The following is a 113,148-nucleotide window of genomic DNA, read 5'->3' on the forward strand; positions in this document are numbered from 1 at the left end:
TATTAAAGGATCTGTTCATGCAGTATTCAGCAAACAAAAAGATGAGTTAAAAGTTAAAATTCCTCAAGGAACTATAGGTATAAGAGGAACTACAATTTTTGTAGATTTAGAACCATCAAAAAATAGAAGTTATTTTTGTAATTGTTATGGTGAAACGGTTCTATATGATAACGACGGCAAGTTAATGAAAACAATTGTTTCGGATGGTCACAAATCTGGTGCATTTACAGATGATGGAAAGTTTAGACCATATTTTCATAACTATTTATTTAATAAATATGCAAAAAATCATCCAAGAATATTTGATGATGAAATGGAAAAAGCTGGCTGTATTGTTAAAGACAGTCACTGTACTTTAAAATCGTAATTTAATCTCTCTTCCAAAGTAAAGGAAAAAACTCATCTGGTAGTTTATCAGTATCTTCTTTTTTATATTTCTTATAAGTTTTAGCAGTACCACCATTATTTGTTGGATGAAATTTAGCATCTGAGGGTACACAATGAGAAACAATTGCTCTTCTATGTTTATTTGAAGTGTTTACACCTGAACCGTGCCACATATATCCATGATGAAAAGCGACACCACCAGCTGGTACTTCTACATAAACAATATCTAATTCTTTTTGATTTTTTTTTGCAAAATTTTTTAGTTGTTTGCGATAATCAGCAGGTGAATGAAATTCACCTTTTGGTGGCTGCAAACTCCATTTATGAGAACCTTTGACATACTCAAGGGTACCTGTTTCTTTTTTTGTATCGTCTAAAGACATCCAGCAAGTCATCATGGTTTGTGGAATAATCCAATCATCATATGCAGCGTCTTGATGATAACCTAGAGTTTTTCCTCCAGGAGGTTTCCATAAAACATTATCTTGAATTAATTTTGAACCTTTCCAATTCATTAATTCTGCACAAGTTTTTCCAATTACTTCATGACATACAAAGCTTTTAACTAAGTTATCAGATTTCCAGCCATTACAAATTTGTCTAGTTACATCGATTGGGTCTTTGCCGAATTTCCAATTCCACTCATCTGGTTCAATTCCTGTTTCAAATTTACCTTTAAATAATGGTTCAAATCTGCTTTTTAAATTTTCAATAAAATCTCTATCAATAAATTCTTCTAAAATAATAAAACCATCAAGGTTGAATTGATCAATTAAAGTCTGATTTAATTCCAAATTAATCATTTGGATATATTAATAAATTTATAGATTTGTAAAAGGGGCGTTCTGTTGCCAGGTGCCCCAAACCCCAAAATACTAAGAATTAGCTTGTTTGATTGAAAGTTTAACTTTTCCCCTGTCAAATCCAATAACTTTAACTTTTACTTCGTCACCTTCTTTAACAACATCAGTCACTTTTGCTACCCTTTTATCTGCAAGTTCTGAAATATGAACAAGCCCATCTTGTTTTCCTAAGAAATTTACAAACGCACCAAACTCCATAATTTTCATAACTTTTCCGCTATAAATTTTATTTAATTCAGCTTTTGCAGTAATATCTTTAATCATCTGCATTGCTTTATTTCTAGATTCTTCATCTGGTGCTGCAACTGTAACTTCACCTTCATCATTGATATCAACTTTTGCGCCTGAAACTTCAACTATTTCTCTGATAGTTGCACCTCCTTTTCCAATCACTGCTGCAATATCTTTCTTATCAACAGTAATCGTTTCCATTTTTGGAGTATGTTTTCCAACATCAGTTCTTGAAGCTGATAATGCTTTATTCATTTCACCAAGGATATGAACTCTTCCATCTTTAGCTTGTTTTAAAGCTTGGTCCATTATTTCAAATGTAATACCAGTAATTTTAATATCCATTTGTAAAGAAGTTATGCCATCTTTAGTTCCAGCTACTTTAAAATCCATATCACCTAAATGATCTTCATCACCTAAAATGTCAGATAAAACCGAAAAATCATCACCTTCTTTAATTAGTCCCATAGCTATACCTGCTACAGGTTCTTTAATTGGCACTCCTGCATCCATTAAAGCAAGCGATGTACCACAAACTGTTGCCATAGATGAAGATCCATTAGACTCTGTGATCTCAGATACTATTCTAAAAGTATAAGGAAATGATTCTTTTGGTGGCAATGATGAATTAATTGCTCTCCAAGCTAATTTACCATGTCCAATTTCTCTTCTGCCAGTTCCTATTCTACCTGTTTCTCCAACTGAAAATGGTGGAAAATTATAGTGAAGCATAAATCGCTCTTTTTGTAGGCCATCTAAGCTTTCAATTTTTTGCTCATCATCAGATGTTCCAAGAGTCGTTGTTACTATTGCTTGAGTTTCTCCTCTTGTAAATAAAGCTGAACCATGTGTTCTAGGCAAAATTCCAACTTCGCATGAAATTGGTCTTACATCAGATAAGCCTCTACCATCTATTCTATTTTTATTTTTTAGAATATCTGTTCTCACTATTCTTTTCTCTAGATTTTTAAGCTCAGAATTAACATCTAGATCTGTATAATTTTCATTCTCTTCAAATAATTTTTTAGCTTTGTCTGTTATTTCTGAAATTTGATTTGATCTATCTTGCTTATCTCTTGTTCCAAAAGCTTTTTTAAGATCTTCTGTAAAGTTTTCCTCTAAAACTTTTTTAACTTCTGAAAGATCTTTTTTTTCTACAATCCATTCTGGTTTTTTACACTCTTTTGCAAGATCTTCTATCATTTCAATTACTGGTACAAAGCCTTCATGACCAAATTTAACAGCATTTAACATTTCTTCTTCTGTCAAACCATTGGCTTCTGACTCAACCATAAGAACAGCGTCTTTAGTACCTGCTACTACTAAATCTAATTTAGATTTTTTAAGTTCTTCTTTTGATGGGTTTAAAACATAATTACCATCTATATATCCAACTCTTGATGCTCCCACTGGTCCTAAAAATGGCATTCCTGAAATCGCTAATGCGGCTGAAGAAGCCGTTATAGATAAAATATCTGCTTCATTTTCTTTATCGTATGAAATTACAGTTGGTAATAATTGTACTTCATTTTTAAATTCATCTGGAAACAAAGGTCTGATTGGTCTATCGATTAATCTTGAAATTAACGTTTCGCTTTCAGTTGGTCTTGCTTCCCTTTTAAAATAACCTCCAGGAATTTTTCCTGCAGCGTAATATTTTTCTTGATAATTCACTGACAATGGGAAGTAATCCATATCTGGATTTACTTTTTTGGCTCCAACAACAGTTGCTAACACTACTGTTTCACCACATTGAGCAATAATTGCTCCATCTGCTTGTCTTGCTATTTTTCCTGTTTCTAAACTTATTTTCTTTCCTGCTACTTCTATTTCTTTCTTATATACTTTAAACATTTCTTTTCCGTTTCGTTCTTTTCGTTTCGTTCCGTGCTGTCTATTTGATTTACTTTCTCAGATTCAATTTGGACAATACATTCTTGTAAGAATCTAATTTGTTTTTCTTTAGATATTCTAACAATTTTTTTCTTCTATTTACCGCTCTTAATAAACCAACTGAAGAATGTTTGTCTTTCTTAAATTGTTTTATGTGTTTTGAAAGAGTTTCAATTTTTTCAGTTAACAATGCAATTTGTACCTCCGATGATCCAGTATCTTTTTCATGCATCGCTAATTCACTTGCTTTTTTACTCATGTTTTTCCTATTTATTTGTTTGTTTTATTAGATTTTCAATTTTTTCCGCATACTCAAAAGACTCGTCTTTTCTAAAGAGTAATTTTGGTAAAAATTTTACTATCACTTTTTTTGAAAGAATTTTTCTAATTAAAAAAGAATATTCTTTTAGTTTATTTATTACTTCATCAGCATCCTTCCCTCCAAGTGGAAGAACATATGCTTTTGCAATTTTAAGATCTTGGCTCATTTTTACCTCTGTGACAGTAATCGTATTTGTTTCCAAATTTGGTAATTTTGCTTCGTTTCTTAAAAATATCATACTTAAAGACTGTTTAATCATTTCTCCAACTCTTAACTGTCTTTGTGAAACTGGTTTTCCTATTCTATCAGCCATTATATTGACCTTTCTGTAGATGTAACACTAAACGCTTCGATTGTATCATCTTTTTGAAAATCCATGTAATCTTTTAGAGTAATTCCACATTCTTGACCACTACTTACCTGTTTAACTTGGTTTTTCTCTCTAAATATTGTGCTTATTTTTCCAGTATATATTATCGCTCCATCTCTGATAACTCTTACATCTGATGTACTTGTGATTTCTCCCTCAGTAATTTTTGAACCTGCAACTTTACCAGCACCTGAAACTTTGAATATTTCTAACACCTGTGCAGTACCTGTTATAGTTTCTTGAACATCAGGTGATAACAGTCCTGACATTTTTTGCTTAATGTAATCTAATACTTCATAGATTATATTATAAGAAGAAATTTTTATTCCTTCATTTTCAGCTAATTTTTTTGCTTCCTTACTTGGCTTAACATTAAAAGCAATCAATACTGCGTTAGATGCTTTTGCTAAAGTAACATCTGTTTCTGTTACCATTCCTATGTCAGCCAAAATAATCTTAGGCTTTACTTCATCATGCTTAATTTGTGTTATCGCATTTTTAATTGCCTCTGATGATCCATGGACATCAGATTTAATAATTAAGTTTAACTCTTCTGAAGATTTATCTGAGAAAGCAGATTCTTGTGATGCAAATGAAAGTGGGTTTTTGCCATCTTTGCTTTCTTGTGCTCTGTTTTCACTAAGTGACTTCGCTTCTTTTTCAGTATCTAAAACTATAAAGTCATCTCCAGATTTAGCTGCACCATTAATTCCTAATATTTCAACAGGAGTTGCTGGTGGTGCTTTATCAATATTTTTTCCTTTATCATTAATAATTGCTCTAACTTTTCCCCATTTTAAACCACTTACGAAAAAATCACCTCTTTTAAGAGTTCCAGATGTAACAATGATTGTTGCAACCGGTCCTCTACCTACATCAATTTTTGATTCTAAAACAACACCTGTAGCTTTAGATTCAAAATCTGTTTTTAAATCTAAAATTTCTGCTTGAAGTGAAATTGCTTCAACAAGTTTATCTAAATTAAGTTTTGTTTTTGCTGAAATTTCCACCATTAAAGTATCACCCGATAAATCTTCAGCAATCAATTCATGTTCCAATAATTGATTTTTTATTTTTTGTGGGTCTGCTTCTGGCAAATCACATTTATTTATTGCTACTACAATTGGAACTTTAGCTGCTTTTGCGTGGTTTATGGACTCCACAGTTTGAGGTTTAACACCGTCATCTGCTGCTACAACTAAAACCACAATATCTGTCAATTTAGAGCCTCTTGCTCTCATTTCTGTAAATGCTGCGTGACCCGGCGTATCTATAAAAGTTAATTTATCCTTTCCATTTTCAACTTGATAGGCTCCTATATGCTGAGTAATACCTCCGAATTCACCTGAAACAACATTTGCACTTCTTAAAACATCTAATACTGAAGTTTTACCATGATCGACGTGTCCCATCACTGTTATTATTGGTGCTCTATTTTTTAAATTCTCCGTTCGCGACTCTTTAATTTTCTGAATTATTTCTTCAGCTTTTTCTTCTCTTATTGGGTTATGTCCAAATTCTTTTACTAAAAATTCTGCTGTATCAGCAGCTAGTGTTTGGTTGATCGTAACTGTTACGCCCATACCAAATAAATATTTTATAACATTACTTGATTGCTCAGCCATTCTGTTTGCCAATTCTCTAACTGTAATTGCCTCTGGAATATTTACATCTCTTTTAACTGGCTTTAGATTTTCTTTATCTTCGTCTTTATTTGAATTTTTTAATTCTTTTTGTCTTGCTCTTTTAACTGAAGCTAAGCTTCTTTCTCTAGTTTCTATCTCATCACTTAAAGCCCTAGAAACTGTTAGTTTGGCATCTCTTTTTTTGTTGGTATCAACTTTACCTTTTTTGTCTTTATCAGTGTCGCCCTTTAATCTTTTTGTAGCTCTTTGTTCTGCAAGTTTTCTTCTTTCAAAATCACTTAATGTTGAAGGTGAGCTAGATGGAAATTTTGGTTTAAAATTAGGGCTTTTTCCAAAATTAGATCCTGAAGGTCTAAAACCAGATCCAGTTGGTTTTTTAAAAGTACCTTTACCAGTTGGTTTGCTAAATCCTCTATTAGATGATGATAAATTTTTTCCTTGAGGTTTTGGTGAACTAAAATCTTTAAAAGATTTTTTGGGGCTTCCAGAAATAGTTAATTTGGTTTTTTTGTTTTCCATTTCTCATCCCCTTAATCTTTGTATACAATATTTCTTGCTGACATAATCAATTCATCAGCTTCTGTTTTAGAAAGTGCAAAATCTTCCAAATAACCTTGAATTTTTACTCTTTCTCCCTTAACAACGTCAAATCCACCAGTTAATTCGTCTGAAGCCAGGTCAGCAAAATCTTCTAAAGTTAAAATTTTTTGCTCCCCCAAAGTCATTAACATACCTGGTGTTAAACCTTTTAGGCTTCTTAAATCTTCAGATAACCCCAATTCTTTTATTCTATCAGAAATTTCAGCTTTGTCTTTTTCATGAAATTCAGCCGCTCTTTCTATAAGTGCTTTCGCTGTATCTTCTTCTATACCTTCAATTTTAGTTAAATTTTCTAAAGAGCTGTCTTTAATGTCATCTATAGTTGAAAACCCTTCAGCAACTAATAATTGACCCAAAGTTTCATCAAGTTCTAAATTTTTAACAAAGTTATCAGTTTTTTCTTTAAACTCTTGTTGCCTTCTTTCTGAATCTTCTTGGTCAGTCATAATGTTAATTTCATAGTTTAATAATTTAGTTGCTAGCCTTACATTTTGACCTCTTCTTCCGATGGCTTTACTTAAATTTTCTTCAGTCAAAATTACATCAAGTTTTTTTCTTTCTAAATCAACATTTACTCTTTGAACTTCTGCAGGTGATAAAGCATTTGAAACTAATACTGCAGGATCTTCCGAAAAGTTTACAATATCAATTTTTTCACCTTGTAACTCATTTACTACTGCTTGTACTCTCGAGCCTCGCATACCAACACACGCACCAACAGGATCTAATGAGGTATCAACAGCTTTTACACAAATTTTAGCTCTACTACCCGGATCTCTTGATGAAGATTTAATGTCAATTAATCCATCATATATTTCTGGAACTTCTTGCACAAAAAGTTTTTCCATAAATTTAGGATGAGCTCTAGATAAAAAAATCTGTTGTCCTCTTGGTTCTCTTCTTACATCGTAACAGTAAGCTTTTACTCTATCTCCAGCTTTTATATTTTCTCTTGGGATCATTTCATTTTTTTGAATTATGGCCTCCGTTCTTCCTAAATCCACAATTACATTTCCAAATTCTAAACGCTTTACAATACCACTTAAAATGGAGTCTTTTTTATCTATAAAGTCATTATATTGTCTTTCTCTTTCAGCTTCTCTTACATTAAAGCTAATAACCTGTTTTGCTGTTTGAGCTGCTATTCTTCCAAAATCAAAAGAAGGTAGTGGTTGTAAAATTTCGTCTCCAACTGATTTACTTTTATTTTCTTCATTAAGATTAATTGCGTCTTCTAAATTTATTTCTGTATTTGAGTTTTCAGGATTTTCTACAATTATCAATTTTCTAAATAATTCTATATCTCCACTATCTCTATTGATAACTACTTTAATCTCGTTATCTTGACCAAATTTAGATTTAGCGGCCTTTGCTATACCTGTTTCCATAGAGTTGATAATTAATTCTTTATCAATTGATTTTTCTAAAGCTACCGCTTCAGCTATTCTTAATAATTCTAATTTGTCTGCTCTTTTATTTAACATAATTTTGTTTGCTCCAAAAAAAAATGGGCTAACGCCCATTTTGATAATTCAACAATGTGTCAGCAATATATTAGAGAATTTTTTTTAATCAATAAAAACTATTTTGAAAAAACACCTGTTTTATCAGCTTTTTCCCATGAAAAAGCTCCATCTTTCTCCGGTGCTCTACCAAAATGACCATAAGCAGCTGTTTTCTCATAAATAGGTTTGTTTAATTCTAACATTTCTCTTATGCCTCTAGGGCTTAAATCAAAATTTTCATTTATTTTATCGATAACAAATTTATTTTTCTCAGTATCATTGTCAAACAGATCTACATAAATAGAGAGAGGTTTTGATACACCTATTGCATATGCTAGTTGTATAAGACATTTGTCAGCTATTTTTGAAGCTACAACATTTTTTGCAATATATCTTGCTGCATACGCGGCCGATCTATCAACTTTTGTTGGATCTTTTCCTGAAAAGGCCCCACCACCGTGTGGAGCTGCTCCACCATAAGTATCCACTATAATTTTTCTTCCTGTTAAACCACAGTCTCCATCTGGTCCACCGATTACAAAGTTACCTGTAGGGTTTACATAAAACTCTTCTTCATTAAAATCTTTTAAAAATTCATTTGGGATTGAATTTAACATATAAGGTCTTAGTAACTCTCTTACATCTTTTTGATTAATATCTGGAGAATGTTGTGAAGATATTACAACTGATTTTACTCTAACAGGTTTTCCATCAATATATTCAAAAGTCACCTGACTTTTAGAATCTGGTTCAATATTTTTTAATTTACCTGATTTTCTATCTTCTGCCATTAATCTTAAAATTTTATGTGAATAATGTATCGGTGCCGGCATTAACACATCAGTTTCATTACAAGCATAACCAAACATTATCCCTTGATCGCCCGCTCCCTCATCTTTATTACCAGAGGAGTCAACTCCCATAGCAATGTCGGCTGATTGTGAATGTAAATGACTTTCTATCTTAGTTGCATCTTTCCAAGTAAATCCATCTTGATCATAGCCAATATCTTTAATGCAATCTCTTACTTTTGAAATTAAATCGTCTTTATTTATCTCTGGACCTCTTACTTCACCTGCTAAAACAACTTTATTTGTTGTTGTTAATGTTTCACATGCAACTCTTGAATATGGATCACCCGACAGATAAGTATCAACAACCATATCTGAAATTCTATCTGAAACCTTATCTGGATGACCTTCTGAAACTGACTCACTTGTGAAAAGAAAATTTTTTAAGTTACTCATATGTAGGTCTATTAAATGAAAAATATGAAAAAATATATAGTAAAATTAAAAATATAAATATCCTATTCCCATATGTGGAAAAAAGGGTTTTCTCATTTTTTTTTATAAACTCCAAATCAATAAATCCTGTCTCTCCATAATCAATTTTCTTCTCTATCTCGCCTAAAGGATTAATTATTGCTGCCATGCCATTATTTGAAGATCTGACTACATATTTTCCTGTCTCTATTGCTCTAAATATACTATGAGCAAAATGTTGTTTCGGGCCTACTGATTTTCCAAACCATCCATCTTCAGAAATATTGAGAATAAAATCAAAATCATAATTTTTTGCCAGATTACCGCTATAAATAATTTCGTAACAAATAAGAGGTAAGAAATTCATAATTTTATTGTTATTTTTAATTTCTATAATTTTTCTATCTAAACCCCTATCAAAAGAACCAAAATTATTAGTAATTGTTTTTAAACCAATTTTATTTAGTAAATTTTCAAACGGGATAAATTCACCAAATGGAACTAAATTATTTTTGTTATAATTGCTAATTAAATCTAAATTATTATTAAATATAGAAAATGAATTATAATATTTATAATATTCGTTTTCAGATTCTCTATGAGTAATGCCAAATCCGATCAAATGATCTTGATTAAAACTTTTATTGAAAATTTCTTTATATAAAATTATATCATCACGATAAATGTTAGGAATTATGCCTTCTGGCCATAAGAAAAAAGTTTTCTTACTTTTGTCTGGAGAGCTAATTAAAATTAGCTCGTTAATTACTTTTTCTGTTTGAGAATTATCATAGAATCTATCTAAACTTATATTGGTTCCCAATATTCTTAAGGTATAAGGTATTTGAACAAAGTCTTTAGAATTAAATTTTATTTTTTGAAAATTAGAATAACTAAAAAATAAAACTGGTATTAATATAAATACAATACAAACAAAAATTTCTTTTTTAGTTTTTCTCAAAATGAAAATTGATGGCAATATAAAAAAACTTATAACTATTAAATTTAATGAATAAGTTCCTATTAAAGAGAGTATATTTAAAAAATTTAAATTTTCAGAAAAGCTAAAAACTATCAAATTCCAAGGAAATCCAGTTAATACTATTCCTCTAATATATTCTATTAACCCAAATAATAATGAAAAAATAAAAAATGCACTTAAGATATTTTTAGGATTTATGAGTTTAAATAATAATGAAATTATTCCATAAAATATTCCTAAAAAAGTTGGAATTAAAATTAAAGCTAATGGTATGAGAAAACTAAAACTTTCATCGAAAGTAAGAGAAATAGTAATCCAATATAAATTAGACAAAAAGTAACCAAAACCAAATAACCAACCATACAAAAAATAAGTTATTTTGTTTTTTTGGTTATCTAATTTTTTAAATAAAAATGAAAAAAAAATACTGAAAGTAAAAAAATTTATTATGAATAAATTAAATGGTGGTAAGCTTATAGATGTTAAACATCCTAAAACAAATAATACTAATAATTCAATTATGTTTTTTTTTTTCAATTTAAAATTTTTGAAATCGATTTAAAAATCCTATTCTCAGCTTGTGACATTATTTTATAATCTTTATCTTTTATATGATCATAGCCTAATAGATGTAAAAACCCATGAATGAAAATCTTAGCAGTATTTTCTTCAAAGTTCTTTTTTAAATCATTTAGTTTATCCATGTATTCATAACTTATGATTATGTCACCTAAGTAAATTTCTTTTGAATTTTTCATTTTTCTTTCAAAAGGAAAAGAAAGTATATCTGTATGTTTATTCTTGTTTCTAAATTTTTTATTTAAAATTTTTATATTTTTATTGTTAGATAACAACAGTGTTACAAATACTTTTTTTTTTAAAAACTTAAATTTTTTCGGAAAAAATTTACAAATCTTATTAAAAAACTCTTCTTTTTTTTTTAATTTTTTTGTCCATAACTTTTCTTCGGTCAGGACATTAATTTTGATCATTATTGTAAGCTTTTACAATTTTCGAAACTAAAGGATGTCTAACTACATCTGAATGATCAAAATCAACAACGGCAATTTCATTTAAATGAGATAGTATTTTTTTAGATTTATCCAAACCAGACATATTTTTATTTGGCAGATCTATCTGTGATGGATCTCCGTTAACAACAATTTTTGAATTTTCTCCTATCCTAGTTAAAAACATTTTTATTTGAGTTTCGGTGGCATTTTGAGCTTCATCTAAAATCGCAAAAGAATTTTTTAAGGTTCTACCTCTCATAAAAGCCAAAGGAGCAATTTCAATATCACCAATTTCTATCATTCTTTGAATTTTTTCGAAGTGAAATAAATCATATAAAGAATCATAAAGAGGTCTTAAATATGGATCTACTTTTTCTTTCATATCGCCAGGTAAAAAACCCAATCTTTCACCTGCTTCAACAGCGGGCCTAGAAAGAATTATTCTTTCAATTTTTTTTTCTAACAACATGGTCAAACCTATGGCAACTGCCAAAAAAGTTTTTCCAGTTCCAGCTGGACCTGCAGAAATTACTATTTCACTTTGTCTTAAGGCTCTTACGTACTCTTTTTGTTTTTCAGATCTTGGTATTATGGATTTTTTTGGAGTTTTTATAATATCAGTAACGTTTGAATTTTTTACTTTTTCATTAATCATGAATTGATCTACGGATGACAAAATATCTTTCTGCTCAATACTTCCATTATTTATAAATTGATTAGCTAAAAATTGAATTGCATTTTTAATAATTTCATTTTTGTCAGGTGAAGATTTGATTAAAATTGAATTTCCTCTTGAATAAATGCTGGCCCCTGTAATCTTTTCTAGTTCTTTTAAATTTTTATTAAATTCACCTACAACACCCATTAACAATTCATTTTCATGAAATATAACACTAAGTGAATTATTGTCTGAGTAGACAAATTTTAAAGAATTATGGATGTCTTTTTTAATTGATGTGCTCAAGTTTATGCTACTCGCTGTTTCGATTTATTTAGACATTCACCAAACAATGTATTTTGATTACTATTATTAATTTTTACTTTTACAATGTTACCCACGTCTTGATCATTAGCATCAAAAATTACAGAAGTCATGTATTCAGAACGTCCGAAAAACTTGCTGCTTTCATTAGTTTTATTTTCAACTAATACATCAATTTCATTATTTTCTAGTGATTTATTCATTGAAATTTGATGTTCAAATAATTGTTTTTGTACTTTCTCTAATCTTGCGTGAGATATTTCTTTATCAATTAATTTAAGATTTGATGCTATGGTGCCTGGTCTTGGGCTGAATATGAAAGAAAAAGAATTTATAAATCTAATATTTTTTATTAACTCAAATGTAGCATTAAAATCCTCCTCTTCTTCTCCAGGATAAGCAATTATAAAATCACTCGAAAATTCTATCTTTGGATTTATTGATCTTAATCTTTCATATATTTCAATATAATCTTCAATCACATGTTTTCTGTTCATTAATTTTAAGACTTTATTAGAACCACTTTGCACAGGCAAATGCACTAATGGCATTAATTTTTTAGATACTCCATAAACATTAATTAAATCCTCAGACATATCTCTTGGATGAGATGTTGTGTATCTAATTCTTTTTATTTCTTGGATTTTTTCTATTTCTAAAATTAAATCTGAAAGTTTAAAATTTTGATTTTTATAAGCATTTACATTTTGGCCTAACAAGGTAATTTCTTTTACTCCATTATCGGCTAAACCTTTTGCTTCATTTACTATTTCTTGAAATGGTCTTGAATATTCAGGTCCACGCGTATATGGAACCACACAAAAATGACAAAATTTATCACACCCTTCTTGAATAGTTAAAAAAGATGAAACTTTACTAGATTTGTTTTGAATTTTTTTTAAATAATTAAATTTTGCTTCAGCATCAAAATCTGTTTCTTCTAATTTTTTTTGTTTGTCTAAAAATTCCTCAATTTTGTCATTAATTTTATGATATGCTTGTGGACCAATCACTAGATCAATATAAGGTTCTCTTTTAAGCATTTCATCGTTTTCTGCTTGTGCCACGCATCCTGCAACTATAACAAATGGTTTTTGCTTGTTCTTAAAAGTCTTTTTTATTCTTCCAATATCATGGTAAACTTTTTCTTTAGCTTTATCTCTTATGTGACATGTGTTCAATAAATAACAATCTGTTTCTTCTAAAATTTCAGTTTTTTCAAAACCAATTTTGTTAACCGTGTCAAATATTCGGTTAGAATCGTATTCATTCATTTGGCAACCAAATGTTTTAATAAATATTTTTTTACTCATTTTTTTGAATTAAGTTTAATCCCATAAAGTTCTAATTTATGATCTACTAATTTGTACCCATATTTCTTTGCTACTTTATGTTGTAATTTTTCTATTTCTTCATCTACAAATTCAATAATTTCTCCAGTTTTGATGTCAATTAAATGATCATGATGACCTTCATTTAATTCTTCATACCTAGCTTTACCACCTTTGAATTCATGTTTTGTTAAAATCCCACTTTCTTCAAAAAGTTTCACAGTTCTATAGACTGTTGCGATGCTGATTCTGTTATCAATTTTTGAGACTCTTTTATAAAGTTCATCTACATCAGGATGGTCTGTAGATTTTGACATCACTTGAGCAATTATTCTTCTTTGATCTGTAAGTTTTACACCTTTTGATAAACACTTATCTTCTATAGTTTCTGTCATGATATATTTTTAACCTGAATAATCAGGATTAATCAAATTTTTTTTTATTTTATATTTTTCACATAAATTAGGAATATCTTCATATTTAACAGCACCTTCGTTAGAAAAATCATCAAAACTAAAACAATAATAATCTGTATCATTTGTTAAATGATAAGCTTTAACAGTAGATAAAGAATTTCTTATCCCTGCAAAACTACCAGGTCCTCTATTTACGTATATTTGAGACAAATCTTTTAAATTAAATTTATTTTTTATTAAAAAGTCATTAATTAACATTGATAATTTTTCATAATTTAATTTATTGTTTTCATGTTCAACATTTTGAATATTATCATCACTAATGAACATTAAAAAAATCTTATCCTTTGCTGCATCAATAATTAGTTTAATCATTTTACAATTTTATATATCCCTCAACTCTATGGCAGGTGAAAATAATATCAAATCTTTTTCGAATGATAATGGAATTTTATCACTAATGTATCACAGATTTAATGAAAACAAATATCCATCTACAAATATCAAAATGGATATTTTTGATGAACATATGAAAACGATTAAAGCATTGAATTATAATTTTTATGATCCAAAACTTTTTGAAAAAGAATTTGATAATAAAAAAAAGGATAAGAAAATTCTAATTACAATTGATGATGGCTTTAAATCTTTTTACGAGGAAGCTTGGCCTTATTTAAAAGATAACAATATCCCTTTTATATTATTTGTATCTACTGAGCCTGTTGGAAAGAATGGTTATATGACATGGGAACAAATTTTAGAGATAGAAAAATCTAATTTAGGAATAATTGGTCATCATTCTCATACTCATGAATATTTAATAGATATGACTAATGAAGAATTTGAAAATGACATAGAAACTGCTGATAAAATATTTAAAGAAAAATTAGGTTATGTTCCTTCAATATTTTCATATCCTTTTGGTGAATATTCAGAATATATGAAAAATTATATCTCAAAAAAATTTAAAATAGCTTTTGGACAACATTCGGGTGTAATTGATCTTAACAAAGATAGGTATGAATTACCAAGATTTCCCATAAATGAAAAATATGGTGATCTGAAAAGATTTAGATCTGTAATTAATTATGCACCTCTAGAGTACAAACAAATTTATCCAACAGAAAAAAAAATAGATAATATGACAAACCCTCCAGCAGTAAAAGTTGAGTTTTTTGAAAATCAAAAAAACATTAAATATATAAACTGTTATTCAAATGATGGGGGAAACTGGAAAAAACCAAAACTTACCTTCAAAGATAACGTTATGACTATAGAATTAGAAGAAAAATTTTTACCTAGAAGAGGACGAATAAACTGTTCTTTAAATGATAGCGGGCAGTGGAGATGGTTTGGCACACAATTTACAGTAAGAAATTAAATATTTAAATTAAAGTCTCAAGTTTCCTGCTAGATGGTAATAATTTTGCATCATCGAAATCTTTTAAATTATTTTGTTCAATTATTTGCTGCAAAATTTCTACATATTTTTTTCCTGTTTCTGCATACATATCTAAATGTTCTGATAAAACAATACTATCAAGTTCTTTACCTTCTGCTCTAAGTTTTGATCTGGCCTTTCGAAATTCTTTGTAAGATCTATGTGTATTTAAGTTCCTTTGATAAGCTCTAACAGATGCTTGCAAAATATTAAATTTCATAACCTTATGTCCTGTGCTTACTTCAGCATCTTTGGGTTTTAAACCCTCTCCAGACCAAGTCCATTGACCAAATAAGGCATTTCCCTCTAATGCAAATCGAGAAGTGCCCCATCCTGTTTCTTTAGCAGCTTGGGCAAGAATTAATGAAGTAGGAATTTCATCCATTCTAGCTTTGAGAGTAGACAAATCTTTTGAGGTTACGCCATATTGTTTATATTTTTTATTAAGCCATTTTTTTTCTAGTTCTGTATTGCTATCTTTTCCAATTATATTAAACAATTTAAGTCTATCTAACTTAATCTTGTTGTTTTCTTCAAGAGCGAGGGGCAACACTATTTGCAGAAATAATTCTTTTCTTTTTTTTGTATTTTGAATTTTTTTTATCTCATAGGGTAACCAGGTTAATGCCACTGGTTTTACCAACTTATTTTTTCTGACATCATCTAGGCTATATTTTGTATCTTTAAATAATTGTTCAATAGTAATAGCGCTTAATCTTACAGAATCATTTTCTAAATCATTTAAAGTTAATATATCTGATAACAAATCCTTTTCGTCAAAAATATCATTAACATCAAGTTCTTCATTAATATTTGATTTTCCATCCAGCTTGTAAACCATTAATTTTCTAGAATTGTTTTCATATTCCTTTACAAGAATTTCGTCATCAACATAGCTAATTAAAACAGGCATAGTATAAAAAAATAACATTACTAGAACACAGGCCAATATTGTTCTGCCTATGGTTCCACTAACTCTTTCACTAAATAAATAAATGGTTTCGGTAGTTTTTTTTCTAGGATTAAAATTAATAAATTTAAAATTTTTCATTGTATAGCTTCAACTTCTCTAACTTCTTTTATGTAGTGTTTTAAAATATTTTGAACTCCTTGCTTTAAAGTCATTGTAGAGCTTGGACAACCAGAGCAACTGCCTTGAAGTTGTACTTTTACTATTCCGTCTTTAAATTCACGAAATTTGATATCTCCCCCATCTCTTGCTACAGCAGGTCGGACTTTTTGTTCAAGAATTTTTATAATGTTTTGTTCTACCTCAGATAAATTTGAATTATCTTCCTTTAAACTTTTATCGATAACAAATTCTTTACCATTAGAGTAATAATCATTTATAAGTGATATTACGATATGCTTTATTTCATCCCAAGAGATTTTTTCATTTTTATTGATCGATATAAAATCAGCGCCCAGAAATATTCCTTCAACTCCGTTAATTGATAATAAATTTCTAACTAATTCATTAGATACTTCATCTTTTTTTGTAATCTCAAACGACCCATTATTAGAAACAGTTTTTCCTGGTAAAAACTTTAAAGAATTTGGGTTTGGAGTTGGTTCAGTTTGTACAAACATATTAATTATATAATAGCAGTTTAAAAAAATAAAACTGGTCTAAAATTAATAAAATCCTATGATTTCCTTTAATTTAGTAACTTTTTTTGAAGCTATGTTGTCAGCTTTTTCATAACCATTGTTTAAAATTTCATTAAGATAATTTTTGTCGGACATCAATTTATTTATTTCTTTAGATATGGGCTCCAATTTATCTACAAGAACTTCTATTAATTTTTCTTTAAAATCTGAAAAATTTTTACCAGAAAACTCATTAACTGCTTGATCTAGATTAATATTCTTTAAACTACTATAAATTCCTAATAAATTTTTTGCTTCTGGTCTATTCTCTAATTCATCTAAATTAGGGGGTAATGGCAAAGGATCTGTTTTGGCTTTTTTAATTTTTGAGATTATCATATCCTTATTATCTGTAAGATTTATTCTACTCAAATCAGAAATTTCTGATTTACTCATCTTTTTTGTGCCATCTCTTAAACTCATTATCCTTGAAAATTCTTTTTGTATTAAAGGTTCTGGAACTTTAAAAAAATTTTCTTTATTAAAATCATTATTAAATTTTTGTGCAATATCTCTACTTAATTCTAAATGTTGCTTTTGATCATCTCCAACAGGTACGTGAGTTGCATCATATAATAAAATATCTGCCGCCATCAATATTGGATATGAATATAAGCCAACACTAGCTTTTTCTTTATCTTTTCCGGCTTTTTCTTTAAATTGAGTCATCCTATTTAACCATCCCATTCTTGCAACACAACTAAAAATCCATGCAGCCTCTGCATGTGCGGCTACTTTAGATTGATTAAAGATAATATTTTTTTTAGGATCGATTCCGCTTGCAACAAAAGTAGCAACTGTTTCTCTTATATTTTCGGTCAATAATTTTGGATCTTGTTTTACAGTTATTGCATGCAAATCAACCACGCAATAAATACATTCATTATTTTGATCTTTTCCTAATTTTACAAAATTTTGAATAGCGCCTAAATAATTACCTAAATGTAAATTACCTGTTGGCTGAACCCCTGAAAAAATTTTTTTATTCATGATTAGTAGTTATTTTTAATATCACTTAATTTAAATGCTTTAATTAAAAAAGAAACCAAAAGATAAAAAATAAAACTTATTAATACGAAAATGATAATAAATAAGGCCTTTAAAGAATTATCAAAATCTAAATAATAAGTAAAATAATTAATCATGTAATTAAATAAGAACGCCATAATCAGTGAAGCTATTACAATTTTAATAAGCTGATAATAGAAACTTTGATTAAATCTAAATAAATTCCTATTTAGTAAAAAAATAAATAAAAGAATAGTATTTAACCAAGATGCAATTGAAGTTGCGATTGGAATTATAATAAAACCTACTTCTCTAAAATAAAATAAACTTAAAGAAACATTAAAAATTACAGAAACTAAAGATATGTAAAACGGTGTTTTTGTATCATCGTTAGCAAAAAAGAAACTAGAAAAAATTTTAATTAAAGCAAAAGCAGGTAAGCCAAAAGCAAAATAAAATAGGGCTTTAGAAGAATTAATCACTGATTCAAATTTGAACGATCCATATCCAAATAAAGCTGATATTATTTCTTCTGATGCAATCAGTAAAGCTAGAGATGCTGGTATAGACAAAAACAAACAAAGCTCTACAGCTTTATTTTGTATATGGCTTATTTTTTCTTTGTTTTTTGATTGAATATATTTTGATAATTGAGGCAGTATCACTACTCCAACAGCAATACCTGCTATTGCTAGATTAATTTGATAAACTCTGTCTGCATAATAAAGATACGATACAGCGCTAGTTTGAAATGAAGCAATTATAGTGCCAATTAAAATATTAACTTGAGTTACTCCTGATGCAAATATGCTTGGTAACAATTTTTTAAAAAAAAATTTAACTTTTTTATCTATCTTAAAATTCAAAGATAATTTTATTAAAAAATATTTTTTTACAAAAAGATGCAAAAATAAAAGTTGGATCACTCCACTAATTGTAACTGCATAAGATAAACTAAATGCAAGATTGTCTCCAATATTTGCAGAAAAAAATAATGTTAAAATTAATACAACGTTCAAGATTATTGGCGAAGCGGCTGCTACTGCAAATTTATTATTTGAGTTTAAAATAGCTGCAAAAAAAGATGCTAATGAAACAAACAATAAGAAAGGGAAAGTAATTCTTGTTAAATTTATTGCTAATGAGATTTTTTCATTATCATCTACAAATCCAGGTGCTAACAAAGACACAAAAGTTGGCATAAAAATTTCAACAATAATTGTTAAAATTAAAAGTATTAATAATAATAGGTTAAAAATTTTATTGGCAAATTTATCAGCATTTGATTTTCCTATCTTTTGTTCTGCTGTATAACTAGGAACAAACGCTGCATTAAAAGTTCCCTCTGAAAATAGTCTACGAAATGTATTTGGAATTCTAAAAGCAACAAAAAAAGCATCAGCAAGCAATCCTGTACCTAAAAAAAAAGCAATTAGGATATCCCTGAAATATCCTAAAATTCTACTTAACACAGTATAAAAACTAAATGTGCCTGTTGACTTAATTAGGTTCATAAATCATATTAGTCTTAATTTAGTCCTATTTGTACATCTAAATATAAAAAATGAAAAAAACAAACATCGATCATTATACTGATAAAGAAGCATTAGAATTTCATACTAAAAAGAAACCAGGCAAGATTGAGATTATCTCCTCCAAAAATATGACAACAAAAAGAGATCTTGCTCTCGCTTATTCACCGGGTGTAGCTGTTCCTGTAAAAAAAATTAGTGAAAATCCTGAAACTGCTTATGACTACACAAGTAAAGGTAACTTGGTTGCTGTTATAAGTAATGGTTCAGCAATATTGGGTTTAGGAAATTTAGGTGCGCTTGCTTCAAAGCCTGTGATGGAAGGAAAAGCAGTTTTATTCAAAAGGTTTGCAGATATCGATTCTATTGATTTAGAAATTGACTGTTCTGATGCTAATGAAATTATTCAAAGTATCAAAAATTTTGCGCCAAGTTTCGGTGGTATCAACTTGGAAGATATAGCTGCACCAGATTGTTTTGTAATAGAACAAAAATTAAAAGAAATTCTCGACATTCCAGTTTTTCATGATGATCAGCATGGAACTGCAATCATTACCACAGCCGCATTAATAAATGCTTTAGATATAAGTGGAAAATCTATTAAAGATATAAAAGTTGTAGTTAATGGAGCTGGTGCATCAGCAATAGCTTGCACAGAACTATTTAAAAATACGGGCGTTCCTCATGAAAACGTTACTATGCTAGATAGAAAAGGAGTAATCTATAAAGGGAGACCTGAAAAAGTTGATCAATGGAAATCTAGACATGCAATAGAAACTAAAAACAGAACCCTAGAAGATGCAATTGATGGTGCTGACGTTTTTTTAGGACTTTCAGCTAAAGGTGCATTGCCTAAAGAATATGTAAAGAAGATGGCAAAAAATCCTATAATTTTTGCATGTGCAAACCCAGACCCCGAAATAACACCAGAAGAAATTGAACAGGTAAGAAATGATGCGATAGTTGCAACAGGAAGATCTGACTATCCAAATCAAGTAAATAATTTGATTGGCTTTCCATACATTTTTAGAGGTGCCTTAGATGTGAGATCAAAAATAATCAATGAAGAAATGAAAGTCGCCGCTGCACATGCAATTGCAAATCTTGCCAGAGAAGATGTACCGGATGAAGTTGTTGCTGCCATGGGCGGAACGAGACCTCATTATGGAAAAGAATATATTATTCCTTCTACTTTTGATCCAAGATTAATTAGTGTAATACCTGCAGCTGTTGCTAAAGCAGCAATAAATTCAGGAGTTGCTAGAAAAAAAATTGATAACTTTGATCTTTATAAAGAACAATTAAAACAAAGATTAGATCCATCAGTAACTATTATGAATGGAATAAATAGTTCAATTAAGAATAAGCAAAAAAGAATAGTATTCGCTGATGGTGAAGATGAAAATACTTTAAAAGCCGCAATAGCATTTAAAAATTCAAAATTAGGAATTCCAATTCTTGTTGGCAAAGAATCCAAAATTAAAGAACAAATTGAAAAGATTGGATACGATGATCACTTTGATTTTGAAATAACAAACTCAACAGATAATTTAAAAAGAGAAAAATATACAAAGTTTTTATTCAAAAAACTTCAAAGAGAACAAGGTCTATTAGAATGGGATTGTGACAGATTAGTAAGAAATGATCGAGTAACATGGGCATCTTGTATGGTTGCATGTGGTGATGCTGATGGAGCAGTGACTGGTAATACGAGAAGATTTGGTGCATCGTTTGAAAAAGTAAAACAAGTGGTTGGTGCAAGAGATGGTGAGATTATGTTTGGAATGAATCTTGTCGTTCATGAAGGGAAGACTATATTTGTTGCTGACACCAGCGTTCACGAATGGCCAACATCAGATCAATTATCTCAAATAGCTAAATCTGCAGCAAGAGTTGTCAGATTATTTGGATTTGATCCAAAAGTTGCCTTCGTATCACATTCAACATTTGGACAGCCTATAACAAGTAGAACAGAACAAATTAGAGAGGCTGTTGAAATACTAAAAAAACAAAAAGTAGACTTTGAATTTGATGGTGAAATGCAGCCAGATGTTGCTTTAAACACTGAGTATCAAAAATTATATCCTTTTTCTAAAATTGTGGGGAATGCTAACATTTTAATTATGCCAGGCCAACACGCCGCTTCTATTTCATATAAAATGATTAAAGCTTTTGGTGATAGTAAGGTGATTGGCCCACTTTTAATAGGTTTGGGTCTTCCAATAGAAATAGCTCCTTTAAGATGTTCAACTTCAGAAATACTTAATCTTGCATCTATAGCTGCTTATTCATCTGATATTATAGATTACAATTTAAAAAATTAGTTTTTTTGAATTCTTAGATCTTCAACTAACAAAATACTGGCTATTACCTCTTCAACATCAAGAATTGTTTCTGCTTCTTTTATAACCAAGTCCTTCTCCTCTGCAGTTTCTGAGATGCCGTAGATAAATACTTTTTTCTTATAAGTATCAATTTGATAATTGATTGCTTTTATTTCTTTATTAAAAATAAGAGCTGATCTTAATTGAGAAGTGATCAACACATCTTTTGCAGATTGTTGAAAATTAAATTCTTCCTTTATTCTTAAATCATTTCTAACAGATCTTGCACCATCTGTTTCCCAAGCAAGTTTTGTTATCTGTAGCTTATCCTCTGGATTATCAACAGTACCAGTAATGAAAATTCTACCATCTAAAACTTCTGTTTTTACTTTAAAAATATGATTTTTATCTTTTAACAAAATTTTCGTACTTAAATCTTTTTGCATTATTTCATCATCTATTTGGGTGCCCACTGTTCTTGGATCAATTGCTACAGTAACCCCTTTACCAAAAATACTTGTTGTTGCAACACCAGCCGCAACACAACCAGATAAAATAAAACAAGCTAATATTATATTTATGATTTTAAAGTTCATCTTTTAAACTTAAACAATAATTATAAACTAATTTTTTTGATATATTTTGATTTGTACAAATTATTTCGGTTATTTCTTTTAAACTTAATTTGTTAATCATTTTTTTTATATTCTTAATATCTGATTCACTTAAATTTTGCGAAGTGTTTTTCAATAATTGTTTTTCAGAAATAACTATTGTCAATTCTCCCTTCAAATCCTTTATTTCAACCAATTCATCGACGTCATTTCTAATAAATTCTTCATAATATTTTGTCATTTCTCTACAAATTAATATTTTTCTTCCAGTAAAAAACTTTTTTAAATATTTAATCGACTTATTAAATTTCTTTGGAGAAATAAAAAAAACAATACTAGAATCTAGAATTGACATTTGAGACAGGTCCTCATTAATAATTTTATCTTTTTCTGGAAAAAAGCCATAAAAGTAAAACCTTTCACTAAAACCACTTATTGATACTGCAGTTGATACCGCTGAAGCTCCTGGTACTGGAATAACATCAATATTATTTTTAATACACTCATTTATAATTTTTGATCCAGGGTCAGATATTGTTGGTGTTCCTGCATCAGAAATAATAGAAATCAATTGATCTGATTTTAATAAATTCATTATCTTCTCTAAATTTTTAACTTCATTAAATTTATGATTTGAAATTAAATTTGCTTTAATTTTGTATTTATTTAATAAATTTTTTGAAACTCTTGTATCCTCACATAATATGTGGTCTGAATTCTCTAGTATGTTAATAGCCCTATATGAAATATCCGCCAAATTCCCAATGGGTGTAGAGATTAAATATAATCCTTTTTTTAACTTATTATTGTCAGATTCTTTTTTTAAATCCATTATGATAAATAATTAACATAATAATAATTATGATAAAAAATTCAAAACTATTTATTTTTAGTCTTATTTTAATTTTATTTTCAAACGCTAATGCCTCAGAAATTGAAAAAATTAAGATTGGATTATTAATACCTACTAGTAATGAAAATTATGAATTTGGCCAAACAATTATTAAGGCTGTTAGAATGGCAATGAATGATATCAATAGTGACAAGATAGAGATCATAATCAAAGACTCAAAGAAAGATCCAACTACTGCACTAAGGTCATCAATGGAACTAAAACAACAAGGTGTAAATTTAGTAATTGGTCCAGTTTTTTATGAAAGTTTAGAATATTTAGACGAAATTGATGAAATGATATTTTTATCTTTAACAAACAAAACAACTGATCTGCCAAATAATGTTATCAGTTCTGGCGTTAATTCTACTTCTCAATTAAATGCCATCAAAAAATTTTTAAAGGAAAACGAGATAAAAGATACAATTTTTCTAACTCCAAAAATATCTTATGAACAAGAATTACAAAGAGGAATAAAAAAATCGAAAATAAAGATTAAGAAAAATCATTTTTACGATAGAGAGCCAACAAAACTTACAAAACAAATTGAAGAAATTACAAATTATAAAATTAGAAAACAAAATCTAGATGATGAAATTTATAGAGTAGAAAATTCAAATGAATTTAATAAAGAAAAAAAACTACAAGAATTAAAGATGAATTATACCTTAGGAGAAGTTGATTTTGACTCTGTAATTATCGCTGATTTTGAAGAAAGCTTAAAAAGTGTAACAACATCTCTTCTTTATTCAGACATATCTCCTACAGAAAAATATTTTATTACATTAAATCAATGGTTTGATAAAAGTTTAATACAAGAAAAAGATATTCAGCCTATTTATTATCCATCTATTAATAAAAATAATTTTGAAAAATATAAACTTAGATATCAATTAGAATTTAATGAAGAGCCCAATCATTTATCATTATTAAGTTATGACTTAGTGGGATTAGTTTATTATTTAGCTTATCAAAATAATTTTAAATTTAATGATGTAAAAAAACTGTTCAAAAGAAAAAATTCATTCAAAGGAAAAATTGGAATTTTTGATATCAAAAATAATGAAATTAATCATCGATTAAATTTTTACAAAGTAGAAAATAAAAAACTTATAGAAATTTTTTAATCTTTTTAAATGCATCATAACGATGATCTATTTTATATTTTTGGCTTGATTTAATCTCACTAAATGTTTTTGTTTTATTTAATGGTATAAAAATAGGATCGTAACCAAAACCATTTTTACCTTTTGGTTCTGAGGATATAAAACCTTCAACCTTCCCCTGAACACAAGCAATTTTTTTATTTTTGTCACAAATAGATAGTGCACAAATAAATCTTGCTCTAATTTTTTTTCTTTTCCAATTTTTATCTACTTTATTTAATTCTCTATAGACTTTTTTAATTGCTTTATTAAAATCAGAATTTCTTCCTCCCCATCTTGCGGAATATATGCCTGGTCTTTTTCCTAAAATATCAATCTCTAGACCTGAGTCATCTGCTAAACAAATTAAACCGCTTTTTAAAGAAAAATGACGAGATTTTATTAATGAATTTTCTTTAAAAGTCTTTCCATCTTCCTTGGGACTTTTTAAATTAAAGTCAGCTGTCGAACAAAATTTTATTTTTTTTGGTAGTAAGCTCTTAATTTCTCTTAATTTTCCTTTATTATTTGTTCCTATTAAGAGTTTTTTAATTTTTTTTCTGACCATCTAGAAATTTTTAAATTTCATACCATATATGTCCTCATGGAAAAAGAAGAAACAAACCAAAATAACCTTAATGAAGATTTGGAAATAGCAGAAACCGAAAAAGAAAATTCTGCTAATAAAGAAGAAGTGAAAGAAAAAGATGAACCTACCCCAGAACAAAAAATTGCAGAACTAGAAGATAAGCTCGCAAGAACATTTGCTGAGATGGAAAATCAAAGGAGAAGATTTGAAAAAGAAAAAGAAGATGCCTTCGATTATGGAGGATATTCATTTGCTAAAGAAGCTCTAAACCTAATTGATAATTTAGAGAGATCAAAAGCTGTCTTAGAAAATGATGATGCGCTTAAAGATACTGATGCTTTAAAAAAAACTTTAGAACATTTTGATATTATAAATAAAGATCTAATATCCATATTCAGTAAAAACAATATTCAACCAATCGAAAGCTTAAATAAAAAATTAGACCCTAACTTACATCAGGCTATGATGGAAATTGAAGATGATACAAAAGAACCTGGAACAATAATCCAAGAAATTCAAAAAGGATTTATGATCAAAGATAGATTGCTAAGACCTTCACTAGTAGGTGTAGCAAAGAAAACTAACAGCAAAACTGAAAAAACATCAGAAACTAAAGAAAATTTAGAGGAAAAATAATGAGAAGAGCAACTTGCGGTTTAAAAATTAATTCATATATGTCGAAAGAGAGGTTTTAACTATGAGTAAAATTATTGGTATAGATTTGGGTACTACGAATTCATGTGTGGCTATTATGGAAGGTAGCCAAGCAAAAGTTTTAGAAAATGCTGAAGGAGCAAGAACAACGCCATCTGTTGTAGCTTTTACAGATGAAAATGAAAAATTAATTGGTCAACCAGCTAAAAGACAAGCGGTCACTAATCCTGAAAACACTATTTTTGCAGTTAAAAGATTAATAGGAAGAAATTTTGATGACCCAACTGTAAAAAAAGATGTTGAAGCGGCACCTTTTAAAATAGTTAATTCTGAAAAAGGCGATGCATGGATTGAAGCTAAAGGAGAAAAATATTCTCCTTCTCAAATTTCAGCTTTTATTTTACAAAAAATGAAAGAGACTGCTGAAAAATATTTAGGCCAAGCAGTTTCAAAAGCGGTAATTACTGTTCCTGCTTATTTTAACGATGCACAAAGACAAGCAACAAAAGATGCAGGTAAAATTGCAGGACTTGAAGTTTTAAGAATTATTAACGAACCAACAGCTGCTTCTTTGGCTTATGGTTTAGATAAAAAACAAAATAAAAAAATAGCTGTCTACGATTTAGGTGGTGGAACTTTTGATGTATCTATTCTTGAATTGGGTGATGGTGTTTTCGAAGTTAAATCTACAAATGGTGACACATTCTTAGGCGGTGAAGATTTTGATAATGCAGTTGTTGAATATTTAATTTCTGAATTCAAGAAAGATAATGGAATTGATCTAAAATCAGACAAATTAGCACTTCAAAGACTTAAAGAGGCTGCTGAAAAAGCGAAAATAGAATTATCGTCTGCTGAACAAACTGATATTAATTTACCTTTTATTACTGCAGACAAAACTGGTCCAAAACATATAAATTTAAAAATGACTAGAGCTAAATTAGAGGCATTAGTAGAAGATTTAATTTCGAGAACTATTCCTCCATGTACAACAGCTTTAAAAGATGCAGGTATTTCAGCTAATGAAATAGATGAAGTTGTAATGGTTGGTGGTATGACGAGAATGCCTAAAGTTATTGAAGAAGTAAAAAATTTCTTTGGCAAAGAACCAAATAAAAGCGTAAATCCAGATGAAGTAGTTGCAATGGGTGCAGCAATCCAAGCTGGTGTTTTACAAGGTGATGTGAAAGATGTTCTTCTTTTAGATGTAACACCTTTATCTTTGGGTATCGAAACTCTTGGTGGTGTATCAACAAAATTAATTGATAAAAACACAACTATTCCGACAAAAAAAAGTCAGGTTTTTTCAACTGCTGAAGACAATCAACCGGCGGTATCAATAAGAGTACTTCAAGGTGAAAGAGAAATGGCAACTGATAATAAGTTACTTGGTAACTTTGAGTTAGTTGGTATTGCCCCAGCTCCTAGAGGCGTTCCACAAATTGAAGTAACTTTTGATATTGATGCTAATGGAATTGTAAATGTTTCTGCAAAAGACAAAGGAACTGGTAAAGAACAAAAAATCCAAATCCAAGCTTCTGGTGGACTGAGTGATGAAGAAATTGAAAAAATGGTAAAAGATGCTGAAGCTAACAAGGAAACAGACAAGAAAAAAAGAGAATCTGTTGATGTTAGAAATCAAGCAGATACTCTTATTCACTCAACAGAGAAAAACCTAAAAGAACATGGCTCTAAAATTTCTGATGCTGAGAAAAAAGCTATTGAAGACGCTTCTGCAGCAGTCAAAGAATCTTTAAAAGGTGACAATATTGAAGACATTAAGAAGAAAACTGAAGCTTTAGTACAAGCTTCAATGAAACTTGGTGAAGCTATTTATAAGTCACAACAAAACACAAAACCTGAATCTGGAAAAGATGATGGAAAAGACAACAAGGATAAAAAAGACGATAATGTTGTTGATGCTGACTTTGAAGAAGTAAAAGACGAGAATAAAGAAAAAAGCGCTTAAACAGACAACTGATTGTCTAGGTTAAACTGATGGCTAAAAGAGACTATTATGATGTCCTAGGCGTGAATAAGAGTGCGAGTCCTGAAGAAATAAAATCTGCTTATAGAAAACTGGCTGTAAAGTATCATCCAGATAAAAATCCTGGTGATAAATCTGCTGAGGATAAATTTAAAGAAGCAAGCGAAGCTTATGGAATACTGTCCGATAAAAGTAAAAAAGAAAACTATGATAATTTTGGACATGCAGCCTTTGAAAATGGAGGTGGTGGACAAGGAGGTTTCGGTGGATTTGGAGGATTTAACGGCTCAGATTTTTCAGATATCTTTGAAGATTTTTTCGGTGATTTTGGTGGCGGCAGGAGAAGTAATAGAGGGAGAAGTTCTAGCAATAGAGGTTCAGATTTAAGATATGATTTATCCATTACTCTAGAAGAAGCTTACACTGGGAAAAAACAAAATATTCAATTCTCAACATCTGAAAAATGTAACACCTGTAAAGGTAATGGATCTAAACCTGGACATTCTCCTGACAGATGTACTTATTGTGGAGGAAATGGAAGAGTTAGAACTAACCAAGGATTTTTTACTGTTCAACAAACTTGTCCTCAATGTGCTGGAAGTGGTGAAGAAATTACACATCCATGTAATGATTGTAATGGCCAGGGTAATAAACAAACTTCAAAGAAATTAGCTGTAACTATCCCTCAGGGAGTAGATGACGGAACTCGTATTAGATTATCTGGAAAGGGTGAGGCAGGAACTAAGGGTGGAGCAAATGGTGATTTATATTTATTTATTAATGTTAAGTCTCATGAATTATTCAAAAGATCAGATGAAAATCTGTTCTTTGAATGCCCAATTTCAATCGCTGATGCAGCTTTAGGCACTACAATTGAAATACCTACTATTGATGGTGGTAGAGCTAAAATTAAAATTCCAGAGGGAACACAATCAGGTAAACAATTTAGACTACGTGGAAAAGGAATGCCTTACATGAGAGGAAGTGGAAATGGTGATTTGTATGTTCAAATAGAAACTGAAGTTCCAGTTTCATTAAATAAAAAACAAAAAGAACTACTAGAACAATTTAGAGAAATAGAAAACGAAAAATCCAATCCAAGTATTAGACAATTCTTTGAAAAAGCAAAAAGTTTCTGGAAAAACTAATCTTTGTAATAAATTGAAAGATAGTTATAAAATCTAATCAAATGAAAAATATAAACTTAACTATTACTGGCTGTATGGGCAGAATGGGACAACAACTCATTAAAACTACAAAAAAAGAAAAGGGTTTTAAGATTCATAGTCTAACTGAATACAAGCAAATAAATAAAAAATTTAGCGGTATTAGACCTCAACTTAATACTGAAAATGCTTTTAAAAATACTGATGTTATCATTGATTTTACAATTCCAAAATGCACGTTTGAGGTTTTAAAAATTGCCTCAAATTTAAAAAAAAAAGTAGTCATAGGTACAACTGGGTTTACAAAAAGAGAAGAGAATTTAATTAAATCTTTCTCAAAGAAAATCCCTATTTTAAAAGCAGGAAATATGAGTTTGGGTATAAATTTATTAATGTACCTGACTGAAATAGCAGCAAAATCTCTTGGAAATAAGTATTTGAGTAAAGTTTTTGAAGTACATCACAAGCATAAAAAAGATTATCCTTCAGGTACTGCTTTGATGCTGGGTAAAGGTATAGCTATTGGTAAAAATAAAGAATTTTACAATTTAATTGGGAAAAAATTTCTAAATAAAAAAAATTTTCCTTATGGAAATAAAATTAATTTCAATTCAATTAGAAAAGGTGAAGTAATTGGAGAGCATGAAGTTTTATTTTCGAGCGGGAAAGAAATAATTAAATTAAATCATGAAGCTTTTGATAGAGCTCTATATTCTGAAGGAGCGCTTTCAGCGGCAAAATGGTTGATGAATAAAAAACCTGGCTTATACTCAATGAGAGATTTAATGAATTTCAAATAATGAATGAGATTCAAAGGGCAAAATTAGTTTTAAAAATACTTAATAAAACTTATCCTACAATAAAAGTTCCTTTAAAAAGTAGGAATACTTTCACATTATTAATTTCTGTTTTACTATCTGCACAATGCACAGATGTTAATGTTAATAATGTAACAAAAAATATTTATCCAAAATATTATAAACCTGAACATTTTGTAAAATTAGGAAGAAAAAAAATTGAAACCTTAATAAAAAAAATTGGTATTTTTAGAATTAAAGCCAAAAGTATTTATAATTTATCAAAAATTTTAGTTGAAAAGTATCAAGGTAAAGTTCCTAATACTTATGAAGAATTAGAACAGTTACCTAGTGTTGGGCATAAAACGGCAAGCGTAGTCATGTCCCAAGGTTTTGGACATCCGGCTTTTCCTGTTGATACGCATATACATAGACTTGCACAGAGATGGGGGTTAACTAATGGTAAAAATGTTGTTCAAACTGAAAAAGATTTAAAAAGATTATTTCCAAAAAAAAATTGGAACAAACTTCACTTGCAAATTATTTATTATGGACGTGAATATTGTAAAGCACGAGATTGTTATGGAATTAGTTGTAAAATTTGTACTTCTTGTTATCCTAATAGAAAAAAACCATTTATAGCGAAAAAACCTTAATGAAAATACTGGGAATTGGGAATGCGATTGTTGATGTCTTATGTAAAGTATCAGATGAATTTTTAAAAAATAATTCATTAACTAAAAGCACGATGAAACTAGTAAATGAAGATGAATTTAAAAATCTCATATCATCACTAAAAATTGAAGAAACTATTTCGGGAGGATCTGTTGCTAATTCTATAGTGGGACTTTCACAACTTGGAAATAAAGTTGGGTTTTTAGGTAAAGTAAGTGATGATGATTTAGGACAAAAGTACGAAGATGGTTTAATCAAAGAAAACGTTGAATATCTGTATTTAAAAAAAAAAGAACCTATCCCAACGGGGTCTTGTTTAATTTTAATTACACCTGATTCTGAGAGAACTATGTGCACTTTCTTGGGTACTGCTGGAAAAATTAATGAAAATGATGTTGATGAAAATATGATTAAAAAGTCAGATTTAATTTTTTTAGAAGGGTATTTATGGGATGAAGGTGACCCCAAAAAGGCTTTTAATAAAGCTATTTCTTCTTCTAATAAAGTGGCTATGTCTTTATCAGACCTATTTTGTGTTGAAAGACATAAAGATAATTTCTTAAACTTGGTAAAAAATCAAATAGATATTACTTTTGCAAACGAACAAGAAATGACATCTTTAATAAATTCAAATTCATTTAATGATGTAATAGAGTTTTCAAAAACAATTGATAAAACTATTGTAATTACTAGAGGTGAAAAAGGTTCTGTGGTTATATCTAAGAAAAATGTTTATGAGTGCAAGGCTAAATCAAATTTGAAATTAGTTGATCTTACTGGTGCGGGTGATTTATTTGCTGGAGGCTTTTTGCACGGATATGTTAATAATATGGGATTAGAAAAAAGTTTAGAAAAAGGGACTGAAATGTCATCGAAGATAATTCAAATTATAGGAGCAAGACTTTAATATGACTAAAATAAAAACTCATAAATTATTTCCTATACCAATTTTTGAATTCAAAATTCAAAATCATGAAAATTTAAATAGTGAATTAGAAGAATACATATATAAACTTCGAAAAAATGATCCTAAAGGAATGAATTTATCAAATAGTGGTGGCTGGCATTCACCTTATTTTAATATTAGAGACACTGAAGTTTTAAAAAAATTTGTGAAAATTGTTTATAATTATCTTCATGAAATAATTACAAAAGAATATGGTTGGGAGTTTAAGAGTGAAAAAGTATTTATTGAGGCTATGTGGTCAATAATAAATAAAAAAAATTCCTATAATCTTAGACACGTTCACCCAAATTGTATGTTAAGTGCTGCGTATTATGTTAAGGCAAAAAAAAATTGTGGAAAAATACAGTTTTGGGATCCTACAGAAGCTAAAATTATGAGACATCCATTTGTATCTAAATTTACAGATTTATCTATTGAGTCAATTAAATTTGAGCCAGAGGAAGGTACATTATTTATTTTTCCTGCTTACCTACATCATGCTGTAGAAAAGAACTTGTCTGATGAGGATAGAATTGTAATTAGTTTCAACGTTGATATTGTAAAATAGACTACAATTTATAACCAAAATCTGAATTTATAATAAAATCTTCATCATTAAAATTTTCTCTAATTTTTTTTCTTAATCTATAAATATGCGTTTCAACTGTATGAGTTTCCAAATCATTTTGATGATTCCAAATATTCTTTTGTAAATCTTGAACTGTTTTTGATTTATAGTTTGAAAAAAGATATAAGATTATCTGAATTTCTTTTTCTGTAAGTTTTAGTTGTGTATTTTTTTTAGAGATTAATTTTGAATTGATATCAAGATTATAATCTTTAATTTTGATATTTGCTTGATTGTGAAAATTAACTTTTAAAAATTGTATATTAATTTTAACTATAAGATCACGAATTTTTAATGGTAAATTTTTTATTTCCAAAATTTGATTAAATTTAAATTTACTAATCAGTTCAGGTTCAACTTTATTTATTAAATAAATAGTATTGTTCGAAATAAAATTATCTTTATTCAAGTTTTCTGATTTTATGAAAATAATTTCATATGGAAAGTAATTTTTTAATTCAAAGAGAATTTCATATAGAGTTTTTGAATTAACAATACATAAATTTTTGTTTATCATACAAAAAATATAATGAATATTTATTTAAAAAATAACAATACACTTTGTGTTGGTGACTTTCAATTTAGATGTTCAATTGGAAAAAATAAACTGAAAAAAAATAAATCTGAAGGTGATAAATCTACACCAATAGGAAAGTTTAAATTAAAATACTTGTATTATAGAAAAGACCGAATTAAAGAAATAACAACTAAGATAAAAAAGAAAATAATAAAAAAAAATTTAGGTTGGTGTAATGATATTAAAAGTAAAGAATACAACAAACCAATAATTATAAACAAAAGAATAAATCATGAAAAAATGTATAGATATGATGAAAAGTATAATTTGGTTATTGTATTAGATCATAATATGAAGAATCCTATTCCTGGAAAAGGAAGTGCTATTTTTATCCATATAACTAACAATTATTCACCAACTGCTGGGTGCATAGCATTAAGCAGAAAAGATTTGGTAATATTATTAAAAGTAATATCAAATAATACCTATATCGTAATAAATTAACCTCTTTGACCAAAGATGTTTGACCCGATTCTTAAGTAACTAGACCCACAATTTGCTGCTGTTAGATAATCATTAGACATGCCCATACTCAATTCTTTTAAAGATAAATCTAAAGCTAATGATTTTAATTCAAAAAAGTATTTTTTTGGATCTTCAATTGCAGGTGGTAAACACATTAATCCAATGATATTTAAATTTAATTCTTTTGTACATTTTTTATAAAATTCTTTTAAAGAATTTTTTTCAATCCCACTTTTTTGAGACTCATTTGCCAAATTAACTTGAATAAAAATTTTTGGTTTAAAATTTTTTTTTATTTGTTCTAATGAAATTTTTTCAGCTAATTTAATATTATCAAGTGAGTGAATATAATCAAACAAAGGTAATAAAAACTTTACTTTGTTTGTTTGAATTTTTCCCAACATATGTAATTTAATTTTGGAATTTTCAGATTTTACTTTTGTCCACTTTTCAGTTGCCTCCTGTATCTTATTTTCACCAAAATGAACCTGTCCATGTAAAATTAAGGGATATATATTATTAATATCGAATGTTTTGCTAACTGCTACTATTGTAGGAGTTTTATCCTTGGCTGTATCTAATTGTTTTAATTGGTTTTGAATAGTTATTAAGTTATTAACCGTTTTATGCATCATAATAAATTATTAATATATACATATATTGAAAATTTTGACTCAAATCTCATAATTAATTTACCAAAAAAAATATCTCTAATATACAGAAATTATGAAAAAACAAATAATAATAATGAGATTTTAAAAATTGTTAAATTGTGCAAAAAAATTAAACGTAAAATTTTTATATCTAATAATATAAAGTTAGCGATTAAATTAAATACAGATGGAGCTTACGTGCCTTCTTTTAATAATAATTTAAATGTCAGATATTTAAAATTTAAAAAAAATTTTGAATTAATTGGTTCAGCTCATACATATAAAGAAATTAAGATAAAAAAAATGCAGAATATTAATAAAATTTTTTTATCACCAATTTTTGAGAGTCAAAAATCAAAAAAAAATTTAGGTATATATAGGTTTTTACAATTAAAAAAATATGCAAATGTAGAAATAATTTGTTTAGGAGGTATAAAAAAACATAATTTGAAAATATTTAAAATGATTAAACCAGCAGGATTTGCATCTATTTCTTTATTTAGGTAAATAAATTAAAATACTTACAGAATGATCAAAAAAAATGAAATTGAATATATAAAAAATGAATTAGAAAAAATAAAAAAATTTTTTACTGTTCAAAAATATGATGTTGTAATTGAAAAAACTAAAAAATTACTAAAAAAAGATAAATATCAATTAGTCTTTTATAACTATATCGGACTTTCCTATAAACAATTAAATAAACTGGATGAAGCAACAAAAATTTTTAAACAAGCATTAAAAATTTTTCCACAAAGTGAAAGTTTACTAGGAAATATTGGATCTGTTTTAAGATTATCTGATAAGCTATACGAGGCTGAAGAGTATTTTGAAAGATCTCTAAAAATAAATCCAAATAATGTAAGCACATTAGTAAATTATGGAAACCTTAAGCGTGATCAAAATAAAATTGAAGAAGCGATAGAAATTTATGAAAAAGCAAGAAGTTTAGATAAAAATATAGAAATATTACTAATCAATTTAGCTTCAACATACCAAGTAATTGGAAAATTTGATAAGTCAGAGGAAATTTTGAAAGATCTTAGTGAGAGATTTCCTAATAACACCTTATCAGACAAACTTTTCAGTAATTTTCATAAATATGAAACTAATGATGACCACCAGGATAAGATGTTAGAAAAAATAAAAAACCCTAACATTAATAATGAAAACTTAATGACTTTAAGTTTTGCTCTAGCAAAATCCTATGCAGATCAAAAGAATTATAAGAAATCTGCAGAATATTTTACTTTAGGAAATGAAACAAAATATAAGATGTTTTTGAATTATAATTTCAATAAAATAGAAAGAGAAAGATTTGAAACGATCAAAAATTTGTTTGTCGACATTGATCTTGAAAAATTCAATGAAAACAATGATGCCAACTTGATATTTGTTGTAGGATTGCCTCGATCTGGAACAACACTAACACATCAAATAATTTCATCCCACTCTAAGGTTTATGGGGCCGGTGAATTGCCTATTTTGAATAATTTTTTTTCACCAAAAATTTTTGATGATAACTTTTTAACTTTTTTTAAAAATCCAAAAATTAGATCTGGCTACATTAAAGAAATTTCTTATGAAGTATTAAAATACTTTAAAGAGTACAATGAAAATTTAATTATATTGGATAAATCACCTTTAAATTTTGAATGGATAGGCTTTATTAAATTGCTATTTCCTTCTGCTAAAATTGTACATTGTACAAGAAATTTAAAAGACACAGCCTTATCAATCTACAAAAATGTTTTCGATGGTTCATCTTTGCCGTGGAGTTACAATCAAAGTGAATTGGTTAAATTTATTAATTTATACCAAGACTTAATGAGATTTTGGGACCATAAGCTTCCAAATCAAATTTATAATTGCAATTATGAAAATTTAGTAAGTAATCCAAATGATGAGATACCAAATTTGATTAAGTTTTTAAATCTAAATTGGGAAGAAAATTGTTTAGATCATACTAAAAATGATACTGTTATAAAAACTGTCAGTATATCACAAGCTAGAAAACCAATTTATAAAAACTCGATAAACCTAAATAATGAGTTTACTAAATATCTAGACTTTTTGAAAAAATTATAAAAAAAAAGGCCCCAGAAAATGGGGCCCTTTTATTAATTTAAATTCTAATCTTTAAATTAGAATGCAAATGATACTGCAATTTCTGTGTGCTCAGACACGTTTGCAGCTGTGTTTGCAATGTTTTTACCTTCGTTTTGGTGGGCTTTAATTGTAATTCCACCCATTGAGTAACCGATTGAGTAACCTGAAAGTTCTTGATCAGTTGTAGAACCTTCTTTTTCAGTTTCAGACTCTCCGTAAGAAATTGATAGGTTTTCGTTTACTGCGAAAGCAATACCGTATGCAGCTGTTTCAAGATCATTAGTTGCACCTGCAGGCTCAACATCTGAAACTTGGTAACCAGCAGTTACTGGACCATAAGCGTACGTTACAGCGTAAGTTTGCATATCATCATCTTGAGTACCATTGCTGTTACCTTTAGAACCTGTACCAGCGTAGATGTTTAAACCATCCATTGGTGCTACTTGTACTGCAATTGAAGTAGCAGAGTTTACTCCACCAGTACCAGATGTAGAACCATCGTCTACAGAACCTGTAGTTCCTTTAGTTCCATAACCAGCATTGATAGTTACCATATCCATTGAGTAGTTGAAATTGAAACCATTCATACCACCATCAACTCTACCCACTGGGGCTTCGTTAGTAGTAGTTTGACCAGCGTCAATACCATTCCATACTTCTTCATCAGCTGTTGGCATTACGTCATCAATTTTACCAATACCAAGATCACCTGAATCTTGTTGGTAAGTTAATGATCCCATGTCTCCCATGTCGTAAGTCAATGTTGAAGTTGACTTATCACCACCCGCTGTTGAAAGCGCGTGCATTAATGATACTGTGTGACCATTATCTAGTTCACCTGATCCACTTAATGAGATAGCTTGTTGCATACCAATTCTGCTACCATCGTCTTGTGTATCTTCGTTACCAGTGTTTGCTGTGTATGTCATTTTAGCACCACCAGTTACTGTTAACTCACCAGCACTAGCAGAAAACGCTACTAATGAACCAGCAAGAGCTGAAAGACCAATTTTTTTTAAGTCTGTCATGTTTTCTCCTTTGTTTGTTTATTTAGTATTATTATTAATAATAACGGTGCAATAATTACCAAAATGCCACTAAAATGGTTAATTATTTAAGGAAAATTTATCTTTTTTTTCTAAGTGTGATAAAAATATCACATATTGTTTGCTATTAGTTTTTATTTGTATGTTCTAACAAATAAATTAAATAGATATTACCGAAATGACAAAGTTTTTTAAATCTTCAATCATATTTTTTTTGATAATATTGTTTTTTAATAGCTGTGGTATTTACAGGCCTGTTGATACTAGGAAGGTGCCTATTAATGCCAATGAAAGAACAAAAAAAAATATTCAACAAGGTAAAGGTTTCACTTTGTTTGACTCACAAAAAAATAAAGGCTCGGGAAATTTTGAATTTGCATCCTCCAATCCTATGTGGCGAGCCTCAATTAAACTTTTAGATTTTACTCCATTTAGTAATGTTGACTATGCAGGTGGAATAATAATTACAGATTGGTTTAATAATGATGATGCTAATTCAAATGAGTCAATCAAAATTACAGTTAAATTTCTATCTAATGAAGTAAGAGCCGATGGAATAAACGTACTTATTTACAAAAAAATTTGCAACACTAATAGTAACAATTGTACTGTTTCAAAAATCGATTCTGATTTATCTAATGAGATTAAATTAGCTATCTTGAAAGAAGCAGCCATAATAAAAGAATTTGAAGACAGTCAAATAGTTAGACCTGATTTCCAAATGCCAGGTGAAGGCACTGACAATAACCAATTATAATAAATTAGTTAAACCATATCTATAAAATGGAAAGATATAATTTTAAATTCGTCGAAGAAAAATGGCAAAACTATTGGGACAAAAATAAAACATTTAAGACTTCAGAAGATACAAATAAAAAAAAATTTTATTGTTTAGAAATGTTTCCCTATCCATCTGGAAAAATTCATATGGGTCATGTTAGAAATTATACTATAGGTGATATTCTTGCGCGTTTCAAAATTTTACAAGGATACAATGTTTTACATCCTATGGGATGGGACTCTTTTGGTATGCCTGCTGAAAATGCAGCCAGACAAAATAAACTAGATCCTAAAAGTTGGACTGAAAAAAATATTTCTGTAATGAAATCTCAACTAAAAAAGTTAGGACTTTCTATAGATTGGGATAGAGAGATTTCAACTTGCTCATCTGATTATTATCGTCATCAACAAGAATTTTTTTTAGAACTTTATGACAAAGGTCTTGTTTATAAAAAAGAAAATTATGTTAATTGGGATCCCGTTGATCAAACAGTTTTAGCTAATGAACAAGTAATAGATGGTAAGGGATGGAGATCTGGCGCTGTAGTTGAAAGAAAAAAATTAAATCAATGGTTTTTTAGAATTACAGAATTTTCAGAAGAATTGTTGGCTAATCTTGAAAAATTAAATGAATGGCCCAACAAAGTCAAAATAATGCAAAAAAATTGGATTGGTAAATCATTTGGATCGGAAGTTAGTTTTCCAATTACTAATTCAGAAAAAATTAAAGAAATTAAATGTTATACAACTCGACCAGATACATTATTTGGTCTTTCATTTTTAGCTTTGTCTGTTGATCATCCTATTTCGAAATTTTATGAAAATGATGAAAAATTTAACGAATTTAAAAAGAAATGTTCACAAAGTGGAACAACTGAAGAGTCTATAGCCAATGCAGAAAAAATTGGTTTTAAAACACAATTATTAGCAACAAACCCGTTAGATAAAAATCAACAAGTGCCTGTATATTTTGCTAATTTTGTACTTATGGATTATGGGTTGGGTGCTGTGTTTGGTTGTCCTGCGCATGACCAAAGAGATTTAGATTTTGCTTTGAAATATAAATTAAATGTAAAAACGGTAGTAACACCTGATATAAATAATAAAGATTTCGCAATATCAAATGAAGCCTACACGGGACCAGGCTACATATTTAATTCAGAATTTTTAGATGGATTAAAATGTCCTGAAGATTCAATTATAAAAACAATAGAATATTTAGAAAAAAATAAGTTGGGCACAAGAAAAGTTAATTACAGATTAAAAGACTGGGGTATTTCTCGTCAACGTTACTGGGGTTGTCCCATACCAATTTTGTACGATGAAAATGGAAAAGAAACCAAAGTTCCTCTAAATCAATTACCTGTTGAGCTACCTGAAGTAAAAGAATTGTCAGAGGCAGGAAACCCTCTTGATGACATTCAGGAATGGAAACATATCGAAATTGATGGAAAAAAATATACAAGAGAAACAGATACCCTTGATACCTTTGTTGATTCATCCTGGTACTTTCTAAGATTTTGTTCGCCTAAAAATGAAAGTTATGGTTTTCAATATGATGAAATGAAATATTGGATGCCTGTCGATCAGTATATTGGTGGTGTTGAACATGCTATTCTACACCTATTATACTCACGTTTTTTCATGCAAGCTCTTTCTCATAAGAATGACAAAGTTGATATTACAGAACCATTCAAAGGATTATTTACTCAAGGAATGGTGTGTCATGAAACATATAAAGATCAAAATAATAATTGGTTATATCCTAATGAAATTACATCAATAAATAACGAAAAATTTTTAAAATCAGATCCTAAACAAAAAGTGATTGTTGGTCCCTCAGAATCAATGTCTAAATCCAAGAAAAATACTGTAGACCCTGAAACAATTATTCAAAATTTTGGCGCAGATGCTACGAGGTTATTCATAATTTCTGATAGCCCACCTGAAAAAGATGTACAGTGGTCGGAACAAGGAATAGAAGCATCTTATAAATTTATTCAAAAGCTTTGGACATTACATCATAAATTTATGAATGAAATGAGATCCAACCATCAAAAAAATGATGATGATGAAATAGATAAAATCACAAACAAATTCTTAAATAAGATTACAACCAACCTAGAAAATTTTAATTATAATGTAATTGTTGCAAATATACATGAATTATATAATAACTTGAGTACTCTACTTAAAAAAAATTATACAAAAAAAACACTTAAAGAAAATTACACTATATTATTAATTAGTATTTCACCTATAGTTCCTCATTTATCAAATGAATGTTTAGAGCAATTAGGAATTAAAGAAAATATTATTTGGCCAAACATAAACAGAGACTATCTGGTGAATGAAAAAATTAATTTTGTAATTCAAATAAACGGAAAAAAGAGAGAAATCTTACAAGTCGATAGAGATTTAGATGAAGATAGAATTATGGATCAAATAAATTCATCAAAAAATCTTAAAAAACATTTAAAAGACACCGTAATTAGAAAGAAAATTTTTGTACCTAATAGATTAATAAATATCATAATATAGATAAATGAAAAAAATTAATTTCTTTCTAACTCTTCTAATTTTGATTCAAGGTTGTGGATTTACTCCTGTATACATTTCAAGTGATAGTGTAAATTTTAATATTGAGAACGTCACATATGAAGGAGATCAAGAAATAAATAACTATATAAAAATTGGACTAAAAAAATATAATGCAAAAAATTCGGATAAAGCAAACTTTAAGATTTCTGCTAAAACTAACTACACAAAAATAGCTCAATCAAAAGATACGAAAGGTAACACTCAAACATTTAAAGTACAAAGCACTGTAGCTTTTTTAGTGATTAATAATAATCAATCTTTTGAATTAATTTATTCAGAACAATCTGAAATGAATAATTCAGATGATACCTTTGAATTAAAATCGCTTGAAAATACAATAAAACAAAACTTTGCTTCTAGTATGGTTGATAAATTAATATTAGATTTATCTAGTAGGTAATGATTTTTAAGTTTTATGAACTTAATAAAATTGATTTAAAAAGTATTAGAACTTTTCTTATTCATGGAAAAAATGATGGTGCTAAAAATTCAATCATAAATCATATTAAAAAAATTGATAATGAGTGCGAAAAAATTAAATACACAGAAAAAGAAATATTAAACCAGAATGATGAATTCTATAATACTGTTCTCAATAAATCATTTTTTGAAGAGAAAAAAATAATAATTGTTGATCAGGTTACAAGTAAAATAAAAAAGATCTTAGAAGATATCTTTGACAAAATTTCAGATGATATTTACTTGGTCATTTTATCAGATCCTTTAGACAAAAAATCTGCTTTAAGGTTAGATTTTGAAAAAAGTAAAAACCATGCATGCATTGCTGTTTATCCTGAAAATGAACAAACTATGATATCTTACGCTTCTAATTTTTTTTCTAAAAATAAAATATCAATCTCAAATGCTAATATTAACATGATCGTCAGTAAATGCTCGAATGATATTGAAAATCTCAAAAATGAACTAAATAAAATTGAAATATATCTAAAAGATAAAAAAAATATTACCTCAGAAGAGATATTAAAATTAACTAACCTTATTGAAAATCATAGTTTTTATGAATTAGTCAATAATTGTTTGGCATTAAATAACAAAAAGACTGTGAATATTTTAAATGAAAATAATTATAGCAGTGAAGATACTATAACTATTATTCGAATTTTTTTAAGCAAAGCAAAACAACTAAATATTTTAGCTAAAGAATTTGAAAATTCAAAAAATATAGACTCAACCATAGCTAAGGCAAGACCTCCAATTTTTTGGAAAGATAAAGAAACAACTAAACTTCAGATTAAATATTGGACACAAAATAAAATCAAAAAACTATTAGATAAAATTAATGAAACAGAATTATTAATAAAAAAAAACTCACAAAACTCACTGCAAATTCTATTTGATCTTATTTTAAATATAAAAATTAATAATTAGATTTAATTACTTTGATAATTCTATTAAGCTGTTCAAGATTTTTATATTCAATCTTTATTGAACCCTTATTATCCTTTTTATTGTTAATGAGCACTTTTAAACCTATTTTTTCAATAATTTCATTTTCTAAAAACTGAACATTTACATCTCTTGTCTTAATGGCTCCCTTCTTTTTTTTAAAAATTTTTACAAAGCTTTCGGCTTGCCTCACAGACAAATTTTTCTCATTGATTTTTGCTGCTATAAAGCTTGCATTATCAAGTCCAACTAAAATTTTAGCATGTCCTGCAGATATTTTTCTGCTTTCTAATAAATTTAGAACATCATGTGGCAAAGATAAAAGTCTTAAAGAATTAGTAATATAACTTCTACTTTTTCCAATAATTTTTGAGACTTTTTCATGATCATAAGAAAACTCATCAATCAATCTTTGATAACCTTGTGCTTCTTCTAATGGGTTAAGATCGTCTCTTTGGACATTTTCTACTATCGCAAATTCTAATGACTTAAGATCATCAACATCTGTTATAACAACCGGTACTTCATTTAATTCAGCAATTTTAGCGGCTTGCCACCTTCTTTCCCCTGCTATTATTTCATATTTATCTGGAAAATTTTTAGATTTTCTTACAATTATTGGCTGCAATATTCCTCTCTCTTTTATAGAGTTTGATAAATCGTTCAGCTTTTCTTCATCAAAATATTTTCGGGGTTGGAACTTGCTTGTCACTAACGAATTAACAGAAATTTTATTTGTACTGGAAGTATCTTTCTTGCTTTCTCCTATTAAAGAAGACAATCCCCTACCCAACCCTTTTTTTATTTTATTCATTAAGCAACATTTTCCATATTGTTTTCTTGATCAAGAAATTCATCTGTAAAATTGTAATATGATTTGCTTCCAGGACATGTTTTGTCATATATCAAAACTGGCACGCCGTGTGATGGTGCTTCTGAAAGTCTAACATTTCTAGGTATCACAGTTTTATAAACTTTGTCTTGAAAATACTTTCTTGCTTCACTTTCGACCTCTGATGATAATTTATTACGCTTATCATACATAGTTAACAAGATACCCCTTATTTCTAAAGATTGATTTAAATTCGATTTAATTCTCTCGATAGTTTTAATTAACTGAGTAATTCCCTCTAATGCAAAAAACTCTGTTTGCAAAGGAACCAACAGAGAATGAGAGGCAACAAGCGCCATTACCGTCAAAAGACTTAAAGAAGGTGGGCAATCAATCAATATGTAGTCATATTTACCCTCATTATTGCTCATAAAATAAGCTAATTTTTCCTTTAAAATAAAGGCTCTTCTTTGATCGTCTGCGGTCTCTATTTCAATACCTGAAAGGTCAACTGTGGAAGTAACTAAATCTAAATTAGTAAAATTTGTTTTTTTAATAACATTCACAAATTCTTTTCTGCTATTAAGAACACCATATATTGAATTTTCTGTATCTTCTAAATTAGACAAACCAAGACCAGTTGTAGCATTTCCTTGAGGATCCAAGTCTATAACTAGCACTTTTTTATTTAGTTGTGAAAGTCCCGCAGCTAAATTAACTGCTGTGGTTGTTTTGCCTACTCCACCTTTTTGATTAATGATTGAAATTATTTTCATATTCTTTGTGCGTTATTAATATTTAAAATAAATGAGTCATTACTAGTAATGCTGTCTTTTGTTTCATAATCAATTTTCCATTTTTTTAATGTCTCTTTCAAAATTTCTTTTCCTGATTTACCCATAAAGAGAATTATATTTTTATAATTTTTATAATTTTTTTCGACGACATCTAAAATTATTGGTAAAGGTTTAAATGCTCTAGAAGTTATAACAATCTCACTCTGGTCTTTTTCCTCAAAAATATTTTTTTGGATAACTTCTGTATTTAAATTTAATTCTTTCGAGACCTTTTCCAGAAATTTACATTTTTTAAAACTCTTTTCGTACATTTCTATTTTGGTTTTTTTTGACTGAATTTTCATAATGATTGCTAATACTACTGATGGAAAACCTGATCCTGAGCCAAAATCAATTATTTTTTTTGTATTTAAATCAATAAAATCAATTATTTGCATAGAATCAATTATATGTCTTTTTCTTATATATTCTTTATTTTCATTTTCTCTGCTAATCAAATTAACAACTTTATTCTCCTTTATCACAAGATCAATAAATTTTTCTAGATAAACACAAGTTTCACGTGAAACATTGTTTAAACCTAAATCTATGTAAGATTTTTGAATATTATTATCCATTAAGCAATGTGCTTAATAGACTTTCTTTTAACGTGAGACAACAAAATATAAGCTGCAGCAGGTGTTACACCATCAATTCTTAGAGCTTGTCCAAGTGTTTTTGGTTTAATATTCTTGAATTTAGATTTTACTTCATTTGATAAGCCAGATAATAAATCATAATCAATATTATCAGGTATAGACAGATTCTCATCTCTTTTGAAAGCCAAAATATCAGCATTTTGCTTCTTCAAATAACCTTTATAATGAGAGTTTATTTCTAACTGTTCATCAATTTCATTACTAAAAAAAGGGACTTCAGGCCATATTTCTCTTATTTTATCAATATTAACTGTTTTTCTTGATAAAATCTCTTCAGCAGATCTTAATATTCCATCTTTAGCAATTTTAATGCCATAATTTTCTGCTTTTGAGGGGGTTATTTTTAAAGATCCCATTAAATTGTATGATTTTTGTAAATTTTTCATTTTCTCATTAAAAATATTTTTTCTATCTGCTTGAATAAGACCAATATCAATTCCTAATTGGGTGAGACGTATATCTGCATTATCTGCTCTTAATGTTAATCTATACTCTGCTCTAGATGTGAACATTCTATAAGGTTCCGCAACTCCTTTTGTAACTAAGTCATCTATCATAACTCCAATATAAGCTTGGGATCGATCAAGTATGAAAGGCTCAGCTCCTTTTACAGATAGCGCGGCATTTATTCCTGCAATTAATCCTTGGGCAGCCGCCTCCTCGTACCCTGTGGTGCCATTAATTTGACCTGCAAGGTATAGATTTTTAATTTTCTTAGTCTCTAAAGTTAAAAACAGTTCTCTTGGGTCAACATAGTCGTACTCTATAGCGTAACCAGGTCTTATTATTTTAACATTTTCTAAACCACTGATATTATTGCATATTTCATGCTGTACATCCAAAGGAAGAGAAGTTGATATACCGTTTGGGTAAATTGTAAAGTCACTCAATCCTTCTGGTTCTAAATATATTTGGTGTCTTGTTTTATCTTCAAATTTTACAATTTTGTCTTCCACGGAAGGACAGTATCTTGGACCAACGCCTTGTATTGAACCAGAGTACATAGCGCTTTTATCTAAATTTTTTTTTATAATTGTATGAACTTTCTCGTTCGTATAAGTCATGTGACAGCTAACCTGAGTGTTAATATTTTTTTTGGTTAAGAACGAAAAAAAATAAGGTTCATTATCTGCAAATTGTTCTTCTAAATTTTTAAAGTTAATTGTACGAGAATCAAGTCGGGGAGGAGTTCCTGTTTTCAATCTACCTAATTTAAATTTATATTTTTTTAATTGATCGCTCAAACCAGTTGTCGGTTTTTCATCAAATCTTCCAGCAGGAATTTTTTCATCACCAATATGAATTAAACCATTAAGAAATGTTCCAGTTGTAAGAATTATTTTTGAACTTTTAACAATCAAACCAGATTTAGTATGAAAACAATTTATACTATTTTTATTGAATAAAAATTCAATTACAGGATCTGAAAAAATCGTTAAATTACAGTAATTTACAAGTTTTTCTTGCATATATTTTTTATATAAAGATCTATCTGATTGCGTACGAGGGCCTCTAACAGCAGGACCTCTGCTACTATTTAATAATCTAAATTGAATACCTGATTTATCTGCGACATCACCCATTACTCCATCTAAAGCATCAATTTCTCTAACCAAATGGCCTTTGCCAAGACCTCCAATTGCTGGGTTACAAGACATCTCTCCTATAGTTTTAAATTGATGTGTAAATAAAGCTGTACTAACTCCTAATCTCGCGGCTGCGGCTGCGGCTTCACAACCAGCGTGTCCACCACCTATTACAACAACATCGAATGATAAATCTTTTTTCATTAACCTAAATTTATAGGTCAATTAAATATTTACAATAGGTGAAAAAACTAAGTCCAGTATGAATAATTATTATTTTCCGATACAGAAGTCGCTAAATATTTTACCGAGAACTTCTTCAACATCAACATCTCCAACAACCTTACCAAGATATCTTGATGCAATCCTGATGTCTTCTGCTGCCTTATCAAATTCGCTAATTGAATTATTTTCTAAAAAAACATTTAAGTGGTAATTGCATTTTTCTAAATTTAATCTATGTCTTTCTCTTGATATTAGAATGTTATCGTTGATTAAAAATTTATCTTTTAATCTTTCTTTAATTTCATTGATAAGATTATCTAAGTTAAGCTCTTCCTTGAGAGATACTAAGATATATTTTTTTAATTTTGCATTATCGAGATTAATTGCTCCATCAATCAAATCAGATTTATTTAGAACTAGAATTGAATTTTTATCACTAATATCGTCTAAAAAGGTCGAAAAATATGGATTTTTTGCATCTAATAAAATTATTTTTAAATCTGCATTTTTTGCTGATTTAAGTGCTAATTCTACACCCCTTCTTTCTATTTCATCTGATGTTTTTCTTAAACCAGCCGTATCTGTAATTATTACTGGGTATCCATCTAAGTTTAAATTTACCTCAATTAAGTCTCTGGTCGTACCTTCAGTATTTGAAACTATAGCAACTTCCCTTTTAGATAAATAATTAAGCAAAGTAGATTTACCGGCGTTAGTAGGGCCTAAAATTGAAATCTTGAATCCATCTCGAATTTTTTCTCCTGTCTTGCTATCATTTAAAATTTCATTTATCAAATTTATAATATCTTTGGTCTCTATTTTAATATTCTTTAAAATATCTTCAGGAAGGTCCTCGTCTGGGAAATCTATTTTTGCTTCAATGTTGGATAAGATTTTTAGTAATCTGTCACGTAAATTTGTATATTTTTTTGTTGCATCTCCACTTAATATTTTTAATGCTTGTTTTCTCTGGATTTCAGTTTCTGATGAAATCAAATCAGACAAAGCTTCGACACTCAGCAAATTAAGTTTTCCATTTTCATATGCTAATTTTGTAAATTCACCCGGCTCTGCTAATCTGCAATTATTGAATTTAGATAAAGTCAAAAGCAATGCAGATATAACCGCTTTACTTCCATGAACATGTAGTTCTGCCATGTCTTCTCCCGTAAAACTACTTGGTGCAGGAAACCAAATGAACAATCCTCTGTCAATTAAATCGTTAGTTATGTGATCTTTTATTTTACAAAGCGTTGCTATTCTTGGTTTTAAAATGCAGTTTACAATTATTTTATTTAATAATTCCTTAGTACCATTCCCTGATATCCTAATTATCGCAATCCCAGCTTTGGTGGTTCCAGTAGATAAAGCGTAAATAATCATTGTTAACAAAATTAAATAATTAAAGATAATTAGAAGAATTATAATTGTCTAATCAAATCATCTATTTTACTAAAAAAATCATTTCTAAAGGAACTATCATCATATAATGGTGAAGATCTGGCTTTTGAAAATATATTATTCTTATATTTATTTAAATTTTGCTCATTAGCTAGACTCACACTTTTAGATACATAATCGTTAGTATCTTTAGCTATAAAGTTTTCGAATCCTAAATTTTTATTAATTGATTCACCACATCTAGATGTAAAATTTTTACCTTTCATTGTTATCAAAGGTAATCCACACATAATTGCCTCAAAACTTGTTGTTACACCATTATAGGGAAAAGTATCTAAAGCTATATCTGCTTCTTCATACATTTTTACATGATTCTTTGAATTTGTATACTTCATAAACACAATAGATTTTTCTACGCCATTTTTTTTGAATTTTTCCAACAAATCATCATTAAATTGGAACATTGAAGATTTTAAAATTAATTTGGAATTTTTTACTTTTTTTAAAATTTCTGACCACGTATCTACTACTTCTTCAGTTATTTTTAAGAAATTATTAAATGAGCAAAAAGTAATATAATTATTCTTTTTGAAGGGATAATTTCGAGTATTTATAATTTGACCATTATCCAACGTAAAACAATTCCAAATTTTATTTAAATATATAATTTTTTCTGAATAAAACTTTTCCTCGTTTTTATAAACTAAATTTTTATCTGCAATAATATAGTCCATCTCATTCAAGCCAGTTGTATTTGTATAGCCTAACCAATTAATCTGAATTTTTGAAATCCTATTTTTAAAATAAATAATCTTATTACCTGCAGTAAAACCCATCAAATCAAACACAATATCAATGTTTTTTTTTCTTATAAAATTTACTCCATCCAAATCATCCAAGTTATTGATTTCTATCCATTCATCAGCTAATAATTTAAATTCTCTTGTTGTTTCATCATAATCTTCTGTTTTTAAATTTGAAATTATAATTAATTCATATTTTTTTCTTTGCTTTCCAATAAATAGGGTTTTTAAAAATTTAGTAACTGAATGTTGTGCCCTGATGTCAGCGCTCAAAAATGCAATTTTTACCTTTTTATTTATTCTAGAGTCTAACGGAAAAAGTTTATCTGATTGAAAAGGTTCTATTAAATTATTAATCATTTTTGAATATTCAAAAATTTGGTTTTGATTCCAGGAATTAATAAAGAGATTATAATAAATCATTTTTTGCAAATTACTAATATTAAAACCAATGTTTTTTTCACATAGACTTAGTATATCAACTATTTTTTTTGGATTATTTAAAAGGGCAAATGTAAGAATGATTTCTTCTACTAATTTTTCGTTATATCCAAAATTATTTAACACATCATCATAATATTTTGATGGTCTAAGCGGTTTCTTGTTAGAATTTGATAAACTTGCAAAATTAATAAAACAATCAAAAGCGTGCCTGCTTTTTTTTTCTTTATTATAACCATCTTCAAAAATTTGCAAAACTTTCTCATTATCAAAATTTAAAAGAAGCTTTGAAGCACCTAATATATTTAAAAACTGAGAGTTTAAATTTTCATAAGAGGAATTATTTTCAATTAAGTCTATAGCATCTTTATAATTTTTATCTAAAAAGGTCTTCGCTATTTTAAAATGAAGCTCTTTATCAATCATTAATTCAAATTAGTGTTCTTTATCAATAATTTAAATAAGTTTTTATATTTTAATTTACCTAGGCAGGTTTATTCATGGAATTGAAGAATTCAGCGTTATTCTTAGTATCTTTCAATTTTGAGCTGATAAATTCAATTGCATCCATTGTACCCATTGGAGCAATAATTCTCCTTAAAACATTCATTTTTTGGAGATCATCTTTTTCGAATAATAATTCTTCTCTTCTAGTTCCAGATTTCGTTATATCAATTGCTGGATAAATTCTTTTATCTGCAATTTTTCTATCTAAGACCGTTTCGCTATTACCAGTCCCTTTAAATTCTTCAAATATTACCTCATCCATCCTGCTTCCAGTATCAATTAGAGCTGTAGAAATAATTGTTAAAGATCCACCTTCTTCTATATTTCTAGCTGCACCAAAAAATCTTTTTGGTCTTTGAAGCGCATTAGCATCTACACCACCGGTTAAAACTTTACCTGAACTTGGAATAACAGCGTTATAGGCTCTTCCTAATCTTGTGATTGAATCTAATAGTATAACAACATCTTTCTTGTGTTCTGTTAATCTTTTTGCTTTTTCAATAACCATTTCAGCTACAGCCACGTGTCTTTGTGCTGGTTCATCAAAAGTTGAGCTAATCACCTCTCCTTTAACTGTCCTTTGCATATCAGTAACTTCTTCTGGTCTTTCATCAATTAATAAAACTATCAGATAACATTCTGGATAATTTTTGGCTATTGAGTTTGCAATGCTTTGTAAGATCATAGTTTTACCGGCTTTAGGAGGTGAAATTATAATAGATCTTTGGCCTTTTCCGATTGGGCTTACTAAGTCAATTAATCTTGGAGTTAAATCTTGTTTTTTATCTGGTTTAGTTGCCTCAATTTCCATCACTAACTGTTTGTCAGGATATAACGGTGTTAAGTTATCAAAAGCTATTTTATGTCTAGATTTTTCAGGTTCCTCAAAATTAATCTTGCTTACTTGTAAGAGTGCAAAATATCTTTCTCCTTCTTTTGGGGCTCTAACAGGACCTTCAACAGTGTCTCCTGTTCTTAAACCAAATTTTCTAATTTGACTTGGACTGACGTAAATATCATCTGGACCAGGCAAATAATTGGACTCCATTGCTCTTAAAAAGCCAAATCCATCCTGTAATAACTGTAAAACTCCCGCGCCTGTTATTTCCTCTTTTTCAGCGACTTTTTTAAGGATGGCAAAAAGTATTTCTTGTTTTCTTAATGTACTAGCATTTTCAATGCCAAGCTCTTCTGCTTGAGTAATTAATTGTTCAGATGATTTAAGTTTTAGTTCTTGAATATTCATATGTTGTGGAGGGGTTTATTAAGATAACATTAATATATGTTTTTGTTTCTAAATATCAAGCCTAGATTGGCTTAAATATTACTATAAAAATAATTAATATTAGCAGTATTGTCGGAATTTCATTAATATATCTATAAAATTTAGAAGATTTTTGATTTTGATCTAAACTAAACTTGTTTAATAAACTTCCAAGATAAAAGTGATAAATTGTGAGCAAAATTACAAAAACAAATTTAAGTTGAAGCCACAAGTTGCCTAAATTTTCAAAACCAATTAAAGAGATTAAGATTAAACCAAACAACCAACTTAAAAACATAGCTGGCATCATGATATAATAAAATAATTTTCTCTCCATTGTCTTAAATACCGAAACAACAACTTCATTACTGTTTTCTGAGTGATAAACAAAAATTCTAGGTAAATACAATAAGCCTGCCATCCAGGATACAACTGCGATTAAATGCAAACTTTTAAATAATAAATAACTATTCATTTTTTAAACACGGACATTTAGTAAAATTATTTGGACATTGAGTCTTTGGAGGAAATAAATTTTCATTAAATTTATTTTTTTCTTTATTAATTATTAAATTGGATAAGGCATTGATAAAATGGGTATTAACACCCAATGCTGGAATTCTTACATATTCTACACATCCATTTTTGTCCGCTAACTCCTTATACTCTATATCTAATTCAACAAGAGTTTCTGAATGTTCTGACACAAAAGCTATAGGAACAAGAATTATCTTTTTTCCCAATTTTGAATTTTCGATTATTACATCTTCGGTTGATGGCCCAATCCACTTTAATGGACCAACTCTACTTTGATAGCTCAAAATCCAATCTAAATTTTCATAATTAATTTTATCAACAATTTTTTCTACTGATTGTTCTACTTGCCATTGGTAGGGATCACCTCTTTTGATATTTTTTTCTGGGAGGCCGTGTGCAGAAAATATTAATTTATAACCATCAAAATCTTTAATTTTATTTTTAATTTCATCAATGTGTGCGTCTATGAACTCTGGTTCTGTTGGATAACAACAAATTGTGGAAGTTTTGACTTTATAGTCATTTTTCGAGCACACATCATTCCACTCTTTAATTGAAGAACCTGATGTTGCTGCGGAAAATTGGGGGTACAAAGGCAAAAGTATAACTTCTTCTGGGTTAAAGTTTTTTACATCATCAATCACTTGTTCAGCACGCGGGTGCCAACAGCGCATCACTATAAAACATTTATAAATATTTTGATCATCAGTTTCATTTAACGTTTTTTCTAATTTGTTTGATTGATCTTGTGTTAGCTTTAAAATTGGAGATGATCCACCAAGTTCCTCATATATTTTTTTAGCAATAGGGGCTCTACGATTTGAAATTAATTTTGCTAAAGGAAATCTTAAAAATTTTGGTAAATTTAAAATTGCAGGGTCATAAAATAAATTAAACAAAAAAGGTTCTACGTTTTTAAGACTGTCAGGTCCTCCCAAATTGAATAAGATTATTGCTTTTTTCATTTATAATCTTTCACAAATTTAACTAAATAATCCATCATCTCTGGATTTGTTTCTGGTAATATCCCATGACCTAAATTAAAAATATAAGGATGATCTTTGAATATATCTAAATATTTTTTTGCCTGGTTTTTAATGTTTTCTTTGTCAGACAACAAAACTTTGGGATCCATACCTCCTTGCACTGGAATATTAATGTCTTTTATAATATTTAATGGATCAACTTCGTAATCGATACAAACTCCATCTGGTTTAACTATTTCACAATAATTTTTATAATTTTTAATACCTCGAGGAAAACATATAACAGGCACGTTTAAAGTTTTAGTATATTCCACTAAATTTAAAGTCGGAATGTAAACAAAATTTGGTAAATCTTTTTCTTCTAATAAACCTGCCCAACTATCAAAAATTTGAATAACTTCAGCTCCGTTTTCGACTTGATTTTTTATATGTAATTTTAGAAATCTTTCTAAAGCTATTAAAATTCTATTTATTAAGAATTCATCACTAAAAAAATCTTCTTTTAATTTTAGTTTCGGTGATTGTTTGTTAATCATATAAACTAATAAAGTCCATGGCGCACCAACAAAACCTATCGTACTTTTTGAATTTGTTAATTCATGATTACTAACTAAATTTATAGCCTTATAAACTGGGTAAACTTTTTCTACAAAATCAACCTCATCTAATTTTGATATTTCATTTAAATCCAGATCTCCTAATAATGGGCCAAAATTTTTCTTAAATTCTACTTTCTGATTTAAACCATAAGGTAACATTAGAATATCTGAAAAAATTATAGCAGCATCTAAATCAAATCTTTTTAAAGGTTGTAGTGTAATTTCAGATGATAATTTTTCATTTAGACATAGTTTTATAAAATCAGGATTTTTTTTTCTTATCTCTCTAAATTCAGGAAGATATCTCCCAGCTTGTCTCATTATCCAAATAGGATTTATTGAAGTATCTCTATTTTTTAAAACTTTATGTAATGGAGTCATATAATAATTATATAATAATAGATTGTATTAGTATTAAGTAATGTGAATAACGTTAATTATTTATTATCAACATTTTATACATGAGTTATTTAATAATTATTTAATATTTTACGAGCTTTTTTGAAATTAATTAAATTTTTGTATATCTTTCATACAGTATTTTATAAATGTTAATAAAATGCTCATTTTACAACAGATTATGATTAAAAATAAATTTGTTTAATTTAATTAAAATATTACAAAGTTATTAACAAGATATACATGAGTAATACTTATCAAATTTTCCTAATTTCTGATTCAACTGGGGAGACATTAGATAGAATTTTTTTGTCATTAAAAGCACAATTTCAAAATATTGAATATAAAGTTAATTCTTATTCTTTTACTAGAACGGAAAATCAAGTTTTAAAAATTCTTGATTTAGCTATGAAAGAAAAAAACTCAATAATATTGTACACAATTGTTGATAACAATTTGGCTAAATTTCTTGCAAATAAAAGCGATGAAATGAGAATTCCGTGTTTTGGAGTTTTGGGTAGTTTAATATTAAGTTTTTCAAAATTATTTAATCAAAAAGCTTCACATGAACCAAGCGGTCAGCATGTACTTAATGAAGAATATTATAATAGAATAGAAGCTATTCAATTCACCATGAATCATGATGATGGAAACTTAATAACCGATATTGATAAATCAGATATAATTTTACTAGGTGTTAGTAGAACTAGTAAAACACCAACATCTATTTATTTAGCAAACAAAGGACTTAAAACAGCAAATATACCACTTGTAAATCAATTGTCTGTACCAGAATTTTTGAAAAAAAGCCCAGATAAATTTTGTGTTATAGGTTTGACCACTGAGGCTGAGAGGTTAGTTGATATTAGAAAAAACAGAATGAATTCGCTTAAAGAAATAAAAAACCAAGATTATACAAATTTAGAAAAAATTAAAATGGAAATTTCTGATGCAAAAGAAATGTTTAAAAAATATAAATGGCCTACAATTGATGTTACTCGAAAATCAGTTGAAGAAACAGCGGCTTCAGTTATTAAAATTCACGAAATTTATCTAAGCAAAAAAAATGGATAAAAAAATTATATTAGCATCTAAAAGCAAAGTAAGAAAAGATATACTTAATAATAATGGTATTTTATGCCAAGTAGAACCATCTAATGTTGATGAAGACATTATAAAAGAGAGTCTAGAGAAACAAAAGGCGTCACCAGAAATTGTGTCAAAAAATTTAGCAGAATTAAAAGCAAATAAAGTTAGCCAAAGATTTTTAAATGAATATGTATTAGGAGCTGATAGTGTAATTGATTTAAAAGGCAAAGTGATTTCAAAACCAACTAATAGAGAAGAAGCTTTTAAAATTCTTAAAAGTCTTAATGGTGAAGTTCATTATTTAATAAGCTCTGTTTGTATTTCTAAAGGAGGATCAATGGTCTGGAATTATACAGATAAAGCCTCATTAACCATGAAAGACATGTCTGACGATGAATTGAAAGATTATTTATCTAAGATCAGTGATGAAGCTTTATATGCATATAATGTATATCAAATAGAAGGTTTAGGTAGAAGTTTATTTTCTAAAATTGAGGGGAATGAAAACACAATTATGGGACTGCCCGTGGAAAAAATTAAAGAATATTTAAATTTAAACAATGAGTAAAAAGTTTTTAATTTTAGGAAATCCAGTTGAACATTCATTGTCACCAAAAATACATAATTTTTGGTTTAAAAAATATAACATTGATGCCATTTATGAAAAAAAAGAAGCGAAAGAAATAGAATTACCAGATATTGTTAAAGAAATTAAAGAAGGAAAAATAGATGGCGCAAATGTAACCGTTCCATTTAAACAAAAGATAATTCCACATTTAGATGATTTAAGTGAACGATCTAAAAACACTAAATCAGTAAACACAATTTACAAAAATGGAAATAAAATAATTGGTGACAATACTGATATTTATGGTTTTGCACAGTCTTTGAAAAATAATTCATTAAACTTATTAGATAAAATAGCATTAATTATAGGAGCGGGTGGTGTAGCCCCGTCGATAATTACGGCCTTAGAAAATATAGGTGTAAAAAAAATATTTATTAAAAATAGAACTTATAAAAAAATTGAAAATTTAAAAAAAGAGTTTCCAAGAATAGAATTATTAGAATGGGATATGCATATAAATTTTGATATTGTAATTAACGCGACCAGTCTTGGCTTAAAAGAAGAAGACAAAATTAATTTAAATTTTGATGATATAAATGGTCAAAAAATTTTTTATGATACGATTTATAATCCACCAATGACAAATTTTCTAAAAAAAGCCAAAGAGAAAGAGCACATAATTATTAATGGAAAGTTAATGTTATTTCTACAAGCACAAAAAGCATTTGAAATATGGACTAAAATATTACCAGAATTAAACGAGGAATTTCTAGAACATTTAAAAAATGATTAAAGTAGCTTTAGTAGGAAGTGTAGGTGCAGGCAAAAGTTATATTTCGAGTTTGTTTGGATATCCAATTTTTAATGCCGATATTGAAGTATCAAAAATTTATCAAAAGGACAGAAGCTGTTATTTAAAATTAAAAAAAACTTTTCCCAGAGAAGAGTTTTCTTTTCCTATCAAAAAAGAAGAGCTTACAAAATGTATACTTTCAAATGACAATAATCTTAAGAAAATTTCAAAAATTGTTCATCCGATTGTTAGAAGAAAATTAAATTTTTTTTTAAAAAGTAATCACAAAAAAAAGTGCGTAATACTTGATATTCCACTTTATTTAGAAAATAAACTTAACGTAAAGGGTGATATTATAGTTTTTATTAAGTCAAAAAAAACAGAGATTGAAAAAAGACTTAAAAAAAGAAGAAGCTTTAATAGTAAATTACTAAAGTTATTTAGAAATTACCAACTTCCTTCAAATGAAAAAAAAAAGAGATCTAAATTTATAATAAATAATAATTTTACAAAAAGAAATGTGATTAAAGAAATAAGTAGAGTAAAATCAGAAATCGGAATATGAAAAAAGAAGTAGTATTGGATACAGAGACAACAGGCCTAAGTGTTAAAGAAGGTCATAGAATTGTAGAAATAGGATGTATTGAAATTGAAAATTTAATACCAACAAAAAAAAATTTTCATTGTTATCTAAATCCAGAGAGAAAAGTTTCAGAACAAGCATTTGAAGTTCATGGCTATTCAGACGATTTTCTATCTAAACAAAAAAAGTTCGCAGAAGTTGCTGATGAATTTTTAGAGTTCATAGACGGCAAAAGGTTAGTAATTCATAATGCAGAATTTGATTTAGGACACTTGAACAATGAATTGTTAATTTTAGGCAAAAAAAAAATTAATAATGAAATTGTAGACACTTTAGTTTTGGCTCGTGATAAATTTCCAGGTTCATCAATTAATTTAGACTCGCTTTGTAAAAGATACCGAATAGATAATTCTAGGAGAACAAAGCATACAGCTTTAATTGATTGTGATCTATTAGCCAAGGTTTACATTAACTTACTTGATCAAAAAGAACCCACTTTAGATTTTCAAAGTGAAAAAAAAATTACAGAAAATAATAATGAAAAAATTCAATATTATAAGAAAGTTATAAAACCATCAGATAAAGAAATTTCTTTACATCAGGCTTATTTGAAAAATAATTTAAAAAAAAATTATTTTAATTAAATCGTTCGTTGTAAAGTTTTTCAAAATCTACTTTTTTTTCTAATTTGATTTCAGGATATCCTGAGTTGTGCAATAAATCTAGAAAACATTTTTCTATTTGAGGAAAAATTTTATTTTGAACATCACATAAAATTATTTTTTCTAATTCTTTTTTTTCATCAACAGTGTCTTCAGCCCTTATGATAGTTGCATATACAATTTCAAAAAAAGATTTCTTTTCACTTATTTCTTTGTCTTCGAACTTCAATGTAGTGTTAATTTCTATCATTCTATTCTTTAAAGCCTTTGATGTAATATCGATATTTAGCAAATACTTTGAGATATTGTCTTTTACATAAATATAAGTTTCTACATCTGGCGTTTCGCTAGACAAGTCTTTCACATACTGGCTTAATATTTTATATTTTTCTGTCATTGTCGTCTTCTATATCCTCAAATTCTCCATCTATATAATTTTTTTTTTCATAATTTTTTTTATTATATTTTTTACTAATTTTTCCAAATAATAATCTTCTAGTGGGTGGAAATATTAATAAAAATCCAAGAAAATCTGTTGCAAAACCAGGTATGATTAGGAGTAATGCGCCAATAGCTATTGCTGCTCCAGAAATAAGCTCATATGCTGGAGTTTGGTTTCTAACCATATTTGATACCCCGGATTTGATAACGCTTAAACCTTCGTGTTTTGCGTAATAAACACCTACCAAGGCAGTTATAAATATTAATAAAATTGTTTTGAAAGCTCCAATTTGTGAGCCAATTTTAATAAATAAATAAATTTCTATAATTGGAATTGAAATAATTGAAAATAGGAGAGCGTTCATTTGACTTTAATGTAATTTGTTAGTTGAAATAATCAACATAGTAATTACTATTAGGTTATGAATTATAGCTTTGAATATATCGATATTCTTTTATTGGCCATGATTGCAGGTTTTATCTTTTTAAGATTAAGAGGAATTCTTGGAAGAAGAACAGGTTACGATGGAGAGCCGGCAGCACAATTTGAAAAAATTTTAAAAGATGTTCAACCAGAGAAACAGGCCCCGCAAAGAGAAAATTTTGATGATGTAGCTCAAAAGGAATTTTTAAATGGTGCTAAAATAGCATATGAGACTATTATTACTGATTTTAGTGATAACGACAATAAAATTACAACAAGCAAACCTTTGTTGAGTAAAGAGATTTATAATCAGTTTGATGAGGCACTAAGAGAAAGAGACAAAAGAGGGCATAGAGCGGACATAACTTTTATTGGGGTAAATTCTGCTACTATTAAAGAACACAAAAAAGAGGACAACTTCTTAAAAGTCACTGTAGACTTTGTTAGTGAGGTAATTACTTGCATAAAAGATAAAGAGAACAAAATTATTTCAGGAGACCCTGAGAAAATAAAAAAAATTTATGATACTTGGGTTTTCTCTAGAGACACAAAATCTAATAACCCTAATTGGCAATTAATCGAAACACTAACTTAATTGAGTAAAATTTCAGATAAAGATAAAAAAGATTGGCAAGATTTTTTATCTAAAAATGAAAAGTTACCAAATAAAGACATCATAAAGACAAATTCTTTAGTTTTTAGAAGCACCGAAATAGATTTGCATGGATTCACTCTTGATGATGCAAATAAAGAAATAGAAAAACTTATTTATGAATGTTTTAATAATGGCTTTAATAAAATAAGAGTAGTCACTGGAAAAGGTCTCCACTCTAATAATGAACAAGATCCGTATGTTTCTAAAGATCTAAGTATTCTGAGATACTCTGTACCCGAATTTATTAAGAATAATATTGAACTTATGAAATTGATTAATGAATTTAAAGAAGCACCAGTGGAGGACGGCGGCGAAGGTGCATTTTATATTCTGTTAAAAAAGAAAAAAATAATATAATTTTATATAATGCTAATTTGGTTAGCTTCATATCCTAAAAGTGGAAATACACTTATGCGAGCAATGTTAGCTTCTTATTTTTTTTCTCAAGACGGTAAGTTTAATTTTGAATTATTGCCTAATATCAAACAATTTCCGTCCAATCAATTTTTAAAAAACCTCAATATTGATATAAAGAATGATGACGAAGTTCTTAAAAATTATATAAATGCTCAATCTAAGTTTAACAAAAAAAAAGCAATTCAATTTGTAAAAACGCATTGTGGTTTTAATAAAGTCAACGGATACAGTTTTACTAATTTTGATATAACATTAGGTGCAATTTATATAATAAGGGATCCAAGGAATTTAGTTGAGTCATTTTCTCGACATTACAGCTTTTCAATTGATCAATCAGTGGATTTCCTGATAAACGGTTTAATACTTCCAAGAAATGAAAAACGTCCATTAACTGTTGTTGGTTCTTGGAGAGAAAATTTTGAGTCTTGGAAATCTTTGGAACAATCTAGTAGATTTTTATTAGTTAAATATGAAGATATAGTGAGTAATAAAAGATTAACTCTAAAAAAAATCTTGAATTTTATAAAAAAACTATCCGGTTCAAATTTCTTAATCGATGATGAAAAAATTAAAAATGTCTGCGATTCAACAAGTTTTGAAAATATGAAAAAAATGGAAGAAAATAATGGTTTTATAGAAGCTCAAATTGATGAAAAAACTAATAAAAAAATTAAATTTTTTGAACTTGGGCCTGATGTAGATAGAAAAGATTTAGTTAAATCAAAAAATATAAACAAAATAGAAAAGCACTATAAAAAAGAATTAAAATATTTTGGCTATATTTAAATTATAAAATAAATTTGGATAAGTCTGTGTCTTTAACTAATGTATCCAAATTTTTATCAATATAAGTTTTGTCAATTATGATCTTTTCACCAGATCTATCAGTAGCGGTAAAACTAATATCGTCTAAAATTTTTTCAATGATAGTATGAAGTCTACGAGCCCCAATATTTTCTACTGTTGCATTTACCTCTGATGCTATATTTGCAATTCTATCAATTCCATCTTCAGAAAATTCCAGTTCAACATTTTCTGTTTTTAGAAGAGCTACATATTGCTTGATTAAGCTGTAGTCGGGTTCTTGAAGAATTCTTTTAAAATCCTCACTTGTTAATGCCTCTAGCTCTACTCTTATAGGTAATCTTCCTTGAAGTTCTGGTAATAAATCTGAGGGCTTAGCTAATTGAAACGCACCTGATGCTATAAACAAAATATGATCAGTTTTAATTGGACCATATTTAGTATTTACAGTTGTTCCTTCAATCAAAGGTAAAAGATCTCTTTGTACACCTTCTCTAGAAACATCTCCACCAACTCTATCTGTTCTTGCTGAGATTTTGTCTATTTCATCTAAAAACACTATTCCATTATTTTCAGTTGAAATTTTCGCTGCTTTAATAATTTTGTCTTGTTCAATAAGTTTATCACTTTCTTCATTTATTAAAATTTCATGCGATTCTTTTACAGTCATTTTCTTCTTCTTTTCTTTAGGACCCATTGATTTTCCTAGCATATCACTGATGTTAATCATGCCTATATTCGCTCCAGGCATTCCCGGAATTTCAAAAGAAGCTCCATTACCAGTACCACTATCACTTACTGAAATTTCAATTTCATTATTATCAAGATCACCATTTCTAAGTCTTTGTCTGAAGCTTTCTCTAGTCGCAGGACTTGCTTTTTTTCCAACAAGTGCATCTAAAACTTTTTCTTCAGCCATTTTTTGAGCTTTAGCTTTAACTTCTTTTCTTTTTTTTACTTTCTCCATTGAAATTGCAATTTCGATCAAATCTCTGACAATTTGCTCAACATCTCTGCCAACGTATCCAACTTCAGTAAATCTTGTTGCCTCAACTTTAACAAAAGGTGCTTCAGCTAATTTTGATAATCTTCTTGATATTTCTGTTTTTCCTACTCCTGTTGGACCGATCATTAAAATGTTTTTTGGTAAAACTTCATTTTTCATTTCACCCTCTAAAGCTTGTCTTCGCCATCTATTTCTTAATGCAACAGCAACAGCTCTTTTTGCTTTATTTTGGCCTACAACAAATCTGTCAAGTTCAGAAACTATTTCTCTTGGTGATAAGGAGCTTCCTAGTGAAGCTTCATTTTTTTTATCTGTATCTTTAGGATGTAATTGAGTTACGTTTGAATTATCCATTATATTTTTTCTATTTTGACATTATCATTTGTGAATACACAAATATCAGCAGCAACTTTAATAGCTTTTTTTGCTACTTCTTCTGCAGACATGTCTGTTTCCATTAAAACTTTTCCAGCAGCTAAGGCGTAATTTCCACCAGAACCAATACCAATTACATCACCTTCTGGCTCTAATACATCTCCTGTTCCAGAAATTATATAACTATTATTTTTATCTCCTACCGCCATTAATGCTTCTAGTCTTCTTAAATATTTGTCAGTTCGCCAATCTTTTGCCAACTCCACAGCAGCTCTAGAAAGATTACCTGCATGTTTTTCAAGTTTGCCCTCTAATCTTTCAAATAATGTCAGTGCATCTGCAGTTGATCCTGCAAAGCCAGCAACTACATCTCTTTTTTCAATTTTTCTAACTTTTGATGCTGTGCTTTTTACAACAGTATTTCCCATGCTAACCTGTCCATCACCAGCTACTACCACATCTTTATTTTTTCGCACTAATACGATTGTTGTCATGGATAATACATGGATATTAATTTTAATTCTTCAAGTACTGATTACTGATATTGATAAATTCCATAATCTATATATACCTTCATATAGATATGGCTAGAAAAGGTAAGATTGCTAGAAAAACAAAAGAGACCAGCATCAGTGTTGAGGTTAATATTGATGGCAAAGGCAAATATCAAATAGATACAGGCATAGGTTTTTTAGACCATATGTTGGAACAATTATCAAAACATTCTCTTATTGATTTAAAAGTAAAAGCAAAAGGTGATACACACATTGATCTTCATCACACCACAGAAGACACAGGTATTGCTATAGGTGAAGCATTAAAAAAAGCAGCAAATAAATTTGTTGGCATTAAAAGATACGCACATGCAATGATACCAATGGATGAAACGCTTACAAGAGTTGCCGTTGATGTTTCTAATAGACCATATTTGATATGGAAGGTTAAAGTAAAAGTTGAGAAACTAGGAGAGATGGATACAGAGCTATTTAAAGAATGGTTTCAAGCATTTTCTCAAGCAGCCGGAGTAACTTTGCATGTTGAGAATATTTATGGTGAAAATAGCCACCACATTATCGAGTCTTGTTATAAAGGATTAGCAAGATCTTTAAGAACCGCACTAGAAATGGATCCACGTAGTAAAAAATCTATTCCATCAACCAAAGGTTCTTTATAAAATTTAATGAAAGTCACAATCGTTGACTATAATTCTGGAAATATCAGTTCAGTAATTAATTCATTTAAAGAAGTTGCAAAAAATAAAATAGACCTTGAGGTTACCTCAGATCTACAAAAGATAAGATCTAGCGATAAACTTGTCTTGCCTGGCCAAGGTTCGTTTAAGAGCTGTGTAGACGCTTTAAATGCTATAAATGGACTTACAGAAGCACTCAGTGAATTTACTATAAATGACAAGAAGCCACTTCTTGGAATTTGTGTTGGATTACAAATGTTTGCAGATATTGGTTATGAGGAGACTGAAACAAAAGGTCTTGGTTGGATTCCAGGAAAAGTTTCAAAAATTGATAATAAAGATGGTATGTTTAAACTGCCTCATATCGGTTGGAATGAAATAAATATTGTTAAAGAAAGTAAAATTTTTAAAAATTTAGATAAAAATTCTCACATGTATTTTGTTCATAGTTATGAATTTATACCAGATAATAAAAATGTAATCTCCGCAACAACTGATTATTCAACAAACATTGTTTGTGCTGTTGAGAAAGAAAATATTTTTGGTACACAATTTCATCCAGAAAAAAGTGATAAATTAGGATTAAAATTAATTGATAATTTTTTGAATTTATAAAATGAAAATATTTCCGGCAATAGACATTAAAGATAAAAAATGTGTTAGATTAATAAAGGGTGACTTTGGAAATAAAACAGATTATGCAATTTCACCAATTGAACAAGCAGGTAAGTATAAAGAATATGGTTTTAGAAATTTACATATTGTTGACCTTGATGGTGCGCTTACAGGTAAAACAATAAATTTAGACCTTATTGCAAAAATAGTAAAAAAGTTTGATATCAAAATTGAGGTAGGAGGTGGAATAAGAAATATTGATAGTATTAAAAAGTATTTAGATACAGGTGTAGAAAAAATAATTTTAGGTAGTGCGGCAATTAAGGATAAAAAATTTTTAAAAGAAGCGTGCAAAAAATTTCCAGAAAAAATTGCATTAGGATTGGATGCCAAAAATGGCTATTTATCTGTTTCAGGCTGGAAAGAAAATTCAAATCAATTAACGTTAAATTATTTAAAAGAAGTAAATGATTATGGAGCTAGTAGATTAATTTATACTGACATTAATAGAGATGGAATGAAACAAAGCCCTAATTTTTTGGAAACTACCAAAGTAGCTGGTTTATCAAATTGTCCCGTAATTATTTCAGGAGGAGTTTCTTCAATAGAAGACATAAAAAAAGCCAAAGAATTACAAAATAAGAACATAGAAGGTATTATTGTTGGAAAAGCTATTTATGATGGAGATATAAAATTAGAGGAGCTCGCAAAGGAATTAGATGCTTAAAAATAGAATTATACCTTGCTTGGATGTGAAAAATGGAAGAATTGTTAAAGGTATCAATTTTGTTGGATTAAAAGATGCAGGAGATCCTGTAGAACAAGCAAAAATTTATAGTGAGGGTGGTGCAGATGAAATATGTTTTTTAGATATCACAGCTTCAAATGAGAATAGAGATACAATATTTGATGTTGTTAGCGAAACATCCAAAAAATGCTTTGTACCATTAACCGTTGGTGGTGGAGTTAGAAGCGTTGAAGATATAAGCAAACTTTTGAATTGTGGTGCAGATAAAGTTTCAATTAATACAGCAGCTGTTCAAAACCCCGATGTAGTTATACAAAGTTCAAAAAAATTTGGCTCACAATGTATTGTTGTAGCTATTGATGCAAAAAAAAATGATAACAAATGGGAAATTTATACTCATGGAGGAAGAACTAGTACGGGAATAGATGCCGTTGAATTTGCGTCAAACATGGAAAGAAATGGTGCAGGGGAACTATTAATCACTTCAATGGATAGAGACGGTACACAAATTGGTTATGATATCGATTTGGTGTCGACGATCTCATCTAGAGTTAATATACCGGTTATAGCTTCAGGTGGAGTTGGTGAATTAGAACACTTAGCAGAAGGTATAAAAAATGGTAAAGCTAGCGCTGTACTAGCTGCATCTATTTTTCATTACGGAAAACATTCTATCAAAGAGGCAAAGGAGTATTTAAATTCAAAAGGAATTCCAGTTAGAGTTTAAGCCTTATCTAAATTTTGGACCATTCATCCAAATAGCCAAAGTTGCTCTTGATCCAGATATAACTTTTTCAACTTTATGATTTATAAATGATGGAAAAATTATAGCAGTACCCGGTTTAAATTCTTTAATTTTCATTTCACCATCTCTAAATAAGCAAAGATCTCCACCTTCGTATTCTTTTTCTGAACAATTAAGCAAACAAGTAAGCTTTATATCTTTAACTGGAGATTTTGGACTAGCATCAATGTGCCAAGTATATTCTTCATTTACTTCATAAGTATTATAATTCAACTTTTTACTTCCAGATAATTGAAATAGATCAAATCCATAATGGTATGTATTTGACGTAATAATAAAATCTAAGAAAGGCATTATTAAATGCTGAATTGCACCAAGATGAACAAATTTAACCTGTGATGTTTTAATCGCCTCTTTTTTAGATTGATCATTCCCTTGGACTAAATTTTCACTAATAGCTTTATTAATTTTTTGGATATGATCAACTTTAAATAATGGAGCTGTATTATAAACTGTTTCACGCATATCAAAAATCTATATTAATATACTTTTCTAATCAAATAGATATGTTTATATTAAATGAACCTATGTTAAAAAATCTAGAAAACTTAATTTCATTAGCAAGAGAAAGAAAAAAAAATCCAATAGGTGGATCGTATACTAATAAACTACTAAGCGATAAATCATTAAGCAAATCAAAGGTTTTAGAAGAAATAGATGAATTGGTAGAAGCTTTAGAAAAAGACACAAATAAAATTCATGAGGCTGCTGATGTTTTCTATCACCTAATAATGTACATGGAAGCGTATGATCTAAAAATAGAAGATGTAATGGCTGAGTTAGAAAAAAGAAAAAAATGAATTACGATAATGACAATATATTTGCAAAAATTTTAAGAGGTGAAATTCCTTGCAATAAAATTTATGAAGATGACTTTGTCTTATCTTTTTATGATATTAACCCACAAAAAAAAATACACGCATTAGTTATTCCAAAAGGAAAATATATTGATCTTGATGATTTCAGTGAAAACGCATCATCAGAGGAAATTGTTGGCTTAATTAAAGGAATTAATATTGTAGCTAAAAAATTAAAAATATCTGTCGATACAGGAAAAGGTTATAGGGCTTTAGCAAATATTAATGAACATGGTGGTCAAGAGGTTCCACACTTACATTTTCATTTGTTTGGAGGTGAGCGCGTGGGTAAAATGGTTGAGTGACAGAAGAAATTAAAAGAAGTTATTTAGAAATAACGTCATTGGATCAATTAAAAGAATCTAATAATCCTTCAGAAGACTGTGCTGTTGAATTAATCCAAAAACCAGATTTTCAATTAAATAAATTTTTTTACAAAAATGTAGGAAAAAATCACAGATGGATAGATAGATTAATATGGTCTGAGCTTGAGTGGATAAAATATATTAGTAATCCAAATTTAAAAACTTTCATTTTAAAATATAAAAAAGATTTAGCAGGTTATTATGAAATTATTTTTCATCCTGATAAAAATGAGAAAGAAATTGCTTACTTCGGACTATTAGAAGAACATAGGAATAAAGGATTGGGTTCATTTTTTTTATCATACGCAATTAAATCAGCTTTTAATGAAAAGATTAACAGATTGTGGTTACACACATGTTCTTTGGATCATAAAAATGCACTAAATAATTATAAATCAAGAGGAATGAAAGTTTTCAAAGAGGAAACATTAAAAATCTAATCACTCTTAGGAAGAATAAAAATTTTATCATTTAAACCTTCATTAATTTTGATTGCAGAGATGATCATCAAGTTTTCATTATTATAGATATCTGTTGTTTTCCAGCCATTTATAATAAAATTTTTCTTGTCAAAAAAAATTTTTAAATTCTGGTTATTTTCTTTTATTTCAAGTGTTATATTTTCTTTTTCTTCATCACTAATTTTGACTTCATTTATTTTTTCTATTAAATAATTTTTATCTAGAATTAAGTTTAGGGGCGTTTTTTCAATTGGGTAAATATAATAAGCGCCAGATCTTTTAACTTTAATTACTAGTGTCTTGCCATTAGAAACTAATATTTTTCCAGATTTACCTGAATATTTACAAAAAATTTTTTTAGGATAATGAATTTTACAATTACCCTCTTCTATTTTATCTTTTATTATTTGACTAAAATTAAAACTTACATTTTGTATGTTTTCTAATTTTTCAATTATTTTATCTTTCTTAGTTGAGTGGGCTCCCGTTGATCCCAGTAAAAATATAATAAAAAATAAGATGATTTGTTTAAAGCACATCCCTTTTTCCTACATGATTTGCTTTACTTACTATTCCATCAGCTTCCATCATGTCCATAATTCTAGCTGCTCTGTTGTAACCTATTTGTAATTTTCTTTGTAGAAAAGATGTAGAAGCTTTACCTTCACTTTTGATAATCTCTATTGCAGTTTGATACAATTCGTCTTTGTCACCATTATTTTGAATATTTCCGGTGTCTTTTTCATCTGCGAAATTTAATATTTCATCTACATAATCTGGCTCTGCTTGATTTCTTATGAAATTATTTATTTTTTCTATTTCACTTTCAGAGACAAAAGGAGCATGAATTCTTACAATTTTATTTGCAGAAGACATATAAAGCATGTCTCCTTTACCTAGTAATTGCTCAGCACCTTGTTCGCCAAGAATTGTTCTACTGTCTATTTTTGATGTTACTTGAAAAGAAATTCTTGTTGGAAAATTAGCTTTAATTGTTCCTGTGATTACATCTACACTAGGTCTTTGCGTTGCCATTATTATATGAATGCCAGCAGCACGGGCCATCTGAGCGAGTTTTTGGATATAATTTTCTATTTCTTTACCTGCAACCAACATAAGATCAGACATTTCATCAACTACTACAACTATGTAGGGCATGGGCAATTTATGTTTTGCATTATAACCGTCAATGTTTCTTACATTTTCTTTTGTCATTAATCTGTATCTACTTTCCATTTCTTTAACCACCCAACCTAAAACAGAGGCTGCTTTTTTTGCTTCTGTAATTACTGGACATAATAAATGAGGTAGCCCTTCGTATGTGGAAAGTTCTAACATTTTAGGATCTATCATTATAAATTTACACTTATCTGGTGAGTGCCTATATAAAAGTGAGAGTATAATTGTATTAATACATACGGATTTTCCTGATCCCGTGGTTCCTGCTATAAGTAAATGAGGCATACTTGCAAGGTCACCAATTACTGGTGTTCCCGAAATACTTTTGCCAAGTGCAATAGGAAGTTTTACATCTTTTTTTTTAAATTCACCTGCTTCTAAAATTTCACTTAGATAAACGTTCTCTCTATTTGAATTTGGTAATTCAATACCTATTGAACTGCTACCTGGTATTGTTGAAATTCTTGCCGATTCAGAACTTGTGTTCCGCGCTATATCATCACTAAGATTAATAATTTTTGAAACTTTTACACCAGCTGCTGGTTCAAATTCATTTAATGTAACTACTGGACCTTGGCTAGCTTTTTTTATTTGACCACTCACACCAAAGTCTAATAATATCTTTTCTAAGAATTCAGGATCATAATTCAAATTTTTATTTGAATTATCTCTTTCAGATTTCGATGGAATTTTAAGTAATTTTAGTTCCGGTAATTTATATTTGTTATCATTAGATATCTTGTCTTTAGAATCTTTTATAAAAGGTAGATCCTCTTGAATTAAATCTTTAATTTGATCTTGAGGAATGTATTCTTCAATAATTTCACTTTTGTCTGTATAATTTTTTTGCTGTTTAGAAAATATTAAATAATAAGATGCTTTTAAAAATTTTAAAAATGCAACAAGTTTAAAATTAATACTAAGTAAAAAAATAGAACCAATAAGCAAAATTAAAATATAAAAAGATATATCTTTATTTATTAAAAAAATATCTCCCAAAAAAGATTTCGATAAATAATTGCCTACAAAACCTCCATTTCCATTTATATATAAATTAAATGCTTCATTAAAATACAGATTAAAAAAAAGAGTACCAAAAATGGTATATAAAATTGTAAAGAAGGTGTTTTCAATTGAAAAAAATAATTGTTTTAATTTAAAAACGTTCTTACCAGTAAAAATAAAAGTAACGGGAAGTAGGTATGAAATTATACCAAAAGATTGAAGCAATAAGTCAGATGTAAAACTACCATGGTAACCGAGTAAATTATTTATTTTTGTACTGTCTGGAAAAATAAAATTAGGATCTTCAGGAGAATATGAAATTAACGCAATAAATATAAGCACACCCAGACTAATTATTAAAATTCCAATTATTTCTAACAAACGTTTTGTAAAAAATGAAAGTGCTATATTTGTAAGATTTGAAATATTCATTTTAATGAATCAAATTTACCACTTTGTATCATCTAATTTTTGTTGTTAAAATTAAAATATATGAAGATTTGTATTCTTGGAGAAAATTTAACTAGTTTAGCACTTGCTAAGAGTTTAGTTAATGCAAATTTAAGTGTTGATATAATTACAAGCAAAAACTTAAAATTAAATAATAAATCAAGAACTATAGGCATATCAAAAACAAATTTTAAATATTTTTGTGACGATATATTTAATATTAGAAATTTAAGTTGGAATATTAATTCCATCCAAATTTATACAGATAATAATTTAAAAAAGGATTTAATAAATTTCAAAGATTCTAATCAATTATTTTTTATTGTTAAAAATAACGATATTCAAAAAGTTCTATTAAATTCACTAAAAAAAACAAAAAAATTTAGAAAAATATCTAAACTAGAAAAAAAAAACTATCAGTTGATAATTAATTGTGACTTTCATCATCCAGTAACGAAAAAATTTTTTTCAAAAAGAATTGAAAAAAATTATAATTCTTATGCTTACACAACAATTTTAAAACATAAAGAATTAAAAAATAATAAAGCAATACAGGTATTTACCAAAAATGGTCCCATTGCTTTTTTACCAATATCAAATCGCGAAACTTCAATTGTTTATTCTTTAAACAAAAAAAAACAAATTGATAAGAGAGAATTTTTAAATCTTATTAAAAAATATAATAATAAGTATGAAATAAAAAAAATTATAGAATTTGAATCTTTTTATCTTAAGTCTTCAAATTTAAGGTCATACTATAATAAAAACATATTAGCCTTCGGTGATCTTTTGCATAGAATTCATCCTTTAGCAGGACAGGGTTACAATATGACTTTAAGAGATATTAAGATTCTCACTAATTTAATTAAAGAGAAGCAAAAATTAGGATTAGGTTTTGACAGTTCTATTTTTTTTGAATTTGAAAAAATTACAAAATCAAAAAATTATTTATTTTCACAAGGAATAGATTTTATTTATGAATTTTTTAATTTTGAGAGAAAAATAAATAATAAATTTTTAAACAATTCTGTTTCCGTAATAGTTAAAAACAAAGTTTTAAATAAAACATTTAAATTAGTGGCTGATGTAGGATCGATATAATTTATTGAATAGTTGTATTATCGAAATTATCATAAGAATAAGTTGTTAAAATTTCTGAAATCTTTACTTTCCTTTGATGCAAATTTTTTGTTTCTAACAAAACTTGTTTTTCTTCCAATGAAAAAGGTGATGCCATAGCTAAAGCATTAATTGTTTCATCTAAACTTTGTTGTTCTAAAGCTTTCCAGTTAATGATAAAACCCTTTTTTTCAAATAATGATCTTAAATCCTTAAATATTAATTCTAAGTCAGAAAATTTAAGATCTTCTTTTATATCACTTAAATCGTGTTCATAATTGTTGTACTGAACCTCACATTCTCTGTATTTTTTTTCATTATGGATTTCAGTTAAAACTTCAAATCTTATTAACCCTCTTAATTCAATTAGATATCTTTTATCTTCAGTTTCCTTAAAACTTGTTATTTTTCCTAAACAACCAACATCGTGTAATTCGGGTACATTATCTAAATTACCGTTGTTATTCTTAGGTTGAATCATCCCAATAAGCTTTTCTGACTTCATACTATCATTTATCATCTCAATATATCTTGGTTCAAAAATATTCAATGGGACAGAAGTTTTAGGAAAAATTATAAAATTGCTTAATGGAAAAATAGGGATGATTTTAGGTAGGTTAATCATAATTGGTGTTACAGATATAATTATATTATTTTATGTTTCAATACGATCATTTTAATTTTGAAATAATAATAATCGTATAAAATTAACTTTCTTTAAAAATTATTTTTCTAAATTAAATAGTTGCTTAAATTAAAAAATACTAATAGTTTCAACGATAATTTAAGATGCGGGCATAGCTCAGTGGTAGAGCGTCTCGTTGCCAACGAGAAGGTCGAGGGTTCGACCCCCTTTGCCCGCTCCAAAAATCATGAATGACCTATTAAAAAAAAAATGTGTACCTTGTGAGGGTGGAGTAATTCCATTTGATATTTCTGAAATACATAAATATCAAAAAAAGGTTGATGGTTGGGATATCAAAAAAAATGAACAAAATATTTTTTTATTAGAAAAAAATTTTAAATTTAAAAATTTTTTAGAGAGCGAGAATTTTGTACAAAATGTAGGTAAGATAGCTGAAGCCGAAGATCATCACCCAGATATTCATTTTGGATGGGGTTATGCCATAATAAATATTACAACACATGCTATTGAAGGATTATCCGAGAATGATTTTATATTAGCAGCAAAAATTGATGATATTTTTAATGTCTAAAATGTCTTGTTTTAGAAAAAACTAGAATAGTTCCAGTTTCATTTGCAAATTTAATTATCTCTTTATCTCTAATCGATCCTGCTGGTTGAATAACCGCGGACACACCAGATTGGATAAGTTTTTCAATGCCATCTACAAATGGAAAAAAAGCATCAGAGGCAGCAACTATATCATCATCGGGATTTACAAATTTTTTCATCTTATTAATTGCAATTTCACAACTATCCAATCTACTTGGTTGACCAGATCCAATACCAACTATTGAATTTTCATGTGCTAAAACAATAGCGTTAGATTTTACATAACGACAAATATTAAACGCAAATATTAAATTTTTCATTTGTGAAGAAGAGGGCTTTAATTTTGAAACAACTTTAAAATCTTTAGTTTGAAAATTTATTTTGTCATCATTTTGAATTAAAAAATCTTCATTGTTAGACATAATTTTAAGATTCTCAGTTTTATTAAAATTAGTTGCATCTATTAGTCTTATGTTTTTTCTTTTTTTTAAAATTTTTAAAGCCGAATTATCAAATCCATTTGCCACTATTACCTCGAGAAAAATTTTATTAAGCTCTGTTGCCAATTTAGCACTCACTTTAAAGTTACATGAAACTATACCTCCAAATGCACTTACTGGATCGCATGCCAATGCAGATTTGTAACATTCTACATTGTTTTTTCTAATTGAAACTCCACAGGGATTAGCATGTTTTACAATTACAACTCCATTATTTTTTGATAATGATTTTGAAATAGTCAGAGCAGCAAAAATATCATTAAAATTATTGTAGCTTAGTTGTTTACCGTTAAGTTGTTTTAATTTTAGTTCTTTAGAACTTGAATAAATTGCACCATGTTGATGTGGGTTTTCACCATAACGCAATTTATCTATAAGATTAGATGCTAATATCTTCTTTTTTGGAAAATCATCATTAGTTAATTTATTAAAATAATTAGAAATTAAAGCATCATAATAAGCTGTCTCACTAAAAGCTATTTTTGACATTTTTTGTCTAAAATCTACTGATGTAGAACCCTTGTTAGTATTAAGTTGTGAAATTAAGTCATCGTATTGATCTACAGATGTTATCACTGTTACATCGTCATAATTTTTTGCAGCAGCTCTCACCATCGTGGGACCGCCAACATCTATATTTTCAATTATTTTTTTATGATCTTTAGTATTTTTGATTGTTTCTTCAAAGGGGTAAAAGTTTACAATCACTAAATCTATATTTTCAAAATTATTTTCTTTTAGCTGTTGAATATGTTTTTTGTTTTTCCTTTTATTTAAGATTCCTGCATGAATTTTAGGATGTAAAGTTTTAACACGGCCGTCCAATATCTCGGGTGAATTTGTAAAATCAGAAACTTCTAAACATTTAAATTTTAGTTTTTTAATTGCTTTATAGGTGCCACCAGAACTAATTATTTGAATTTTATGTTTTCTTAAGCAAGTAAGGAGATTTTTTAAGTTATCCTTATTTGATAATGAAATTAATGCTTTTTTTATTTTAGACATTAAATTTTTGTTAACTCCCATTTAATATTTGTATTTTTTTCACTTATTATTCCAGTAATAAATATATTTTGATTATCGACGTGAGTATTTTTCTTACCGAAATACAATCCATTATCAATATCTATATCATAGTTATTACAATTAAATTTCCAACCCTCATCTGCTATTTCAATTAAAATAGATTTATTATCTTGAGTTTTCATTACTTTTGAAGAAGGATCGAGGTGAAATCGAATATCAAATTTTAGATTTGGCAAATCTTTTTTACCAATGATATTTTCCGTTCCTACCAGTTTTGAATTTTCTGGGTAAAATTCTATCTCTCTTTCATAAATTAAATTAAATTTTTTTAAAAACCCATCATGAGATGCATTGATTTTCCAATAATTTTTCTCAAAAACTATATTTTTTCTTAATATGTTTAGATGGTTTTTAATTTCAAATAATCTACCGTCCTTTTTATTAAATCTACAAGAAGAGGTGTCATCAATAACAAGTGTATTATGCATTGCAGATGATTTGGAAAGTTCATTTAGTTTAGAATTTTGTTTTCTATAATATCCTGAATTTGTAAAAATTTTTTTACCTTTTGATAAAAATTCAAAAGATAATGCTCCAGCTTGATAATCATTTGAAAAATTTTTATTGGGCGATGATCCCACGTCCATGAATAAATTTATATTTTTATTGAATAAAGAAACGTAGTCTGAGTATTCATGATTATCATTTTTGAACGAATAACCTAATCTCTTTAGATATTGATCGAACTCATTATTATTTGAGATATTGTTACCATTAAATAAAGGATCAAATTTTATATTTTTCCAAAAAAATGTATAAGACTGTCCTAAATAAAATATAAATTCTTCTACAAATTCCGGAATAGGTGATTGAGATTCCTTAAGCCATTCTCGAATAAGTATTAAATATTTTAGAAAAAAGATTGCTTGATTGACATTTCTTGATTTAGGGAAACCAAATTTGTCTATGGAATTATTCAATATTTTTTTGAGAACCTCCAAAGAATTCTCAAAAATTTTATTTGGCTTATTATAGCATAATGTAAAAAGAATAACTGCGCTAATACCAAGCAATTTATCGTTTGAATTTTTAGGTTCATTAATTTGATTTAATAAATGGATAGATTGTTTTTTTACCGAGGTATCAAAGTTATTTTTATAATCAAAGGAGCTGCCTTCATATGTCAGCCTTGTATTAGATAGCCAAGAAATAATTCTTTTCGCTGTTGTGTTAAATTCCCAACTATTTGAGTTATATTTATGATTTAAAACAATCCAATTTTTAATAATTTTCTGAACATCCTTGTCAGATGATTTTAAATCTAAACTAAAAATCCAAAAAAAATTATTCAATTTTTTGATCTGAATTGTATTTAATTGTTTATTTGTCCACACCTCATCCATTGCAAATTCATTTATATTTAGCTTTACTGAATGTATTTTAACTATTGAAGAAATAAGAAAAGAATTTGGTTTAAATTGGAGTGAACCATAAAGAGGTTTAGAAATTTTCTTATCATATAAAAATGAATTAAGATAAATATTCTTTAAACTTGTAAGCATATAAAATTAAATATGGTTAATAAAAATCTATATTGATTTTAACAAATCAATATTTTTCTTTATATTGCCGTTGTTACTTTTGAAAATAGTTGTGCCAGAAACTAGAATATCAACCCCAGCTTCTATCGCTGATTTGGAATTTTCAAAATTAATACCACCATCAATTTCTATGTCGAAATTTAGTTTTCTATCAGTACGTAATTGCTTTAATTTTTTGACTTTTTCTAAAACTTCTGGAATAAATTTTTGTCCACCAAATCCTGGATTAACGCTCATTATTAGCACTAGATCAACTTGATCTAACGAGTTTTCTATTAATTCTAACTTAGACTCTGGATTAAGAGACACACCAACTTTCTTATTAAATTCTTTTATCTTTTTAATTGAATCTTGAAGGTTGTCAGTTGCTTCTGGATGAATAGTTATGATGTCGGCACCTGCATTAGCAAAATCCTCTATATATTTATGAACTGGTGATATCATTAAATGTACATCAAATAATAATTTGGTATGCTTTCTAAGAGCCTTAATTACTGGTGGACCAATTGTAAGATTTGGAACGTAGTGTCCATCCATAACATCTACATGCACCATATCGGCACCACCTTCCTCTAATTTTTTGATTTCATTTCCAAGTTGACTAAAATCTGCTGAGAGAATTGAAGGTGATATTTGTATTTTTTTCATTAGTAACGTTTTTAAGTTTTACCAATTTTTAAAATTTTATTGAATTAAAAAATTGATAAATCTGTCTAGAAATTTCACTTTCAAGAGGAAATGACAACATACCCATTACAGAATAACCAAGTACATAAGGTACTAAATAAAATCTGATCATAAAAAAGAACCAAGCTATATATAAAGGTACTAGAGGTGGGATAATAAATGATGGTGTGATGGGTTTAAATAATTTTATGAAAGGGTTAGTTATTTTAACAAATACTTTCATGAAAAAAAATTCTGAATCTTCCTTTTGAAAAATATTCATTGCCACTTTACCAATCAAAGTCCACATGATCATACCTAGGGCATAATCAATTATATAAACTAAGGGATGAAAGTTTGCAGATAATCCTGACATGAATAATTTATAAAAGAAAAATGGACAAAAAAAAAGGGGCGAATGAATCGCCCCTTAAATTATTTATTGATTTACAAATGTTTATTTACCAATAACTGTTTTACCAGCCGGTACACGACATTCATCAACCATTCTCTGAGTAGCAGCACTTGGTGCTCCAGTCATTAAACTTACAACAACCATAGCTACCAAACTAACTGTAGATCCGAAGATACCAAATGTTAGCTGTGTAATACCTAAGAATCCAGATCCACCATTACGTACCCAAATTAGATACGCAGCACCAGATACTAGACCAAGTATCATACCAGCTATAGCACCTTCTCTGTTAGCTCTGCTCCACCATACACCAAGTACAAGTGGCCAGAATAAACCAGACATCGCAAAGTCAAAAGCCCAGATTACCGAACCTAAAATACCTTGGATCTCCATTGCTGCAATAGTTGCTCCAGCAAAACCAATTACTACAAGCAATACCCTTGCAACAACTAGTCTTTTTGCAGTTTCCGCTTTTGGATCAATGATTTTGTAATACACATCATGTGAAATAGCGTTTGCAATTGCTAGAATTAAACCATCTGCTGTTGACATGGCAGCTGCCATACCACCGGCTGCAACTAGACCTGAGATTACATATGGTAATCCAGCTATCTCTGGTGTTGCTAATACAACGGCTTTACCACCCATGAAGAACTCGTTTAATTCAACAGTTCCATTTCCGTTAAAGTCGCTGATAAACATCAGATTAGCTGAGTTCCAGTTTTGGTACCAATCGATCGCTTGAACCTCAGACACTGATTTACCAATAATACCTGTTGGTAGTGATGGATCAATCAATGCTAATTTTGAAAGCGTCGCTAACATTGGAGCAGAAGAGTATAGTAGGAAGATAAAGAATACTGACCAACCTACTGATTTTCTAGCTGCTTTTACACTTGGAGTTGTGAAATATCTCATCATCACGTGCGGTAATGAAGCTGTTCCCATCATCATCGCTAATGCTAATGAAATAAACTGCCAAGGTGTTGCGTTTACTGCAGAGTGAGCTTTAGTTATTCCAGCAAGTCCTTTTGGAACCTCTTTTAGATTTTCAGCAGAGTTTTTTACAAAACCAAACTGAGCTTCTAATTCTGCAATTCTGGCTACTTCATCAGCTAACATAAAATGTGGGAAGAAACCCGCACCAATTTTGTTACTGATCCAGAATACTGGAAGTAAGTAAGCTACAATTAATACAATGTACTGTGCTACCTGTGTCCAAGTTACTCCTCTCATACCACCTAACATTGAACATAATAAAATACTTATTAATCCAACGTATACAGCGTATTGAAATGGAATATCAAGTGCAACAGATGCAATTGTTCCAGTAGCATTAATTTGTGCAGTTACATATGTGAATGAAGCAACAGTTAAAACTATTACCGCACACAATCTTGCAAGATTACCACCGTATCTTGTACCTACGAAATCTGGAACTGTATAACAGCCAAATTTTCTTAAGTATGGTGCTAATAAAGATGCAACTAACACATAACCACCAGTCCAACCTACAAGTAACGCCATGTAACCGTAACCTTTGAAGTAAATACCACCTGCCATTGCAACGAATGATGCACCAGACATCCAGTCTGCTGCAGTAGCCATTCCGTTGAATACAGTAGGTACTTGTCTTCCTGCTACGTAATACGCGTCAGCTTGAGCTGTACGTGATAGCCAACCAATTATTGCATAGATAGCCACTGTAAAAGCAACGAAACAAATTCCGATTGCTTTTGCAGACATTCCAGCTGACTCTGCAATAGCCATTATGATTATGAAAGCTAAAAATCCACCTGTATAGATTCCATAAACTTTAGGCAAGTTGTCTATAAAATTACCTTTAATCATTAGTCGCCTCCTTTTTCAGAAAAGCCGAACTCTTCATCGATTTTTTCTTGTCTATTTGCAAACCAGAAAATTAGGATTACAAATATTCCAAGAGATCCCTGACAAGTAAACCAATATGTCAGTGGATAACCGAACGGTCCTGAGACCGATTCCATTTCAGCTCCAAAAAGGAAGATACCCATAGAGAACACAGCCCAGATTGCTAAAGTAATAAATAGCAAACCTCTGGTCTTTTCCCAGTGTTGTGCTTGTTTAGACATTATATCTCTCTCCTTGTTTGTTATATAACAGCGAAAACCTTAACCATTATGAAAAAGAATTAAAGTCTAAAAAATGATCAAAATAGGGACATTTTAGTCCAAAACTGTTAAAAATTCTTAATTTATGTCTAAATACAAACTTACATGGCGTGATTTGAAATTTTCAGATTTCAAAGTTTATTTATTTGGTTTGTTCAAAGCTTTTATTCCAAAAAAGAAATTAAAGGATTTAAACGATCTTGAAGAGTTTATTCAAACAAAATCTGCCTGGGTCGCACAAGTTACTCTTTATAGTTATTTAAAGACTAGAATGGGCACCAGATATGTTCTTCATTTTGAAAATGATGAATTTATGAACTCGGTTAATTTAGCCAAGTGGAATATTTATGCTGTTTCTCTCCAGGATTTAACATTCTATGTTTTTTCTTATTTAAAAATAAAATTTAATTACCAAGATTTAGAAAAAGCCAACCAGATCTTTAATAATATTTTAGATGATGAAATCTCCAATGGTATGCCAGAAAATATTATGGAAGAAGCAAAAAAAAATTTTGATGAGAGATTAAAAAAGATTAATTGGGATAATCAGATAAACGATTATCCATTTAATACTAGTGCGCTATCTCTTTATCAGTGGGCGCCTATTGCGGATGAACTCAAAACTCTTGATCGGAAGATTGTTTTAAATTCAATGATCTTAAAGTGGGATATCATTAAGAAAGAGTTTGATGAAAGAATAGAAATTTAAATATTTTTTCTATTTTCAACTAAACTATCCACAACAGATGGATCTGCTAGAGTCGTAGTATCGCCTAACTGCTCATGCTCGTTGGCTGCAATCTTTCTTAAAATTCTTCTCATAATTTTACCAGATCTTGTTTTAGGTAACCCTGGTGAAAAATGAATAATATCTGGAGTTGCTAGAGGTCCTATCTGTTTTCTTACCCAAAGTTTTAAATCTCTTTCAAGTTCTCCATTTTCCTGTTCGCCTGCATTTAATGTTACATAGCAATACAACCCATTACCCTTAATATCATGAGGATAGCCAACAACTGCTGCCTCCGCTACTTTAGGGTGAGCAACGAATGCACTTTCAATTTCAGCAGTACCCAAATTATGTCCTGATACAATAATTACATCGTCTACTCTTCCTGTTATCCAGTAATAACCGTCTTTATCTCTTCTGCAGCCATCACCAGTAAAATATTTTCCATCAAACTGTGAAAAATAAGTATCTATAAATCTTTGGTGATCACCATAAACAGTTCTCATCTGACCAGGCCAAGATTGAGATATACATAATCTGCCTTCTCCCGGGCCTTTAATTTCTTTACCATCATTATCTACTAATGATGGCTTAATTCCATAAAATGGTTTTGTAGCTGAACCAGGTTTTAAATTTATGGCTCCTGTTTGCGGCGCAATCATAATTCCACCTGTTTCTGTTTGCCACCAAGTATCAACTATAGGGCTTTTAGAATTTCCAACTGTTTTGAAATACCACATCCAAGCTTCAGGATTAATTGGCTCACCAACTGTTCCTAATAGCTTTAATGTTTTCCTTGAAGTTTTCTTGACTGGCCCATCACCTTCTCTCATCAAGGCTCTAATTGCTGTAGGCGCAGTATAAAATATATTTACTTTATATTTATCAATGATTTGCCACCAACGTGAGCTGTCAGGATATGTAGGAATTCCTTCAAACATAATTGTTGTCGCTCCATTCGCTAGAGGTCCATAAATAATATAACTATGACCAGTTACCCATCCAATATCAGCTGTACACCAATAAATATCTTTTGGTTTGTAGTTGAATATATATTCATGAGTCATTGAAGCATAAACCATGTAGCCACCTGTTGTATGAAGAACCCCTTTAGGTTTTCCTGTTGATCCTGATGTATAAAGTATGAACATTGGATCCTCAGCGTTCATCTCTTCAGGTTCACAATGAGATGGAACATCTTTGATTAAGTCATGATACCAAACATCTCTGTCGTAATCCCAACTAACAGAGTTACCTGTTCTCTTAACAACAATGCATTTTTTAACATTTGGACAACTTCTTAAAGCTTCATCTGTGATTTCTTTTAAAGGAATTGTTTTTCCACCCCTTACTCCTTCATCAGCAGTAATGATGTATTCCGACTCGCAATCATTCACTCTTCCTGAAATTGAATCTGCAGAAAAACCTCCAAAAATAATTGAATGAATTGCACCTATTCTTGTACACGCTAACATTAAAACTGCTAGCTCAGGCACCATTGTCAAATATATTGTTACTCTATCACCTTTTTTTATACCTAGTTTTTTTAATCCATTTGCAGCTTTAGAAACTTTTTGGTGTAGTTGTTTATAAGAAATCTTTTGCGTGTCTTTTGGATCATCACCCACCCAAATAATTGCTGTTTCATCGCCTTTATCTTTTAAATGTCTATCGATGCAGTTTGCAGAGGCATTTAAAGTTCCGTCCTCAAACCATTTTATTTTAACTTCTGATGTGCTGTATTTTACATCTTTAATTTTTGTATATGGTTTAATCCAATTAATCCTTTTTCCTTCTTTAGCCCAAAATTCATTATTATTTTTTATAGAGTCGTTATATTTTTTTGTATATTGAGCTTTATTAGCCAAACTTCTTTTAATCCATTCAGATCTTGTTTTGATTACTAACTCTTGATCAGAACTATCTGATTTTTTTGAAATTTTTTTTTTCTTTTTTGATTTTGTTTTTTTCCAAACTTTTTTTGTAGGTTTTCTTTTTTTTGTTTTTTTTACTTTTTTTCTTTTGGAAACTTTTTTTGATTTTTTAGAAACCTTTTTAGTTGGTTTTCTTTTTTTTATTTTTTTTGAAGATTTTTTTTTAGATTTTGTTTTTTTCTTTTTTGACATGGCTATGTTTTACTCATTCTTAGAAGAATTTTCCAGCTTTTAGAGTCTATACTCATAACCGATAATCTGCTTTGTTTGATTAATGATAATTGGCTTAATTCCTTATTTTTTTTAATTTCTTCAAGCGTCACTGGTTTTTTTAATTTCTCTTTAAATTTAACAGTAACAGCAACAAACCTTCCAGTTTTATCTGTTTTGTCCAAGTAAGCCTCTTTAATAACTTCAACTATACCAACAATTTCTTTTCCAATGTTAGAGTGATAAAAAAAACAAAGATCACCTTTTTTCATTGATCTTAAATTATTAGCTGCCTGATAATTTCTTACACCGTCCCAAGGCGCACCCTTAGAACCCGATTTTATCTGTTGATCAATTGACCAAACATCAGGTTCTGATTTTAATAACCAATAGTTCATTATATTTTAACTCCAGCACCTTTGAGAAAACTTGCCTTTTCATCTAATTGCCATCTTGGTTTTGCTGGAAAGTTTAATTCATCTAATAAACCCAATTTATATTTTTCTAAGCCCGCCAAACCAATCATTGCAGCATTATCACCACATAACTCAATTGGTGGAAAAATAGATTTAAAATTTCTTTCATTACAAATTTTTTTGAACATTTCTCTCAAGTTTTTGTTAGCTGCCACACCACCTGCTATTACAAAAATATTGTTATTTGAGTTGCTAATTTTTTCATATTCATCAAAAGCTATATTTGTTTTCTTATACATAATTTGTTCTATAGTGTTTTGAAATGAAGCGGCAATATCAAATTTGTCTTGTTCATTTTTAATTTTTTTTGAAATTTTTAAGATAGCTGTTTTTAATCCTGCAAAAGATAAGTTGCACCCACCTCTATTAAAAATTGGTTTTGGTAAATCAAATCTTTCTTTATTTCCTTTTTCAGCTAGTTTTTCAATTTGAGGTCCTCCAGGAAACTCAATACCAATTAATTTTGCAGTTTTATCAAATGCTTCTCCAAGTGCATCATCTATCGTTGTTCCAATTCTTTTATATTTACTGAGCCCTTCAACAACTAGATATTGACTATGCCCTCCTGAAATCAACAACAATAAATATGGATAATCTAAGTTGGAATTTAATTTTGGACTTAATGCATGACCTTCTAAATGATTTATAGCAATAAAGGGTTTTTTTATGGAACTTGCAAATGCTTTACCAAAACTTAAACCAACAGACAAACAAACCACTAATCCAGGTCCCGCTGTAGATGCTACAGCATCAATGTCACTAATTTTAATTCCGCTATCCTCAATTGCTTTTTTGGTTATCAGATCTATTTTTTCTAAATGAGATCTCGCTGCTAATTCAGGTACTACTCCACCAAACTCTTTATGAACATTAGTTTGACTTGAAACAACATTAGATAATGCAACTGGTTGATTTTGATCATTTTCAGTTATAATGGCAGCAGCAGTTTCATCACAACTGGATTCGATACCAAGAATTATGGATTTTTTACTCATACAAATTATTATTATTAATAGTAAAACTATTACAAAAGTAAAACTATGAAAAAAATAATTATTGGAAGTAGAGGTAGCAAACTAGCTTTATTGTATGCCCATAAAGCAAAAGAGAGTCTATTAAATAACGCAAGTTTAATTGCTGATGACATCCAAATAAAAGAAATAGTTACAAAAGGCGATCAAGTACAAGATAAAAGATTATCAGAAGTTGGTGGAAAAGGATTATTTTCTAAAAATATTGAACAAGAATTATTGGATAATAAAATTGATATTGCTGTTCATGCTTTAAAAGACATGCCAGCTATAGAAACAGAGGGACTAACAACTAATTGTTTCTTAGAAAGAAATGATCCAAGAGAAGTATTTATAAGCAGGGAAGGTGCAAAAATTTCAACTATTAAGAAGAATGCAATTATAGGGACATCTTCATTCAGACGAGAGTTTCAAATTAATAAATTAAGAAAAGATTTAAAATGTAAATTAATTCGAGGAAATGTTGATACCAGATTAAAAAAATTAAACGAGGGACAGTACGATGGAATTATCTTATCGATTGCAGGCTTAAAATCTTTAAAATTAGAAAATTGTATAACTGAAATTTTTTCAACTAAAGAAATAATTCCAAGTGCTGGACAAGGTATTATCGCTTTACAATCAAGAAAAGAAGACAAAGAAATAAATTTAATTTTAGAAAAAATTAATAACGAACAGTCAAAACTAAGAGCACTCGCAGAAAGAGGGGTATTAAAAATCTTAGAGGGTGATTGTGAAACTGCAGTTGGCGTTCATTCTGAAATTATTGAGGATAAAATAAATTTAGAGGCAGAGCTATTTTCATTAGACGGAAGTCAAAGATTTTATGAAAAAAGTTCTGATGTTATACAAAATGCTGAAAATTTAGGATTCAATCTTGGTAAAATATTAAAAACAAAATCAAAAAATAGTTATAAAAAATAATATGCATATTTTGTTAACACGACCCTTAGAAGATAGTTTGCCAATGATTAAAAGATTTAAAGATTTGGGTCATGACGTATCTCATTTACCTTTATTAAAAATTGAAAAAGCAAGTGTTAATAAAGAATATAATATTAAAGATTATAATGCTTTAATATTGACTAGCGCGAATGCCTTAAAATTTTTAAATATTGAAGAAATAGACAAATCAAAAGTATGTTTTGCCGTTGGTCATGCAACTGAAAAAAGACTTCTTTCATTAGGTTTTCAAAATATTGTTACAGCAGAAGGAAGCGTTGATACTTTAATGGAGATCATTCAGAACAACTTTGAAACTTCAGAGGGTAAAATTTTGTATTTAAGTGGAGAGATGGTTTCTTTTGAATTGGATAATGCACTTAAAAAAAGAGGATATAATATCGACAGAATTATAACTTATAGGGTCACACACAACGTATCTAATGATTTAAATTTTTTATCAGAATTAAAGAATAAAATACCTGACATGGTCTTTATTTATTCAGAAAATAGTGCAAAAAGTTTCTTAACTTTTATTAAATCATCCGGATTAGATGAATATTGGTTGAACACAAACCTCATGTGTATTGGTGAAAAAGCTTCTTCCGTGTTAAATGAAATTAAGTGGAAAAAAATTTTTATTTTTAATCCTGGAGAAGAAGAGTATTTGTTATATAAAATTTAATTATGGAATTGATTGATAATTTTTCTGATATTTTTTTATCTGTTTGGAACAAGGGAATTCTAGGTGTTGATATTTTTCAGATTTTAATTGGTGTAGGTATCTTTCTAATATTTTTAATTTTTAGAGGGATAATCAGTAAATTGATTATAAAAAAATTAGAACTTATTTCAAAAAGAACGACAAATAAATTAGATGACACGTTTGTAAAATCTATGGTAGGTCCAGCTAGATTTTTACCAATTGTTTTAGGATTTTTTATTGCAAGTTATTATATGACCTTTTCTTCTGAAGGCAGAGAAATAGTAGATACAATCAATAGAACATTAATTACAATATTAATTTTTTGGGTTATCCATCAAATTATTGAACCTATCTCATATATTTTAAGCGGGCTTGATCAAATATTAACCCGTGAACTTATTGGTTGGATTATAAAGTCATTAAAAATTTTAATATTTATTTTAGGATTAGCAGCAGTTCTTGAGTTATGGGGTATTAAGATTGGACCTATTATTGCTGGACTTGGATTGTTTGGTGTTGCAGTTGCTTTAGGAGCACAAGATTTATTTAAGAATTTAATCTCTGGTATTTTAGTTCTTGTTGAAAAGAGATTTAAAATTGGAGACTGGATCTCCGTTGATGGCGTTATTGAGGGCATAGTTGAAAAAATTGGTTTTAGATCAACAACAATTAGAAAATTCGATAAATCATTAGCTATAATTCCAAATTTTCAATTTGCTGAAAACGCAGTTGTTAATGTGAGTGAAACTTCTAATTGGCTGATCAGCTGGAATATTACTTTACAATATGACACAACTGTTGAGCAGCTAAAAATAATAAGAGACGAAATTGAAAAATATATTATTAGCAGTGAAGACTTTGATGCAAAAGTAGGTGTTGCAGTTAGAGTTGACAAATTTTCAGATAGCTCAATTGATATGTATGTGCGTTGTTTCACAAAAGGAGACAGTTGGAATAATTGGCTTTCAGTGAAAGAAAGATTAGCTATAAAAATAAAAGAGATAGTTGAAGGAAATAAAGCCTCTTTTGCGTTCCCAAGCCAGTCAATTTATGTTGAAAAGAAATGATCGCAATTTTTTATTTAATATTACAAATTTTGAAGCTTTACTCATATGTTGTAGTGGCAAATGTTGTGTTAAGTTGGTTGATTGCCTTTAACGTGCTTAATGCAAGTAATAGATTTGTTTACTCTATATTAGAATTGACTTACCGTTTAACTGATCCAATCTTGGTAAGAATAAGAAGATTTTTACCTAACCTGGGATCATTAGACATATCTCCAATCATATTACTTTTGTTGATTTGGTTTATAGAAATGTGTATGAAGCTCTACATTGCACCATTAATATTTTAATTATGATTTTAATTGACGGAAAAAAAGCAGCAGCAGAATTAAGAGAAGAACTTAAGCAAGAAGTTACAGAATTAAAAAGTAAATATAATAAAGTTCCCGGATTAACAGTGATTTTAATTGGAGAACTTGCTCCAAGTAAAATTTATGTAAGAAATAAAGAAAAATCAGCCACAGAGGTTGGATTAAAATCTGAAGTTATTAGATACCCAGATACTGTTGAAGAAAAAACTGTTTTAGATAAAATTAATGAACTAAATAATGATGATAGTGTTTCAGGTATATTAGTTCAATTACCTTTGCCGGATCATATTGATAAACAAAAAGTTATTGAAGCAATTTCACCATCAAAAGATGTAGATGGCTTTCATCCAATGAACGTGGGAAATTTATCTTCTGGTTATGAGAGCTCTGTTCCTTGTACACCTCTTGGATGCTACTTATTAATTAAAAAAATTGAGCCAAATTTAAGTGGAAAAAAAGCAGTTGTTGTTGGTAGATCGAATTTAAATGGAAAACCAATGACACAACTTCTTTTAAAAGAAAATTGTACGGTGACAATTACACACTCGCGAACTAAAGATCTAAAAGCTGAGTGTTTAGAAGCAGACATAATTGTAGCTGCTGTAGGTATTCCAGAACTTGTAAAAGGTGATTGGGTTAAAAAAGATGCAATAGTAATCGATGTTGGAATTAATAAGACCGATAAGGGCATTGTTGGTGATGTTGATTTTGATGAAGTTTCAAAAAATGCTAAAGCATTAACTCCTGTTCCAGGAGGTGTTGGACCAATGACAATTGCCTGTTTATTAAAAAACACAATTGAGTGTTTTAAAAGATCACAAAAATAAAGCATTTTCATTAAAGTTTTATTGTCTCAACGACTGTATTGATCAATTATTTTGTAATCATTTTGATAGTGTTTGTATGTGAAGAAACCTAAATACGAATACAGAATTGCAATAATCATGATATTGCTTACAGCTGTACCGATTGGAGCGACACAACTTGGCTGGTATTTGTATGGTAAACAAGTTGGTTTTGATTTTGGTATGATGGCAGGTACTTTTGCAGTAATATTAGCTGGTTATTTGATGTACCAAAAAGGTTGGAGAGATGAGGATGAGGATTAAAAAATGGAAAAAATAATTTTTTTTGGATTAGCAATACCTATTCTTGCATTTGTTTTTTATTTGGGCGGTTCCGCAATTATGAATGGTTTTAAAGCAAAAGTGGAATTTGCTCCTAAAAAAAATACAGATGAAGAAAACAACCAATCTCAACAAGAAATGGATTCTAATACTATGAATTCAAATAATGACAACTTAAGTTCTGAGTTAGCTAGATTAAATAATCTTCTAAAAGATGGAGTTTTAACTCAAGAAGAATTTGATAAAGCAAAAAAGAAAATTCTAGATAATTAATTGTAATTTAATAATTTTTTAAGTGAATTTATTTCACCAATTTTAAAAATAATTGCATCCTCTTTGTTAAAACCAAATTTTTCAGCACTATCTTTAAATCTCACTCGAGGTTCCATTATAGGTTCTAATGATAAAACAAAAGTACCCCAGTGAGTTCCTAAAACTTTTTTACTTTTTAAATCTTGAGCAATATTAAGAGCCTCTTCAGGAGTTGTATGATAAATAGACTTCTCAAACATTGGTCTAAAATCATATGCTCCAATATTAATCATTGATAAATCAATAGGTCCATATTTTTGCCCAAGATCTTTATAGATGTTTCCATATCCAGTATCACATGCAAAAAATATTTTTTTGTTTTTATATTCAATTAAAAAATTTCCCCATAATGTTTTATTGGTATCAGTTAAGCTTCTCTTTGACCAATGAACGGCAGGCAATAATGTAATCTTTAAATCTTTGTTAATTTGTATTTCATCATACCAATCCATTTCGTTTACATCTTTGTATTTTTTGAAATATTTTCCTAACTTAAGAGGAAGCAAAACTTTTGCATCTTTATAAGGAAATTTTCTGATGGTTTTCATATCCTGGTGGTCATAATGATTGTGAGTAAGTAAAAACACATCTGTCTTTGGAATTTCTTTTAATTGAATAGCTGGCTCAACATATCTTTTAGGGCCAAAAATTAAAGGTCCAGCATTTCTAGAAAAAACAGGATCTGTAATAATCGTTGTTTCTCCTAATTTGATTAAGAATGTAGCATGTCCTATCCAAGCAATATAATCGTCGTTTTTATATTTTTCTAAATTTTCTCTAACAATTTTTTTATCAATTACATGATTTTCTGGAATGGTAATATCAATTTTCTTTTTTTCTTTTACAAATGTTCTGTAAGAAAATTTTACATCTTTTGATCTTACAGGAGATCCTTCCGGATTTCTAAAAGTTCCATCTGGTAAGTGATGATAAGGTTTTTCTGCCATTGCTAAATTAATACAAGTATAAAAAATTACTCCAATTAGAATAAAAATTTTAATTAGTTCTTTTCCATTAGCCATAAACTATTTTCAGATAAAAAGAAAATTTTTCCATCATCCGGGTGAACTTGGATATCTCTAATTCTTCCAATCTTACTTTGAAATATTATTTCTTCTTGGACACTTTCTAAATCGTTAAAAATTAATTTTCTTAAAGATTGATCTTTAAGAGACGTAATTAAAGCATGACCATTCCACTCTTCAAATTCCTTTCCTTTGTAGATTGTAATAGCACTTGTGGCAATCGATGGAACCCAATATTGAATTGCTTTCGTAAACCCTGGTTTCCATTTAGGACCAATTGGAATTCCAGAATAATTTTTTCCACCCCAACCTAAAATTTTCCAGCCATAATTCTCACCTTTTTTGATTTCTCCAAACCAGTCGCCACCACGAGCTCCATGGTTACTTGCGTAAATTTTTCCATCAAATGATGAATAGGTAAGACCTTGAGGATTACGAACACCAATTTGATAAATTTCTGGGAGCCAATCTGGTTTGCCATCATTATAAGGATTATCTTTTGGAATACTTCCATCTAAATGAATTCTTATTATACTTCCTGGGTGTTTAGTTGGATCTTGAGCAATCATTCCACCACCTCTCTCTCCAGCGGATGCAAATAGATAGTTATCTTTAATAGCTAATCTTGATCCAAAATGATAACCAGAGTCAATCGGTGGGTTTGCTTGGAATATATTTTTAAAATCCAAATTTTTCTTATTTAATGTTGCAGTAGCAATTGACGTGCTTGTTTTCCAATTACCTCTATCTTCTGTATATGAAATCCACACCTGATTATCTTTATATAAAATGTCTAAAAGTCCTCCCTGACCTGACTCTGTAAAATTTAAGTTGTGTTTAACAATCTCTGTGTTGCCATTTGAAATATTGATAATTTTTATCTGTCCACTTTTTTCAGTTATAATCAATTCATCTTCATTAATAAAAGAAGATCCCCAAGGACTATTTAGTTCGGTAATTTTTGAAAAATTATATTCACCTCCAAAACTTTTTAAGACAAAAAAGTTTAATAAAAATAAATATAAAATTAATTTCATTATTTCTTAATTGAGATTTTTCCAAAAGTTTTCATCAATACTAGGTATAGCCTTCTGCACTCTTTTTTTGATTAATTTTACTTTTTTCAAAAGGACAGGATCTTTACTAGCAATTTCCATAACTTCATCATGATCGATTATTAAAGAAGAATAAGTTTCTGCTTTATCTTCATATTCTACAGAATTGGAGTATCTAGAAATAAAACCAGGAATACTTCTTGCTAGAGCGTAACCTTTATCAGTTGCAATATTTACCTGACCTAAATAATCGTTTTCTTTTCTATTATTTAAATTTATCCATTCATGATCAAATCTATGTTTTTTTGTTAGTCCTTCAAACATATGAAAAAGTTCGTGATGAAAAACTCTCTGGATATCTTTATATTTATCTTTTATTTTTTGATTGTTGAATAAACTTGCATTAGCATAATAATACCCGGTTGACGTATAATTACTTGGTGTAGCCATACCAAGTACTCTGCTGTCACCTCTTAAACCATTACACACCAAGATAAATTTAAAATTTATTGCTTTCAAAAACTCATCTGGATAAATATCTAATTCATTACGCATTGCATCAACAAAGCTTTTTTCAATATTTTGTTCTATAGTTCCACATTTTGAGCTATTAAAAACTCTTACAAAATTTACACCTCGATAATTCATCAAAATTTCAGCTTCAAAATCTTCAAAACCTACATTGAGTATTTTTTTGGTATTATCATAAAAAGGTACCCAGCCATTATTTACAAATTTTTTACCCTCATATATTAATGTGCAATTCCCAGGCCTTCTTCTTTTTGATTCTATTCTTTCACAAGCGCTCAAAGTAAGATCGTTTACGTATTTTTGAGGTATTTGCATAAATTTTGAATAAAGCTCTCCTGTAACTCCGGTTACTAAAGCTGCATTTGTTTTATTGTTTTTTAATTTTTCTGTTTTAAGGGTTTCTAGATAATACTGAATATTCTCATCTCTTTCTTTCGAACAGATTTTCATTCTCTCAATAAAATTAGAAACTTTATATTCAACAACCTCTAATGTTGAGTTTACTTTCCAACAGGGAACACTTTTAGCAAAAGAATTATTTGAGATTAATAAAGATAAAAATATGAAGAAAGTTAATTTGATCATTCTTTTATCTTTATTAAGATAACTTTGATCTACCGCCATCTACGGCAATAATTTGGCCTGTCATCCAAGAGCTTTCATCAGTAAGTAAAAATTTGGCTAAAGCTGCAGAATCTTGTCCTTCACCCAATCTTTTAAGAGGATGCGCTTTAGCTATGCCTTCTGCTAAGACTTTATTTTTTAACATTGGTTCGGCAATTTTTGAATTTGTTAAACTTGGTGCAATACAATTTACTCTTATGTTTGGTGCAAATTCTGCTGCAAGTGAAACTGTTAAACCCTCCACAGCTGCTTTAGCTGATGCAATTATAGCATGATTAGTGAAACCACGTTGTGCAGCAACAGTTGAAAACAATACTATTGAACCTTTGTTTTTCTTTAAACTTTCTTGATATCCTTTAATAACTTCAACTGCTGAATAGAGATTTAATTTCATACAACTATTAAAATCTTGTTCTTTGATCATTCTCAATGGTTTTAAATCAATAGAACCTACGCAATATGCAACTCCTTTAGCTTCAGGAACATCTGACTTAACTTTTTCAATAAAATCATTTTCTAAGACATCTGCAACTGTATAGGTGCAGCTAAGTTTTTCAGCAATGTTTTGAACAGCTTCTTCATTTCTTGCAACAAGATGTAACTCATTTCCAGAGTTTTTGAGTTTTTCCGCTAAGCTAAAACCAATTGATCCTGTAGCACCAAAGATTATATATTTTTCTGACATATAAATTTATTTTAGTTATATTTAATTATGAAATTGTTTTTTATACTTGGCAATCAATTATTTCCATTAAATTACTTAGAAAAATTTAAAAAAGATCATTTATTTTTTTTAGCTGAAGACTATGAACTTTGCACCTATGAAAAACATCATCAACAGAAAATATTATTATTTCTATCATCTATGCGTTCTTATCTAGATAGACTTAAAAAAGATAAATTTAAGACAGAATATTTAGACATAAATAACAAAAGCTTCAAATTAAGTTATACAGATAAATTAAAGACCTTAATTAAATCAAAAAAAATTACTGAAATAACAAGTTTTGAAATTGAAGATAAGTTTTTTGAAAATAAGATTTCAAACTTTTGTAAAAAAGAGAAAATAAAATGGAACATTATTCAAACTCCGATGTTTCTTAATTCTAGAGATAATTTTAAAAAATATTTAAGCAAATCCAAAAAGCCGTTTATGGCAACGTTTTATAAAGACACTAGAAGAGAATTAAATATTTTAATGGGTAAAGACGGAAATCCCTTGGGTGGAAAGTGGAGTTTTGATGAAGATAATAGAAATAAATTGCCTAAAAATATATCAATCCCAAAGTTTCCAAGTATTACAGAAACCCTACACACAAAAAAATTGAAACCAATTATTGAAAAAAACTTTAAAGATCATCCAGGTGATTTGAAACAGTTTTGGTTTGCAACTGAATATAATGATGTTTTGAAACTTCTAAACTTTTTTATTAAAGAAAAATCTAATTTATTTGGTGATTATGAGGATGCAGTAGATCAGAAAGACAACATCTTATTTCACAGCGCTTTAAGTCCCTATATAAATTTAGGACTAATCACACCTGAATTTATAATAAAAAAAATTCTAGAATTTCATAAAAAAAATAAAATTAGGATGAACTCGTTAGAGGGCTATATACGTCAGATTATTGGCTGGAGAGAGTTTATGAGAGGTATTTATCAAGGATATTCAAAAGAGATGGAAACAAAAAATTTTTTTAATCAAAATAGAAAAATGAAAAAGAGTTGGTACGAAGGAACAACAGGACTGCCTCCTTTAGATCATGCCATTAAAAATGCTAGAGATTATGGATGGTCTCATCATATAGAAAGATTAATGATACTCTCAAACATAATGAATTTGTGCGAAATAAAACCAACAATTGTCTACAAATGGTTTATGGAAATGTTTGTAGATTCGTCAGACTGGGTGATGGTTCCAAATGTTTATGGAATGGGTTTATTTAGTGATGGAGGAATTTTTGCAACAAAGCCTTATATCTGTGGTTCTAGTTATTTTATGAAAATGATGGATTTTAAAAAAGGTGATTGGTGTAATACGATGGATGGTTTGTATTGGAGATTTATAGATAGAAATAGAAAATTTTTCTTAACAAATCCAAGATTATCAATGATGGTAAGAATTTTTGATAAAATGAAAGTTGAGAGAAAAAAAATGATCTTATCAGAGGCAGATAAATTTATAAAACTAAATACTAATTAATATGTATATTTCAATAACAGGACTTAAACCAAAAAACTTTTTTTCAAAAATCAAGTTTTGGATGTTAGCAATTCCTTCTTTTAGAGCAGCACAAAGAGCTGAGGGAAATTTATTTTGTGAAGTTAAAGAGGTTAATGGTTACAAACATACTTTAACAGCATGGAAAGACAGAAATAATATGATGGAATATATTCATGGACCAATTCATATCAAAGCAATGAAAGAATTTAATTCAATTGCCACAGGATCAACGTATGGTTTTGAAAGTAATAAGATACCATCATGGCAAGAAGCTCTAGAGCTTTGGAAAACAAACTATAAAGAATATTAGTTTGAAAAAACAAAACTTACCCTCAAAAATTTGTCCTGTTTGTAAAAGACCTTTTTTGTGGAGAAAAAAATGGAAATTAAATTGGGATAAAGTTAAATATTGTTCAAAAAAGTGCGCTAGTTTAAAATAAAGAAATGAACATTATTGTTTTGCAACACATCAAAATAGAAGATCCAGGCTACATTAAAGATTTGATGTTGGCTGATGGCTTTAACTTAACAACTATTGAATTAGATGAAGGGGAAAAAATTCCTAATGATCTTAGTAAATTTGATGGAATGTTTTGCATGGGTGGTCCAATGGATACCTATATGGAAGATCAATATCCTTGGATAATAGATGAAAAGAAAAAAATTAAAGAATTTGTTGTAGATTTAAAAAAACCATATTTAGGTTTTTGTTTAGGTTGTCAGCTTTTAGGAGAAGTAGTAGGTGGCAAGGTTGTTAAATCTAATCCAGCTGAGATTGGAATTATGGATATTAATTTTAGTAAAGAAAAAGCTAATGATAAACTTTTTAATGAATTTCCTGATAAAATAAAAAGCCTCCAGTGGCATTCATATGAAGTTCAAGGGATAGAAAATAATGATGATGTAACATTAATTGCTTCATCACCTATTACAAAATATCAAATTTTTAAATTTCAAAATCATGCATATGGAATTCAATTTCATATTGAGATTAAAGATACCACAGTAAATGAGTGGGGCTGCGTTCCAGAATATAAAAAAGCTTTAGAGGGGCAATTAGGTAAGGGAGCTTTAGAAAAATTTGATAAAGCTGCAAAAGATAATATGCAAGATATGAACAAATATTCTAGATCATTATATGAAAATTTTAAAAAAATCTTATGAGAAAATATAAAATAGGTTTTCCAGTAAAATTTAAAAAAGCCAAATACCCATCAAAGAAAAAATTAATTGGTAAATACTGTGTTCTCGAGCCTGTAAATGTTAAGAAACACGCAGAAGACCTTTTTAAAAATTTTTCAATAGACGATAAAGGCATTGATTGGATTTATATGCCAACGGGGCCTTATAAAAATTTCTCTTCATTTAAAAAATACCTAACAACAGAAAAGTTATCTGGAAATCCTTTTTTTTACTCCATTTATTCAAAAAAACTTAAAACATTTTGTGGATTAGCCAGTTATTTAAGAATTACACCCGAGGTTGGAACGATAGAGGTAGGTTGGATCACGTATGCAAAAAATTTACAGAGAACAGTAGAAGCAACTGAAGCTATGTACTTAATGATGAAGAATGCTTTTGATGTTTTGGGATATAGAAGATACGAGTGGAAATGCGATAGTCTCAATAAGAGATCAAATAAAGCTGCACTAAGACTGGGATTTAAATTTGAAGGCATCTTTAGACAGGCAACAATTTACAAAAGAAGAAATAGAGATACGTCTTGGTATGCAATAATAGATAAAGATTGGAGCAAAATTAAAAAGGGTTATCAAGCTTTTTTGAAACCATCTAACTTTAAAAACTCTAAACAAATTAAAAAGTTAAAATTTTAGTTTAAATTTTCTTTTATAAAATTTCTCAAATATTCAGAGCTTTGCGCTCCTGATACATATTGATTTTCAATCTCAAAAAAAGGAACTCCTGAAATATTTTTTTCCTTAGCTTTTTTTTGATAAGAACTAATTATTTGACTATTTTTTGAAATGTAGTTGATGAAATTTTCTTTAGAAATATTATTTTTTTCAGCTATTTTGATCAACACTTCTCTGTCTCCAATATCTTCACCACTAATAAAATAACTAGTATAGATATCTTTTTTTACATCGTTTTCCTTACCATTTTCTTTTGCTAATAAAATTAGTAAGTGAGAAAGAACAGTATTTGGAGTTTTGTTAATTTTTTCTAAATTAAAACTTAATCCAATTTCTTTTGCTGTCTGTGTCATGGATGCATACATTGGAGCTGCGAACTCTTTGCCACCAAATTTAATATTAAGATAATCACTTCTAGGTATTCCATCTTCAGGCATATCAGGATTTAATTGAAATGGTATATGTTCAACTTCTATTTTTTTATCTTTAAAATCTTCTAGTGCTTTTTCTAAATTAGTTTGACCTATAAAACACCATCCACATATTGTATCCGCGTAAACTTTAATTTTCATAATTTATACAAATTTACTTATAATTTTAGGAATATGGTTTTTGAAATTAAAAAAACCTTTATTACAGAACTGCCATGAAAACATGTCTAAGTTTCTGTATAAAAATTTATAATTTTTAATATTAATTTTATTCAAATAGTCTAGAGCCTCACCAATTGATGGATAAAGTATTAAAAGATCTTCATTTGTTTTTTCTAACTCATTAATATCTAAAATTTCACAATCTATATTTTTTTCCTCTAACCGTGTTTTTTGATCGTTGATTAAAAGATCTTTAAATTTCACTATATTTTCACTTAACTCAATATTTCTATTTTCATTATTTTGTTGAATAAGAAGTACTTTTTTAAATTTTACATCAGTGAAATCAGAACTTTCAAATGAAAGATTATTATCAAAAATTACTAAAGTTTTTTGGTCATTGATTACAGGATTTGTAAAATTTTGTTTTATTATTGTATAAGTTTTTTCACTTATTTTAGGTGGAGCGTTTTCATTAAGTTTTATTTGATTAAACCTATTATTTGTAAATTTTTTTATATTCCATTCAGATGCCAAGTAGTGCTTTCCTTGAGTTTGTATACCCGCAACCCATCGCCATCCAAGTGTATTTGATGCTGGATCACCATCCATTAAGTGTTCTAAAAAAAATTCTGCTCCTAACTGCCAAGGTAAATCTAAAGTAAAGATCCAAATACTTGCAAACCACATTCTAGTGTGATTATGAAGATAATTTGATTCTTTAAGTTCTTGCACCCAAGCATCGAAACATTCAATATCAGTTTTGCCACTAATAGCTTTAATATAATTATCATTATCTTTGTATTTATTTTTGATGGCATCTAATTCTACTAAAAAATCTGTCCAGACATTTGGTCTTAATTCTAACCATCCTTTCCAATATGTTCTCCACAATACTTCTTGTATAAATTTTTCATTTTTTGAAAAAGAATATTTATTCAGTGATTTTTTTATGACTTCGATTTCATTGATTACTCCATGTGAAATATATGGTGAAAGACATGATGTATTATCTCTTTTATCAGGACCGTAATCAAAGTTTCTTGCTTTTGAATAATTTTTCAATCCATTTTCAATGAATTGATCTAGTTTATCTAGAGCAGAAGCTCTTGTTGGAATAAAATTCATATATTTAAAATTATAATTTTGTTTTATGAAAATTTATAAATCTCTCAACATTAGATTTATTAAATGATTTATTTTCTTCAAAAGAAACTTTTTGCATTGAATATGCTTTGCTTTTAGTAATTCTTGAGTGAATTATTACATTTCCCTTATATAGCTTTAATTTTACTGAACCATTTACTTTATTTCTTTTTAGGTCGACAGTTTTTTGAAGTTTTATTCTCTCTTTTGAAAACCAATAGCCATTATAAATAAGTTCTGCGTATCTAGACATGATGACATCTTTTTTATGCATAGTTTCTTTATCTAAGGTGACAGATTCTATTGCACGATGCGCATTGATTAGTAGAGTGCCTCCAGGTGTTTCGTACACGCCTCGTGATTTTATTCCCAAAAATCTATTCTCAACTAAATCAACTCTTCCAATTCCATTTTTTCCAGCTACTAAATTAAGTTTTTGTAATAGTTTTGCTGGGCTTAGTTTTTTTCCATTAATTCCATTTGGATCACCATTTTTAAAATCTATTGTTATAAACGATGGCTTATTAGGTGCTTTTTCTGGAGAAATCGTTCTTTGAAAAATAAACTCAGGCGCAAAGTTTTTTGGATTTTCTAATGCCTTTCCTTCTGTTGACGTGTGGAATAAATTATCATCTATAGAAAAGGGTGGTGCTCCTTTTTTATCTTTTGGAATTTCAATATTATTTTTTTTTGCATAGTTTATTAGGTCAGTTCTTGATTTTAAATCCCATATTCTCCAAGGCGCAATTACTTTTATTTTTGGTCCAAAATAATGATAACCTAATTCAAATCTAACTTGATCATTTCCTTTACCAGTAGCTCCATGAGATACAGCATAGGCCTTATATTTTTTTGCTACTCTTATTTGATCCTTTGCAATTAGTGGCCTTGCAATTGATGTGCCTAACAAATAAACACCCTCATATATAGCGTGGCCTCTAATCATTGGAAAAACATAATCTTTAACAAAAATATCTTTCAGATCTTGAATGATAATATTTTTTACACCTAGTTTTCTCGCATTCTTAAAAATTTTTTTTCTATCTATTTCTTGACCCACATCGGCTGTGTAACAAATAACTTCGGCGTTATAATTTTCTTGAAGCCACTTTAAGATTATAGATGTATCCAGACCGCCCGAGTAGGCTAGAACTATTTTTTTTTTAGATTTCATTTAATTAACTACAAGCACTTTTTGCAGCTTTATATGCTTTGGTAAATCCTAATAGCGAGTAATGATCAATTGTTTGAGAGCCTTTTGAGTTAAAACCAGTAACCATAATACGAGATCCTTTCATCATCACATTAATCATTTTTTTTTCATTTTTGTTACTAGTCATCCAAGCAAAACCTTGTTGTTTAATATCAAAGTTAAATTTATTTTTTCCTGAAGTTGCAATGACTTTATTATTCTTATTATATTCATACCCAGAAGTTGTACTAATCTCATCTGTTATCTTGTCCCCAGGTCTAAAACTAACAAATAATCTTGCATCTCTTTTATTTGATTTTGGTGCTTGCAAAACAGGAGATGATTGAGCAAAACAAGTATTGCCAGAAGCTTCAACCAATACCATAGTTTCCCAGTCTTTATATTTTCCTAATTTCTTAACATCTTCTGCAAAAGAATATGATATTGAAAATATAAAAATAATAAAAAATTTAAAAGATATCTGCTTAATCATGGGCATGGATTTGGATAAATTTTTTGAACTTCATTAATTTCTTCGACAACATCATCAGTTAAATTTACATTTACACTTTCTATATCAGTTTTCAACTGTTCCATTGTAGTTGCTCCAATAATTACGCTAGTCATGAAGGGTTGAATTTCACAAAACTTTAAAGACATTTGAGTAAAATCAATATTGTGCTTCTTAGATATTTCATAATATGCTTCAACCGCTTTAGTTGTGTTTGGCTTGTTATATCTTGTCCAAAAATCGCCATCTCTCTCCAATCTAGAATTTTTAGGCATTTGATTGTTTCTGTATTTTCCCGTCAAGTATCCACTTGCTAATGGAGAATAAGCTAATAATCCGATTTGATCTCTAATTGAAATCTCCGCAAGTCCTACTTCGTAAGATCTGTTCAACAAGCTATATGGATTTTGTATAGACATCATTCTTGGTAAATTATTTTCTTTAGCAATCTGAAGATATTTGTTTACGCCCCAAGGTGTTTCATTGGAAAGTCCAACTTCTCTGATTTTTCCTTCTTTTACAAATTTGTTTAAATTTTCAAGAACATCTTCAAACTGAGTCCAATCATTATCGTTTTCTTGGTGTTCATAACCAAGACGCCCAAACATATTTGTTTTTCTTTCTGGCCAATGCAATTGATAAAGATCGATGTAGTCTGTTTTAAGTCTCTTAAGACTATCGTTAAGAGCAATAGTCATATTTTTTATCCCAAAACTATTTTCTCCTCCTCGAATATAATCTCTAGCAGGTCCAGCAACTTTTGTTGCAAGAATAACTTTGTCTCTCTTTTTTGTTTTTTGAAACCAATCGCCAATTATTATCTCTGTATGACCAAAAGTTTCTTCTTTAGGAGGTACTGAATAGAGTTCAGCGGTATCCCAAAAGTTTACTCCTTGATCTAAAGCAAAATCCATTTGCTCAAAGCCTTCTTCTGGAGAATTTTGTTCTCCCCATGTCATAGTACCGAGACAAATAGTGCTAACTTTAATGTCAGTATTGCCTAGTTTTTTATAATTCATCTTAAATATTTATTTATGTCTTGTTAATTTGCTATTTGGTGTCTTGAATAATTATTTCACTATATTATATATAACTCATGAATTTTGATAGAGAAAATATGATTAAAGCCCAGCAAGCACAACAAGCTACTGCGGTAATGGATGAGGGCTTAAGAGCCTACATGCTTAAAGTTTATAATTACATGGCAACTGGTATTTTATTAACTGGAATTGTTTCGTTAATCACATTTAAAATGGCAGTTGTTTCAGTTTCAGCAAATGGAATTGTACTAACAGGTTTTGGAAATGCAATTTACAACTCTGCTTTAATGTGGGTTGTTATGTTGGCGCCATTGGCAATCGTATTTTACATGAGCTTTGGAATAAACAAGATGGGTTATGCTAAAGCCCAAACTTTATTTTGGGTTTATGCAGGACTAATGGGTCTGTCTTTATCATCAATTCTTTTAGTTTACACTGGCGCGAGCATAGCTAGAGTATTTTTTATTACAGCTGCTACTTTTGGAGCAATGAGTATCTACGGTTATACGACTAAAAGAGATTTAACTAAATTTGGATCATTTTTAATGATGGGACTTATTGGAATCATTATAGCATCTATAGTTAATATATTTATGAAATCATCTATGATGTATTTTGTAATTTCAGTATTAGGTGTTCTGATTTTTGTAGGTTTGACAGCTTACGATACTCAGAAAATTAAAAACATGTACGTAGCAAGTGATTCAGGTGAGTTAATGGGTAAAAAAGCTGTAATGGGTGCTTTAACATTATACTTAGACTTTATTAACCTGATGATAATGTTGCTAAGACTTTTTGGTCAAAGAAGATAACTTTATTTTTGAAGTTTTTTCCAGTTAGTATTTTTTAATAAAGATTTTAAATCGTAAGAATTTTTTAAAATCTTTCCACTAACATCTGTTATTGAATATCTTAGATTAGGGTTTTTTGGCTTAAAATTTTTACAAATTTTATATAAAGCATTTTCAGCAGCATTTTTGAACACACTGAAACCAACTTGCTTGCTGGATATGCTAAGACCATAATCTCTCCATGATCCTTCTGAAACCATCTTTGCGTAGAGATCTAAAATAATTTTTAACTCTTCTTTTTCAAAAAAATATTTCTCCTCAACCTGTTTATGATTTGTATTATTGACTACTAATTTTAAGTTTCTATTCATTAATTTTATATTTATTGATTAAGCCAATTTGAAATGCAGTAAAAATAAATGTAATTGGTAATAGTCCCCAAACTTTAAAGTTAACCCAAAATTCCTCAGATTGCGTTCTCCAGACAATTTCGTTCAATAAAGCAAGACCAAAAAAGAAGTAAACCCATCTCTTATTTAATGCTTCCCAACCTTCTTCAGTTAAAGCAATCGATTTACCCATTAATTTTTTTAGCACAGGTTCTTTTGTAAAAAACTTTCCAAATAATAAAGCACAACCAAATAAAATATTTATTATTGTTGGTTTAATATAAATAAATATTGGGTTATCAAAATAAATTGTCAAACCTCCAAATAATGTAATTAAAATTCCACTCAACAACGGAACTTTAGGAATAGTTTTTTCTAAAACCCAAACAATTGCTAAAGCTAAAAGTGTTGCAATTATAAAAGGTGGAATGGCTACTTTTAAATCTTTTCCACTATCATAATAAAAGTAGAAAAATATTATTAAGGGACCAAAATCTGTGAGAAATTTTAATAACGATTTATTCACACAAAGATATTAACATATCCACAATTTCACAAAACCTTTAAATTTTACATATTGATTTTTATTTTAAAATCCCCATACTAAACTCATGGCAATTCAAAAAGCTAAGTTTTCAATCGGCGAAATAGTAAAACATAAACACTTTGATTTCAGAGGTGTAATTTATGATGTTGATTTTGAATTTAATAATTCGGAAGAATGGTATCAATCCATTCCTAAAAATGTTCGTCCAAGAAAGGATCAACCGTTTTATCATTTATTGGCTGAGAACGATGAAATAACTTATGAAGCTTATGTATCAGAACAAAATCTTTTAATTGATGATTCAGATGAACCAATTAAGCATCCGTTAATAGAAGAAATTTTCTCAGGAAAAAAAGGCACAGGCTACTTTAAGCAGTCAAATTAGTCATATTCCATTTTTAAGACATAATTAGCTCAAATCTTGGACACAGATAGTTGTTAATTTATATTATCTGGTCAGGAGTGCTAAATTTAACCCCTTATTATTATCTCCCTCAGCATTCTTGATCAGAGAAAAATAGATATTAAATACCTCCTGTAATAAAATAATAATTCTATGTTTAAGCTATTTGAACCAAATAAAATTTTTCTAATAACATCAAGAATGCCAAAATATGTAATTGGATTATTTTTAATAGTTTTAATTATAGGATTGGCAGAAGCTCTAGTTTTTTCACCTGAAGATTATAAACAAAGTGATGCTGTTAGAATTATGTATGTACACGTTCCAGCTGCATGGATTTCACTTGGCATTTTTACATCAATAACAATCCTATCAATTTCAGGATTCATTTTTAAAAGTAAAAATTTTTTTTTAATCGCAAAAAGTTTAGCTCCATCTGGATTTGTTTTTAATTTAATTGCATTAGTAACTGGTTCTATATGGGGGAAACCAACATGGGGAACTTGGTGGGCATGGGATGCAAGAATAACATCGATGCTAATCTTATTGTTATTCTATGGAATGTATTTGATTGTCTGGAGAATTTATGATGACAAAGAGAACGTTTATAAAATTTCAATGATAATTACTTTAATTGGGATTATTAATGTTCCAATTACAAAATATTCAGTGGATTGGTGGAATACTCTTCATCAACCTGCATCAATTAATATTTTATCAAAATCTTCAATACACAGCTCAATGTTATTTCCATTAGCGATAATGACTGCGGCATTTGCACTATTTTCTCTGCTGATTTTTTTAATGAAATATAATACAGAACTGATAAAAATTAAAAATAAAGGCTTAGATAGATTATGATAAATGAATTACTAAACATGAACGGATACGGACTTTACGTATGGTCTGCATTTAGTTTCACGCTATTTAGTTTTGGAAGCTTGTACATTGTAACAAGAATTCAATTTGTTAAGGAACAAACTAAATTTGTAAAAAAATTTGGAAGTTTAGATACAAACAAAGCTGCTCAAGCTAGAACACAAAGAATAAATCAAGAAATATTATCTGGCGCATCAAATATTTAATTTTAAGTAAATGTTTGGTCGTAAAGTAAAGTTAAGGATATTGTTTATATCATTAGCTTTAGTCACTCTAGTTCTTACTGTTTTCTTAATATTAAAATCCCTTGAGGAAAATGTAGTTTATTTTCAATCTCCATCAGAAATTAAATCTTTAACAGAATTAACAAGTAAGAAAATTAGAGTGGGAGGAATGGTTAAGAAAAATTCCATAAATATAAATTCAGAAAAAGTTAGTTTCATCATAACGGATTTTAAAAATGAAATTAATGTTACCTATTCAGGTGTTTTACCTAATCTTTTTGAAGAAGAAAAAGGTGTTGTTGCTGAAGGGTATCTAAAAGATAGAAGTTTTTTTTCTGCAACAAAAATTTTAGCAAAACATGATGAAAATTACATGCCACCTGAAGTTAAAGAAGCGTTGAAGGAGAATTAAATTGTTACCAAGTATAATAGGCAAATACTCGCTAATTTTTGGATTAATTATATCTTTTCCAATTCTGTATTATTCAACAACTGATTTTAAAAAAATAGGCACTATCAATTCAAAAATTTTTTCATTTAGTTTTCTTCAATTATTGTTTGTATTAATTAGCTTTATCTCTTTAATTATCTCATTTGTAATTTCAGATTTTAGTAATGAAACTGTTTTTAACAATTCACATACAACAAAACCTTTGTTTTATAAAATAGCTGGTACTTGGGGAAATCACGAGGGAAGTTTATTGCTTTGGTTATTAGTATTAACATTATTTATTTTTATTTTTATTATTACTTCTCAAAAACAATCAAAAAATTATAGAGTTTTAACAATTTTATTTCAGCAAATAATAATATTAGGCTTTTTTGTATTTGTTGTTCAAACATCAAATCCTTTTACTGAAATTTTTCCACCTCCTAAAGAAGGACTTGGTTTAAACCCAATCTTACAAGATCCAGCACTAGCCATTCATCCACCTATTTTATATTTAGGTTATGTTGGTGCCTCAATTATCTTTTCTTCAGCTTTATCTGCAACAATAACAAACAATATTTCTAGCACATGGGCAGCTCACATAAAAAAATGGACATATGTTTCATGGGTTTTTTTATCGTTAGGAATATTGTTAGGTTCAATATGGGCTTATTATGAACTTGGTTGGGGAGGTTTTTGGTTTTGGGATCCAGTGGAAAATGTTTCTTTAATGCCATGGTTAGCTTTAACAACATTAATTCACTGTTTAATAGTTTTAGAAAAAAGATCACAACTTAAATCATGGGTAATAATTCTATCTATAGCAACATTTACCTTAAGTATGAGCGGGACCTTTTTGGTTAGATCAGGAATATTAAATTCTGTTCATACTTTCGCTAATGACCCAGAGAGAGGACTATATATTTTAACATTCTTGTTTGTTCTAATTTTACTCTCTTTAATTATCTTTTTCTTTTTCAATTCTAATAAAAAAGACAAAGTTGCAGGAAAATTTTTTTTGGTAAGCAAAGACACTGGTATTCTTATTAATAATTGGTTTATGATGTATTTTTTATCTGTTGTTCTAATTGGAACAGTTTATCCCATATTCTTAGATGTAATAAGTTCAGAAAAAATTTCAGTTGGCCCACCATTTTATCACAAATTGATAGTGCCATTTTTAATTCCTTTTTTAATCATAATGGCAATTGCACCAAGACTCACTTGGATAAAATCTGTTATTGTAGAAAAAAAACAACTTATAATTTATTTATTAATTTCAATTTTTTTATCAATTGCAATTGTTGTAAAATTAGAAACAAATTTTTTAGTTAACACTATATTATTAGGTAGTTCATTTTATCTTTTCTTCATAACTGTAAAAGATTTTTTTATTTCAAAGACAAGAAATTACAGTCAAAAGATATCTCATTTAGGTTTCAGCCTATTAATACTTTCAATTCTTTTGAATAATTTTTTTTCATCTGAAATAATTACAAATATCAAAATAGATGAAGTCTATAGTGATGGTAAAACTAAAATATTTTTAGAAAAAGTTGAAAAACAGAAAAGAGAAAATTATGACTCTATTGTTGGTCATTTTCAAATAACAGATCAAAATCAAAAAGTAGAATTTTTTAAGCCTGAGCTAAGGATATACAATCAGCCTATAACAGTTACAAGTGAAGCTGATATAAAGACAAATTTTTTTTATGATAAATTTCTAGTTATAAATGTTGTTCAAAATCAAAATTATTTTAATCTTAGATATCAAGAAAAGCCATTTATGATGTGGATATGGTTTTCTGTTATTTTGATAAGCTTCGGTGGAATTTTAAATTTAGTTATTTTAAGAAATGAAAAATAAAATTATATTAATAATTTCGTTAGTTTTTTTTTCATCGGTTTTTATAGTTTTTTATAAAGGTTTGAATAAATCTAATATTTATAAACCCGAAATAGCTTTAAATGAAGAAGTGCCTGAATTTGAAGCGCTAATTTTAAACTCTGAAGATAAATTTAATAAAAATAGTTTTAAAAGAGAAAGATATTATTTGTTAAATATCTGGGCATCATGGTGTGCACCTTGTAGAGAAGAACATCCATATTTGATGCTATTAAGTAAAAATCAAAATTTAAGTTTGATTGGATTAAATTATAAAGACATTAAAGAAAATTCAGAGAAATTTTTAAAGAATTACGGAAATCCTTATAAAATAATTTTAATTGATGATGATGGCACAATATCAATTGATTGGAGTGCGATAGGAGTTCCAGAAACTTTTTTAATTTTTGATAATAAGATTATTAGAAAATATATAGGGCCACTTAATAGACAGAATGTGGATGAGATAACAAAGATAGTAGAACGAATATGAAAAAAATAGTTTTGATATCTTATTTATTGATCAGTAGTGTTTTTTTAATTCATTCACAAAGTTATGAAACAATAAAAATAGAAATAACAAAAAATTTGAGATGTCTAGTATGCCAGGGTCAATCGATCTATGACTCTGATTCTGAATTTGCTAATAGTATTAAATTAGTCGTAGATAAAAAACTAAATGAAGGTTCTACAAAAAAAGAAATTTATGAATTTTTAAAAACTAAATATGGTGATTGGATTTTGTATGATCCTAAATGGACTAAAAATACCTATTTATTATGGTTAATACCTATTCTTATGTTTTTATTTGGTGGTTTTTTAATATTTAAAAAATTGAAAATTAGATAAAAGTAAGCATATTACGATTATGAAAAAAATTAGCTTAGCTATAATCTTTACTTTATTATCTACTAGCTTCTTAGCAAGTGCTGACGAACTAAATAAAGCAAATGTAAACCCAGAGTATAATTTTTATACAGGTGTTTTTGATTTTAGTGATGATAATAAAAAAGCTGGTTTAGTTGGAATTCAGCATCTTAATGAAGAGCTAAACCGTGACACCTTTTTAGGAAATTTATCTCCAATCACTGGTGTGATGCTTACTGAAGATAGTGCCGGTTATATATATACTGGCGTTCAAGCTAATTATAAAATTGGTAATTGGAATTTTAATCCTAGTTTTGCTCCAGGCTACTACAATGAAGGTGATGGTAAAGATTTAGGACATGCTTTAGAGTTTAAAAGTGAAATTCAATTATCGCTCGATCTTCCTAAAGAAAGTCAAATTGGTTTTTCATATAACCACTTATCCAATGCAAGCTTAGGTGATAAAAATCCTGGCGCGAATAGTTATATGTTTAATCTTCTTAAAAAATTTTAATTAATTAAATGAATTTAAAAGATTGTCACAATTTTAGTGATTTTAGAAAACTGGCGAAAAAAAATCTTCCATCTCCAATTTTTCATTATATTGATGGAGGTTCTGATGATGAGGTTACTCTTAGAAGAAATACTGATGCATTTAATGACTGTGATTTAGTGCCAAATGTTTTAGCTAGTGTTGGTAAACCAGATTTATCTACTACTGTATTTGGAAAAAAAATTGATATGCCAATTTTTTTATCTCCTACAGCAATGCAAAGATTATATCATCACGAAGGTGATAAAGCCTCAGCACGAGCTGCAGAAAAATTTGGAACTTTCTACAGCATGTCTACGATGGCAAATACTACAATTGAGGAAATTTCAAATGTTTCAAGTGGACCGAAATTGTTTCAGTTATATGTTCACAAGGACACAGGTATTACAGACGACCTAATTGAAAGATGCAAAAGAGCAAACTTTGACGGAATGTGTCTTACAGTTGATACTTTAGTAGCTGGTAATAGAGAAAAAGATCATAGAACAGGATTTACAACACCACCTAAACTTACATTGCAAAGTTTAATGAGTTTTGCAATGCATCCTAAATGGGTTTTTAATTATCTTACACATGAAAAGTTTTCATTGGCAAATGTTGCAACCAAAACTGATAAAGGAACTAATATTGCTAAGTCAGTTATAGAATATATTAACGAACAATATGATCCAGCCATGAGCTGGAAAGATGCAGAGTATTGTGTAAAGAAGTGGGGCAAACCATTTGCTTTAAAAGGGGTAATGTCTGTTGAAGATGCGAAAAGAGCAATTGATATTGGTTGCACTGCTATAATGATTTCCAACCACGGTGGTAGACAACTTGATGGATCTAGATCTCCTTTTGATCAAGTTAAAGAAATATCTGATGCAGTTGGAGATAAATTGGAAATTATATTAGATGGTGGAATAAGAAGAGGAACACACGTATTAAAAGCTCTTGCAGCAGGCGCTAAAGCATGTAGTTTTGGCAGGATGTTTTTATTTGCTTTAGGTGCAGCAGGCCAACCAGGTGTTGAAAAACTTCTTCAAAACATGCATGATGAAATTAATAGAAATATGGTTTTAATGGGTTGTAAAAATTTAAGTGAACTAAATAGATCAAAAATAATATATAGGAGATAAGTAATGAAATTAGCAGAGAGTTTAAATAGACTAGGAACAGAAACAGCATTTAGTGTTTTAGCAAGAGCAAAGAAACTTGAAGCACAAGGTAAGCCAATGATTCATTTAGGACTTGGTCAACCTGATTTTAAAACCCCTAAACATATTGTTGATGCTGCAAAAAAAGCTTTAGATGATGGTCATCATGGATATGTATTATCAAATGGTATTTTAGAGTGTCGTCAATCCGTAACAAGAAAAATTAAGAGTCTTTATAATCAAGAAGTTGACCCAGAAAGAATAATTATAATGCCAGGAGGAAAACCTACTATGCATTATGCTATTCAATGTTTTGGTGAACCTGGTGTCGAGATTATTCACCCAACTCCAGCATTTCCTATTTATGAGTCGATGATAAATTATACAGGTTCGACTGCTGTTCCTTATGATTTAACTGAAGATAAAGATCTAAAATTTAGTGCGGATAAAATTCTTTCATTGATTACTGATAAGACAAGACTTTTGATTTTAATTAATCCAAATAATCCTACAGGAAGTTTTGTGGAAAAATCAGAAATTGATAAGTTGGCTGAGGGATTGAAGAAACATCCACATGTAACTATTTTAAGTGATGAGATTTACAGTAGGCAAATTTTTGACGGCAAAGAAATGCCTACTTTTTTTAACTATCCTGAATTAAGAGATAGACTGATTGTTCTAGAAGGATGGAGCAAAGCTTACTCAATGACTGGTTGGAGATTAGGATGGAGTTTTTGGCCAGAACATTTAGTTGAACATGTTAATAAACTTTTAATTAATAGTGTTTCTTGTGTTAACGCAGCTGCCCAATTTGCTGGAATAGCAGCCTTAGATGGACCTGATGACTCAATACATCACATGATGGAAAAATTTACTCAAAGAAGAAAACTTATTCATGAAGGACTCAATAGTTTACCAGGTGTTGAGTGTAGCTTACCTGGTGGTGCTTTTTATGCTTTTCCTAAGGTAATTGGCACTGGTATGAATGGTGAAGAGTTTTGTGATAGAGCAATGAATGAAGCTGGTGTGGCAATTGTTCCGGGCACAGCTTTTGGTAAAACATCAGGTGATTATGTTAGATTTAGTTTCGCTGCATCACAAGACAACATATCTCAAGCAATTGATAATATTGAAAAAATGCTTAAGTAAAATAGCATGGAGTTAGCTTTACCAGATATCGATCAAAAAACGATAGATAATAAAAACTCTATTGTTAAAAATTTATGTAAGCTCACAAATCCAGAAAATGTTTTGAGTCATGCAGATGAGATAAAACCTTACGAGACAGATGCTTTGGCTGCATATACACAAACACCTTTAGCAGTAGTTTTACCTGAGAATACAAATGAAGTGAGTGAGATACTTAAATACTGTCATAAGGAAAATATTAAAGTTATTCCAAGAGGAGCTGGCACAGGTTTATCGGGAGGAGCTCTACCTTTACAGGATGCTGTGATTTTAGGTTTAGGAAAATTTAATAAAATTTTGAATATAGACTTTCCAAATAAATGTGTTGTTACGCAACCTGGTGTAACAAATTTAGGAATTACACACGCTGTCCAACATAAAGGTTTTTATTATGCACCAGACCCATCAAGTCAATTAGCTTGTTCAATCGGAGGGAATGTGGCTGAAAATTCAGGTGGAGTTCACTCATTAAAATATGGAACAACTACAAATAATATTCTTGGTGTTGAGATGGTAATGATGGATGGAACTATCTGTAGATTTGGTGGCAAAACATTAGATCAAGAAGGTTATGATTTGATGGGATTAATTTGTGGTTCTGAGGGTTTGTTAGGAGTTGTAACAGAAGTAACGGTAAAAATTTTAAAAAAACCTCAGGTGGTTAAAGCAGCACTGATCGGTTTTCCAACAATTAAAGAAGGTGGCGATGCAGCATCAGAAATCATTTCTAGCGGCATAGTTCCAGCCGGAATGGAAATTATGGATAAAGCATTAATCGAGGCTACTGATAACTTTAGTAAAGCTGGATATCCAAGAGATGCAGAGTTGTTATTGATTGTAGAGCTTGATGGAACAGAGTCAGAAGTAAATGAACTGTTAAAAAAAGTAAGTGAAATTTCAAAAAAAAATAATTGCTCTAGTTTAAAGCTTAGTAAAAATGAGCAAGAAAGATTAAAGTTTTGGGCAGGCAGAAAAGCAGCATTTCCTGCTTGTGGTGCAATGGCGCCAGATTATTATTGCATGGATGGAGTAATCCCAAGAGGAAAATTAGCAGAAGCTTTATTAGAAATAAAAAAACTTTCAGAAAAATATAATTTACCAGTTGCAAATTGTTTTCATGCAGGAGATGGAAATTTACACCCTTTAATAATGTTTGATGGAAGCGATAAAGAACAGTTGAGAAAAACAGAAGAGTTTGGTGCAGAAATACTTAAAACGTGTGTTAAACTTGGTGGTGTAATAACAGGTGAGCACGGTGTTGGAATAGAAAAAAGAGAATTAATGTGTGAAATGTTTAACAACACGGATATCCAACAACAGTTAGATATTAAAAAATCTTTGGACGAGAAAAATTTATTAAATCCAGGAAAAGTTTATCCAATATTAAGAAAATGTGCAGAGGAAGGAAGGGTTCATGTCCACACAAGTAAGAACAAATTCCCAGATCTTCCAAGATTCTAATAATACTTATTTCCCAAACGATGAAAACGAGGTTGCAACCCTTGTTAAAGAATTGTTTGATAAAAATTTGTCTGCAGAAATCACCGGTACAAATTCAAAAAAATTTATTGGAAATAAAACTCAAGCAGCAAATAAAATATCAATGTCAAAATTGTCTGGCATCGTTGAATATTTTCCTGAGGAGCTTTACATAAAAGTAAAAGCAAACACGCCTATAGAAGAAATCGAAAAAGAATTAGAAAAAAATGAGCAAGAACTTGCATTTGAAATAATCGATTTTGGTTATATCGAAACAGGTAAATCCAACAAAGGCACAATAGGAGGCTTGCTTGCGTGTAATTACGCAGGATCAAGAAGATTCAAAGTAGGAAGCGTAAGAGATCATGTATTAGGTTTTAGAGGCGTTAATGGTAAAGGAGAAATTATTAAATCAGGAGGAACAGTTGTTAAAAATGTAACTGGTTATGATTTATCAAAATTAGTTGCAGGTTCTTTTGGAACTTTAGTAGCCTTGACTGAGATCACACTTAAAGTTTTACCAAAAAAAAAGATCTCTAATACAATCGTAATAGATGTTGATAAAGATAAAACTGTTTATGATATTTTTGATAAAGTTTCAGAATCTAGCAGTGAAATATCAGGTGCAATATATATTCCAAACGAACCTGAAGACATTAATATTAATAAAAACAAAGATGATGTTTTTAAATTTAATGATCTAGCAATAAAAAATTCTTTTTTAGCTTTAAGATTAGAAGGGGATAAAATTTCTGTTGGTGAAAAAATTAAAGCTATTACTAAAGAGATAGAACTAAACAAATTTAAAAGCGTTATCCTTGAAAGCCATCAATCAGAATTTTTTTGGAAGAAAGTAAATAATTTAGAGCTGTTTTCAGAAACAAAAAATAATTTAATTCGTTTAGTTATTGAACCAGCTTCAGGTACTGAGATGATGAAATGTTTGGGAAATAAGTTTAAATATTACATTGATTGGTGTGGAGCTTTATTTTGGATAGATGTTCCATCAAAAAAAAATAACGAGGTTAAAGAAATAAAGGATTTAGCCATTAAGTTGGGGGGTTATTTAACCGTAATTAAACCTAGCCAGGAATATGATTACGAAGAAACTATATTTACAATAGATAAGACTAGACTAATTATCTCTGAAAAGATTAAAGAAAGTTTTGATCCTAAAAGAGTTTTTAATCCAGGCAAAATGTATAGAGGAATTTAATGCAAACAAATTTTACAGAACCACAACTTGAAGATTCAGATATCAAATCTACAGAAAAAATATTTAAGAAATGTGTTCACTGTGGAATGTGTAATGCAACATGTCCCACGCATCAAATTCTAGGTGATGAGCTAGATGGGCCAAGAGGCAGGATTTATCTTATTAAAGATATGCTTGAGAATAACAAAAAACCCAATGAAAAAGTTGTTAAGCATATTGATAGATGTTTGTCTTGTTACAGCTGCATGACCACGTGTCCTGCAGGCGTAAACTATATGCATGTAATAGATCATGGGAAGAAATATATAGAAAAAAATTACAAAAGACCTTTGTTTGACAATTTATTAAGATATTTTTTATCTATTACATTGCCTAATGTAAAACTTTTTAAGTTATCAAGTTATGGCGTTAAGTTAATTAAGCCATTTAAATTTTTATTGCCATCACGAATTAGAGACATGATAGATTTAATGCCAACAACTTTTCCAAAAAAATCTTTACCAATCCAAGAAATTTACAAAGCTAAGGGGAAACAAAAAGTAGCAAGGGTTGCCTTATTAACTGGTTGTGTGCAAAAAGAAATTTCACCTCAAATTAATGAAGCAACAATTCGATTACTAAATAGACATGGTGTTGAAGTTGTTGTACCTAAAAAAATTAGATGTTGTGGTTCACTAAATCATCATCTTGGAAAAGAAGAAGATGCGCATGCTGATTTTAAAAATAATATAAATACTTGGTATGACGAACATCAAAAAGGAAATCTAGATGCTATTTTATCAAATACTTCTGGATGTGGCACTACAATGAAAGATTATGGTTTCATTTTTAGAGATGATAAAGAATTAAGTAAAAAAGCTAAATTAGTTTCATCATTAACAAAAGATATAACTGAGTATCTTTTTGAGAGTTTAAAATTGAATATCAAACCGAAAGATAAAAAATATAAAGTTGCTTACCATTCAGCTTGTTCAATGCAACATGGGCAAAATGTTCACACTCAACCAATCTCTTTACTTGAGAAAACAAATAATGAGATTTTAGAGATACCAGAAGGCCATATTTGTTGTGGGTCTGCTGGAACATATAATATTTTGCAATCTAAAATTGCCAAACAACTTTTAACAAAAAAGGTTAATAATATAGAAAGCTTGAGTCCTGATTTTATTTCAACAGGAAATATAGGTTGTATCACACAAATATCTCATGGTACTAAAGTTCCAATTTTACATACTATAGAAGTATTAGATTGGTATACAGGAGGACCAAAACCAGAAATTTTAAAGTAGGATAGTTATGAAAAAAATTTTAATTACTAGAAAACTCATCAGAGAAAGCGAAGACAAAGCAGCAAAATTATTTGATGCAAAATTTAATACTAACGATGAGCTATACTCTCAATCAAAAATAATAGAGATGAGTGAAGGCTGTGATGGAATTTTATCATCGTTAACTGAAAAAATGGATGCTGATACAATTAATAAACTTCCAGAGTCGATAAAGATTATTTCTAATTTTGCAGTTGGTTTTGGAAATGTAGATTTAGAAGCAGCAAAAAAAAGAGGTATAGCTGTTACAAATACACCAGAAGTTTTATCAGATGCAACAGCAGAAATTGGAATATTATTAATTTTAGGTGCATGCAGAAGAGCTGCTGAAGGAATTGAGTCTGCTAGAGAAGGTGGATGGAAATGGTCAGCCGATTATTTAATTGGAAAACAATTAACAGGCACACGATTAGGTATTCTTGGCATGGGTCGTATAGGTCAAAAAATTGCAAATATCGCAAGATCTTTAGGAATGGTAATTCATTATCATAACAGATCAAAGTTGAGTGAGGAGAAAGAGCAAGGCGCTGTTTATCATGACAATATCAAAAGTTTGTTTTCTGTATCAGATGTTCTTTCAATTTGTTGTCCAGCTACAAAAGAAACTGAAAACATGATTAACAAAGAAACAGTTGAATACTTTCCCAAGGGAGCAGTTATTACCAATGTTGCAAGAGGTGATATAGTTGATGATGAAGCTTTGATAGATGCTTTAAACAGACGTAAGATTTATGCAGCTGGTTTAGATGTTTATAAAAACGAACCCAATTTAAATCCTGGATATAATAAAATTAAGTCTGTTTTTATTTTACCTCACTTAGGTAGCGCTACCAAAGATACTAGAATAGCAATGGGTGACCTAGCAATCGATAACATCGATGAATTTTTTAAAACTGGTAATTGCAAAAACAAAGTTAATTAATTTTATCGCTGTAGCGATAATTTTATTTCCTATTAACCTATCTGCACATGAGTTTTGGTTGGAACCAGAAAGTTTTAATACAAGCTCTAATAACTCAATTATTCATATTAAAATTGGAACTGGATTTATAGGAACAGAATTTGGTTTTAAAAAAAAATTTAGAGATAAATTATATAAAGAAAGCAATAAAGAAGGCAGGATAAACCTTGAACAAGAAGATGGTAGCTTTCCAGCTTTTAATTTAAATTTATCTGAAAAATTTAATATCATTACCTATGTAAATAATTTTACACTTCTTAAATATCGAAGTTTAAAAGGTTTTGAAAATTTTCTAGAGGAACAAAATTTAACTGAAATTATTAAAGATTATGATCGAAACAAGATACCAACAGAGTATTATAAAAGATTTGCTAAAACAATTTTAAATTTTAACAACTCAGGGTTCTTTGTTGAAAAACCCACATTAGATTTTGAAATAATAGTTAAAGATAAATCTAATCAAAACCTATTAAAACTTGGTATTTTTCTCGATGGTGTAGCTGTTAAAAACTGGCCAGTAGAAATTTTTAGCAAAGATAAAAATAATAAAATTTTTTCTGAAAAATTAAAAACGGATAAAAATGGAAACTTCAATGTAACTAGATTTAAAGACAGAACTTATTTAATAAATTCTGTTTATGTTTTTCAAACAAAAGAAAAACCAAAGCTGCAATTGAGTTCTGATTGGGTAAGTTATTGGGCAAGTCTTACATTAAGTAATTAAATACACTCTAAGGTTGTATAATAATTTTATATTACGCCCTATAAGTTGTTTAATAGATTGATTCCACATTGGTATTTTGATTAGATGCCCGCTGGTTAATTAACTAAAAATAACAAGGAGAAATATGATTAAAGAAAAAAAATCATTGAAGAATTCAACTTCTTCAAGACGTAAGTTCTTTAAGACTGCTGCTAAAGCTGGTGCTGTAGCTGCAGCAACAGTTGCTATGCCAAACATCGCAACTGCTGGTTCTCACGCTAAAGTATTAAAGATGCAAGCTGCATGGCCATCAGGTGCAAACATCTTTTTTGAAATGGCAGGGGACTACTGTAACATGGTTAAAGAAATGTCAGGTGGATCTTTACAGATCGATCTACAGCCAGTTGGTGCAGTTGTAAAAACTTCTGAAATCGGACAAGCGGTAAGTTCAGGTGTAGTAGATATGGGTCACTGGGTGACTGCATACTGGTACGGTAAGAACGCTGCTGCTTCTTTATTCGGAACTGGTCCATCATACGGAATGTCATCTCAAGAAGTAATGGGATGGATGGAGTACGGTGGAGGTAGAAAACTTTACGATGAAACTTTAGCAAAAGTAGGTTTCGATTACGTAGGTTTCTTCCATATGCCAATGCCTGCTCAGCCTTTCGGTTGGTTTAAAAAGAACGTAACTAAAGCGTCTGACGTAAAAGGCATGAAGTACAGAACAGTTGGT

At 29.0% G+C, this 113,148-nt stretch carries 126 protein-coding genes and 1 tRNA gene (2 of these 127 only partly in view); 66 read left to right on the forward strand and 61 right to left on the reverse strand.

The features are described 5' to 3' along the window. Positions 1-367: the 3' portion of a hypothetical protein gene (locus tag ACTT9P_RS00890; protein ID WP_440908807.1), read on the forward strand. Its footprint begins 269 nt before the window's first position; the window shows 367 of its 636 coding nt (coding positions 270-636); its start codon lies off the left edge, out of view; it ends in the stop codon at positions 365-367. A gap of 1 nt (position 368) precedes the next feature. Here ACTT9P_RS00890 and ACTT9P_RS00895 read toward each other — a convergent pair whose 3' ends face one another. From ACTT9P_RS00895 to ACTT9P_RS00955, 13 genes are all read right to left on the reverse strand, one after another. Continuing rightward, positions 369-1,190, reverse strand: coding sequence for a phytanoyl-CoA dioxygenase family protein (locus tag ACTT9P_RS00895; protein WP_440908808.1), 822 nt, complete (start codon positions 1,188-1,190; stop codon positions 369-371). A 72-nt stretch (positions 1,191-1,262) separates the two neighbouring features. After that, positions 1,263-3,335, reverse strand: a complete 2,073-nt coding sequence (gene pnp / locus ACTT9P_RS00900) for a polyribonucleotide nucleotidyltransferase (protein ID WP_440908809.1) — start codon at positions 3,333-3,335, stop codon at positions 1,263-1,265. 49 nt (positions 3,336-3,384) lie between these two features. Next, complete coding sequence (rpsO, locus tag ACTT9P_RS00905; RefSeq protein WP_014953896.1) at positions 3,385-3,633, reverse strand: 30S ribosomal protein S15; 249 nt, start codon at positions 3,631-3,633, stop codon at positions 3,385-3,387. 7 nt (positions 3,634-3,640) lie between these two features. Beyond that, complete coding sequence (rbfA, locus tag ACTT9P_RS00910) at positions 3,641-4,009, reverse strand: 30S ribosome-binding factor RbfA (protein WP_440908810.1); 369 nt, start codon at positions 4,007-4,009, stop codon at positions 3,641-3,643. After that, positions 4,009-6,231, reverse strand: coding sequence for a translation initiation factor IF-2 (gene infB / locus ACTT9P_RS00915; RefSeq protein ID WP_440908811.1), 2,223 nt, complete (start codon positions 6,229-6,231; stop codon positions 4,009-4,011). The genes rbfA and infB overlap by 1 nt, the downstream gene beginning before the upstream one ends. Before the next feature lie 11 nt (positions 6,232-6,242). Continuing rightward, complete coding sequence (nusA, locus tag ACTT9P_RS00920; protein WP_440908812.1) at positions 6,243-7,835, reverse strand: transcription termination factor NusA; 1,593 nt, start codon at positions 7,833-7,835, stop codon at positions 6,243-6,245. A gap of 59 nt (positions 7,836-7,894) precedes the next feature. Then, the gene (gene metK, locus ACTT9P_RS00925) at positions 7,895-9,064 is read right to left on the reverse strand and encodes a methionine adenosyltransferase (RefSeq protein WP_440908813.1); all 1,170 of its coding nucleotides are present in this window, start codon (positions 9,062-9,064) and stop codon (positions 7,895-7,897) included. Beyond that, entirely contained in the window at positions 9,057-10,601 is a 1,545-nt protein-coding gene (gene lnt / locus ACTT9P_RS00930; RefSeq protein ID WP_440908814.1) for an apolipoprotein N-acyltransferase, read from the reverse strand. Before lnt ends, metK begins: the two co-directional genes overlap by 8 nt. After that, complete coding sequence (gene ybeY / locus ACTT9P_RS00935; protein ID WP_440908815.1) at positions 10,598-11,056, reverse strand: rRNA maturation RNase YbeY; 459 nt, start codon at positions 11,054-11,056, stop codon at positions 10,598-10,600. Before ybeY ends, lnt begins: the two co-directional genes overlap by 4 nt. Beyond that, a complete protein-coding gene (locus tag ACTT9P_RS00940) occupies positions 11,043-12,041 on the reverse strand; it encodes a PhoH family protein (protein WP_440908816.1) in 999 nt (332 codons plus the stop codon). The genes ybeY and ACTT9P_RS00940 overlap by 14 nt, the downstream gene beginning before the upstream one ends. A gap of 2 nt (positions 12,042-12,043) precedes the next feature. After that, positions 12,044-13,372, reverse strand: a complete 1,329-nt coding sequence (gene miaB, locus ACTT9P_RS00945; RefSeq protein ID WP_440908817.1) for a tRNA (N6-isopentenyl adenosine(37)-C2)-methylthiotransferase MiaB — start codon at positions 13,370-13,372, stop codon at positions 12,044-12,046. Beyond that, positions 13,369-13,785 (reverse strand): Fur family transcriptional regulator, encoded by a 417-nt coding sequence (locus tag ACTT9P_RS00950; RefSeq protein WP_440908818.1) that lies wholly within the window; start codon positions 13,783-13,785, stop codon positions 13,369-13,371. The genes miaB and ACTT9P_RS00950 overlap by 4 nt, the downstream gene beginning before the upstream one ends. Positions 13,786-13,794: 9 nt before the next feature. Beyond that, entirely contained in the window at positions 13,795-14,181 is a 387-nt protein-coding gene (locus ACTT9P_RS00955; RefSeq protein ID WP_440908819.1) for a peptidase M22, read from the reverse strand. A 28-nt stretch (positions 14,182-14,209) separates the two neighbouring features. Between ACTT9P_RS00955 and ACTT9P_RS00960 the strand changes: the two genes are divergently transcribed. After that, positions 14,210-15,187 (forward strand): polysaccharide deacetylase family protein, encoded by a 978-nt coding sequence (locus ACTT9P_RS00960; RefSeq protein WP_440908820.1) that lies wholly within the window; start codon positions 14,210-14,212, stop codon positions 15,185-15,187. A gap of 4 nt (positions 15,188-15,191) precedes the next feature. On the opposite strand, the gene ACTT9P_RS00965 is transcribed toward ACTT9P_RS00960, so the two are convergent. From ACTT9P_RS00965 to murJ, 4 genes are read right to left on the reverse strand one after another with little or no spacing between them, the layout of a single operon-like run. Next, complete coding sequence (locus tag ACTT9P_RS00965) at positions 15,192-16,298, reverse strand: glucosaminidase domain-containing protein (RefSeq protein ID WP_440908821.1); 1,107 nt, start codon at positions 16,296-16,298, stop codon at positions 15,192-15,194. Next, positions 16,295-16,837, reverse strand: a complete 543-nt coding sequence (locus tag ACTT9P_RS00970) for a NifU family protein (protein ID WP_440908822.1) — start codon at positions 16,835-16,837, stop codon at positions 16,295-16,297. Before ACTT9P_RS00970 ends, ACTT9P_RS00965 begins: the two co-directional genes overlap by 4 nt. A gap of 45 nt (positions 16,838-16,882) precedes the next feature. After that, on the reverse strand, positions 16,883-17,887 hold the full coding sequence (trpS, locus tag ACTT9P_RS00975) for a tryptophan--tRNA ligase (RefSeq protein ID WP_440908823.1): 1,005 nt from the start codon (positions 17,885-17,887) through the stop codon (positions 16,883-16,885). A gap of 2 nt (positions 17,888-17,889) precedes the next feature. Then, positions 17,890-19,419 carry a murein biosynthesis integral membrane protein MurJ gene (gene murJ, locus ACTT9P_RS00980; RefSeq protein ID WP_440908824.1) on the reverse strand — a complete coding sequence of 510 codons (1,530 nt, stop codon included), beginning with the start codon at positions 19,417-19,419 and terminating at the stop codon, positions 17,890-17,892. A gap of 50 nt (positions 19,420-19,469) precedes the next feature. On the opposite strand from murJ, the gene ACTT9P_RS00985 reads away from it, so the two are divergent. Next, positions 19,470-21,761 carry an NADP-dependent malic enzyme gene (locus tag ACTT9P_RS00985; RefSeq protein ID WP_440908825.1) on the forward strand — a complete coding sequence of 764 codons (2,292 nt, stop codon included), beginning with the start codon at positions 19,470-19,472 and terminating at the stop codon, positions 21,759-21,761. Here the strand turns inward: ACTT9P_RS00985 and ACTT9P_RS00990 are convergent. Both ACTT9P_RS00990 and rsmI read right to left on the reverse strand, forming a co-directional pair. Next, complete coding sequence (locus ACTT9P_RS00990) at positions 21,758-22,357, reverse strand: BON domain-containing protein (RefSeq protein ID WP_440908826.1); 600 nt, start codon at positions 22,355-22,357, stop codon at positions 21,758-21,760. The genes ACTT9P_RS00985 and ACTT9P_RS00990 overlap by 4 nt on opposite strands. After that, positions 22,347-23,207 (reverse strand): 16S rRNA (cytidine(1402)-2'-O)-methyltransferase, encoded by an 861-nt coding sequence (rsmI, locus tag ACTT9P_RS00995; RefSeq protein ID WP_440908827.1) that lies wholly within the window; start codon positions 23,205-23,207, stop codon positions 22,347-22,349. The genes ACTT9P_RS00990 and rsmI overlap by 11 nt, the downstream gene beginning before the upstream one ends. Positions 23,208-23,236: 29 nt before the next feature. On the opposite strand from rsmI, the gene ACTT9P_RS01000 reads away from it, so the two are divergent. Next, a complete protein-coding gene (locus ACTT9P_RS01000) occupies positions 23,237-24,394 on the forward strand; it encodes an ABC transporter substrate-binding protein (protein ID WP_440908828.1) in 1,158 nt (385 codons plus the stop codon). Here the strand turns inward: ACTT9P_RS01000 and rdgB are convergent. Then, the gene (gene rdgB, locus ACTT9P_RS01005) at positions 24,378-24,980 is read right to left on the reverse strand and encodes an RdgB/HAM1 family non-canonical purine NTP pyrophosphatase (protein ID WP_440908829.1); all 603 of its coding nucleotides are present in this window, start codon (positions 24,978-24,980) and stop codon (positions 24,378-24,380) included. The two genes, ACTT9P_RS01000 and rdgB, sit on opposite strands and share 17 nt — an antisense overlap. Positions 24,981-25,016: 36 nt before the next feature. Here rdgB and ACTT9P_RS01010 point away from each other — a divergent pair, with 36 nt between their 5' ends. From ACTT9P_RS01010 to ACTT9P_RS01040, 7 genes are all read left to right on the forward strand, one after another. After that, complete coding sequence (locus tag ACTT9P_RS01010) at positions 25,017-25,637, forward strand: nucleotide exchange factor GrpE (protein ID WP_440908830.1); 621 nt, start codon at positions 25,017-25,019, stop codon at positions 25,635-25,637. A 61-nt stretch (positions 25,638-25,698) separates the two neighbouring features. Continuing rightward, positions 25,699-27,624: a molecular chaperone DnaK gene (gene dnaK, locus ACTT9P_RS01015; RefSeq protein ID WP_440908831.1), complete on the forward strand. Its 1,926-nt coding sequence runs from the start codon at positions 25,699-25,701 to the stop codon at positions 27,622-27,624. 29 nt (positions 27,625-27,653) lie between these two features. Beyond that, positions 27,654-28,790 (forward strand): molecular chaperone DnaJ, encoded by a 1,137-nt coding sequence (gene dnaJ, locus ACTT9P_RS01020; protein WP_440908832.1) that lies wholly within the window; start codon positions 27,654-27,656, stop codon positions 28,788-28,790. A 41-nt stretch (positions 28,791-28,831) separates the two neighbouring features. Further along, a complete protein-coding gene (dapB, locus tag ACTT9P_RS01025) occupies positions 28,832-29,608 on the forward strand; it encodes a 4-hydroxy-tetrahydrodipicolinate reductase (RefSeq protein WP_440908833.1) in 777 nt (258 codons plus the stop codon). Then, complete coding sequence (gene nth / locus ACTT9P_RS01030; RefSeq protein ID WP_440908834.1) at positions 29,608-30,261, forward strand: endonuclease III; 654 nt, start codon at positions 29,608-29,610, stop codon at positions 30,259-30,261. Before dapB ends, nth begins: the two co-directional genes overlap by 1 nt. Continuing rightward, positions 30,261-31,187, forward strand: a complete 927-nt coding sequence (locus ACTT9P_RS01035; RefSeq protein WP_440908835.1) for an adenosine kinase — start codon at positions 30,261-30,263, stop codon at positions 31,185-31,187. The genes nth and ACTT9P_RS01035 overlap by 1 nt, the downstream gene beginning before the upstream one ends. Position 31,188: 1 nt before the next feature. Continuing rightward, positions 31,189-31,794, forward strand: coding sequence for a TIGR02466 family protein (locus ACTT9P_RS01040; protein ID WP_440908836.1), 606 nt, complete (start codon positions 31,189-31,191; stop codon positions 31,792-31,794). A gap of 1 nt (position 31,795) precedes the next feature. On the opposite strand, the gene ACTT9P_RS01045 is transcribed toward ACTT9P_RS01040, so the two are convergent. Beyond that, positions 31,796-32,371 (reverse strand): winged helix-turn-helix domain-containing protein, encoded by a 576-nt coding sequence (locus ACTT9P_RS01045; protein ID WP_440908837.1) that lies wholly within the window; start codon positions 32,369-32,371, stop codon positions 31,796-31,798. A gap of 12 nt (positions 32,372-32,383) precedes the next feature. Here ACTT9P_RS01045 and ACTT9P_RS01050 point away from each other — a divergent pair, with 12 nt between their 5' ends. After that, entirely contained in the window at positions 32,384-32,875 is a 492-nt protein-coding gene (locus ACTT9P_RS01050) for a L,D-transpeptidase family protein (protein WP_440908838.1), read from the forward strand. Here ACTT9P_RS01050 and ACTT9P_RS01055 read toward each other — a convergent pair. After that, a complete protein-coding gene (locus ACTT9P_RS01055) occupies positions 32,872-33,531 on the reverse strand; it encodes a YggS family pyridoxal phosphate-dependent enzyme (protein ID WP_440908839.1) in 660 nt (219 codons plus the stop codon). The genes ACTT9P_RS01050 and ACTT9P_RS01055 overlap by 4 nt on opposite strands. Here ACTT9P_RS01055 and ACTT9P_RS01060 point away from each other — a divergent pair. Beyond that, complete coding sequence (locus tag ACTT9P_RS01060) at positions 33,523-34,056, forward strand: thiamine phosphate synthase (protein ID WP_440908840.1); 534 nt, start codon at positions 33,523-33,525, stop codon at positions 34,054-34,056. The two genes, ACTT9P_RS01055 and ACTT9P_RS01060, sit on opposite strands and share 9 nt — an antisense overlap. A gap of 21 nt (positions 34,057-34,077) precedes the next feature. Then, positions 34,078-35,637, forward strand: coding sequence for a tetratricopeptide repeat-containing sulfotransferase family protein (locus ACTT9P_RS01065; RefSeq protein WP_440908841.1), 1,560 nt, complete (start codon positions 34,078-34,080; stop codon positions 35,635-35,637). 56 nt (positions 35,638-35,693) lie between these two features. Here ACTT9P_RS01065 and ACTT9P_RS01070 read toward each other — a convergent pair whose 3' ends face one another. Continuing rightward, complete coding sequence (locus ACTT9P_RS01070; RefSeq protein WP_440908842.1) at positions 35,694-36,686, reverse strand: porin; 993 nt, start codon at positions 36,684-36,686, stop codon at positions 35,694-35,696. A gap of 196 nt (positions 36,687-36,882) precedes the next feature. Between ACTT9P_RS01070 and ACTT9P_RS01075 the strand changes: the two genes are divergently transcribed. From ACTT9P_RS01075 to holA, 4 genes are read left to right on the forward strand one after another with little or no spacing between them, the layout of a single operon-like run. Beyond that, positions 36,883-37,461, forward strand: a complete 579-nt coding sequence (locus tag ACTT9P_RS01075; protein ID WP_440908843.1) for a DUF3576 domain-containing protein — start codon at positions 36,883-36,885, stop codon at positions 37,459-37,461. A gap of 26 nt (positions 37,462-37,487) precedes the next feature. Next, positions 37,488-40,025, forward strand: a complete 2,538-nt coding sequence (gene leuS, locus ACTT9P_RS01080) for a leucine--tRNA ligase (RefSeq protein WP_440908844.1) — start codon at positions 37,488-37,490, stop codon at positions 40,023-40,025. 4 nt (positions 40,026-40,029) lie between these two features. Next, positions 40,030-40,485, forward strand: coding sequence for a hypothetical protein (locus ACTT9P_RS01085; RefSeq protein WP_440908845.1), 456 nt, complete (start codon positions 40,030-40,032; stop codon positions 40,483-40,485). Beyond that, positions 40,485-41,474: a DNA polymerase III subunit delta gene (holA, locus tag ACTT9P_RS01090; RefSeq protein WP_440908846.1), complete on the forward strand. Its 990-nt coding sequence runs from the start codon at positions 40,485-40,487 to the stop codon at positions 41,472-41,474. The genes ACTT9P_RS01085 and holA overlap by 1 nt, the downstream gene beginning before the upstream one ends. Here the strand turns inward: holA and ACTT9P_RS01095 are convergent. The 10 genes from ACTT9P_RS01095 to hemE form a co-directional block, all read right to left on the reverse strand. After that, positions 41,464-42,306 (reverse strand): ParB/RepB/Spo0J family partition protein, encoded by an 843-nt coding sequence (locus ACTT9P_RS01095; protein WP_440908847.1) that lies wholly within the window; start codon positions 42,304-42,306, stop codon positions 41,464-41,466. The two genes, holA and ACTT9P_RS01095, sit on opposite strands and share 11 nt — an antisense overlap. Continuing rightward, complete coding sequence (locus ACTT9P_RS01100) at positions 42,306-43,100, reverse strand: ParA family protein (protein WP_440908848.1); 795 nt, start codon at positions 43,098-43,100, stop codon at positions 42,306-42,308. The genes ACTT9P_RS01095 and ACTT9P_RS01100 overlap by 1 nt, the downstream gene beginning before the upstream one ends. Beyond that, positions 43,097-43,738, reverse strand: coding sequence for a 16S rRNA (guanine(527)-N(7))-methyltransferase RsmG (rsmG, locus tag ACTT9P_RS01105; RefSeq protein WP_440908849.1), 642 nt, complete (start codon positions 43,736-43,738; stop codon positions 43,097-43,099). Before rsmG ends, ACTT9P_RS01100 begins: the two co-directional genes overlap by 4 nt. Further along, positions 43,738-45,609: a tRNA uridine-5-carboxymethylaminomethyl(34) synthesis enzyme MnmG gene (mnmG, locus tag ACTT9P_RS01110; RefSeq protein WP_440908850.1), complete on the reverse strand. Its 1,872-nt coding sequence runs from the start codon at positions 45,607-45,609 to the stop codon at positions 43,738-43,740. The genes rsmG and mnmG overlap by 1 nt, the downstream gene beginning before the upstream one ends. 69 nt (positions 45,610-45,678) lie before the next feature. Continuing rightward, positions 45,679-47,013 (reverse strand): tRNA uridine-5-carboxymethylaminomethyl(34) synthesis GTPase MnmE, encoded by a 1,335-nt coding sequence (mnmE, locus tag ACTT9P_RS01115; protein WP_440908851.1) that lies wholly within the window; start codon positions 47,011-47,013, stop codon positions 45,679-45,681. A gap of 38 nt (positions 47,014-47,051) precedes the next feature. Next, positions 47,052-48,701: an O-linked N-acetylglucosamine transferase, SPINDLY family protein gene (locus ACTT9P_RS01120; RefSeq protein WP_440908852.1), complete on the reverse strand. Its 1,650-nt coding sequence runs from the start codon at positions 48,699-48,701 to the stop codon at positions 47,052-47,054. A gap of 58 nt (positions 48,702-48,759) precedes the next feature. Next, entirely contained in the window at positions 48,760-50,028 is a 1,269-nt protein-coding gene (rho, locus tag ACTT9P_RS01125) for a transcription termination factor Rho (RefSeq protein ID WP_440908853.1), read from the reverse strand. 61 nt (positions 50,029-50,089) lie between these two features. After that, positions 50,090-50,521, reverse strand: a complete 432-nt coding sequence (hemJ, locus tag ACTT9P_RS01130; protein ID WP_440908854.1) for a protoporphyrinogen oxidase HemJ — start codon at positions 50,519-50,521, stop codon at positions 50,090-50,092. After that, positions 50,514-51,548, reverse strand: a complete 1,035-nt coding sequence (gene hemH, locus ACTT9P_RS01135; RefSeq protein WP_440908855.1) for a ferrochelatase — start codon at positions 51,546-51,548, stop codon at positions 50,514-50,516. The genes hemJ and hemH overlap by 8 nt, the downstream gene beginning before the upstream one ends. Further along, positions 51,545-52,549, reverse strand: a complete 1,005-nt coding sequence (hemE, locus tag ACTT9P_RS01140; RefSeq protein ID WP_440908856.1) for a uroporphyrinogen decarboxylase — start codon at positions 52,547-52,549, stop codon at positions 51,545-51,547. The genes hemH and hemE overlap by 4 nt, the downstream gene beginning before the upstream one ends. Positions 52,550-52,810: 261 nt before the next feature. Between hemE and ACTT9P_RS01145 the strand changes: the two genes are divergently transcribed. The 5 genes from ACTT9P_RS01145 to dnaQ are packed head-to-tail and all read left to right on the forward strand — an operon-like array spanning position 52,811 to position 56,244. Then, positions 52,811-53,641, forward strand: a complete 831-nt coding sequence (locus ACTT9P_RS01145; RefSeq protein ID WP_440908857.1) for a pyruvate, water dikinase regulatory protein — start codon at positions 52,811-52,813, stop codon at positions 53,639-53,641. Further along, positions 53,634-54,224 carry a Maf family protein gene (locus tag ACTT9P_RS01150; protein ID WP_440908858.1) on the forward strand — a complete coding sequence of 197 codons (591 nt, stop codon included), beginning with the start codon at positions 53,634-53,636 and terminating at the stop codon, positions 54,222-54,224. The genes ACTT9P_RS01145 and ACTT9P_RS01150 overlap by 8 nt, the downstream gene beginning before the upstream one ends. Next, positions 54,217-55,017 carry a shikimate dehydrogenase gene (gene aroE / locus ACTT9P_RS01155; protein ID WP_440908859.1) on the forward strand — a complete coding sequence of 267 codons (801 nt, stop codon included), beginning with the start codon at positions 54,217-54,219 and terminating at the stop codon, positions 55,015-55,017. Before ACTT9P_RS01150 ends, aroE begins: the two co-directional genes overlap by 8 nt. Continuing rightward, entirely contained in the window at positions 55,010-55,582 is a 573-nt protein-coding gene (gene coaE / locus ACTT9P_RS01160) for a dephospho-CoA kinase (protein WP_440908860.1), read from the forward strand. The genes aroE and coaE overlap by 8 nt, the downstream gene beginning before the upstream one ends. Continuing rightward, complete coding sequence (gene dnaQ, locus ACTT9P_RS01165) at positions 55,579-56,244, forward strand: DNA polymerase III subunit epsilon (protein WP_440908861.1); 666 nt, start codon at positions 55,579-55,581, stop codon at positions 56,242-56,244. The genes coaE and dnaQ overlap by 4 nt, the downstream gene beginning before the upstream one ends. Here dnaQ and ACTT9P_RS01170 read toward each other — a convergent pair. Beyond that, a complete protein-coding gene (locus ACTT9P_RS01170; protein ID WP_440908862.1) occupies positions 56,237-56,659 on the reverse strand; it encodes a protein-export chaperone SecB in 423 nt (140 codons plus the stop codon). The two genes, dnaQ and ACTT9P_RS01170, sit on opposite strands and share 8 nt — an antisense overlap. After that, positions 56,643-57,068, reverse strand: a complete 426-nt coding sequence (locus ACTT9P_RS01175; RefSeq protein WP_440908863.1) for an FxsA family protein — start codon at positions 57,066-57,068, stop codon at positions 56,643-56,645. The genes ACTT9P_RS01170 and ACTT9P_RS01175 overlap by 17 nt, the downstream gene beginning before the upstream one ends. 57 nt (positions 57,069-57,125) lie before the next feature. On the opposite strand from ACTT9P_RS01175, the gene ACTT9P_RS01180 reads away from it, so the two are divergent. The 3 genes from ACTT9P_RS01180 to ACTT9P_RS01190 are packed head-to-tail and all read left to right on the forward strand — an operon-like array spanning position 57,126 to position 58,985. Next, on the forward strand, positions 57,126-57,722 hold the full coding sequence (locus tag ACTT9P_RS01180) for a Tim44/TimA family putative adaptor protein (RefSeq protein WP_440908864.1): 597 nt from the start codon (positions 57,126-57,128) through the stop codon (positions 57,720-57,722). Beyond that, positions 57,723-58,139: a Smr/MutS family protein gene (locus ACTT9P_RS01185; RefSeq protein WP_440908865.1), complete on the forward strand. Its 417-nt coding sequence runs from the start codon at positions 57,723-57,725 to the stop codon at positions 58,137-58,139. It begins immediately after the preceding gene. Between the two features lie 9 nt (positions 58,140-58,148). Continuing rightward, positions 58,149-58,985, forward strand: a complete 837-nt coding sequence (locus ACTT9P_RS01190; RefSeq protein WP_440908866.1) for a sulfotransferase domain-containing protein — start codon at positions 58,149-58,151, stop codon at positions 58,983-58,985. A 1-nt stretch (position 58,986) separates the two neighbouring features. Here ACTT9P_RS01190 and hslU read toward each other — a convergent pair whose 3' ends face one another. Continuing rightward, the gene (gene hslU, locus ACTT9P_RS01195; RefSeq protein WP_440908867.1) at positions 58,987-60,363 is read right to left on the reverse strand and encodes an ATP-dependent protease ATPase subunit HslU; all 1,377 of its coding nucleotides are present in this window, start codon (positions 60,361-60,363) and stop codon (positions 58,987-58,989) included. Further along, a complete protein-coding gene (hslV, locus tag ACTT9P_RS01200; protein ID WP_440908868.1) occupies positions 60,363-60,878 on the reverse strand; it encodes an ATP-dependent protease subunit HslV in 516 nt (171 codons plus the stop codon). Before hslV ends, hslU begins: the two co-directional genes overlap by 1 nt. Before the next feature lie 89 nt (positions 60,879-60,967). Between hslV and hisB the strand changes: the two genes are divergently transcribed. Genes hisB through hisF form a run of 4 tightly spaced genes read left to right on the forward strand, consistent with a single transcriptional unit; the run spans position 60,968 to position 63,666 of the window. Continuing rightward, positions 60,968-61,558 carry an imidazoleglycerol-phosphate dehydratase HisB gene (gene hisB, locus ACTT9P_RS01205; RefSeq protein ID WP_440908869.1) on the forward strand — a complete coding sequence of 197 codons (591 nt, stop codon included), beginning with the start codon at positions 60,968-60,970 and terminating at the stop codon, positions 61,556-61,558. 6 nt (positions 61,559-61,564) lie between these two features. After that, positions 61,565-62,191 (forward strand): imidazole glycerol phosphate synthase subunit HisH, encoded by a 627-nt coding sequence (gene hisH / locus ACTT9P_RS01210; protein ID WP_440908870.1) that lies wholly within the window; start codon positions 61,565-61,567, stop codon positions 62,189-62,191. Between the two features lies 1 nt (position 62,192). Then, positions 62,193-62,918, forward strand: coding sequence for a 1-(5-phosphoribosyl)-5-[(5-phosphoribosylamino)methylideneamino]imidazole-4-carboxamide isomerase (hisA, locus tag ACTT9P_RS01215; RefSeq protein ID WP_440908871.1), 726 nt, complete (start codon positions 62,193-62,195; stop codon positions 62,916-62,918). Continuing rightward, positions 62,911-63,666: an imidazole glycerol phosphate synthase subunit HisF gene (gene hisF, locus ACTT9P_RS01220; RefSeq protein WP_440908872.1), complete on the forward strand. Its 756-nt coding sequence runs from the start codon at positions 62,911-62,913 to the stop codon at positions 63,664-63,666. The genes hisA and hisF overlap by 8 nt, the downstream gene beginning before the upstream one ends. Positions 63,667-63,669: 3 nt before the next feature. Here the strand turns inward: hisF and ACTT9P_RS01225 are convergent, their stop codons facing one another. Further along, a complete protein-coding gene (locus ACTT9P_RS01225) occupies positions 63,670-64,209 on the reverse strand; it encodes a 2OG-Fe(II) oxygenase (protein ID WP_440908873.1) in 540 nt (179 codons plus the stop codon). 62 nt (positions 64,210-64,271) lie between these two features. Here ACTT9P_RS01225 and hisE point away from each other — a divergent pair, with 62 nt between their 5' ends. Genes hisE through ACTT9P_RS01240 form a run of 3 tightly spaced genes read left to right on the forward strand, consistent with a single transcriptional unit; the run spans position 64,272 to position 65,406 of the window. Beyond that, on the forward strand, positions 64,272-64,544 hold the full coding sequence (gene hisE, locus ACTT9P_RS01230; protein ID WP_440908874.1) for a phosphoribosyl-ATP diphosphatase: 273 nt from the start codon (positions 64,272-64,274) through the stop codon (positions 64,542-64,544). Next, complete coding sequence (locus ACTT9P_RS01235; protein ID WP_440908875.1) at positions 64,541-64,906, forward strand: HIT domain-containing protein; 366 nt, start codon at positions 64,541-64,543, stop codon at positions 64,904-64,906. The genes hisE and ACTT9P_RS01235 overlap by 4 nt, the downstream gene beginning before the upstream one ends. After that, positions 64,903-65,406 (forward strand): GNAT family N-acetyltransferase, encoded by a 504-nt coding sequence (locus ACTT9P_RS01240; protein WP_440908876.1) that lies wholly within the window; start codon positions 64,903-64,905, stop codon positions 65,404-65,406. The genes ACTT9P_RS01235 and ACTT9P_RS01240 overlap by 4 nt, the downstream gene beginning before the upstream one ends. Here ACTT9P_RS01240 and ACTT9P_RS01245 read toward each other — a convergent pair. After that, positions 65,403-65,966: a LolA family protein gene (locus tag ACTT9P_RS01245; protein ID WP_440908877.1), complete on the reverse strand. Its 564-nt coding sequence runs from the start codon at positions 65,964-65,966 to the stop codon at positions 65,403-65,405. The two genes, ACTT9P_RS01240 and ACTT9P_RS01245, sit on opposite strands and share 4 nt — an antisense overlap. Further along, positions 65,956-68,043, reverse strand: a complete 2,088-nt coding sequence (locus ACTT9P_RS01250; RefSeq protein WP_440908878.1) for a DNA translocase FtsK 4TM domain-containing protein — start codon at positions 68,041-68,043, stop codon at positions 65,956-65,958. The genes ACTT9P_RS01245 and ACTT9P_RS01250 overlap by 11 nt, the downstream gene beginning before the upstream one ends. Positions 68,044-68,103: 60 nt before the next feature. On the opposite strand from ACTT9P_RS01250, the gene ACTT9P_RS01255 reads away from it, so the two are divergent. Next, positions 68,104-69,162: a ubiquinone biosynthesis protein UbiB gene (locus ACTT9P_RS01255; protein ID WP_440908879.1), complete on the forward strand. Its 1,059-nt coding sequence runs from the start codon at positions 68,104-68,106 to the stop codon at positions 69,160-69,162. A gap of 1 nt (position 69,163) precedes the next feature. Here the strand turns inward: ACTT9P_RS01255 and ACTT9P_RS01260 are convergent, their stop codons facing one another. After that, a complete protein-coding gene (locus ACTT9P_RS01260; RefSeq protein WP_440908880.1) occupies positions 69,164-69,805 on the reverse strand; it encodes an LON peptidase substrate-binding domain-containing protein in 642 nt (213 codons plus the stop codon). A 166-nt stretch (positions 69,806-69,971) separates the two neighbouring features. On the opposite strand from ACTT9P_RS01260, the gene ACTT9P_RS01265 reads away from it, so the two are divergent. Together ACTT9P_RS01265 and ACTT9P_RS01270 are read left to right on the forward strand one after the other, a co-directional pair. After that, positions 69,972-70,046: transfer RNA gene (locus ACTT9P_RS01265), tRNA-Gly, on the forward strand. Positions 70,047-70,052: 6 nt separating this feature from the next. Further along, a complete protein-coding gene (locus ACTT9P_RS01270; protein WP_440908881.1) occupies positions 70,053-70,397 on the forward strand; it encodes a 4a-hydroxytetrahydrobiopterin dehydratase in 345 nt (114 codons plus the stop codon). Here ACTT9P_RS01270 and purH read toward each other — a convergent pair. The 6 genes from purH to ACTT9P_RS01300 all read right to left on the reverse strand — a co-directional run bounded on the left by purH (position 70,387) and on the right by ACTT9P_RS01300 (position 76,736). Next, positions 70,387-71,943 carry a bifunctional phosphoribosylaminoimidazolecarboxamide formyltransferase/IMP cyclohydrolase gene (gene purH, locus ACTT9P_RS01275; protein ID WP_440908882.1) on the reverse strand — a complete coding sequence of 519 codons (1,557 nt, stop codon included), beginning with the start codon at positions 71,941-71,943 and terminating at the stop codon, positions 70,387-70,389. The two genes, ACTT9P_RS01270 and purH, sit on opposite strands and share 11 nt — an antisense overlap. Then, the gene (locus ACTT9P_RS01280) at positions 71,922-73,505 is read right to left on the reverse strand and encodes a heparinase II/III family protein (RefSeq protein WP_440908883.1); all 1,584 of its coding nucleotides are present in this window, start codon (positions 73,503-73,505) and stop codon (positions 71,922-71,924) included. Before ACTT9P_RS01280 ends, purH begins: the two co-directional genes overlap by 22 nt. 27 nt (positions 73,506-73,532) lie before the next feature. After that, positions 73,533-74,192: a ribulose-phosphate 3-epimerase gene (gene rpe / locus ACTT9P_RS01285; RefSeq protein WP_440908884.1), complete on the reverse strand. Its 660-nt coding sequence runs from the start codon at positions 74,190-74,192 to the stop codon at positions 73,533-73,535. A 28-nt stretch (positions 74,193-74,220) separates the two neighbouring features. Beyond that, complete coding sequence (locus ACTT9P_RS01290) at positions 74,221-74,586, reverse strand: hypothetical protein (protein ID WP_440908885.1); 366 nt, start codon at positions 74,584-74,586, stop codon at positions 74,221-74,223. 81 nt (positions 74,587-74,667) lie between these two features. After that, positions 74,668-76,476 carry a sodium:solute symporter family protein gene (locus ACTT9P_RS01295; protein ID WP_440908886.1) on the reverse strand — a complete coding sequence of 603 codons (1,809 nt, stop codon included), beginning with the start codon at positions 76,474-76,476 and terminating at the stop codon, positions 74,668-74,670. After that, entirely contained in the window at positions 76,476-76,736 is a 261-nt protein-coding gene (locus tag ACTT9P_RS01300; RefSeq protein ID WP_440908887.1) for a DUF4212 domain-containing protein, read from the reverse strand. Before ACTT9P_RS01300 ends, ACTT9P_RS01295 begins: the two co-directional genes overlap by 1 nt. A 124-nt stretch (positions 76,737-76,860) precedes the next feature. Here ACTT9P_RS01300 and ACTT9P_RS01305 point away from each other — a divergent pair, with 124 nt between their 5' ends. Then, positions 76,861-77,484, forward strand: coding sequence for an esterase (locus tag ACTT9P_RS01305; RefSeq protein ID WP_440908888.1), 624 nt, complete (start codon positions 76,861-76,863; stop codon positions 77,482-77,484). Here ACTT9P_RS01305 and acs read toward each other — a convergent pair. The 3 genes from acs to tsaD are packed head-to-tail and all read right to left on the reverse strand — an operon-like array spanning position 77,481 to position 81,117. Continuing rightward, a complete protein-coding gene (gene acs, locus ACTT9P_RS01310) occupies positions 77,481-79,628 on the reverse strand; it encodes an acetate--CoA ligase (protein ID WP_440908889.1) in 2,148 nt (715 codons plus the stop codon). The two genes, ACTT9P_RS01305 and acs, sit on opposite strands and share 4 nt — an antisense overlap. Before the next feature lie 2 nt (positions 79,629-79,630). Continuing rightward, entirely contained in the window at positions 79,631-80,044 is a 414-nt protein-coding gene (locus ACTT9P_RS01315) for an EVE domain-containing protein (RefSeq protein ID WP_440908890.1), read from the reverse strand. Continuing rightward, positions 80,044-81,117: a tRNA (adenosine(37)-N6)-threonylcarbamoyltransferase complex transferase subunit TsaD gene (gene tsaD / locus ACTT9P_RS01320; RefSeq protein WP_440908891.1), complete on the reverse strand. Its 1,074-nt coding sequence runs from the start codon at positions 81,115-81,117 to the stop codon at positions 80,044-80,046. Before tsaD ends, ACTT9P_RS01315 begins: the two co-directional genes overlap by 1 nt. 45 nt (positions 81,118-81,162) lie before the next feature. Here tsaD and hemC point away from each other — a divergent pair, with 45 nt between their 5' ends. The 7 genes from hemC (at position 81,163) to ACTT9P_RS01355 (ending at position 85,576) form a co-directional block, all read left to right on the forward strand. Further along, the gene (gene hemC / locus ACTT9P_RS01325) at positions 81,163-82,077 is read left to right on the forward strand and encodes a hydroxymethylbilane synthase (RefSeq protein ID WP_440908892.1); all 915 of its coding nucleotides are present in this window, start codon (positions 81,163-81,165) and stop codon (positions 82,075-82,077) included. A 1-nt stretch (position 82,078) separates the two neighbouring features. After that, complete coding sequence (locus tag ACTT9P_RS01330) at positions 82,079-82,780, forward strand: uroporphyrinogen-III synthase (RefSeq protein ID WP_440908893.1); 702 nt, start codon at positions 82,079-82,081, stop codon at positions 82,778-82,780. Between the two features lie 2 nt (positions 82,781-82,782). After that, complete coding sequence (locus ACTT9P_RS01335) at positions 82,783-83,868, forward strand: mechanosensitive ion channel family protein (protein WP_440908894.1); 1,086 nt, start codon at positions 82,783-82,785, stop codon at positions 83,866-83,868. Beyond that, the gene (locus ACTT9P_RS01340) at positions 83,865-84,155 is read left to right on the forward strand and encodes a YggT family protein (RefSeq protein WP_440908895.1); all 291 of its coding nucleotides are present in this window, start codon (positions 83,865-83,867) and stop codon (positions 84,153-84,155) included. Before ACTT9P_RS01335 ends, ACTT9P_RS01340 begins: the two co-directional genes overlap by 4 nt. A gap of 2 nt (positions 84,156-84,157) precedes the next feature. Further along, positions 84,158-85,003 (forward strand): bifunctional 5,10-methylenetetrahydrofolate dehydrogenase/5,10-methenyltetrahydrofolate cyclohydrolase, encoded by an 846-nt coding sequence (locus ACTT9P_RS01345; protein WP_440908896.1) that lies wholly within the window; start codon positions 84,158-84,160, stop codon positions 85,001-85,003. Between the two features lie 78 nt (positions 85,004-85,081). Beyond that, the gene (locus tag ACTT9P_RS01350) at positions 85,082-85,285 is read left to right on the forward strand and encodes a hypothetical protein (protein ID WP_440908897.1); all 204 of its coding nucleotides are present in this window, start codon (positions 85,082-85,084) and stop codon (positions 85,283-85,285) included. Between the two features lie 3 nt (positions 85,286-85,288). Beyond that, positions 85,289-85,576 carry an SHOCT domain-containing protein gene (locus tag ACTT9P_RS01355; protein WP_440908898.1) on the forward strand — a complete coding sequence of 96 codons (288 nt, stop codon included), beginning with the start codon at positions 85,289-85,291 and terminating at the stop codon, positions 85,574-85,576. On the opposite strand, the gene ACTT9P_RS01360 is transcribed toward ACTT9P_RS01355, so the two are convergent. The 4 genes from ACTT9P_RS01360 to ACTT9P_RS01375 are packed head-to-tail and all read right to left on the reverse strand — an operon-like array spanning position 85,573 to position 89,535. Further along, positions 85,573-86,562 (reverse strand): MBL fold metallo-hydrolase, encoded by a 990-nt coding sequence (locus ACTT9P_RS01360; RefSeq protein WP_440909959.1) that lies wholly within the window; start codon positions 86,560-86,562, stop codon positions 85,573-85,575. The genes ACTT9P_RS01355 and ACTT9P_RS01360 overlap by 4 nt on opposite strands. A gap of 53 nt (positions 86,563-86,615) precedes the next feature. Beyond that, on the reverse strand, positions 86,616-87,677 hold the full coding sequence (locus tag ACTT9P_RS01365; protein ID WP_440908899.1) for a PQQ-dependent sugar dehydrogenase: 1,062 nt from the start codon (positions 87,675-87,677) through the stop codon (positions 86,616-86,618). Between the two features lie 6 nt (positions 87,678-87,683). After that, complete coding sequence (locus ACTT9P_RS01370) at positions 87,684-88,850, reverse strand: putative zinc-binding metallopeptidase (RefSeq protein WP_440908900.1); 1,167 nt, start codon at positions 88,848-88,850, stop codon at positions 87,684-87,686. Continuing rightward, positions 88,825-89,535 carry an SDR family NAD(P)-dependent oxidoreductase gene (locus ACTT9P_RS01375; protein ID WP_440908901.1) on the reverse strand — a complete coding sequence of 237 codons (711 nt, stop codon included), beginning with the start codon at positions 89,533-89,535 and terminating at the stop codon, positions 88,825-88,827. Before ACTT9P_RS01375 ends, ACTT9P_RS01370 begins: the two co-directional genes overlap by 26 nt. A 27-nt stretch (positions 89,536-89,562) precedes the next feature. Between ACTT9P_RS01375 and ACTT9P_RS01380 the strand changes: the two genes are divergently transcribed. The 5 genes from ACTT9P_RS01380 to ACTT9P_RS01400 are packed head-to-tail and all read left to right on the forward strand — an operon-like array spanning position 89,563 to position 92,909. Next, a complete protein-coding gene (locus tag ACTT9P_RS01380; protein WP_440908902.1) occupies positions 89,563-91,053 on the forward strand; it encodes a cryptochrome/photolyase family protein in 1,491 nt (496 codons plus the stop codon). A 1-nt stretch (position 91,054) separates the two neighbouring features. Continuing rightward, positions 91,055-91,384 carry a hypothetical protein gene (locus ACTT9P_RS01385; protein ID WP_440908903.1) on the forward strand — a complete coding sequence of 110 codons (330 nt, stop codon included), beginning with the start codon at positions 91,055-91,057 and terminating at the stop codon, positions 91,382-91,384. A 1-nt stretch (position 91,385) separates the two neighbouring features. After that, positions 91,386-91,514, forward strand: a complete 129-nt coding sequence (locus ACTT9P_RS01390; protein ID WP_440908904.1) for a DUF2256 domain-containing protein — start codon at positions 91,386-91,388, stop codon at positions 91,512-91,514. A 4-nt stretch (positions 91,515-91,518) separates the two neighbouring features. After that, positions 91,519-92,238 carry a type 1 glutamine amidotransferase gene (locus ACTT9P_RS01395; RefSeq protein WP_440908905.1) on the forward strand — a complete coding sequence of 240 codons (720 nt, stop codon included), beginning with the start codon at positions 91,519-91,521 and terminating at the stop codon, positions 92,236-92,238. Then, a complete protein-coding gene (locus tag ACTT9P_RS01400) occupies positions 92,235-92,909 on the forward strand; it encodes a GNAT family N-acetyltransferase (protein ID WP_440908906.1) in 675 nt (224 codons plus the stop codon). Before ACTT9P_RS01395 ends, ACTT9P_RS01400 begins: the two co-directional genes overlap by 4 nt. Here the strand turns inward: ACTT9P_RS01400 and ACTT9P_RS01405 are convergent. The 5 genes from ACTT9P_RS01405 to ACTT9P_RS01425 are packed head-to-tail and all read right to left on the reverse strand — an operon-like array spanning position 92,906 to position 97,409. After that, positions 92,906-93,520: a DsbA family oxidoreductase gene (locus ACTT9P_RS01405; RefSeq protein WP_440908907.1), complete on the reverse strand. Its 615-nt coding sequence runs from the start codon at positions 93,518-93,520 to the stop codon at positions 92,906-92,908. The two genes, ACTT9P_RS01400 and ACTT9P_RS01405, sit on opposite strands and share 4 nt — an antisense overlap. 3 nt (positions 93,521-93,523) lie before the next feature. Then, complete coding sequence (locus ACTT9P_RS01410; RefSeq protein ID WP_440908908.1) at positions 93,524-94,669, reverse strand: FAD-binding domain-containing protein; 1,146 nt, start codon at positions 94,667-94,669, stop codon at positions 93,524-93,526. Between the two features lie 10 nt (positions 94,670-94,679). Further along, positions 94,680-95,861: an argininosuccinate synthase gene (locus tag ACTT9P_RS01415; RefSeq protein WP_440908909.1), complete on the reverse strand. Its 1,182-nt coding sequence runs from the start codon at positions 95,859-95,861 to the stop codon at positions 94,680-94,682. Positions 95,862-95,865: 4 nt separating this feature from the next. Beyond that, positions 95,866-96,372 (reverse strand): invasion associated locus B family protein, encoded by a 507-nt coding sequence (locus tag ACTT9P_RS01420; RefSeq protein WP_440908910.1) that lies wholly within the window; start codon positions 96,370-96,372, stop codon positions 95,866-95,868. Further along, positions 96,369-97,409: an aldo/keto reductase gene (locus tag ACTT9P_RS01425; protein WP_440908911.1), complete on the reverse strand. Its 1,041-nt coding sequence runs from the start codon at positions 97,407-97,409 to the stop codon at positions 96,369-96,371. Before ACTT9P_RS01425 ends, ACTT9P_RS01420 begins: the two co-directional genes overlap by 4 nt. Before the next feature lie 77 nt (positions 97,410-97,486). On the opposite strand from ACTT9P_RS01425, the gene ACTT9P_RS01430 reads away from it, so the two are divergent. After that, complete coding sequence (locus tag ACTT9P_RS01430; protein WP_440908912.1) at positions 97,487-98,242, forward strand: Bax inhibitor-1/YccA family protein; 756 nt, start codon at positions 97,487-97,489, stop codon at positions 98,240-98,242. A gap of 2 nt (positions 98,243-98,244) precedes the next feature. Here the strand turns inward: ACTT9P_RS01430 and ACTT9P_RS01435 are convergent, their stop codons facing one another. Then, a complete protein-coding gene (locus ACTT9P_RS01435) occupies positions 98,245-98,592 on the reverse strand; it encodes a DUF2794 domain-containing protein (RefSeq protein WP_440908913.1) in 348 nt (115 codons plus the stop codon). Beyond that, on the reverse strand, positions 98,585-99,136 hold the full coding sequence (locus tag ACTT9P_RS01440) for a septation protein A (RefSeq protein ID WP_440908914.1): 552 nt from the start codon (positions 99,134-99,136) through the stop codon (positions 98,585-98,587). The genes ACTT9P_RS01435 and ACTT9P_RS01440 overlap by 8 nt, the downstream gene beginning before the upstream one ends. An 85-nt stretch (positions 99,137-99,221) precedes the next feature. On the opposite strand from ACTT9P_RS01440, the gene hspQ reads away from it, so the two are divergent. The 16 genes from hspQ to ACTT9P_RS01520 all read left to right on the forward strand — a co-directional run. Next, the gene (gene hspQ / locus ACTT9P_RS01445; protein WP_440908915.1) at positions 99,222-99,542 is read left to right on the forward strand and encodes a heat shock protein HspQ; all 321 of its coding nucleotides are present in this window, start codon (positions 99,222-99,224) and stop codon (positions 99,540-99,542) included. A 171-nt stretch (positions 99,543-99,713) separates the two neighbouring features. Then, positions 99,714-100,421, forward strand: a complete 708-nt coding sequence (ccmC, locus tag ACTT9P_RS01450; RefSeq protein WP_440908916.1) for a heme ABC transporter permease CcmC — start codon at positions 99,714-99,716, stop codon at positions 100,419-100,421. Further along, positions 100,418-100,645 carry a heme exporter protein CcmD gene (locus ACTT9P_RS01455; RefSeq protein WP_440908917.1) on the forward strand — a complete coding sequence of 76 codons (228 nt, stop codon included), beginning with the start codon at positions 100,418-100,420 and terminating at the stop codon, positions 100,643-100,645. Before ccmC ends, ACTT9P_RS01455 begins: the two co-directional genes overlap by 4 nt. Before the next feature lie 10 nt (positions 100,646-100,655). Beyond that, complete coding sequence (gene ccmE, locus ACTT9P_RS01460; RefSeq protein ID WP_440908918.1) at positions 100,656-101,075, forward strand: cytochrome c maturation protein CcmE; 420 nt, start codon at positions 100,656-100,658, stop codon at positions 101,073-101,075. Position 101,076: 1 nt separating this feature from the next. Continuing rightward, positions 101,077-102,960: a heme lyase CcmF/NrfE family subunit gene (locus ACTT9P_RS01465; protein WP_440908919.1), complete on the forward strand. Its 1,884-nt coding sequence runs from the start codon at positions 101,077-101,079 to the stop codon at positions 102,958-102,960. After that, positions 102,950-103,471: a DsbE family thiol:disulfide interchange protein gene (locus tag ACTT9P_RS01470; protein WP_440908920.1), complete on the forward strand. Its 522-nt coding sequence runs from the start codon at positions 102,950-102,952 to the stop codon at positions 103,469-103,471. The genes ACTT9P_RS01465 and ACTT9P_RS01470 overlap by 11 nt, the downstream gene beginning before the upstream one ends. Then, a complete protein-coding gene (locus tag ACTT9P_RS01475; protein WP_440908921.1) occupies positions 103,468-103,827 on the forward strand; it encodes a cytochrome c-type biogenesis protein in 360 nt (119 codons plus the stop codon). The genes ACTT9P_RS01470 and ACTT9P_RS01475 overlap by 4 nt, the downstream gene beginning before the upstream one ends. Positions 103,828-103,846: 19 nt before the next feature. Next, positions 103,847-104,359, forward strand: a complete 513-nt coding sequence (locus ACTT9P_RS01480) for an acyloxyacyl hydrolase (RefSeq protein ID WP_440908922.1) — start codon at positions 103,847-103,849, stop codon at positions 104,357-104,359. 8 nt (positions 104,360-104,367) lie between these two features. Further along, the gene (locus ACTT9P_RS01485) at positions 104,368-105,519 is read left to right on the forward strand and encodes an alpha-hydroxy acid oxidase (protein WP_440908923.1); all 1,152 of its coding nucleotides are present in this window, start codon (positions 104,368-104,370) and stop codon (positions 105,517-105,519) included. A gap of 3 nt (positions 105,520-105,522) precedes the next feature. Continuing rightward, positions 105,523-106,686 (forward strand): pyridoxal phosphate-dependent aminotransferase, encoded by a 1,164-nt coding sequence (locus ACTT9P_RS01490; RefSeq protein WP_440908924.1) that lies wholly within the window; start codon positions 105,523-105,525, stop codon positions 106,684-106,686. 6 nt (positions 106,687-106,692) lie between these two features. Then, a complete protein-coding gene (locus ACTT9P_RS01495) occupies positions 106,693-108,186 on the forward strand; it encodes an FAD-linked oxidase C-terminal domain-containing protein (RefSeq protein ID WP_440908925.1) in 1,494 nt (497 codons plus the stop codon). Continuing rightward, positions 108,140-109,420 carry an FAD-binding protein gene (locus ACTT9P_RS01500; RefSeq protein WP_440908926.1) on the forward strand — a complete coding sequence of 427 codons (1,281 nt, stop codon included), beginning with the start codon at positions 108,140-108,142 and terminating at the stop codon, positions 109,418-109,420. The genes ACTT9P_RS01495 and ACTT9P_RS01500 overlap by 47 nt, the downstream gene beginning before the upstream one ends. Then, positions 109,420-110,709, forward strand: a complete 1,290-nt coding sequence (gene glcF / locus ACTT9P_RS01505; protein ID WP_440908927.1) for a glycolate oxidase subunit GlcF — start codon at positions 109,420-109,422, stop codon at positions 110,707-110,709. The genes ACTT9P_RS01500 and glcF overlap by 1 nt, the downstream gene beginning before the upstream one ends. Before the next feature lie 7 nt (positions 110,710-110,716). Further along, a complete protein-coding gene (locus ACTT9P_RS01510) occupies positions 110,717-111,670 on the forward strand; it encodes a 2-hydroxyacid dehydrogenase (protein ID WP_440908928.1) in 954 nt (317 codons plus the stop codon). After that, complete coding sequence (locus tag ACTT9P_RS01515; protein ID WP_440908929.1) at positions 111,627-112,433, forward strand: DUF4198 domain-containing protein; 807 nt, start codon at positions 111,627-111,629, stop codon at positions 112,431-112,433. Before ACTT9P_RS01510 ends, ACTT9P_RS01515 begins: the two co-directional genes overlap by 44 nt. A gap of 124 nt (positions 112,434-112,557) precedes the next feature. Beyond that, positions 112,558-113,148: the 5' portion of a TRAP transporter substrate-binding protein gene (locus ACTT9P_RS01520; protein ID WP_440908930.1), read on the forward strand. It continues 570 nt past the right edge of the window; 591 of the gene's 1,161 nt are visible here — the first part of the coding sequence; it begins with the start codon at positions 112,558-112,560; its stop codon lies off the right edge, out of view.

Source organism: Candidatus Pelagibacter sp. (genome assembly GCF_052048095.1).
Taxonomy (GTDB): Bacteria; Pseudomonadota; Alphaproteobacteria; order Pelagibacterales; family Pelagibacteraceae; genus Pelagibacter.

What these genes read in the sequence shown, in the direction of transcription:
- ACTT9P_RS00895 (WP_440908808.1), bottom strand. Translation starts at nt 1,190, where the DNA reads ATGATTAATTTGGAATTAAATCAGACTTTAATTGATCAATTCAACCTT.
- pnp (WP_440908809.1), bottom strand. Translation starts at nt 3,335, where the DNA reads ATGTTTAAAGTATATAAGAAAGAAATAGAAGTAGCAGGAAAGAAAATA.
- rpsO (WP_014953896.1), bottom strand. Translation starts at nt 3,633, where the DNA reads ATGAGTAAAAAAGCAAGTGAATTAGCGATGCATGAAAAAGATACTGGA.
- rbfA (WP_440908810.1), bottom strand. Translation starts at nt 4,009, where the DNA reads ATGGCTGATAGAATAGGAAAACCAGTTTCACAAAGACAGTTAAGAGTT.
- infB (WP_440908811.1), bottom strand. Translation starts at nt 6,231, where the DNA reads ATGGAAAACAAAAAAACCAAATTAACTATTTCTGGAAGCCCCAAAAAA.
- nusA (WP_440908812.1), bottom strand. Translation starts at nt 7,835, where the DNA reads ATGGGCGTTAGCCCATTTTTTTTTGGAGCAAACAAAATTATGTTAAAT.
- metK (WP_440908813.1), bottom strand. Translation starts at nt 9,064, where the DNA reads ATGAGTAACTTAAAAAATTTTCTTTTCACAAGTGAGTCAGTTTCAGAA.
- ybeY (WP_440908815.1), bottom strand. Translation starts at nt 11,056, where the DNA reads ATGATCAAAATTAATGTCCTGACCGAAGAAAAGTTATGGACAAAAAAA.
- miaB (WP_440908817.1), bottom strand. Translation starts at nt 13,372, where the DNA reads ATGAGTAAAAAAATATTTATTAAAACATTTGGTTGCCAAATGAATGAA.
- ACTT9P_RS00950 (WP_440908818.1), bottom strand. Translation starts at nt 13,785, where the DNA reads ATGACAGAAACTATAGAAGATAAGTGTTTATCAAAAGGTGTAAAACTT.
- ACTT9P_RS00955 (WP_440908819.1), bottom strand. Translation starts at nt 14,181, where the DNA reads ATGATTAAACTAATTATTGATGCAGCAAAGGATAAGATTTTTTTAATG.
- ACTT9P_RS00960 (WP_440908820.1), top strand. Translation starts at nt 14,210, where the DNA reads ATGGCAGGTGAAAATAATATCAAATCTTTTTCGAATGATAATGGAATT.
- ACTT9P_RS00965 (WP_440908821.1), bottom strand. Translation starts at nt 16,298, where the DNA reads ATGAAAAATTTTAAATTTATTAATTTTAATCCTAGAAAAAAAACTACC.
- ACTT9P_RS00970 (WP_440908822.1), bottom strand. Translation starts at nt 16,837, where the DNA reads ATGTTTGTACAAACTGAACCAACTCCAAACCCAAATTCTTTAAAGTTT.
- trpS (WP_440908823.1), bottom strand. Translation starts at nt 17,887, where the DNA reads ATGAATAAAAAAATTTTTTCAGGGGTTCAGCCAACAGGTAATTTACAT.
- murJ (WP_440908824.1), bottom strand. Translation starts at nt 19,419, where the DNA reads ATGAACCTAATTAAGTCAACAGGCACATTTAGTTTTTATACTGTGTTA.
- ACTT9P_RS00985 (WP_440908825.1), top strand. Translation starts at nt 19,470, where the DNA reads ATGAAAAAAACAAACATCGATCATTATACTGATAAAGAAGCATTAGAA.
- ACTT9P_RS00990 (WP_440908826.1), bottom strand. Translation starts at nt 22,357, where the DNA reads ATGAACTTTAAAATCATAAATATAATATTAGCTTGTTTTATTTTATCT.
- rsmI (WP_440908827.1), bottom strand. Translation starts at nt 23,207, where the DNA reads ATGGATTTAAAAAAAGAATCTGACAATAATAAGTTAAAAAAAGGATTA.
- ACTT9P_RS01000 (WP_440908828.1), top strand. Translation starts at nt 23,237, where the DNA reads ATGATAAAAAATTCAAAACTATTTATTTTTAGTCTTATTTTAATTTTA.
- rdgB (WP_440908829.1), bottom strand. Translation starts at nt 24,980, where the DNA reads ATGGTCAGAAAAAAAATTAAAAAACTCTTAATAGGAACAAATAATAAA.
- ACTT9P_RS01010 (WP_440908830.1), top strand. Translation starts at nt 25,017, where the DNA reads ATGGAAAAAGAAGAAACAAACCAAAATAACCTTAATGAAGATTTGGAA.
- dnaK (WP_440908831.1), top strand. Translation starts at nt 25,699, where the DNA reads ATGAGTAAAATTATTGGTATAGATTTGGGTACTACGAATTCATGTGTG.
- dnaJ (WP_440908832.1), top strand. Translation starts at nt 27,654, where the DNA reads ATGGCTAAAAGAGACTATTATGATGTCCTAGGCGTGAATAAGAGTGCG.
- dapB (WP_440908833.1), top strand. Translation starts at nt 28,832, where the DNA reads ATGAAAAATATAAACTTAACTATTACTGGCTGTATGGGCAGAATGGGA.
- nth (WP_440908834.1), top strand. Translation starts at nt 29,608, where the DNA reads ATGAATGAGATTCAAAGGGCAAAATTAGTTTTAAAAATACTTAATAAA.
- ACTT9P_RS01035 (WP_440908835.1), top strand. Translation starts at nt 30,261, where the DNA reads ATGAAAATACTGGGAATTGGGAATGCGATTGTTGATGTCTTATGTAAA.
- ACTT9P_RS01040 (WP_440908836.1), top strand. Translation starts at nt 31,189, where the DNA reads ATGACTAAAATAAAAACTCATAAATTATTTCCTATACCAATTTTTGAA.
- ACTT9P_RS01045 (WP_440908837.1), bottom strand. Translation starts at nt 32,371, where the DNA reads ATGATAAACAAAAATTTATGTATTGTTAATTCAAAAACTCTATATGAA.
- ACTT9P_RS01050 (WP_440908838.1), top strand. Translation starts at nt 32,384, where the DNA reads ATGAATATTTATTTAAAAAATAACAATACACTTTGTGTTGGTGACTTT.
- ACTT9P_RS01060 (WP_440908840.1), top strand. Translation starts at nt 33,523, where the DNA reads ATGCATCATAATAAATTATTAATATATACATATATTGAAAATTTTGAC.
- ACTT9P_RS01055 (WP_440908839.1), bottom strand. Translation starts at nt 33,531, where the DNA reads ATGATGCATAAAACGGTTAATAACTTAATAACTATTCAAAACCAATTA.
- ACTT9P_RS01065 (WP_440908841.1), top strand. Translation starts at nt 34,078, where the DNA reads ATGATCAAAAAAAATGAAATTGAATATATAAAAAATGAATTAGAAAAA.
- ACTT9P_RS01070 (WP_440908842.1), bottom strand. Translation starts at nt 36,686, where the DNA reads ATGACAGACTTAAAAAAAATTGGTCTTTCAGCTCTTGCTGGTTCATTA.
- ACTT9P_RS01075 (WP_440908843.1), top strand. Translation starts at nt 36,883, where the DNA reads ATGACAAAGTTTTTTAAATCTTCAATCATATTTTTTTTGATAATATTG.
- leuS (WP_440908844.1), top strand. Translation starts at nt 37,488, where the DNA reads ATGGAAAGATATAATTTTAAATTCGTCGAAGAAAAATGGCAAAACTAT.
- ACTT9P_RS01085 (WP_440908845.1), top strand. Translation starts at nt 40,030, where the DNA reads ATGAAAAAAATTAATTTCTTTCTAACTCTTCTAATTTTGATTCAAGGT.
- holA (WP_440908846.1), top strand. Translation starts at nt 40,485, where the DNA reads ATGATTTTTAAGTTTTATGAACTTAATAAAATTGATTTAAAAAGTATT.
- ACTT9P_RS01095 (WP_440908847.1), bottom strand. Translation starts at nt 42,306, where the DNA reads ATGAATAAAATAAAAAAAGGGTTGGGTAGGGGATTGTCTTCTTTAATA.
- ACTT9P_RS01100 (WP_440908848.1), bottom strand. Translation starts at nt 43,100, where the DNA reads ATGAAAATAATTTCAATCATTAATCAAAAAGGTGGAGTAGGCAAAACA.
- rsmG (WP_440908849.1), bottom strand. Translation starts at nt 43,738, where the DNA reads ATGGATAATAATATTCAAAAATCTTACATAGATTTAGGTTTAAACAAT.
- mnmG (WP_440908850.1), bottom strand. Translation starts at nt 45,609, where the DNA reads ATGAAAAAAGATTTATCATTCGATGTTGTTGTAATAGGTGGTGGACAC.
- mnmE (WP_440908851.1), bottom strand. Translation starts at nt 47,013, where the DNA reads ATGATTATTTACGCTTTATCTACTGGAACCACCAAAGCTGGGATTGCG.
- ACTT9P_RS01120 (WP_440908852.1), bottom strand. Translation starts at nt 48,701, where the DNA reads ATGATTGATAAAGAGCTTCATTTTAAAATAGCGAAGACCTTTTTAGAT.
- rho (WP_440908853.1), bottom strand. Translation starts at nt 50,028, where the DNA reads ATGAATATTCAAGAACTAAAACTTAAATCATCTGAACAATTAATTACT.
- hemJ (WP_440908854.1), bottom strand. Translation starts at nt 50,521, where the DNA reads ATGAATAGTTATTTATTATTTAAAAGTTTGCATTTAATCGCAGTTGTA.
- hemH (WP_440908855.1), bottom strand. Translation starts at nt 51,548, where the DNA reads ATGAAAAAAGCAATAATCTTATTCAATTTGGGAGGACCTGACAGTCTT.
- hemE (WP_440908856.1), bottom strand. Translation starts at nt 52,549, where the DNA reads ATGACTCCATTACATAAAGTTTTAAAAAATAGAGATACTTCAATAAAT.
- ACTT9P_RS01145 (WP_440908857.1), top strand. Translation starts at nt 52,811, where the DNA reads ATGAGTAATACTTATCAAATTTTCCTAATTTCTGATTCAACTGGGGAG.
- ACTT9P_RS01150 (WP_440908858.1), top strand. Translation starts at nt 53,634, where the DNA reads ATGGATAAAAAAATTATATTAGCATCTAAAAGCAAAGTAAGAAAAGAT.
- aroE (WP_440908859.1), top strand. Translation starts at nt 54,217, where the DNA reads ATGAGTAAAAAGTTTTTAATTTTAGGAAATCCAGTTGAACATTCATTG.
- coaE (WP_440908860.1), top strand. Translation starts at nt 55,010, where the DNA reads ATGATTAAAGTAGCTTTAGTAGGAAGTGTAGGTGCAGGCAAAAGTTAT.
- dnaQ (WP_440908861.1), top strand. Translation starts at nt 55,579, where the DNA reads ATGAAAAAAGAAGTAGTATTGGATACAGAGACAACAGGCCTAAGTGTT.
- ACTT9P_RS01170 (WP_440908862.1), bottom strand. Translation starts at nt 56,659, where the DNA reads ATGACAGAAAAATATAAAATATTAAGCCAGTATGTGAAAGACTTGTCT.
- ACTT9P_RS01175 (WP_440908863.1), bottom strand. Translation starts at nt 57,068, where the DNA reads ATGAACGCTCTCCTATTTTCAATTATTTCAATTCCAATTATAGAAATT.
- ACTT9P_RS01180 (WP_440908864.1), top strand. Translation starts at nt 57,126, where the DNA reads ATGAATTATAGCTTTGAATATATCGATATTCTTTTATTGGCCATGATT.
- ACTT9P_RS01190 (WP_440908866.1), top strand. Translation starts at nt 58,149, where the DNA reads ATGCTAATTTGGTTAGCTTCATATCCTAAAAGTGGAAATACACTTATG.
- hslU (WP_440908867.1), bottom strand. Translation starts at nt 60,363, where the DNA reads ATGGATAATTCAAACGTAACTCAATTACATCCTAAAGATACAGATAAA.
- hslV (WP_440908868.1), bottom strand. Translation starts at nt 60,878, where the DNA reads ATGACAACAATCGTATTAGTGCGAAAAAATAAAGATGTGGTAGTAGCT.
- hisB (WP_440908869.1), top strand. Translation starts at nt 60,968, where the DNA reads ATGGCTAGAAAAGGTAAGATTGCTAGAAAAACAAAAGAGACCAGCATC.
- hisH (WP_440908870.1), top strand. Translation starts at nt 61,565, where the DNA reads ATGAAAGTCACAATCGTTGACTATAATTCTGGAAATATCAGTTCAGTA.
- hisA (WP_440908871.1), top strand. Translation starts at nt 62,193, where the DNA reads ATGAAAATATTTCCGGCAATAGACATTAAAGATAAAAAATGTGTTAGA.
- hisF (WP_440908872.1), top strand. Translation starts at nt 62,911, where the DNA reads ATGCTTAAAAATAGAATTATACCTTGCTTGGATGTGAAAAATGGAAGA.
- ACTT9P_RS01225 (WP_440908873.1), bottom strand. Translation starts at nt 64,209, where the DNA reads ATGCGTGAAACAGTTTATAATACAGCTCCATTATTTAAAGTTGATCAT.
- hisE (WP_440908874.1), top strand. Translation starts at nt 64,272, where the DNA reads ATGTTAAAAAATCTAGAAAACTTAATTTCATTAGCAAGAGAAAGAAAA.
- ACTT9P_RS01235 (WP_440908875.1), top strand. Translation starts at nt 64,541, where the DNA reads ATGAATTACGATAATGACAATATATTTGCAAAAATTTTAAGAGGTGAA.
- ACTT9P_RS01245 (WP_440908877.1), bottom strand. Translation starts at nt 65,966, where the DNA reads ATGTGCTTTAAACAAATCATCTTATTTTTTATTATATTTTTACTGGGA.
- ACTT9P_RS01250 (WP_440908878.1), bottom strand. Translation starts at nt 68,043, where the DNA reads ATGAATATTTCAAATCTTACAAATATAGCACTTTCATTTTTTACAAAA.
- ACTT9P_RS01255 (WP_440908879.1), top strand. Translation starts at nt 68,104, where the DNA reads ATGAAGATTTGTATTCTTGGAGAAAATTTAACTAGTTTAGCACTTGCT.
- ACTT9P_RS01260 (WP_440908880.1), bottom strand. Translation starts at nt 69,805, where the DNA reads ATGATTAACCTACCTAAAATCATCCCTATTTTTCCATTAAGCAATTTT.
- ACTT9P_RS01270 (WP_440908881.1), top strand. Translation starts at nt 70,053, where the DNA reads ATGAATGACCTATTAAAAAAAAAATGTGTACCTTGTGAGGGTGGAGTA.
- purH (WP_440908882.1), bottom strand. Translation starts at nt 71,943, where the DNA reads ATGGGAGTTAACAAAAATTTAATGTCTAAAATAAAAAAAGCATTAATT.
- ACTT9P_RS01280 (WP_440908883.1), bottom strand. Translation starts at nt 73,505, where the DNA reads ATGCTTACAAGTTTAAAGAATATTTATCTTAATTCATTTTTATATGAT.
- rpe (WP_440908884.1), bottom strand. Translation starts at nt 74,192, where the DNA reads ATGAAAAAAATACAAATATCACCTTCAATTCTCTCAGCAGATTTTAGT.
- ACTT9P_RS01290 (WP_440908885.1), bottom strand. Translation starts at nt 74,586, where the DNA reads ATGTCAGGATTATCTGCAAACTTTCATCCCTTAGTTTATATAATTGAT.
- ACTT9P_RS01295 (WP_440908886.1), bottom strand. Translation starts at nt 76,476, where the DNA reads ATGATTAAAGGTAATTTTATAGACAACTTGCCTAAAGTTTATGGAATC.
- ACTT9P_RS01300 (WP_440908887.1), bottom strand. Translation starts at nt 76,736, where the DNA reads ATGTCTAAACAAGCACAACACTGGGAAAAGACCAGAGGTTTGCTATTT.
- ACTT9P_RS01305 (WP_440908888.1), top strand. Translation starts at nt 76,861, where the DNA reads ATGTCTAAATACAAACTTACATGGCGTGATTTGAAATTTTCAGATTTC.
- acs (WP_440908889.1), bottom strand. Translation starts at nt 79,628, where the DNA reads ATGTCAAAAAAGAAAAAAACAAAATCTAAAAAAAAATCTTCAAAAAAA.
- ACTT9P_RS01315 (WP_440908890.1), bottom strand. Translation starts at nt 80,044, where the DNA reads ATGAACTATTGGTTATTAAAATCAGAACCTGATGTTTGGTCAATTGAT.
- tsaD (WP_440908891.1), bottom strand. Translation starts at nt 81,117, where the DNA reads ATGAGTAAAAAATCCATAATTCTTGGTATCGAATCCAGTTGTGATGAA.
- hemC (WP_440908892.1), top strand. Translation starts at nt 81,163, where the DNA reads ATGAAAAAAATAATTATTGGAAGTAGAGGTAGCAAACTAGCTTTATTG.
- ACTT9P_RS01330 (WP_440908893.1), top strand. Translation starts at nt 82,079, where the DNA reads ATGCATATTTTGTTAACACGACCCTTAGAAGATAGTTTGCCAATGATT.
- ACTT9P_RS01335 (WP_440908894.1), top strand. Translation starts at nt 82,783, where the DNA reads ATGGAATTGATTGATAATTTTTCTGATATTTTTTTATCTGTTTGGAAC.
- ACTT9P_RS01340 (WP_440908895.1), top strand. Translation starts at nt 83,865, where the DNA reads ATGATCGCAATTTTTTATTTAATATTACAAATTTTGAAGCTTTACTCA.
- ACTT9P_RS01345 (WP_440908896.1), top strand. Translation starts at nt 84,158, where the DNA reads ATGATTTTAATTGACGGAAAAAAAGCAGCAGCAGAATTAAGAGAAGAA.
- ACTT9P_RS01355 (WP_440908898.1), top strand. Translation starts at nt 85,289, where the DNA reads ATGGAAAAAATAATTTTTTTTGGATTAGCAATACCTATTCTTGCATTT.
- ACTT9P_RS01360 (WP_440909959.1), bottom strand. Translation starts at nt 86,562, where the DNA reads ATGGCAGAAAAACCTTATCATCACTTACCAGATGGAACTTTTAGAAAT.
- ACTT9P_RS01365 (WP_440908899.1), bottom strand. Translation starts at nt 87,677, where the DNA reads ATGAAATTAATTTTATATTTATTTTTATTAAACTTTTTTGTCTTAAAA.
- ACTT9P_RS01370 (WP_440908900.1), bottom strand. Translation starts at nt 88,850, where the DNA reads ATGGCGGTAGATCAAAGTTATCTTAATAAAGATAAAAGAATGATCAAA.
- ACTT9P_RS01375 (WP_440908901.1), bottom strand. Translation starts at nt 89,535, where the DNA reads ATGTCAGAAAAATATATAATCTTTGGTGCTACAGGATCAATTGGTTTT.
- ACTT9P_RS01380 (WP_440908902.1), top strand. Translation starts at nt 89,563, where the DNA reads ATGAAATTGTTTTTTATACTTGGCAATCAATTATTTCCATTAAATTAC.
- ACTT9P_RS01385 (WP_440908903.1), top strand. Translation starts at nt 91,055, where the DNA reads ATGTATATTTCAATAACAGGACTTAAACCAAAAAACTTTTTTTCAAAA.
- ACTT9P_RS01395 (WP_440908905.1), top strand. Translation starts at nt 91,519, where the DNA reads ATGAACATTATTGTTTTGCAACACATCAAAATAGAAGATCCAGGCTAC.
- ACTT9P_RS01400 (WP_440908906.1), top strand. Translation starts at nt 92,235, where the DNA reads ATGAGAAAATATAAAATAGGTTTTCCAGTAAAATTTAAAAAAGCCAAA.
- ACTT9P_RS01405 (WP_440908907.1), bottom strand. Translation starts at nt 93,520, where the DNA reads ATGAAAATTAAAGTTTACGCGGATACAATATGTGGATGGTGTTTTATA.
- ACTT9P_RS01410 (WP_440908908.1), bottom strand. Translation starts at nt 94,669, where the DNA reads ATGAATTTTATTCCAACAAGAGCTTCTGCTCTAGATAAACTAGATCAA.
- ACTT9P_RS01415 (WP_440908909.1), bottom strand. Translation starts at nt 95,861, where the DNA reads ATGAAATCTAAAAAAAAAATAGTTCTAGCCTACTCGGGCGGTCTGGAT.
- ACTT9P_RS01420 (WP_440908910.1), bottom strand. Translation starts at nt 96,372, where the DNA reads ATGATTAAGCAGATATCTTTTAAATTTTTTATTATTTTTATATTTTCA.
- ACTT9P_RS01425 (WP_440908911.1), bottom strand. Translation starts at nt 97,409, where the DNA reads ATGAATTATAAAAAACTAGGCAATACTGACATTAAAGTTAGCACTATT.
- ACTT9P_RS01430 (WP_440908912.1), top strand. Translation starts at nt 97,487, where the DNA reads ATGAATTTTGATAGAGAAAATATGATTAAAGCCCAGCAAGCACAACAA.
- ACTT9P_RS01435 (WP_440908913.1), bottom strand. Translation starts at nt 98,592, where the DNA reads ATGAATAGAAACTTAAAATTAGTAGTCAATAATACAAATCATAAACAG.
- hspQ (WP_440908915.1), top strand. Translation starts at nt 99,222, where the DNA reads ATGGCAATTCAAAAAGCTAAGTTTTCAATCGGCGAAATAGTAAAACAT.
- ccmC (WP_440908916.1), top strand. Translation starts at nt 99,714, where the DNA reads ATGTTTAAGCTATTTGAACCAAATAAAATTTTTCTAATAACATCAAGA.
- ACTT9P_RS01455 (WP_440908917.1), top strand. Translation starts at nt 100,418, where the DNA reads ATGATAAATGAATTACTAAACATGAACGGATACGGACTTTACGTATGG.
- ccmE (WP_440908918.1), top strand. Translation starts at nt 100,656, where the DNA reads ATGTTTGGTCGTAAAGTAAAGTTAAGGATATTGTTTATATCATTAGCT.
- ACTT9P_RS01470 (WP_440908920.1), top strand. Translation starts at nt 102,950, where the DNA reads ATGAAAAATAAAATTATATTAATAATTTCGTTAGTTTTTTTTTCATCG.
- ACTT9P_RS01475 (WP_440908921.1), top strand. Translation starts at nt 103,468, where the DNA reads ATGAAAAAAATAGTTTTGATATCTTATTTATTGATCAGTAGTGTTTTT.
- ACTT9P_RS01480 (WP_440908922.1), top strand. Translation starts at nt 103,847, where the DNA reads ATGAAAAAAATTAGCTTAGCTATAATCTTTACTTTATTATCTACTAGC.
- ACTT9P_RS01485 (WP_440908923.1), top strand. Translation starts at nt 104,368, where the DNA reads ATGAATTTAAAAGATTGTCACAATTTTAGTGATTTTAGAAAACTGGCG.
- ACTT9P_RS01490 (WP_440908924.1), top strand. Translation starts at nt 105,523, where the DNA reads ATGAAATTAGCAGAGAGTTTAAATAGACTAGGAACAGAAACAGCATTT.
- ACTT9P_RS01495 (WP_440908925.1), top strand. Translation starts at nt 106,693, where the DNA reads ATGGAGTTAGCTTTACCAGATATCGATCAAAAAACGATAGATAATAAA.
- ACTT9P_RS01500 (WP_440908926.1), top strand. Translation starts at nt 108,140, where the DNA reads ATGTCCACACAAGTAAGAACAAATTCCCAGATCTTCCAAGATTCTAAT.
- glcF (WP_440908927.1), top strand. Translation starts at nt 109,420, where the DNA reads ATGCAAACAAATTTTACAGAACCACAACTTGAAGATTCAGATATCAAA.
- ACTT9P_RS01510 (WP_440908928.1), top strand. Translation starts at nt 110,717, where the DNA reads ATGAAAAAAATTTTAATTACTAGAAAACTCATCAGAGAAAGCGAAGAC.
- ACTT9P_RS01515 (WP_440908929.1), top strand. Translation starts at nt 111,627, where the DNA reads ATGAATTTTTTAAAACTGGTAATTGCAAAAACAAAGTTAATTAATTTT.